General features: G+C 49.5%; 114 protein-coding genes, 1 tRNA gene and 2 pseudogenes (1 of these 117 running past the window's edge). 49 read left to right on the top strand and 68 right to left on the bottom strand.

Going from position 1 to position 115,343, the window contains the following annotated elements; genetic code table 11:
- Positions 1–281: autotransporter outer membrane beta-barrel domain-containing protein (locus tag C0K55_RS16555; RefSeq protein WP_123059625.1), on the top strand; the 281-nt coding region annotated here is incomplete at its 5' end.
- Positions 282–414: 133 nt separating this feature from the next.
- Entirely contained in the window at positions 415–1,047 is a 633-nt protein-coding gene (locus C0K55_RS16560) for a LysE family transporter (RefSeq protein ID WP_123058161.1), read from the top strand.
- Positions 1,048–1,081: 34 nt separating this feature from the next.
- Here C0K55_RS16560 and C0K55_RS27175 read toward each other — a convergent pair.
- From C0K55_RS27175 to zorA1, 5 genes and pseudogenes are all read right to left on the bottom strand, one after another.
- Positions 1,082–1,256: pseudogene (locus tag C0K55_RS27175) on the bottom strand (hypothetical protein); the annotation flags it as partial.
- Between the two features lie 179 nt (positions 1,257–1,435).
- Positions 1,436–4,675 (bottom strand): type I Zorya anti-phage system protein ZorD, encoded by a 3,240-nt coding sequence (gene zorD / locus C0K55_RS16565; RefSeq protein ID WP_105266924.1) that lies wholly within the window; start codon positions 4,673–4,675, stop codon positions 1,436–1,438.
- The gene (gene zorC / locus C0K55_RS16570) at positions 4,675–6,462 is read right to left on the bottom strand and encodes a type I Zorya anti-phage system protein ZorC (RefSeq protein ID WP_038355726.1); all 1,788 of its coding nucleotides are present in this window, start codon (positions 6,460–6,462) and stop codon (positions 4,675–4,677) included. Before zorC ends, zorD begins: the two co-directional genes overlap by 1 nt.
- On the bottom strand, positions 6,459–7,196 hold the full coding sequence (gene zorB1, locus C0K55_RS16575; protein WP_000483326.1) for a type I Zorya anti-phage system protein ZorB1: 738 nt from the start codon (positions 7,194–7,196) through the stop codon (positions 6,459–6,461). The genes zorC and zorB1 overlap by 4 nt, the downstream gene beginning before the upstream one ends.
- Positions 7,197–7,207: 11 nt before the next feature.
- A complete protein-coding gene (gene zorA1 / locus C0K55_RS16580; RefSeq protein WP_105266923.1) occupies positions 7,208–9,763 on the bottom strand; it encodes a type I Zorya anti-phage system protein ZorA1 in 2,556 nt (851 codons plus the stop codon).
- A gap of 411 nt (positions 9,764–10,174) precedes the next feature.
- On the opposite strand from zorA1, the gene C0K55_RS16585 reads away from it, so the two are divergent.
- Positions 10,175–10,342 carry a hypothetical protein gene (locus tag C0K55_RS16585; protein ID WP_010377087.1) on the top strand — a complete coding sequence of 56 codons (168 nt, stop codon included), beginning with the start codon at positions 10,175–10,177 and terminating at the stop codon, positions 10,340–10,342.
- Between the two features lie 142 nt (positions 10,343–10,484).
- On the opposite strand, the gene C0K55_RS16590 is transcribed toward C0K55_RS16585, so the two are convergent.
- The 6 genes from C0K55_RS16590 to C0K55_RS16615 all read right to left on the bottom strand — a co-directional run bounded on the left by C0K55_RS16590 (position 10,485) and on the right by C0K55_RS16615 (position 18,033).
- Positions 10,485–11,867, bottom strand: a complete 1,383-nt coding sequence (locus tag C0K55_RS16590) for an amidohydrolase family protein (protein WP_001515825.1) — start codon at positions 11,865–11,867, stop codon at positions 10,485–10,487.
- 9 nt (positions 11,868–11,876) lie between these two features.
- Positions 11,877–12,827 carry a carbamate kinase family protein gene (locus C0K55_RS16595; RefSeq protein WP_105266922.1) on the bottom strand — a complete coding sequence of 317 codons (951 nt, stop codon included), beginning with the start codon at positions 12,825–12,827 and terminating at the stop codon, positions 11,877–11,879.
- Between the two features lie 742 nt (positions 12,828–13,569).
- On the bottom strand, positions 13,570–14,988 hold the full coding sequence (locus C0K55_RS16600) for a DUF1116 domain-containing protein (RefSeq protein ID WP_105266704.1): 1,419 nt from the start codon (positions 14,986–14,988) through the stop codon (positions 13,570–13,572).
- On the bottom strand, positions 14,988–16,535 hold the full coding sequence (fdrA, locus tag C0K55_RS16605) for an acyl-CoA synthetase FdrA (RefSeq protein WP_105266705.1): 1,548 nt from the start codon (positions 16,533–16,535) through the stop codon (positions 14,988–14,990). The genes C0K55_RS16600 and fdrA overlap by 1 nt, the downstream gene beginning before the upstream one ends.
- The gene (locus C0K55_RS16610) at positions 16,525–17,388 is read right to left on the bottom strand and encodes a DUF2877 domain-containing protein (protein WP_105266706.1); all 864 of its coding nucleotides are present in this window, start codon (positions 17,386–17,388) and stop codon (positions 16,525–16,527) included. Before C0K55_RS16610 ends, fdrA begins: the two co-directional genes overlap by 11 nt.
- 39 nt (positions 17,389–17,427) lie before the next feature.
- Positions 17,428–18,033 carry an ankyrin repeat domain-containing protein gene (locus tag C0K55_RS16615; RefSeq protein WP_000023625.1) on the bottom strand — a complete coding sequence of 202 codons (606 nt, stop codon included), beginning with the start codon at positions 18,031–18,033 and terminating at the stop codon, positions 17,428–17,430.
- A 257-nt stretch (positions 18,034–18,290) separates the two neighbouring features.
- Between C0K55_RS16615 and C0K55_RS16625 the strand changes: the two genes are divergently transcribed.
- Both C0K55_RS16625 and C0K55_RS16630 read left to right on the top strand, forming a co-directional pair.
- Entirely contained in the window at positions 18,291–18,788 is a 498-nt protein-coding gene (locus tag C0K55_RS16625) for a DUF1097 domain-containing protein (protein WP_001515819.1), read from the top strand.
- 91 nt (positions 18,789–18,879) lie between these two features.
- Complete coding sequence (locus C0K55_RS16630) at positions 18,880–19,812, top strand: LysR substrate-binding domain-containing protein (RefSeq protein WP_001084382.1); 933 nt, start codon at positions 18,880–18,882, stop codon at positions 19,810–19,812.
- A 41-nt stretch (positions 19,813–19,853) separates the two neighbouring features.
- On the opposite strand, the gene pdeL is transcribed toward C0K55_RS16630, so the two are convergent.
- The 4 genes from pdeL to C0K55_RS16650 all read right to left on the bottom strand — a co-directional run bounded on the left by pdeL (position 19,854) and on the right by C0K55_RS16650 (position 24,783).
- On the bottom strand, positions 19,854–20,942 hold the full coding sequence (pdeL, locus tag C0K55_RS16635; protein ID WP_010377096.1) for a DNA-binding transcriptional activator/c-di-GMP phosphodiesterase PdeL: 1,089 nt from the start codon (positions 20,940–20,942) through the stop codon (positions 19,854–19,856).
- 995 nt (positions 20,943–21,937) lie between these two features.
- Positions 21,938–22,633, bottom strand: a complete 696-nt coding sequence (locus tag C0K55_RS16640) for a LutC/YkgG family protein (protein WP_000370394.1) — start codon at positions 22,631–22,633, stop codon at positions 21,938–21,940.
- Positions 22,626–24,053 carry a LutB/LldF family L-lactate oxidation iron-sulfur protein gene (locus tag C0K55_RS16645; protein ID WP_105266707.1) on the bottom strand — a complete coding sequence of 476 codons (1,428 nt, stop codon included), beginning with the start codon at positions 24,051–24,053 and terminating at the stop codon, positions 22,626–22,628. Before C0K55_RS16645 ends, C0K55_RS16640 begins: the two co-directional genes overlap by 8 nt.
- A 10-nt stretch (positions 24,054–24,063) precedes the next feature.
- Positions 24,064–24,783: a (Fe-S)-binding protein gene (locus C0K55_RS16650; protein WP_001102096.1), complete on the bottom strand. Its 720-nt coding sequence runs from the start codon at positions 24,781–24,783 to the stop codon at positions 24,064–24,066.
- A gap of 493 nt (positions 24,784–25,276) precedes the next feature.
- Here C0K55_RS16650 and C0K55_RS16655 point away from each other — a divergent pair, with 493 nt between their 5' ends.
- On the top strand, positions 25,277–26,830 hold the full coding sequence (locus tag C0K55_RS16655; protein WP_105266708.1) for an L-lactate permease: 1,554 nt from the start codon (positions 25,277–25,279) through the stop codon (positions 26,828–26,830).
- A gap of 168 nt (positions 26,831–26,998) precedes the next feature.
- On the opposite strand, the gene rclR is transcribed toward C0K55_RS16655, so the two are convergent.
- Complete coding sequence (gene rclR, locus C0K55_RS16660) at positions 26,999–27,862, bottom strand: reactive chlorine-specific transcriptional regulator RclR (protein WP_000339576.1); 864 nt, start codon at positions 27,860–27,862, stop codon at positions 26,999–27,001.
- Between the two features lie 225 nt (positions 27,863–28,087).
- Between rclR and rclA the strand changes: the two genes are divergently transcribed.
- The 3 genes from rclA to rclC all read left to right on the top strand — a co-directional run bounded on the left by rclA (position 28,088) and on the right by rclC (position 30,357).
- Complete coding sequence (rclA, locus tag C0K55_RS16665; RefSeq protein WP_105266709.1) at positions 28,088–29,413, top strand: reactive chlorine resistance oxidoreductase RclA; 1,326 nt, start codon at positions 28,088–28,090, stop codon at positions 29,411–29,413.
- Positions 29,414–29,521: 108 nt separating this feature from the next.
- Positions 29,522–29,758, top strand: coding sequence for a reactive chlorine resistance periplasmic protein RclB (gene rclB / locus C0K55_RS16670; protein WP_000475158.1), 237 nt, complete (start codon positions 29,522–29,524; stop codon positions 29,756–29,758).
- 11 nt (positions 29,759–29,769) lie between these two features.
- On the top strand, positions 29,770–30,357 hold the full coding sequence (gene rclC, locus C0K55_RS16675; protein WP_016248385.1) for a reactive chlorine resistance membrane protein RclC: 588 nt from the start codon (positions 29,770–29,772) through the stop codon (positions 30,355–30,357).
- 242 nt (positions 30,358–30,599) lie between these two features.
- Here rclC and C0K55_RS16680 read toward each other — a convergent pair whose 3' ends face one another.
- Positions 30,600–31,625: an alpha/beta hydrolase gene (locus C0K55_RS16680; protein ID WP_390886980.1), complete on the bottom strand. Its 1,026-nt coding sequence runs from the start codon at positions 31,623–31,625 to the stop codon at positions 30,600–30,602.
- A gap of 404 nt (positions 31,626–32,029) precedes the next feature.
- On the opposite strand from C0K55_RS16680, the gene C0K55_RS16685 reads away from it, so the two are divergent.
- From C0K55_RS16685 to C0K55_RS16715, 7 genes are all read left to right on the top strand, one after another.
- Positions 32,030–32,962, top strand: a complete 933-nt coding sequence (locus C0K55_RS16685) for an AEC family transporter (RefSeq protein WP_105266711.1) — start codon at positions 32,030–32,032, stop codon at positions 32,960–32,962.
- A gap of 47 nt (positions 32,963–33,009) precedes the next feature.
- Complete coding sequence (locus tag C0K55_RS16690) at positions 33,010–34,143, top strand: alpha/beta hydrolase (protein WP_072041614.1); 1,134 nt, start codon at positions 33,010–33,012, stop codon at positions 34,141–34,143.
- 40 nt (positions 34,144–34,183) lie between these two features.
- A complete protein-coding gene (locus C0K55_RS16695; RefSeq protein ID WP_105266712.1) occupies positions 34,184–34,864 on the top strand; it encodes a heavy metal response regulator transcription factor in 681 nt (226 codons plus the stop codon).
- 15 nt (positions 34,865–34,879) lie between these two features.
- The gene (locus tag C0K55_RS16700) at positions 34,880–36,337 is read left to right on the top strand and encodes a heavy metal sensor histidine kinase (RefSeq protein ID WP_105266713.1); all 1,458 of its coding nucleotides are present in this window, start codon (positions 34,880–34,882) and stop codon (positions 36,335–36,337) included.
- 63 nt (positions 36,338–36,400) lie between these two features.
- Positions 36,401–36,880: a (R)-mandelonitrile lyase gene (locus tag C0K55_RS16705; RefSeq protein WP_001515808.1), complete on the top strand. Its 480-nt coding sequence runs from the start codon at positions 36,401–36,403 to the stop codon at positions 36,878–36,880.
- On the top strand, positions 36,858–37,619 hold the full coding sequence (locus C0K55_RS16710; protein WP_105266714.1) for a carboxymuconolactone decarboxylase family protein: 762 nt from the start codon (positions 36,858–36,860) through the stop codon (positions 37,617–37,619). The genes C0K55_RS16705 and C0K55_RS16710 overlap by 23 nt, the downstream gene beginning before the upstream one ends.
- Before the next feature lie 158 nt (positions 37,620–37,777).
- The gene (locus C0K55_RS16715) at positions 37,778–38,842 is read left to right on the top strand and encodes an alpha/beta hydrolase (RefSeq protein WP_000859697.1); all 1,065 of its coding nucleotides are present in this window, start codon (positions 37,778–37,780) and stop codon (positions 38,840–38,842) included.
- A gap of 233 nt (positions 38,843–39,075) precedes the next feature.
- On the opposite strand, the gene C0K55_RS16720 is transcribed toward C0K55_RS16715, so the two are convergent.
- Both C0K55_RS16720 and C0K55_RS16725 read right to left on the bottom strand, forming a co-directional pair.
- Positions 39,076–40,122 (bottom strand): NAD(P)-dependent alcohol dehydrogenase, encoded by a 1,047-nt coding sequence (locus C0K55_RS16720; RefSeq protein ID WP_000848740.1) that lies wholly within the window; start codon positions 40,120–40,122, stop codon positions 39,076–39,078.
- A 162-nt stretch (positions 40,123–40,284) separates the two neighbouring features.
- On the bottom strand, positions 40,285–41,154 hold the full coding sequence (locus tag C0K55_RS16725; protein WP_123058153.1) for an aldo/keto reductase: 870 nt from the start codon (positions 41,152–41,154) through the stop codon (positions 40,285–40,287).
- 250 nt (positions 41,155–41,404) lie between these two features.
- On the opposite strand from C0K55_RS16725, the gene C0K55_RS16730 reads away from it, so the two are divergent.
- Both C0K55_RS16730 and C0K55_RS16735 read left to right on the top strand, forming a co-directional pair.
- Positions 41,405–42,256 (top strand): aldo/keto reductase, encoded by an 852-nt coding sequence (locus C0K55_RS16730; RefSeq protein ID WP_105224950.1) that lies wholly within the window; start codon positions 41,405–41,407, stop codon positions 42,254–42,256.
- A gap of 26 nt (positions 42,257–42,282) precedes the next feature.
- The gene (locus C0K55_RS16735; RefSeq protein ID WP_001172297.1) at positions 42,283–43,272 is read left to right on the top strand and encodes an aldo/keto reductase; all 990 of its coding nucleotides are present in this window, start codon (positions 42,283–42,285) and stop codon (positions 43,270–43,272) included.
- 34 nt (positions 43,273–43,306) lie between these two features.
- Here C0K55_RS16735 and C0K55_RS16740 read toward each other — a convergent pair whose 3' ends face one another.
- Positions 43,307–44,200, bottom strand: coding sequence for a LysR family transcriptional regulator (locus C0K55_RS16740; protein WP_000910707.1), 894 nt, complete (start codon positions 44,198–44,200; stop codon positions 43,307–43,309).
- Between the two features lie 148 nt (positions 44,201–44,348).
- Here C0K55_RS16740 and C0K55_RS16745 point away from each other — a divergent pair, with 148 nt between their 5' ends.
- The 5 genes from C0K55_RS16745 to ykgO all read left to right on the top strand — a co-directional run bounded on the left by C0K55_RS16745 (position 44,349) and on the right by ykgO (position 46,803).
- Positions 44,349–45,131 (top strand): SDR family oxidoreductase, encoded by a 783-nt coding sequence (locus C0K55_RS16745; protein WP_000699099.1) that lies wholly within the window; start codon positions 44,349–44,351, stop codon positions 45,129–45,131.
- Positions 45,132–45,256: 125 nt separating this feature from the next.
- On the top strand, positions 45,257–45,508 hold the full coding sequence (locus tag C0K55_RS16750) for a DUF1471 domain-containing protein (RefSeq protein WP_000645741.1): 252 nt from the start codon (positions 45,257–45,259) through the stop codon (positions 45,506–45,508).
- A 317-nt stretch (positions 45,509–45,825) separates the two neighbouring features.
- Complete coding sequence (gene ykgR, locus C0K55_RS16755) at positions 45,826–45,927, top strand: small membrane protein YkgR (protein ID WP_000662202.1); 102 nt, start codon at positions 45,826–45,828, stop codon at positions 45,925–45,927.
- Between the two features lie 472 nt (positions 45,928–46,399).
- A complete protein-coding gene (locus C0K55_RS16760; RefSeq protein WP_000812360.1) occupies positions 46,400–46,663 on the top strand; it encodes a type B 50S ribosomal protein L31 in 264 nt (87 codons plus the stop codon).
- Positions 46,663–46,803 (top strand): type B 50S ribosomal protein L36, encoded by a 141-nt coding sequence (gene ykgO / locus C0K55_RS16765; protein ID WP_105266716.1) that lies wholly within the window; start codon positions 46,663–46,665, stop codon positions 46,801–46,803. Before C0K55_RS16760 ends, ykgO begins: the two co-directional genes overlap by 1 nt.
- 94 nt (positions 46,804–46,897) lie before the next feature.
- Here ykgO and C0K55_RS16770 read toward each other — a convergent pair whose 3' ends face one another.
- The 3 genes from C0K55_RS16770 to C0K55_RS16780 all read right to left on the bottom strand — a co-directional run bounded on the left by C0K55_RS16770 (position 46,898) and on the right by C0K55_RS16780 (position 49,666).
- A complete protein-coding gene (locus C0K55_RS16770) occupies positions 46,898–47,575 on the bottom strand; it encodes a tetratricopeptide repeat protein (RefSeq protein ID WP_001515804.1) in 678 nt (225 codons plus the stop codon).
- A gap of 59 nt (positions 47,576–47,634) precedes the next feature.
- Complete coding sequence (locus C0K55_RS16775; protein ID WP_105269359.1) at positions 47,635–48,930, bottom strand: prolyl oligopeptidase family serine peptidase; 1,296 nt, start codon at positions 48,928–48,930, stop codon at positions 47,635–47,637.
- 88 nt (positions 48,931–49,018) lie between these two features.
- Positions 49,019–49,666: an O-methyltransferase gene (locus tag C0K55_RS16780; protein ID WP_001515803.1), complete on the bottom strand. Its 648-nt coding sequence runs from the start codon at positions 49,664–49,666 to the stop codon at positions 49,019–49,021.
- A 145-nt stretch (positions 49,667–49,811) separates the two neighbouring features.
- Here C0K55_RS16780 and C0K55_RS16785 point away from each other — a divergent pair, with 145 nt between their 5' ends.
- On the top strand, positions 49,812–50,489 hold the full coding sequence (locus tag C0K55_RS16785) for a TetR/AcrR family transcriptional regulator (RefSeq protein ID WP_010377142.1): 678 nt from the start codon (positions 49,812–49,814) through the stop codon (positions 50,487–50,489).
- 157 nt (positions 50,490–50,646) lie between these two features.
- On the opposite strand, the gene C0K55_RS16790 is transcribed toward C0K55_RS16785, so the two are convergent.
- Both C0K55_RS16790 and C0K55_RS16795 read right to left on the bottom strand, forming a co-directional pair.
- The gene (locus C0K55_RS16790; RefSeq protein ID WP_016248374.1) at positions 50,647–51,420 is read right to left on the bottom strand and encodes an ABC transporter ATP-binding protein; all 774 of its coding nucleotides are present in this window, start codon (positions 51,418–51,420) and stop codon (positions 50,647–50,649) included.
- Entirely contained in the window at positions 51,417–52,484 is a 1,068-nt protein-coding gene (locus tag C0K55_RS16795; protein ID WP_001146466.1) for a FecCD family ABC transporter permease, read from the bottom strand. Before C0K55_RS16795 ends, C0K55_RS16790 begins: the two co-directional genes overlap by 4 nt.
- Before the next feature lie 209 nt (positions 52,485–52,693).
- On the opposite strand from C0K55_RS16795, the gene C0K55_RS16800 reads away from it, so the two are divergent.
- Both C0K55_RS16800 and C0K55_RS16805 read left to right on the top strand, forming a co-directional pair.
- Positions 52,694–53,746: an ABC transporter substrate-binding protein gene (locus tag C0K55_RS16800; protein WP_061090644.1), complete on the top strand. Its 1,053-nt coding sequence runs from the start codon at positions 52,694–52,696 to the stop codon at positions 53,744–53,746.
- A complete protein-coding gene (locus C0K55_RS16805) occupies positions 53,746–54,438 on the top strand; it encodes a substrate-binding domain-containing protein (RefSeq protein WP_105266994.1) in 693 nt (230 codons plus the stop codon). The genes C0K55_RS16800 and C0K55_RS16805 overlap by 1 nt, the downstream gene beginning before the upstream one ends.
- 257 nt (positions 54,439–54,695) lie before the next feature.
- Here the strand turns inward: C0K55_RS16805 and C0K55_RS16810 are convergent, their stop codons facing one another.
- Entirely contained in the window at positions 54,696–55,310 is a 615-nt protein-coding gene (locus C0K55_RS16810; RefSeq protein WP_001019913.1) for a YagU family protein, read from the bottom strand.
- A 679-nt stretch (positions 55,311–55,989) separates the two neighbouring features.
- On the opposite strand from C0K55_RS16810, the pseudogene C0K55_RS26215 reads away from it, so the two are divergent.
- Positions 55,990–56,163: pseudogene (locus tag C0K55_RS26215) on the top strand (integrase); the annotation flags it as partial.
- A gap of 1 nt (position 56,164) precedes the next feature.
- On the opposite strand, the gene C0K55_RS16815 reads toward C0K55_RS26215, so the two are convergent.
- The 3 genes from C0K55_RS16815 to proB form a co-directional block, all read right to left on the bottom strand.
- Positions 56,165–56,240 (bottom strand) — tRNA-Thr (locus C0K55_RS16815).
- 115 nt (positions 56,241–56,355) lie between these two features.
- Entirely contained in the window at positions 56,356–57,609 is a 1,254-nt protein-coding gene (gene proA / locus C0K55_RS16820; protein ID WP_000893291.1) for a glutamate-5-semialdehyde dehydrogenase, read from the bottom strand.
- A gap of 11 nt (positions 57,610–57,620) precedes the next feature.
- Positions 57,621–58,724, bottom strand: coding sequence for a glutamate 5-kinase (gene proB / locus C0K55_RS16825; RefSeq protein ID WP_001285282.1), 1,104 nt, complete (start codon positions 58,722–58,724; stop codon positions 57,621–57,623).
- Positions 58,725–59,011: 287 nt separating this feature from the next.
- Between proB and phoE the strand changes: the two genes are divergently transcribed.
- Entirely contained in the window at positions 59,012–60,067 is a 1,056-nt protein-coding gene (gene phoE / locus C0K55_RS16830) for a phosphoporin PhoE (RefSeq protein WP_001515788.1), read from the top strand.
- Positions 60,068–60,105: 38 nt separating this feature from the next.
- On the opposite strand, the gene crl is transcribed toward phoE, so the two are convergent.
- From crl to gpt, 3 genes are all read right to left on the bottom strand, one after another.
- Positions 60,106–60,507: a sigma factor-binding protein Crl gene (gene crl, locus C0K55_RS16835; protein WP_000174683.1), complete on the bottom strand. Its 402-nt coding sequence runs from the start codon at positions 60,505–60,507 to the stop codon at positions 60,106–60,108.
- 57 nt (positions 60,508–60,564) lie between these two features.
- Positions 60,565–61,809, bottom strand: coding sequence for an esterase FrsA (gene frsA, locus C0K55_RS16840; protein WP_000189571.1), 1,245 nt, complete (start codon positions 61,807–61,809; stop codon positions 60,565–60,567).
- A gap of 92 nt (positions 61,810–61,901) precedes the next feature.
- Complete coding sequence (gene gpt / locus C0K55_RS16845; protein ID WP_001291991.1) at positions 61,902–62,360, bottom strand: xanthine phosphoribosyltransferase; 459 nt, start codon at positions 62,358–62,360, stop codon at positions 61,902–61,904.
- A gap of 260 nt (positions 62,361–62,620) precedes the next feature.
- On the opposite strand from gpt, the gene pepD reads away from it, so the two are divergent.
- Positions 62,621–64,078, top strand: coding sequence for a cytosol nonspecific dipeptidase (gene pepD, locus C0K55_RS16850; protein ID WP_016248351.1), 1,458 nt, complete (start codon positions 62,621–62,623; stop codon positions 64,076–64,078).
- A 58-nt stretch (positions 64,079–64,136) separates the two neighbouring features.
- Positions 64,137–64,379, top strand: a complete 243-nt coding sequence (locus tag C0K55_RS16855; RefSeq protein WP_001515785.1) for a hypothetical protein — start codon at positions 64,137–64,139, stop codon at positions 64,377–64,379.
- A gap of 2 nt (positions 64,380–64,381) precedes the next feature.
- On the opposite strand, the gene C0K55_RS16860 is transcribed toward C0K55_RS16855, so the two are convergent.
- The 14 genes from C0K55_RS16860 to lafA form a co-directional block, all read right to left on the bottom strand.
- Positions 64,382–64,912, bottom strand: coding sequence for a metal-dependent hydrolase (locus C0K55_RS16860; RefSeq protein ID WP_001515784.1), 531 nt, complete (start codon positions 64,910–64,912; stop codon positions 64,382–64,384).
- Between the two features lie 62 nt (positions 64,913–64,974).
- A complete protein-coding gene (prfH, locus tag C0K55_RS16865) occupies positions 64,975–65,589 on the bottom strand; it encodes a peptide chain release factor H (protein ID WP_000602119.1) in 615 nt (204 codons plus the stop codon).
- Positions 65,586–66,725 carry an RNA ligase RtcB family protein gene (locus C0K55_RS16870; RefSeq protein WP_024191835.1) on the bottom strand — a complete coding sequence of 380 codons (1,140 nt, stop codon included), beginning with the start codon at positions 66,723–66,725 and terminating at the stop codon, positions 65,586–65,588. Before C0K55_RS16870 ends, prfH begins: the two co-directional genes overlap by 4 nt.
- Before the next feature lie 241 nt (positions 66,726–66,966).
- Positions 66,967–67,419 (bottom strand): GNAT family N-acetyltransferase, encoded by a 453-nt coding sequence (locus C0K55_RS16875; RefSeq protein ID WP_061090638.1) that lies wholly within the window; start codon positions 67,417–67,419, stop codon positions 66,967–66,969.
- Positions 67,416–68,471 (bottom strand): DNA polymerase IV, encoded by a 1,056-nt coding sequence (gene dinB / locus C0K55_RS16880; RefSeq protein ID WP_105266759.1) that lies wholly within the window; start codon positions 68,469–68,471, stop codon positions 67,416–67,418. The genes C0K55_RS16875 and dinB overlap by 4 nt, the downstream gene beginning before the upstream one ends.
- 135 nt (positions 68,472–68,606) lie before the next feature.
- Positions 68,607–69,512 (bottom strand): putative lateral flagellar export/assembly protein LafU, encoded by a 906-nt coding sequence (gene lafU, locus C0K55_RS16885; RefSeq protein WP_105266758.1) that lies wholly within the window; start codon positions 69,510–69,512, stop codon positions 68,607–68,609.
- 2 nt (positions 69,513–69,514) lie between these two features.
- Positions 69,515–70,378 (bottom strand): flagellar motor stator protein MotA, encoded by an 864-nt coding sequence (gene motA / locus C0K55_RS16890; protein ID WP_038355492.1) that lies wholly within the window; start codon positions 70,376–70,378, stop codon positions 69,515–69,517.
- 12 nt (positions 70,379–70,390) lie between these two features.
- Entirely contained in the window at positions 70,391–71,107 is a 717-nt protein-coding gene (locus C0K55_RS16895; RefSeq protein WP_038355493.1) for a FliA/WhiG family RNA polymerase sigma factor, read from the bottom strand.
- A gap of 19 nt (positions 71,108–71,126) precedes the next feature.
- Complete coding sequence (locus C0K55_RS16900; RefSeq protein WP_038355494.1) at positions 71,127–71,594, bottom strand: flagellar basal body-associated FliL family protein; 468 nt, start codon at positions 71,592–71,594, stop codon at positions 71,127–71,129.
- A 7-nt stretch (positions 71,595–71,601) separates the two neighbouring features.
- Positions 71,602–72,660, bottom strand: coding sequence for a flagellar hook-length control protein FliK (locus tag C0K55_RS16905; RefSeq protein ID WP_105266757.1), 1,059 nt, complete (start codon positions 72,658–72,660; stop codon positions 71,602–71,604).
- On the bottom strand, positions 72,657–72,968 hold the full coding sequence (locus C0K55_RS16910) for a hypothetical protein (RefSeq protein ID WP_038355496.1): 312 nt from the start codon (positions 72,966–72,968) through the stop codon (positions 72,657–72,659). The genes C0K55_RS16905 and C0K55_RS16910 overlap by 4 nt, the downstream gene beginning before the upstream one ends.
- 4 nt (positions 72,969–72,972) lie before the next feature.
- Positions 72,973–73,365: a flagellar export chaperone FliS gene (fliS, locus tag C0K55_RS16915; RefSeq protein ID WP_038355497.1), complete on the bottom strand. Its 393-nt coding sequence runs from the start codon at positions 73,363–73,365 to the stop codon at positions 72,973–72,975.
- A 22-nt stretch (positions 73,366–73,387) separates the two neighbouring features.
- On the bottom strand, positions 73,388–74,704 hold the full coding sequence (gene fliD, locus C0K55_RS16920; protein WP_105266756.1) for a flagellar filament capping protein FliD: 1,317 nt from the start codon (positions 74,702–74,704) through the stop codon (positions 73,388–73,390).
- 289 nt (positions 74,705–74,993) lie between these two features.
- A complete protein-coding gene (gene lafA / locus C0K55_RS16925; RefSeq protein WP_038355499.1) occupies positions 74,994–75,908 on the bottom strand; it encodes a lateral flagellin LafA in 915 nt (304 codons plus the stop codon).
- A 485-nt stretch (positions 75,909–76,393) separates the two neighbouring features.
- Between lafA and C0K55_RS16930 the strand changes: the two genes are divergently transcribed.
- A complete protein-coding gene (locus C0K55_RS16930; protein ID WP_123058156.1) occupies positions 76,394–77,248 on the top strand; it encodes a winged helix-turn-helix domain-containing protein in 855 nt (284 codons plus the stop codon).
- A gap of 58 nt (positions 77,249–77,306) precedes the next feature.
- Here the strand turns inward: C0K55_RS16930 and C0K55_RS16935 are convergent, their stop codons facing one another.
- From C0K55_RS16935 to C0K55_RS16990, 12 genes are all read right to left on the bottom strand, one after another.
- Positions 77,307–78,284, bottom strand: a complete 978-nt coding sequence (locus C0K55_RS16935) for a flagellar hook-associated protein (protein ID WP_105266754.1) — start codon at positions 78,282–78,284, stop codon at positions 77,307–77,309.
- A gap of 16 nt (positions 78,285–78,300) precedes the next feature.
- Positions 78,301–79,230, bottom strand: coding sequence for a flagellar hook-associated protein FlgL (flgL, locus tag C0K55_RS16940; protein ID WP_105225062.1), 930 nt, complete (start codon positions 79,228–79,230; stop codon positions 78,301–78,303).
- A gap of 14 nt (positions 79,231–79,244) precedes the next feature.
- Positions 79,245–80,621, bottom strand: a complete 1,377-nt coding sequence (flgK, locus tag C0K55_RS16945; RefSeq protein WP_105225063.1) for a flagellar hook-associated protein FlgK — start codon at positions 80,619–80,621, stop codon at positions 79,245–79,247.
- Between the two features lie 740 nt (positions 80,622–81,361).
- Positions 81,362–81,661, bottom strand: a complete 300-nt coding sequence (locus C0K55_RS16950) for a rod-binding protein (protein ID WP_105266753.1) — start codon at positions 81,659–81,661, stop codon at positions 81,362–81,364.
- Positions 81,661–82,761 (bottom strand): flagellar basal body P-ring protein FlgI, encoded by a 1,101-nt coding sequence (locus C0K55_RS16955; RefSeq protein ID WP_123058155.1) that lies wholly within the window; start codon positions 82,759–82,761, stop codon positions 81,661–81,663. The genes C0K55_RS16950 and C0K55_RS16955 overlap by 1 nt, the downstream gene beginning before the upstream one ends.
- A 14-nt stretch (positions 82,762–82,775) precedes the next feature.
- Positions 82,776–83,441 carry a flagellar basal body L-ring protein FlgH gene (flgH, locus tag C0K55_RS16960; RefSeq protein WP_038355506.1) on the bottom strand — a complete coding sequence of 222 codons (666 nt, stop codon included), beginning with the start codon at positions 83,439–83,441 and terminating at the stop codon, positions 82,776–82,778.
- Between the two features lie 82 nt (positions 83,442–83,523).
- On the bottom strand, positions 83,524–84,309 hold the full coding sequence (flgG, locus tag C0K55_RS16965; protein WP_000990540.1) for a flagellar basal-body rod protein FlgG: 786 nt from the start codon (positions 84,307–84,309) through the stop codon (positions 83,524–83,526).
- 574 nt (positions 84,310–84,883) lie between these two features.
- The gene (locus C0K55_RS16970; protein ID WP_105267003.1) at positions 84,884–85,621 is read right to left on the bottom strand and encodes a flagellar basal body rod protein FlgF; all 738 of its coding nucleotides are present in this window, start codon (positions 85,619–85,621) and stop codon (positions 84,884–84,886) included.
- Positions 85,621–86,823 (bottom strand): flagellar hook protein FlgE, encoded by a 1,203-nt coding sequence (gene flgE, locus C0K55_RS16975; RefSeq protein ID WP_105267004.1) that lies wholly within the window; start codon positions 86,821–86,823, stop codon positions 85,621–85,623. The genes C0K55_RS16970 and flgE overlap by 1 nt, the downstream gene beginning before the upstream one ends.
- 278 nt (positions 86,824–87,101) lie before the next feature.
- Positions 87,102–87,815, bottom strand: coding sequence for a flagellar hook capping FlgD N-terminal domain-containing protein (locus C0K55_RS16980; RefSeq protein ID WP_105267007.1), 714 nt, complete (start codon positions 87,813–87,815; stop codon positions 87,102–87,104).
- The gene (gene flgC / locus C0K55_RS16985) at positions 87,815–88,246 is read right to left on the bottom strand and encodes a flagellar basal body rod protein FlgC (RefSeq protein ID WP_038355509.1); all 432 of its coding nucleotides are present in this window, start codon (positions 88,244–88,246) and stop codon (positions 87,815–87,817) included. Before flgC ends, C0K55_RS16980 begins: the two co-directional genes overlap by 1 nt.
- 2 nt (positions 88,247–88,248) lie before the next feature.
- Complete coding sequence (locus tag C0K55_RS16990; RefSeq protein WP_000512950.1) at positions 88,249–88,584, bottom strand: flagellar basal body protein; 336 nt, start codon at positions 88,582–88,584, stop codon at positions 88,249–88,251.
- An 81-nt stretch (positions 88,585–88,665) separates the two neighbouring features.
- Between C0K55_RS16990 and flgA the strand changes: the two genes are divergently transcribed.
- Complete coding sequence (flgA, locus tag C0K55_RS16995; protein WP_105267005.1) at positions 88,666–89,403, top strand: flagellar basal body P-ring formation chaperone FlgA; 738 nt, start codon at positions 88,666–88,668, stop codon at positions 89,401–89,403.
- Positions 89,404–89,590: 187 nt separating this feature from the next.
- The gene (locus C0K55_RS17000) at positions 89,591–91,015 is read left to right on the top strand and encodes a DNA cytosine methyltransferase (protein ID WP_105267006.1); all 1,425 of its coding nucleotides are present in this window, start codon (positions 89,591–89,593) and stop codon (positions 91,013–91,015) included.
- A 63-nt stretch (positions 91,016–91,078) separates the two neighbouring features.
- Here the strand turns inward: C0K55_RS17000 and C0K55_RS17005 are convergent, their stop codons facing one another.
- Positions 91,079–92,284, bottom strand: a complete 1,206-nt coding sequence (locus C0K55_RS17005; RefSeq protein WP_105283222.1) for a type II restriction endonuclease — start codon at positions 92,282–92,284, stop codon at positions 91,079–91,081.
- Between the two features lie 173 nt (positions 92,285–92,457).
- On the opposite strand from C0K55_RS17005, the gene flgM reads away from it, so the two are divergent.
- The 9 genes from flgM to C0K55_RS17050 all read left to right on the top strand — a co-directional run bounded on the left by flgM (position 92,458) and on the right by C0K55_RS17050 (position 100,149).
- Positions 92,458–92,736: a flagellar biosynthesis anti-sigma factor FlgM gene (gene flgM, locus C0K55_RS17010; protein ID WP_105266988.1), complete on the top strand. Its 279-nt coding sequence runs from the start codon at positions 92,458–92,460 to the stop codon at positions 92,734–92,736.
- Positions 92,737–92,748: 12 nt separating this feature from the next.
- Positions 92,749–93,177 carry a flagellar protein FlgN gene (locus C0K55_RS17015; RefSeq protein ID WP_038355513.1) on the top strand — a complete coding sequence of 143 codons (429 nt, stop codon included), beginning with the start codon at positions 92,749–92,751 and terminating at the stop codon, positions 93,175–93,177.
- Between the two features lie 127 nt (positions 93,178–93,304).
- A complete protein-coding gene (locus C0K55_RS17020; protein ID WP_123058166.1) occupies positions 93,305–94,237 on the top strand; it encodes a lysine-N-methylase in 933 nt (310 codons plus the stop codon).
- 48 nt (positions 94,238–94,285) lie between these two features.
- Positions 94,286–96,724, top strand: a complete 2,439-nt coding sequence (locus C0K55_RS17025; RefSeq protein ID WP_105266986.1) for a glycosyltransferase — start codon at positions 94,286–94,288, stop codon at positions 96,722–96,724.
- A 522-nt stretch (positions 96,725–97,246) separates the two neighbouring features.
- Positions 97,247–97,627 carry a hypothetical protein gene (locus C0K55_RS17030; RefSeq protein ID WP_233476868.1) on the top strand — a complete coding sequence of 127 codons (381 nt, stop codon included), beginning with the start codon at positions 97,247–97,249 and terminating at the stop codon, positions 97,625–97,627.
- A 96-nt stretch (positions 97,628–97,723) separates the two neighbouring features.
- Positions 97,724–98,119, top strand: a complete 396-nt coding sequence (locus C0K55_RS17035; protein ID WP_105266985.1) for a lysozyme inhibitor LprI family protein — start codon at positions 97,724–97,726, stop codon at positions 98,117–98,119.
- 25 nt (positions 98,120–98,144) lie between these two features.
- Positions 98,145–98,618: an adhesin gene (locus C0K55_RS17040; protein WP_105225084.1), complete on the top strand. Its 474-nt coding sequence runs from the start codon at positions 98,145–98,147 to the stop codon at positions 98,616–98,618.
- Between the two features lie 270 nt (positions 98,619–98,888).
- Positions 98,889–99,389, top strand: coding sequence for a hypothetical protein (locus C0K55_RS17045; RefSeq protein ID WP_236942072.1), 501 nt, complete (start codon positions 98,889–98,891; stop codon positions 99,387–99,389).
- A 115-nt stretch (positions 99,390–99,504) separates the two neighbouring features.
- On the top strand, positions 99,505–100,149 hold the full coding sequence (locus C0K55_RS17050) for a hypothetical protein (protein WP_233476871.1): 645 nt from the start codon (positions 99,505–99,507) through the stop codon (positions 100,147–100,149).
- A gap of 11 nt (positions 100,150–100,160) precedes the next feature.
- On the opposite strand, the gene C0K55_RS17055 is transcribed toward C0K55_RS17050, so the two are convergent.
- From C0K55_RS17055 to C0K55_RS17090, 8 genes are read right to left on the bottom strand one after another with little or no spacing between them, the layout of a single operon-like run.
- Positions 100,161–100,553: an adenylyltransferase/cytidyltransferase family protein gene (locus tag C0K55_RS17055; RefSeq protein ID WP_105266976.1), complete on the bottom strand. Its 393-nt coding sequence runs from the start codon at positions 100,551–100,553 to the stop codon at positions 100,161–100,163.
- Positions 100,554–100,555: 2 nt separating this feature from the next.
- Entirely contained in the window at positions 100,556–100,990 is a 435-nt protein-coding gene (fliJ, locus tag C0K55_RS17060) for a flagellar export protein FliJ (protein WP_105266977.1), read from the bottom strand.
- Positions 100,991–100,992: 2 nt separating this feature from the next.
- Positions 100,993–102,330 carry a flagellar protein export ATPase FliI gene (gene fliI / locus C0K55_RS17065; protein ID WP_038355517.1) on the bottom strand — a complete coding sequence of 446 codons (1,338 nt, stop codon included), beginning with the start codon at positions 102,328–102,330 and terminating at the stop codon, positions 100,993–100,995.
- On the bottom strand, positions 102,323–103,033 hold the full coding sequence (fliH, locus tag C0K55_RS17070; RefSeq protein WP_085448680.1) for a flagellar assembly protein FliH: 711 nt from the start codon (positions 103,031–103,033) through the stop codon (positions 102,323–102,325). The genes fliI and fliH overlap by 8 nt, the downstream gene beginning before the upstream one ends.
- A gap of 3 nt (positions 103,034–103,036) precedes the next feature.
- Positions 103,037–104,047, bottom strand: a complete 1,011-nt coding sequence (locus C0K55_RS17075; protein ID WP_038355518.1) for a flagellar motor switch protein FliG — start codon at positions 104,045–104,047, stop codon at positions 103,037–103,039.
- Complete coding sequence (gene fliF, locus C0K55_RS17080; protein ID WP_105266978.1) at positions 104,025–105,671, bottom strand: flagellar basal-body MS-ring/collar protein FliF; 1,647 nt, start codon at positions 105,669–105,671, stop codon at positions 104,025–104,027. Before fliF ends, C0K55_RS17075 begins: the two co-directional genes overlap by 23 nt.
- A 4-nt stretch (positions 105,672–105,675) precedes the next feature.
- Positions 105,676–106,017 (bottom strand): flagellar hook-basal body complex protein FliE, encoded by a 342-nt coding sequence (locus C0K55_RS17085; protein WP_038355520.1) that lies wholly within the window; start codon positions 106,015–106,017, stop codon positions 105,676–105,678.
- A 14-nt stretch (positions 106,018–106,031) separates the two neighbouring features.
- Positions 106,032–107,018, bottom strand: coding sequence for a sigma-54 interaction domain-containing protein (locus tag C0K55_RS17090; protein WP_105266979.1), 987 nt, complete (start codon positions 107,016–107,018; stop codon positions 106,032–106,034).
- Positions 107,019–108,429: 1,411 nt separating this feature from the next.
- Here C0K55_RS17090 and C0K55_RS17095 point away from each other — a divergent pair.
- Genes C0K55_RS17095 through flhA form a run of 7 tightly spaced genes read left to right on the top strand, consistent with a single transcriptional unit; the run spans position 108,430 to position 114,659 of the window.
- Positions 108,430–109,281: a FliM/FliN family flagellar motor switch protein gene (locus C0K55_RS17095; protein ID WP_105266884.1), complete on the top strand. Its 852-nt coding sequence runs from the start codon at positions 108,430–108,432 to the stop codon at positions 109,279–109,281.
- On the top strand, positions 109,274–109,645 hold the full coding sequence (locus C0K55_RS17100) for a FliM/FliN family flagellar motor switch protein (RefSeq protein WP_105266885.1): 372 nt from the start codon (positions 109,274–109,276) through the stop codon (positions 109,643–109,645). Before C0K55_RS17095 ends, C0K55_RS17100 begins: the two co-directional genes overlap by 8 nt.
- Positions 109,642–110,394 carry a flagellar type III secretion system pore protein FliP gene (fliP, locus tag C0K55_RS17105; RefSeq protein ID WP_105266886.1) on the top strand — a complete coding sequence of 251 codons (753 nt, stop codon included), beginning with the start codon at positions 109,642–109,644 and terminating at the stop codon, positions 110,392–110,394. Before C0K55_RS17100 ends, fliP begins: the two co-directional genes overlap by 4 nt.
- A 2-nt stretch (positions 110,395–110,396) precedes the next feature.
- A complete protein-coding gene (locus tag C0K55_RS17110; protein ID WP_000958541.1) occupies positions 110,397–110,669 on the top strand; it encodes a flagellar biosynthetic protein FliQ in 273 nt (90 codons plus the stop codon).
- 1 nt (position 110,670) lies between these two features.
- On the top strand, positions 110,671–111,453 hold the full coding sequence (fliR, locus tag C0K55_RS17115) for a flagellar biosynthetic protein FliR (RefSeq protein WP_001260515.1): 783 nt from the start codon (positions 110,671–110,673) through the stop codon (positions 111,451–111,453).
- Positions 111,443–112,582, top strand: a complete 1,140-nt coding sequence (flhB, locus tag C0K55_RS17120) for a flagellar type III secretion system protein FlhB (protein ID WP_105266887.1) — start codon at positions 111,443–111,445, stop codon at positions 112,580–112,582. Before fliR ends, flhB begins: the two co-directional genes overlap by 11 nt.
- A complete protein-coding gene (flhA, locus tag C0K55_RS17125; RefSeq protein WP_105266888.1) occupies positions 112,566–114,659 on the top strand; it encodes a flagellar biosynthesis protein FlhA in 2,094 nt (697 codons plus the stop codon). Before flhB ends, flhA begins: the two co-directional genes overlap by 17 nt.
- A gap of 210 nt (positions 114,660–114,869) precedes the next feature.
- Here flhA and rayT read toward each other — a convergent pair whose 3' ends face one another.
- Positions 114,870–115,343: the 3' portion of an REP-associated tyrosine transposase RayT gene (gene rayT, locus C0K55_RS17130; protein ID WP_016248347.1), read on the bottom strand. Its footprint extends 24 nt past the window's final position; only the last 474 of its 498 coding nucleotides appear in the window; the start codon falls outside the window, past its right edge; the stop codon is at positions 114,870–114,872.

The raw sequence follows: 115,343 nt of genomic DNA on the forward strand, positions 1-115,343 counted from the left end.
AAGCGTATCTGCAAGGCCATAATGCTCTTGATGAGCATAAAGAGCGTTCCTTCCAGCCTTTTGTGGAAGCCAACTGGATTTATAACTCCCGCAATTACAGTGTGAAGATGGATGGCATCAGCGATGAGATCATCGGTGCGCGTAACATCGGTGAGTTAAAAGTCGGGGTGGAAGGTCAGCTTAATCCGCGTCTGCAACTATGGGGCAACGTCGCCCAGCAGTTGGGTGACAACGGTTACAGCGATACCCAGGGAATGCTGGGTATGAAATATCTCTTTTGATGCCACTTTGCCACCTGTCGCGTACAGGTGGCACTCTTTTTAGATCCGCGTTCTTTGTGATCGCGCTCGCATTCAGTCATTTTTACTATAAATATGATGAAGTTAATTCAGCTTATTTATGAGTGAAATCACTATGGTTCCTTTGCACGCCGTTTACCTGACCGTTGGACTGTTCGTTATCACCTTTTTTAATCCCGGGGCAAATCTCTTTGTCGTGGTTCAAACCAGTCTGGCTTCAGGCCGTCGCGCGGGCGTACTCACCGGGCTTGGTGTCGCGTTGGGCGATGCCATCTATTCCGGGCTGGGGTTGTTTGGAATGGCAACGCTCATTACCCAGTGTGAAGAGATTTTCTCACTCATTAAAATCGTCGGCGGCACTTATCTCTTATGGTTTGCCTGGAACAGTATGCGCCGACAATCAACACCACAGATGAGCGCGCTACAACAGCCCCTTAGTGCCCCGTGGTATGTATTTTTCCGCCGTGGATTAATTACCGATCTCTCTAATCCACAAACAGTTTTATTTTTTATCAGTATCTTCTCAGTGACGTTAAATGCAGAAACGCCGACCTGGGCGCGTTTAATGGTCTGGGCAGGAATTGTGCTCGCGTCTGTTATCTGGCGTGTATTTCTTAGCCAGGCGTTTTCTTTACCGACCGTGCGTCGCGCATATGGGCGTATGCAGCATGTCGCCAGTCGGATTATTGGTGCAATTATCGGTGTCTTCGCGCTACGGCTGATTTATGAAGGGGTAACACAGCGATGAGCTGATAATGGTATATCCAGGTCATCAACTTAATTGAGAAGTTGGACCGCCATCGAGGCCTCGAACCCCGTACCATACAACAATCCTGGTTGTCGTCTGCTCTTCCTGATGAGCTAATGGCGGTTTTTGATATGAGCCTTACAGTATTATTCGCTGTCAGGCTTTGGTGCGATGCATAAGATACAGAAAGCGCCCCATGCAAACTTGATGGAATTATGATTTTTTTCATATAAATGTCAACTAATACATTCACAAAATATATTTATTATTCATAAACCAAGCAACACCGAATCCCTGTCGGTTGACTTGCCCTGCCCCGGCATATTCAGGGTTATAGAAGGGGGCAACTTCGCGCTCTTTTAAGTCTTGTCATCAACCATTGCGTTCCCTATGCCGGGGGAGCGCCCGCCAGCACCGCTTCAAAATCTGCGGCGGTCAGATCGCTTGCCCCTTTGAGCATATCTCTGGCCAACGCTCTGCGTCGGTTCAGTAATTCATCCAGCGTTTCTTCAAAAGTCATTAACTGGCTATCACGCACTGTCGGATAATAGACGTAAACATCTTTCTGCTGCCCAATGCGGTAGGCTCTGTCAGTCGCCTGATCTTCCTTCGCCGGATTCCAACAGCGGGTAAAGTGGATGACATGATTCGCTTTTTGGACATTGACGCCAAACCCAACGGCGATGGTGGATAAAATAATAACGTTAAAACCTGGCGTTGATTGAAATGCATCGATCAGGCTCTGACGATTTTGGTCACTGCCAGATTTGGTGCTGGTATCACCATTAATAATAAAAGGCTTAAAGCCAAAATTCTGCGCAATCAGATGTTGCAGCTCTCGTTGAATATCGCGCAGTTCCGTAAAAATAATCACTTTGTCATCAGATGACTGGCGAATGGTGTTTAACGTCTCCAGCAGCCATTTTACTTTCGGAGCATCGTTCCGTAAGCGCAAATCTGCACTTACGGAATAAGGCCATGCGCAAATAAGTTTCAACCGATGCAGCAACCCCAGCATACCTGAGCCTCGTTGATCCAGCCCTTCGCTGATCTCCTGTTGGTTTTGCCAGCTTACAACCGAGTGGGTATAGAGATCCCGTTGCAATGGCAGCATATTCAACTGTTTACAGTACTGATCTTCAATCTTATCCGGCAGATCTTTCGCTACTTCTTCTTTGGTGCGGCGCAGTGTCTGCGGTTCTATTAATTTGCGTAGCGATTCGAGGACAGCATTATCATTCTGTTGCTCAATGGGGCGCAGATAATCTTTACCAAAATTATTTAAAGCCCCCAACAACCCCGGCTGAACGAAGTCAAATAAACACCACAGATCGACAAGGGTGTTTTCGACTGGTGTTCCGGTACATGCGACTTTAAATTGCGCCTGAATGGCTTTTGCCGATTGGGTTATTAATGCCGCCGGATTTTTGATTTTCTGCGCTTCGTCGCACACCATTATGGACCAGGGCTGACGAGCCAGGGAAAATTCCTGATCGCGCAACGTCTCGTAGGTAGTAAGAACAATATGCGCGTCACCCACCCAGTCATTTTGCAGTAAGTTCTTAATGCCCTTGCTTTTAAGTGCCTGAGGAATGCTCTCTTTCGCGCACTTCTTCGCCTTAAGCTCATTACCATAGAGTTTTAAAATCGACACCTGCTCGCGCAGGAAGAAATTCCCGACCTCACGTTCCCAGTTATCGAGTAACGATACCGGAGCAACAATCAGCGAGGGGGGCGCATCCGGGAAACGTTCTCGATGCCAGATGAGAAAGGTTAAAATCTGTAAGGTTTTACCCAACCCCATATCGTCCGCCAGTAAACATCCCGCCGTCTCGGTTGGCGACTTTAGATACAACTGTTGGAGCCACGCCACCCCTTTACGCTGATGTTCACGTAGCTGAATGGACGTTTTGAGGATCATCGGCAGTTCGACTTCTGCCTGATGTGCGCCGAGCAAGGAATCCCGCCGTTGTTTAACATACAGCGCCTGCTCAATATTTTGTTCTATCAGCAGAACGGCACGACTAACCGGTTCACTGCTTACGCCATCATTTGTTTCGCCATCGATTTTCTTTTTCCATTTATCGTGGAAAATTTCTGCTTCTTCGCGAGGCAAAAGGTTGTCGTTCCAGGGCATGGCAACTTCCGGCGCATCCGTGGCTTTTGCCTCTTCCAGCCGCTCTTCCAGTTCCTGAAAATGTTGATGATTATCGAGATCCCAGCCAGAGAACATGACCTCGCACATCTCTTGCGCAAGGTTCTCCGGAAGCCATTTTTCACTTTCACTTTTGACCAGATAAGGCGAACTGATTTTTTCAAATTCACCGATCCCGATAACCCGGTCACTGTATTTGTTGAGATCGAGAACGTGGGTAAAATTCATTCCCGCCGCCTGTTGCTGCCAGTTTTCAAGCAACGCCTGATAACCTTGCAGTTCTTCCTGGCTGAATCTGGAAAGCTCCAGATCGTAACCCTGCCAGACTCCGGCGGGCAGTTGTGCCGCTAACTTTTGTTCCAGTTCAGAGAGCAACGCCGCCAGTTCACCTGGGCGTTTAAAGATATAGGTTTCATCCGGCACGGATTGTTCAGTTCTGGGGCTGAGAAAAAGCGTTACAGATGCAATTTGCCTGTTTTCATCGATCTGCGGCTCCAGACGAAAATCATAAAAGTAGATCCCGGCGTCCTGTAAATTCTGCTCGTAAACGTCAGGATCGAGCACCTGGCTCGCCTCTTCACCAATCCAGGTGTAGGGATTGCGAACAAATGAGAGCGCATCATCCCCCGCCACGCGACGCCCGGTAATAGCGTGCACGGAGGTCAGGACGTCTTTGACTTCAGGAGAAAGAATGACATGATTTAAGACACCATCATCCCCTAAAACACGGTAACGATCCTGCACCTGTTGCGTACGGTCAAAAATCTGTAACCAGTTTGCAGGCTGCTCATCAAAAACCGGTTCAATTTCCAGTACCGGAGTATCTACCACCAGCGATTTTCGCAGTTTTAACTGTAACGATTCTGGCCTGATAACGATCGTTTTTGCGAGATAGTCATCCAGTTTTGCCCCTGCTTTTTTGGCCTGCCGCCGTATTTTAGCCCAACTGGTTTGGTTGACCGTTTCGCCCGGCGTCTGTCGCTGCTGCAATCTGAGTTGCTGTAGTGCGTCCAGAAGCTGCCAGTTCTCTTCGCTTAACACAAAGGTGCCTTCCGCAGAGGAAAAGCTGGCTCCCGTGCAAGTTATTCCGACGGGGCGATAGTCGTCGGGCTGCGTCCATTTATCAATGAAAACGCGAAAAGTATCATCGCTAATACTTCCCGTTGCAGCAAGATGAGCCGTCAGATTGCGCTGTGGAGGAAAAGCGAAAATCGCCAGGCTGCTGGCATAGTCATCATTTTTCCGGATGCGATAAAAATCATCCCAGCTAAGAAACCAGCAATCAGACCAGTGTGAAACATAATCTTCCTCATGAAGCTGTTCCAGACATGAGGCGACAGGCCAGTTATCTTCACTATCAGCAAGACTAAAGGGGAAAGCAAAGCCCTCCTCTTTCATTACATACAGCGGCACAAATGAAGCGGGTAGTGAGGTATTCTCTTTAATAAATTTACCCAACAATTTTTTGAACACTATTTGCTCCAGTAAGTAAATTTACCCAGCACCGGTTTAAACCCGAGGCTGAGTAATTTTTGCGCCGCTTCATGGTCAGGCTCATTGAACTGAATGTGGATTGCGCCCCCCAGCCCTCGTTTATCCATCACTTTACAATCGACCGAACGAATAACCTCCCGGATTTGCTGTTCCCGGCCAGGTAGCTCTTTTTTGGCTTTTAACGCTGAGGCGATGATGTTGATTTGCTCTTCCCGGTCTGACTTTGCATCACTGACTTCATGTTCAGGCAACGATGCAGGCTCTGGCCGACTCACGGTCTTTGACGCATTGAAGCGGGAGGCATCCAAAGTGACAGAGGGCTGATTTACATCTTCCGCAACGTAATCAATACCCAACTTACGAAGTTCTTCGTCATATCGGCTCATCCAACCTTCAATTCGGTTGAGTGAGTAGCGAAATACCGGCGACAAATGCGGTAAACGCAACCGGACTTTGCGCCGGTTATTCCGCTTATCTTTCAGATCATAATCAATATCAAGAATGCCGGTTTCCGGATTAAAGGGCGCATTCCCCATATGGTAGGCATACATCGCCCCCACTTTCGAAAATTCGACAAACAGATAATCGCCAATGCGCATAATCATGGCATTGTTATCGCGTGAACCAGAGCCTTGCAGGCGGCTTAATCGCCCTGCATTTTTCGCCCTGAACTCAACATAATCGGCATCTTTGGATCGCAGCGCCTCTTCGCCCAGCACAATGCGCGTATAGCTCATCTGATTGGCAAAACGTAGCCAGTAGAACAGGCGCGCATGGTCAACATCCCGATTGCCTTTCAGCAACTCAAAGAACAGTTTCAGGTCGTCTTTGGCGAACCACCCTTGCACCATCAGTAATACGGGATTTTCAACGTGAACCTGCCAGCTTTTATTACGACTGGTTAACTGCGGATTTCCCCAATATTCCAGGGCCAATTGCTTGAGTTCGAAATGTGTTTGATGTTTAAAAGCCGACTGATAATAACGGGTCAAAGTGGCTGCCAGAATATTATCTTTAAACCGCGTAAGCTGGCGGCTTAACGCGATAAGCGAATTAATTTTCTGCTGAAAATCATCGTCATTCTGGCGAAAAATCTCATTGATCAGGTGGTTAACAATTTTGCGCCATAACCAACTGGTTTGTGGAATTTGCGCAACTTTCTCCAGCACCGAAATATCCGTTATTTCTCCGCGCCCGAGCTGTTGTCCGAGAAGAAACCCTGCATTATCGGTAAAAATATCGCTATAGGTGTCAATGACCGACATCCAGGACATCTGACGCGGCGCGCTCTCCTTAAGTTGTTGAAAACCGTGGGCAATCTGCGTGCGTAGCTGCAGCCACTGCGGATTCTTTTCTGGCGTATCGCTGGCATGACCAAAGTAGCTGGTACATAACGCCAGCCATTCCCGCCGCGTTAACCGCCGCTGCGCAATTTTTTGTTCAATTTCAGCGATAATTCTCGCAAAGTTTGTTGCATCATCCATCAATGCAATTTCAAACAGATCGCCCTCTGCTACATCATTGAGGCCAAAAAAAATCATCTTCCATTCGAAGGGCTTTGGCATCTCCCCCGCACGCAGTCGGGCAATGGCCTGTCGGCGTTTCTCCAGAGGGGGAACCATCTTCACCGCGCGAGCATCTACCTTTCTCTCAAGTTGCGCGATAACGCGCTGAAGATAGTTAAAAGCGTGGCTTACCGTCGGCTGCGCGTTCTGCTCTCTGTAGGGAAGTAAGCGGGTTTTCAGTTTTTCAATAGCGGAAGTCATTGCATGATTCCTAGCTGACAGGTTTCCTGGCTAATGCCTGGAACAACATCCATGCTTTCATCGTGCTTTTTGTCTTTCAGGCCAAAGAATTGCATCCGCAGTTCTACGCGACGGCTGGCCTCTTTGCTCTCTTTCGCATTGTTGAACGAAACCCCACCCGCCAGAAATAATTTGCGGATCTGGACTTGCTGTTCCGGGGTTATTTTTTGCTGTAGCGCGCTTCTGCTATCCAGCAAACTGCACATCACCCACTCCGAGCGTTGCAACGAAAGATGCAAGTTATAGAGATAAGAACCATCGGTATCCGTAAAACCTTCTATAACAATTTGCTTAAACCATTTTTTGCCTTCATCGCTATTTGCCGCCTCCAGCACTAACGGCACCACATCCTGTAGCGCCTGTAATCCTTCGGCGTTAAGCGCGAAGCGATTGTGCTCAAAACGCCCTGCTTCACCAAAGCTGATACGGTTATCATGGCAGTCAACCTGAATCGTCTTGTTGAGATTTTTTGCCTGAAGTTCAAGTTTTTCACACAGGCGAGCGATATCATGCCCGCGCGATTTCTCCCCGGCTTCCGCCTGCTGAATTCGCTGCGTAACAGAGCTAAGCGACGCCACCATCACCACCAGAAACAACACCATCATGGCAGTCATCAGATCTGCATAGGAGATCCAGAAGGGTTTTTCCGCTTCATCGCTGCGCCGTTGCCTGCCATTAAATACCCGGTTAAACATCAGCCTGTTCCTTACGCGCGACGATGACGGAGTACCGTTTCCAGCGTATCCACGCTTTCACCGATAATCTCAACCGAAGAACTTAAGGCTCCTGCCGCTTTAGTCAGTTGCGTATCCATCTCCTGTAGTGAACGATTCAGGCCGTTTTCCACCCCGGTCGTAAAGGATTCAAAACTGGTTCCCATCACCTCGGCAATGTTATGCAGGAACTCCTGAGCCTCGCGGTTATATTGTTGCAGGCGTTCGGAATACGCCTTCAGATCGTCAACAAAACGGCTGCGGGATGATTGTTCATCATGGCTACGGTTAATCAGCGTTTCGAGTGCGGTTATGGCATTCGCCACGACTTCACGGGTATTACGATAATCAGCAATCAATGCCCCCAACTCCGCGCTGGCACCGGAAAGCGTGCGCCCTGCCTGTTGCGTGCTATTCAGCACCTCGGCGGTCAATTGATTAGCCTCGGCAACGCGATCGCCCGCGGCTTCAAAGCGGTCGGCGGCCACGCGCATTTTGTCGGCTCCTGTTTGTATCTCTTCCAGATGGCGCGTGGTGTTTTGCGCCATCCGTTGCAGCAACTCGCCAGAGGCTGATTGCTGTTCACGTAGCATCTGCATCAGCGACTCAACCTGACTTTCAAGCTGACCAATGATTCGCTGCGCTTCCTGTTGCAACGCACTCTGCGCTGATTGCTGTTGCTGACTGAGCGACTTCTGACCTTCTTCCAGTTGTCCAAACAGGCTGCCAAGTTGGCTACCCAATTGATCAATACCGCTGGTCATTTTCTCTCGCAGGGCATCCTGGCTGGAATGCATGGTTTGCTGTAACGACGTCATAAACTGTTGTTGTTGCTCGGCCGCCGCCTGCTCACGCGCTTCGCTACGTGCCAGGAGCTGCTGAGTCTCTTCATGCAGCACGCGTTGCCCTTGTTCCTGAGTCTGGCTCATCTGTTTTTGCCCGGACTCCAGTTGGCTGAATACGCCCGCCAGGTTTTGCGTCAGCGCTTCCACCCCTTTGCTCATATTGCCTATCAGCAGATTTTGCGCCTGATTTTGCTGCTGATTAAGTTGCTGCTGGCCATTTTCCAGTTGTGCGAAAAGCGTTGCCATATGACTGCCAAGCGTATCCACAGAAGCCGCCATTTTTTCCATGGTTTCATTTTGCCCTTGCTGAACACTGGACTGGATAGCCTCAATAAAAGCGCGCATCTGTTCCGCCATCGCTTTTTCACGCGCTTCACTGTCGGCAAAGATTTTTTCCAGTTGTTGTGCCATCCGTTCGCCCGCCCCCTCACCTTCTGCGCCAATACGGGCAACGGACTCCTGCAAACTACGCAGCATCTCATTCATCCCTGCCTGCATCTCCTGCTGACCGCTTTTCATTTCGCTTAACAGTTGAGAGAGCAGTTGCGCGCTGCCCTGACGTGAGTCATCCCCGGCCTGACGCATATCCTGCAACAACGTAGAAAAACCGCTTTGCATCGACTGAATGGCTTCCACAGAACGCCCCATCATCTCCTGCATGGTGGTGAACTGCTGACCAAAGGTGTTATCCATTTTGCTCATAAAGGCAGTCAGGACGTTCTCCAGCATCGACTGCACACGATGGCTCTGATCGCCGGAAGCGGTTTGCACCACACCAGCAATTTTATCCAGCGGATTTTTCAGACTGGTTTCAATAGCGCCACTGACCTGTTCAGCAAACTGTTGGCCTGACTCGCGATATGTCGTTGATAATGTCTCTGCCAGCTTTTGATTTTCCCGCATCTGGCTATCTACCAGGTTTTGCAGCATTTCACGCAGGTCAGTGACCAGACCATCCTTAAGTTGCCTCGCATGGGTGGTGTTTTCTTTAGTACTGGAAAGAAGTTGCGAAAGGTAATCTTCACCGACGCCGCCTTCAAAAAGCTGGTCAATGCTGGCGGTAAGGAGTTCAAGATTTTTATAACATTGCGCCAGTCGCCATTTTTCAAACATGGTGACCAGAATAGAGAACGTAATAGCAAATGCCGAACCTAAAAACGCATACAGAACGTCGCGTAAAAGGTTAGCGACACTGGCGCTGACCTGCTCTGGCGTGCTGGGGTCAAAATGGTGCAAACCAATCATCAGCCCCGAAAAGGTGCCGATAATCCCAATTCCGGTCAGGATGCCAGGGAGATGTTTAAACGCTTCTGTATAGAGAGGAATTTCGACTAATAACGGTTCCGTAAACCATGCTGACGACGGAGCCGTTGAGCGGATGGCGCTAATTTTTTTTTGCCCGCTGTTTTCATCAAACTCAAACTGGCGATGTAGAGACTCTTTAAATTCGCTCCAGGGGTGCGCAAAAAATTTATCAGAGAATAACGCGTCTAATTTTTCGAGTTGTTGTGCCGGTTTTTCATTGCCAAGTAGCCGAATTGCTTTCGCTTTTTGTTTAAAGCGTGCTGAAACCCTAAATGAAGGAATAGCGTAACGGACAATGAAACCCAACAACAAAACCCCAACCACAATAGCGACATAAATCGGCACATTTTCTGGATTAACAGAGGTTAACGTGTCGAGGAACGAAGTCAGCGAAAACATCTAAATACCTTGAGTGAAGGAAAAGAAATTTGCAGGGCAGAACATCACCAGCAAGGAAAAAAACCGCCCGCTCATTATAGGAAAAGTCTCGATTTTTACATCTACAAAACGTTATATATCTCATAAAAACATTGATCAAACACATGCGTAAGAAATTTAAATCGCTTGATGGGAATAATTCACAGAATTTATGCTTTTTGACACAAAGATTGTGGATTTTATTTTTTGCCGCCGGGCTTACGGATGAAACTTTTTCATGGAGTGCGCGGCTTCTAATAACGTCCAGTCACTATTCAACGAGACAATTAAATGAGTGAGATTGACATTAAGGGCGATGAAACGCTGGTTGCTCTGCTACTGAACGCCGACAAAAACGAATACCACCAACGCCAATAAAGTCATTTTGCGAAAATGGCACAACAATCGCTTAATGCCGCAAAAGTCGCAATTAAGGACGCCCGTCAGGCGTTCGGCCAATTCCAGCAAAATATGCTGGATAAGCCGTTACAGACCAGCCGCATGTTGATGGAAATGAAAGATGGTAAACCGGTGAAATGTTATGCGTTGCCGAATGCTTAAGGCGACTCGTAAGATTTGCTGTGTGGTTAGTGGAACCACACACTATTTCTCATGTTCAGGAGAATCAAAGCCAACAAAGCCATATTCAGGCGACCCCATCCCTGGGGTTACTGCTCGCCGTTACAAACGCGTCAAATGCACATCACCCTGTCACACTCCCCCATACCAGTTGTCCTTTATGGAACGTCGCCGTGCGCGGCGAGATACGCGCCACCGCCTCGGCGGAACAGGAGGCATCCACCAGCACAAAACTGGCGTCATCCTGCGCTTTTGGCCAGACGCGCTCGCCTTTTTCATTCAGCGGCAAAACGTCACCAGTGGCTAAAAACAGCGAACGGGACAGGTTTTGTTCGTTAGGGCGAATATAAAGCTGCGCGTACAAATTGGCTTTCTCCAGCATGTCGCCCAGGCCGTAAGGCGACCAGTGATCAATAACGCTGTCGGTGCCGGTCATCACTTTTACGCCCTTGTCGTGTAGCTGCTTGAGCGGCATATGCAACGTGCCAATCGGCACCGTCGAGGCGATAGAAATTTGCTGCGCCGCCATCCGGTGCGCCAGTTCATCTACCTGTTGCTCGTTGAGCATGGCCAGCGCAAAGGCGTGGCTGATGGTCAGCTTGCCTTTTAGTTGCGGCGTTTTCTCTACCGTTTCAACCATATAATTGATGGCCGCCACGCCCGCCGGAGTGGTTTCGTGCAGGTGAATATCGACGCCTTTGTCATAGTCCAGCGCAATCTGGAACATGGTGTCGAGAGATTTTTCCATCGCACCATCAACACTGGTCGGGTCCAGGCCGCCGACGTAATGCGCGCCTGCCTGCATCGCTTCGCGCATTAAGGGTTCCGATTTCGACAGCAGCAAACCGTGCTGCGGGAAGGCGACTATTTCACACTCGAAGCCCGCCTGACGTCGCGCCAGCACCGCCTGCAAATTTTGCAGATTTTTCAGGCCGGAAACCGGTTCGATATTGCAGTGGCTGCGGGCAATGGTGGTGCCTTTCGACTGCAATAAATCGATCAGTTTTTCCGCCCGCTCCTGAGTGTACGGTTGCAGCTCCGGCAGCATTTTCTGCTCGAGCTTGATCATGTCCTGGATGGTGGTGCCTGCCGGGCGATTGAGTGAACGCCACGGCCCGCCGTAAAAGGTTTTGTCGAGATGAATATGCATGTCGCGGGTGGTGGGCAACATCAACTTACCGCCAGCGTCATAGTGCGGCAGCGTGGCGTCCGGATGCTGCTTGTTCTCGCGCAGCGCAACAATTTTGCCGTCCTGAATCTCCACGGTCTGGCGCGCCGTGCGGGTCTGCACCGCCACGCCGTTTTCGTAGTCAAAACCGTTTTCCAGCAGCACGTTGTCGAGATAGTAATGCGGGTCAGTGATTTTCATGGTGTTGTTCGCTTCGCAGTGGATTGTGTCAGAGGCTGCCGCATGGGCAAGCGGCACAGACGTACCAAACAGCGCGGCGGCGGTGACCATCTTACCGCTCTGGCTCAGAAACTCACGGCGGCTATTGCTTTCTTTCATCTTACGTCCTTACGTTTTAATAATATGAGTGCCCGTTTCACCGCGCAGCGCCGCGGGCAGGCATTCCGGCGTGGTGATAATCACTTCTTTGCCGCCCTGTTCCAGGAACGTCAGGCTGGCGATGATTTTTGGCAACATGCTGCCGGGCGGGAAATGCCTTTCCTGCATATAACGGGTCATAGTGACAATATCTACGCGATCCAGCGCCTGCTGCTGCGGTTTGCCAAAGTGGATACACACTTTTTCCACACCGGTGGTGATCACCAGAATGTCGGCGTGAATTTCACGCGCCAGTAGCGCGGTAGAGAGATCTTTGTCGATAACCGCGTCCACGCTTTGGTAATCCCCCGCTTCGCTGCGTACCACCGGAATGCCGCCGCCGCCCGCGCCAATCACCACAAAGCCCTGTTGGATCAGCGCCTTAATAGCAGGTGCTTCGACAATACGTTTCGGTTCCGGCGAGGCGACAACGCGGCGATAGCCCCGTCCGGCATCTTCTACAAAACGCCAGTCAGGGTTTGCCTTTTGTAATGCGTCACGCTGGGTTTCACTGAAGAATGCGCCAATAGGTTTGGTGGGATGAGCAAAACCCGGATCGTTTTTATCCACTTCCACCTGAGTCACCACGGTGACGGCTTTTTTCTCGCCGTGGCGGGCAAGCCGGTTATTCAGCGCCTGTTGGATCAGGTAGCCAATGCCGCCTTGCGTATCTGCCACACAGTTCGCCAGCGGCGTTAGGGGCAGCCCTTCTCGCTCATGGGCAATCTCCGCGCGGCGTAAATCCAGACCGACCTGCGGCCCATTGCCGTGGGTCAGCACAATGTCGTAATCGGAAGCCAGCATTTCCAGCACCGTATCGGCGACGGCTTTCACCGCCTCCGCCTGATGCTCAATCGACTGGCTGGCGTTATCTTTGATAATGCTGTTGCCACCAATGGCAACGACCACAAGTTCTTTCATGTTGTTATGTCCGCTACAGAGGATGATGGGGTTATGACCAACGCCAGACTGCCTGATGCGCTACGCTTATCAGGCCTACAATTCTCGTGCCACTCGTAGGCCGGATAAGGCGTTCTCGCCGCATCCGGCAATGGTGACAAATGCCTGATGCGACGCTCGCGCGTCTTATCAGGCCTACAGATTCTTGCGCCACTCGCAGGCCGGATAAGGCGTTCTCGCCGCATCCGGCAATGGTGACAAATGCCTGATGCCACGCTCGCGCGTCTTATCAGGCCTACTGATTCTTGCACCATTCGCAGGCCGGATAAGGCGTTCTCGCCGCATCCGGCAATGGTGACAAATGCCTGATGCGACGCTCGCGCGTCTTATCAGGCCTACTGATTCTTGCGCCATTCGCAGGCCGGATAAGGCGTTCTCGCCGCATCCGGCAATGGTGACAAATGCCTGATGCGACGCTCGCGCGTCTTATCAGGCCTACTGATTCTTGCGCCATTCGCAGGCCGGATAAGGCGTTCTCGCCGCATCCGGCAATGGTGACAAATGCCTGATGCGACGCTCACGCGTCTTATCAGGCCTACTGATTCTTGCGCCATTTGTAGGCCGGATAAGGCGTTCACGCCGCATCCGGCAATGGTGACAAATGCCTGATGCGACGCTCGCGCGTCTTATCAGGCCTACAGATTCTTGCGCCATTCGCAGGCCGGATAAGGCGTTCACGCCGCATCCGGCATAAACATGTAAGTCAAACGCCGTAACGTTCGCACCAGCCAAGAATGGCTTTCTCGAAGCAGGCGAATGGTGGATGCACAATGCCCGCGCCAATCATACCGACGCCTGCATCTTTATGAGCGATGGCGGTGTTGATCACCGGCAGAATGCCGCTGCTACCCACACGGGTGATGTCGATAGCCGATGGCACGCCCATAAAACCCAGCAGCGGAATGGTGACGTTAGGGTTTTCACCGAGGGTGATTTCACGCATCTGACGGGAGAAATCGATAGCCTCTTCCACCGTGCCGCCCACCAGCGCGACGATTGCAGGTGCGGTCGCCATAGCAAATCCACCAATGCCATAAGTTTCGGTAATAGCACTGTCTCCAATATCCAGCCCCGAATCTTCCGGCTTATAACCGGCAAACATCGGCCCGATGACCTGCTGCGCCGGGCCGGTAAACCATTGCCCCGGTAATCCGCTGACCCGCAGGCCGAACTCGACGCCGTTACGCGCCATCGTGGTCACTACGGTGCTGTATTCAATGCCGTGCGCCGCATCCATCGCCGCTTTACACATTGCCATCCACGTCGGGCCGGAGAAATAATCGCTGCTGGCGACAAACTCAAACACTTCGCGCTGTTGTTCGACGGAATAGCCTGCCTGAATAATCCCCGGCGTCAGCGCCTGAATCAGCAGAGTCGTCCCGGCGTTATTGCGGTTATGGCACTCATCGCCCATATGCAGCGCTTGCGCCAGCATTAAGCGCAGATCGATCTCACCGATAATTTTCATCGCGTCGCGCAGCATTGGCCCCTGCACATCACGCATCCAGTTGAGGCGGTCAATCACGCTCTGGTCGTTAGCGCCCATACGCAAAATCTTCGCCATCTGCTCGCTCATGTTGGTGTAAGCGATGTTGCCGTAGGTTTTGTTTTTCACGATGTGCATAAACATCGAGGCAGAGGTAACGCCCGCCATCGATCCCACACAGTCGTGTTCGTGGCACGGCGAGAAAGAGATCTCCCCGGAAGCCGCCAGTTCAGCCGCCTCATCGAGATCTTTCGCCAGCCCTTCAAACACCAGCGCACCGGTGACCGCACCTTTCATCGCGCCGCACATTTTTTCCCAGGTAACCGGCGGCCCGGCGTGAAGAATGGTTTTCGCCGTCATGCCCGGCACCACGTTAATCGCCTGATCAAAACCAATCAGCACCGGATGCGACTGGGTAATGCGCTCCAGCGCCTGCTGGTTAGCGGCAGCGATTTTGTCCGCCAGCGGCGAATCAGCAATGTTGTCCAGCGCCTGTACCACCTGCATATTGCCCTGCCCCGGCGGCGTCCAGTCTAGTTGGGTCACTTCTACATGCTGCTTTTTCAGATCATCGCTAAACATGGCGATGCCGACGTTAATAACGTTCAACGGTTGGCTAAACAGTGACTGGCTCATCAGGCTTCCTCCCCTTTGCAGATAAATTCACGCGCCAGCAATCCGGTATTGGTGCTGCTGCTGGCCAGAATTACCCCGGCATCAAGCAGCATCTGGCTTTGTTGTGCTAACGATGGCGTATCAAGATCGGTGCCCAGTACATAGGCGAGAATGATCAACTCACGGCCTTCGGCTGCAGCGATCGCTTTCGCTTCTTTGATCGCATCGAGGGTGGAGCCGACCGGATCTTCATGCGATCCAAATCCGAGCACGAAATCCATCACGATCACCGCCACTTCTGGATCGCGCGCTTCTTCGATCAAGCGACTGATACGGTTGGTCGGGTCAATCATCGGGTGCGGCTTGCCGTTGGTGAAGTCGTCATCGCCAAAGTCGAGGAAGGTGTGTTTGATGCTGCGGTTGATATCTTGCAGGCGGAATTCCGGATCGGGCTGGATGTTGCTATAAACATCGCCATGTTTTTCCATCACCGCGAACATGGTTTCGTCACACAGCGTGCCGCCGCAGAACAGTCCACGAATGTATTTCTGTTGTGGTTGCAGACGCGCACGGACATCAGCAATCAACGGCTGGTTCAAGGTATGCAGGTCGAGATGTTCTTGTTTCACGCCGGAGAGCATTACCGCTTTCAGCGCCGCCTCTTTGCTGCCGCGGGCAAACTGTAGCCCCTGCTCATCCGCTGGTGTTTCACCACGACCGAGGAAACAAACCACCACCGGCTTGCGGCAGGCGCGCGCGCGTTCCAGCACTTTGCGAGCCACCGCAGGCGCAGGCGGTTTGGAGATCAGCGCGATGATTTCAGTTTGCGGATCGTTTTCCAGCATTCCGATGGCATCGAGCATCATCAGACCGCCAATTTTCTCGCTCAGGTCGCGCCCACCGGTGCCGATCAGTTGCGAAACGCCGCCGCCAAATTCATGGATACGGACGCTCAGTTCCTGGCTGCCGGTGCCGGATGCACCAACAATACCGATGTTGCCGCGACGCACGGCGTTACCAAAACAGAGCGCCGCGCCGTTGATAATCGCCGTGCCGCAGTCCGGCCCCATCATCAGCAGCCCTTTTTCGTGAGCGAGTTGCTTGAGCGCCAGTTCATCTTCAATTGAGACGTTATCGGAGAACAGCATCACGTTGAGGTCGTTTTGCAGCGCCTGACGCGCTTCGCGCGCGGCAAACAGGCCATTGACAGAAATCACTGCCAGGTTACTTTCCGGGATATGCTTTTTGGCGCTGGCAAGGGTGGCGTAACGCGCCTCATGCGAGCCGCTTTGCGCTTTGCTGTTGAACAGTTCTTCAATCTCCGCCAGCAACTGCTCGTTGTCTGCGTCTGGTTTGCCGTTGATGACAATCATCAGGTCGCCGTTTTTGGCCTGTTCCAGCTCCGGCGTCAGCAGCCCTAAATTTTTCAACACGCCTTTGTTCATTTCGGTCGCCATCGCCACAAATGCCTGCTCGACGCCGTCGAGTTTATTTGCGCGCGTGGAGATGGACATCAGCGAGACAGAATCAAAATAGGTATTCGGTTTAATGACTATTTTAACTGACATAATTCCCTCCGTAGGTTTGGCTCAGCGCACAACCATCGGCCATGCCATACAGCATGTCGCAGCCGGAACTGGAGCCAATATGTTTAAGCTTTTCTATTGCCTGAGTTGAGTTCCCAGGGACGCTATAAATAATGTCGTAAATAAAATAATGAATATTTTCCCGACAACGTTGTTGCAATGCCGCTTCTAACGTTATGGCACTTAATAACGTAGTGTTATTTCTGCCGCATTGCAGGCCGCGATAAAATTCCCCTTTGTATTTTTCTGCCGGATGTCCGTAAATAAATAAAACAAGCGCCAGACCTGTTAAATAATCATCGGCTGAAGGTGTCAGACCAATCCCTAACCCCATCATGTTAGCGACCGCTGATGCGATATTTTGTTTATCGCTTAATGCCTGAATTACACGACGTCTTTTAATCTGTAATTCTTTATTTAACGCCTGATAAAACGGATTATCACCGCAATAATTAAACAGGGTTTCATTTTCCCCCAGATGCTGATGAATAATGTCGTGCCACTGTTGCCAGGCGATAAAGTGGAAATTCTCAGTGGTCAATTGCAGTACTGGAGACAGCCAACGCTGGCAACGACGCTTATCTATATGAATATGTTGACCAACCGTAATCCCGTGATCGTCAAACTGAACCTTATCGCCATGACGGAACAGACCATCAAAGTGAGTGAGTGCCAACCGACAACTGTTTGGCGCATTGTCGTACTCTTCACAAAGTAGCGTCAGCAACTGTTGGTGAGCCGGGAGTGCAATGTTTACCGCTCTGGCAAAGACCTGTTCAACCTGACCTTCTCCCCGCTGCGCCAGAAAATCCGCATCCGCAGTTAGCGCCCACACACACCGTCTTTCTGGTGTGTCGATAGCAAGCCTCCCGGTTTATGCGCCTGCGGCAATCAGCAACTGCGCAATCTCTTCAAAACCGCGTTCCCGCGCCAGTTCCAGCGGTGTTTTGCCATATTTATCCGTCAGATGCGGGCTGGCACCGTGTTCCAGTAATAACTGGACAATCGCCTGTTGTTTAATCCCGCCATCATTAAGCACAATCGCTTCCAGTAGCGGCGTCCAGCCAACATGATTGGTCTGGTTGACGTTAATATCCGTATGCGTCAAAAGCTCTTTCACAATACTTAAATGGCCTTTTTCACAGGCTGGCGTCAGGCCGACACCGCCAAAACGGGTGACGCAATTAAGATCGGGTTTAGCCGGTAAAATAATTCGTAGCAGCGTTAAATCATCGTTCAGGCAACTCATTAAAAAAGGATTTAAGCAGGTATGATCTTGTTTGTTAATATCTGCACCGGCATCAATTAACGCCTGCACACATGCATATTGCTGATATAAACTTGCCAGCGTAATTGCCGTTTTCCCCTGGCGATCGCAGGTATTAATATCGACACCCAGCGCAAGGCAGGTTTTTAATTTATCGATATCACCTTGTAGGGCAGCCAATAAATAGTCGGCAGGTAGATTTTTTATACTCATTCACATTCCCCTGGTTTTTGTGGCTGTTTTCGATGAATTGAGAATAGCAACGAAACTCAACCAAAAGAACCCGCTTAAATTTAATTCGTTGTATTCCGTCTTTTTGTTGAATGATGCTCAACAATCTTTTAGCAGTGTGCGCCAGTGCAATATTTATCTTTTTCTCCCCATACCCTTTCACTCAATCAGGTTTTATTTCTCTATAGTCTGCATATGTATTAACAGCTTCCGTCCACGTCTAACCAGAGGAGAACAAGATGAACGGACTCACTGCAACGGGTATTACCGTCGGTATTTGTGCAGGGCTTTGGCAGTTAGTGTCTTCACATGTCGGGCTTTCTCAAGGATGGGATTTATTAGGAACAACAGGCTTCGTCGCCTTTTGCAGTTTTTATGCCGCAGGCGGCGGTAAATCGGGGTTTATCAAGAGTCTGGCAGTCAATTATTCCGGGATGGTGTGGGCATTTTTCGCTGCACTGGCTTCCGGCTGGCTGGCCTCTGTGAGTGGGCTTTCCGGATTCTGGGCAAGCGTGATTACCACCATTCCCTTCTCGGCGGTGGTGGTCTGGCAAGGGCGTTTCTGGTTACTGTCATTCATTCCCGGTGGATTTCTTGGCATGACGCTGTTTTTTGCCAGCGGGATGAACTGGACAGTAACGCTACTGGGTTTTCTGGCGGGTAATTGCGTGGGGATAATTTCAGAATATAGCGGACAAAAATTAAGCGAAGCGACAACCAAAAGCGGCGGGTGTTAAAAGTTATTCAAAAATGATTATCTATCTTTAATAGATACCTCTACAGTCATGGCTGGAGAAATTCATATTAGAAAATGGCGGGAATGGTTTAATGAACTCAATTTTTACCGAAGAAAATCTGCTGGCGTTTACTACCGCTGCACGTTTTGGCAGCTTCAGTAAAGCCGCAGAAGAGTTGGGTTTAACGACTTCCGCCATTAGCTACACCATCAAGCGAATGGAAACGGGGTTAGATGTGGTGCTGTTTACCCGCAACACCCGCAGCATTGAGCTAACGGAATCCGGGCGCTATTTTTTCCGCAAGGCCACCGACCTGCTGAATGATTTTCACGCTATTAAACGCAGTATCGATACTATTTCGCAAGGCATAGAAGCGCGGGTACGCATTTGTATTAATCAGCTACTTTATACACCCAAACACACCGCACGCTTATTGCAGGTACTGAAAAAGCAATTTCCCACCTGCCAGATTACCGTCACCACCGAAGTGTATAACGGTGTCTGGGACGCGATTATCAATAACCAGGCGAATATCGCCATTGGCGCGCCCGATACGCTACTGGACGGTGGCGGTATTGATTACACCGAGATTGGTGCGATTCGCTGGGCCTTTGCCATCGCCCCGGCTCATCCGTTAGCCTTCATGCCGGAGCCAATCGCTGAAAGTCAGTTACGTCTCTATCCCAATATCATGGTGGAAGACACCGCACATACGATTAATAAAAAAGTGGGCTGGTTGCTACACGGTCAGGAATCGATTCTGGTGCCAGATTTCAACACCAAATGTCAGTGCCAGATTCTGGGCGAAGGGATTGGTTTTTTGCCGGATTACATGGTTCGCGAAGCGATGGCGCAATCACTGCTGGTTACCCGCCAAATTCATAACCCGCGCCAGGATTCGCGCATGTTACTGGCAACCCAGCACTCCGCAACGGGTCAGGTGACGCAGTGGATTAAAAAACAATTTGCGCCAAATGGCATATTAACAAGGATCTATCAGGATTTACTGCATCGGGAGAATTAATACCCGGCACTCTCCCGATGCACTCTGAACTGCGGCTTATATCAACCACCCGCTTTCATTACCCATTCAGAGATAAATTTATCACCCGGTACTGGCGGGGAGAACAAATAGCCCTGCAAAAAGTGAACGCCTTTGCCGATCATTAAATCCGCCTGCTCCTGAGTTTCAACCCCTTCCGCCACAATATTAAGACCAGGCTTACGTGCCAGTTCGACAATATTATCCACAATATGGCCGGAGATTTCGTCCACACTGGCCATTTGCACAAACGACTTATCGATCTTAATAAAATCGACCGGGAACGCCTGCAAGTAACGATAGGTCGCATAACCAGTACCAAAATCGTCCAGAGCAAATGTGATGTTATGGCGATGCAGGCTGTCAAAAATCGCTCTGGCTTCTGGCGTTACCGGAATTGGGTTACGTTCCGTCAACTCGAGAACCAGTTTGATTTTATCGTTGCCTAATTTCTTAACCAGGTTCAGACACTCCTTTTCAAACCCGGATGCCAGGAAACAACCCGCGGACACGTTAATACCAATATGGAAATTATCCGGCAGCAAATGTTTTACTGGTGCCAGAATATCCGCGGTTTGTTTCATCAACTGACGGGTCATTATCACAATCAAGCCGGATGATTCCGCCAGAGGAATAAACTGATCCGGAGGAATAATTCCCGTTTGCGGATGCTCCCAGCGAACCAGCACTTCACAGCCAGTCAGTACCCCTGTCTGTGCGCAGAAAACAGGTTGGATCCACGGTTTGAATTCATGGTTTTCCAGCGCCAGACTGATTGCCTCAGGTGTGACAATATGGTGATAGTGGTTGTCAGAGATATATCTGTGACTGTTATTACCACTGGCGGATATGATCTCCGGATTGTACTGGAAGAAAATATCGCGCCAGAAAGTAATATCGCTTTGGATCCCCAGTTTCTCAAAGAGCTGTTTCTTTTGATGTGAAATTGTCTTTGCGCTGCGATTTCTATATTGTGATATTTCTGTAACCGACATCCCCTGCATCAGCAGCTTGAGTAGCAGTCGCTCTTTCTCGGATACGTTACCGGGCAATGACAAATGAACCGTTGTACCGAACTCTTGCAGAAAAACACGAAAATCACATGAATCCATGAACACACCTTTTATCTTTTATCGCTGTTCAGTATGAGTTACTACTGGTGGATTCCCGAGCACGCATAAGGGGTAACCATAAACATCAACAATGCCGTATCGATAACAACAAACATCACTATCAATCAGTTTATCGTTACCTCTAATGTTTGCTCAATAATGTTTACGCTAAATACCTCAGAAATGTAATCACAAGTGAATCTCAGTAGATAATAACGCAAGTTTAATATTAAAAGCCAACAATCTCAGTCACGCATTTGGGGTACTATAGAAGTAGTTCGACTATTTCTATATTTATAATTTACCACTAAGTACTGACCTTCATTCACGAGCGAAGGCGCATTATATGAATTTAACAATCCAAATCAACTTAAAATATCCCAACTGATATGAACATGGCGTCAACATCCGATTACAAAATGAGTAAAGATGTGTCTTAAACACACAAATTATTCATACTATGCACATACTTTCATAGCATCAACTTTAAGGCTGAATCCATTCAGCTTATATTGAAATATTAATAAGAGATTAAGAATAAATAATATTTAAAACATCCAATAAAATATCATACACAGACAATTAAACCTTAATTAACATGCAGTTACAATAATTCTGACGCATTAACTCCACACGCCTTGTATGAATAACCCCCCAATTGGAATATGTAATTACAATTACCTCAAATAAGAATAAACTTATTGAACAATGGTTTCGGCCCGGTGGTGATTTTGGGCATCAATGTTTCTTTTTATGTTTTTATTATTCACTGTCTGGCAGACCATCAGTCTAAACTAATGGCTTCGCTGTATAGATATAACCTCTGCGAGAGGATACACGATTATCTACAACGGTGATGATACGCTAAAGGTATAAGAAAGTGCGCCATATACAGGACATGGCGCAGACTTGTGTCCCACTGTGTAAATCGGTAATAGCGGTATAGTCGCTGTCTTTCTTGCTACTGAATAGCAGAATGGCTATCAATATTTCTCTCAGCAATCCTCAATAATCAGGTATACCGCTTTCACCGGGCCATGAACCCCAACGACTTTGATAAGCTCAATGTCCGCTGTTGAACTGGGGCCACTGATGATGTTAATGCAGGATGGCATACGTTCACCGGCCTGCGCTTTCTGATGCAATTTTTCTGCAAGTTGTGCCACTCGCGGCAAGATGGTGCTTTTACGCAGAATAAAAATAGAGGACTCCGGTAGCAGGCTCAACGAACGCCCGCGCTCGGCAGCGGAAAAAAGTACCACGCCTCCCGACTCTGTTAAGCCATATTCAGCATACACAACGCCAACTTTCGCCTGCTCCGCCTGAGAGATATTCTCTACACCTTTCGCCGGGTCCCAAACAATGGCATTGCATTCCTGCTGTAAACGTTCGCTGATCCCCAGTTCCTCCAGTCGCGAGTCACCGCTAATCACAACAGACTGATCTCCCAACTCTTTACACAGGCGTAATGCGGCTTCTGCAGCCTGCGCCTCGCTGGTCAGTTCACAACGCGTCAACATGACATCGCTGGCAAACTGGATGAACGCATCACAGCGCTGCTGCTGATTAAGTTCAGTAAGCCGCTCGTTAGCATAGTTGTTAAGCGGCACATCTTCTGCTTGCGGTTCGAGTCGCAACGGGCGCCCCAGAGCCTGAGCAATGTTGTTCAAAAATTCGCTACGATTATCCATTCTTTTTCTCCTGCGCCTGATGTTTCTTAAACCAGCTACGGAAACTCTCGCCGTCAGCTTCAGGAAGATCGCGTGCTTCCATCCAGTCACTAATCGCGCCAATCCTGAGCGGTGTTTTGCCGCCATTGATAAACCAGCTCGCCGCATGAGCGCCTGCCATCATTCCGACTTTCCACAATCCCGGATGACTATTGGCATAAGCGAACATTTTTATCGCTCGTTGCTCTGCTTTTGCTGTGATCCCTTTTTCAGCCATCACCCGACGATGACGCAAAATCAGTTTCGACAGAGGAATACGTACCGGACAAACGCTGTCACAGGCTGTACATAAAGAACAGGCGTAGGGGAGACCTTTAAAATCTTTATAGCCGCCAAGCAGTGGCGAAATCACTGCGCCGATTGGCCCTGGGTAAATAGAACCATATCCGTGGCCGCCAATATGGCGATATGCCGGACAAGTATTCATACAGGCCCCGCAGCGAATACAACGCAGCACATCCCGAAATTCAGAGGCCAGCACCTCAGAGCGCCCGTTGTCGACAATAACCAGATGAAACTCTTCAGGGCCATCAACGTGTCCGGCTTCGCGCGGCCCTGTCAGCCAGGTGTTGTATCCCGTCAAACGCGCGCCAACAGCACTGCGCGCCAGCATGGTAATCAATACATCAACCTCGGCAAAAGTGGGGGTAATACGCTCCATCCCCATTACCGCAATGTGCGTTTTAGGTAACGTGGTACACATCCGCGCATTGCCTTCATTGGTCACCAGGCATACCGAACCCGTCTCTGCCACCGCGAAATTACAGCCGGTAATACCGATTTCAGCACTGAGGAAATCTTCGCGGATTTTTTGCCGGATGAATAAGGTCATTGCTTCAGGCGTTTCCGGGCCGTCATAGCCCAGGCATTCATGTAGCACCCGGCGGATCTGGTGGCGATCTTTATGGATAGCCGGAACCACGACATGAGATGGCGGATCTTGATCCAACTGGAGAATATATTCACCCAAATCAGTTTCAATCACCTGAATGCCCGCATCCTGCAACACATGGTTGACACCAATCTCTTCGGTCACCATTGATTTGGACTTCACCACCTTCCGCGCGTTTTTACGTTGGGCAACCTGTAAAATATAGCGGGTAGCGTCTTCTTTGGTTTTTGCGAAATAGACGTGGCCGCCGTTTTGCGTCACTTTTTCTGAGAGCTGGTACAGATAAGCGTCAAGATTACTCAGAACATGATCACGAATCTGGGCGGCACGATCACGCCACTCCTCCCAGTGCCCTAATTCATCAACCATTTTTTGCCGATTTGCACCAATACGCTGCTGCGCGTTTGCCACCGCTTTGCGCATGATCGGATCTTCAATTTGCTGACGGATGCGTGTTTTAAATTCTGTATTACTGGTTTTGATCGACATCTTTATATCCTCAGCGACTCATCAGCACTTCAGCAATATGCATCACTTTGACTTTCTGCCCTTCCCGTTGTAACCGCCCACTAATGTTAAGCAGGCAACTCACGTCAGCACCAATGAGATACTCAGGACGAACCTCCATCAGATGTGAAACCTTTTCTTTCACCATCTCGCCGGATATTTCGGCCATTTTGACCGAGAATGTGCCGCCAAATCCGCAGCAGGTGTCCTGTTCGGCAAAGGGCAACAACTCCAGCCCGCGCACATTTTTCAGGAGCGTAAGTGGCTCATCCTTCACCCCCAACTTACGGGCCAGACTGCAAGACGGGTGATACACAGCCCTCCCTTGCAAGCTGGCTCCTACATCAACTACCCCTAATTTATTAACAATAAAAGAGGTGAGATCCTGCATACGCGCAGCGACCTTTTCGGCACGTAATGCCCATTCAGGCTCCTCAGCCAGATAGGTCGGGTAACTTTTTACGGCATAGGTGCAGGAACCGGCAGGAGAAATAATGGGATCGTCGTTTTCCTCCAGTGCGGCGATCAGATTTTTCATCCCTGGAATCGCTTCTTTGATATAACCACTATTGATCGCTGGCTGACCGCAGCATCCCTGTTTCTCCGGGAAATTTACGTGACAGCCGAGCTTTTCCAGTAGCAACACGGAGTCTCGTGCCATCCTTGATTTCAGTGCATCACCAATACAGGTAACAAAGAAATTTACATTCACAACCAATACTCCATTACTTCATTTCTGTTTATGCCCAATGGCAACCACCCCTTATGGGTTATCAATCATCAACAAAAATAGGGGCTCTTTTTTAATCAGGTAGCAAAATACAATTTCAAACTCATTTGTATGACAAAACAAATAATCCGTCATTCAATTCCGGGATGCAATAACTAATTTTATTTCTTTCGGCATCGCTCACATTTTTATAATGACACACACTATCAACACGGGATCATGAATTTGATTTAAGAAGGCAATAAAGTTCATAACCATGAACTCCAATACCTATTTTGAGCTACTCATTTTGGGGCTGTAAAAATATACACTCATTGTTTTATACGTCGAGTAATCAACAATAAACATACAATCATCAACAGCCATAATTTTATTTTACTGAAGCGATTCAGTTTGCATTTTTTATTTTTACAATGAGATAGCCTTCTTCGGAAAAATATATAAACAAGGTCAAGCAATATAGTTGGAAATAGAAATGCACGGATATTTAATGTTTGCTATAGCACTCTCACCTTTGCTCCTTATGGTATTTCTGATTCTGAAACTGAAGATGCCTATCCATTATTCAGTTTTGATATCACTGGCATTCACTGCTGTTTTATCTGTCCTGTTCTGGGACATGCCAGTACAAAATCTTAAAGCCTCCGTGAGTTATGGCGCACTCAAAGGGTTATGGCCGATAGTAATTGTGATCCTCGGCGCGATATTCAGTTATAACGTGATGCAGGCAACCAAAGCGCTGGATATTCTCCGCGATATTCTCGCCAGTATTAGCGAAGATAAGCGTATCCAGGTACTCCTTATTTCGTGGTGTTTTGGTGGTTTTCTTGAAGCTGCCGCCGGTTACGGTACAGCGGTCGCAATCCCTATCGGCATCCTCATCGCGCTGGGATTCAACCCACTGAAAGCCGCAATTGCTTCACTGGTTGCTAATACCGTACCTACAGCGTTTGGGGCAGTGGGTATTCCGGTTTCGATTCTGGCCGAACAGGTTAACCTGTCGGTTTACACCTTAGGTGGCACAATTATTCTGCAATTGGCGATTTTTAATCTCCTGCTGCCCTTTGTCATTATTGGTATTATTGGCGGCGGTGTGAAAGCAATTCGCGGCGTATTCCTTATCACGCTGCTATGTGGCATTGCGACACTTGTTCCGCAGTATTTTGTTGCCATACATCTCGGTGCCGAATTACCCGCTTTTGCTGGCAGCCTGGTTAGCCTTTTCACTGTCGCAATTGCCAGCCGTTTACGCAAAAGAGACGTAGATCCCGAGTGGCGTATTGAAGCCAGCCATACCCGTAAAATGGCACCACGCTCAGTAAAGGTGCTGTTTCGGGTCGGCTCTATTTACCTGTTCATTTTTATCTTTATTCTGCTGTGCTCACCGTTATTCCCAACGATAAAGGCGGCAGCATCTCAGTTATCTTCAGCACTGCATTTTTCACTGGTCGATGGAGGAACATTGGTGTTAAAAATCGAATGGCTCACGACGCCAGGAATGCTGATTATCTTTGCGACTATTCTCGGCGGTTTTATTCAGGGGGCTTCAGCACGCGGTATGCTGGAAGTTTTTGTCAAAACCGTGCTCCAACTTAAAAATTCTATTATTGCAATTATGGCTATTGTCGCTATGGCAACAGTTATGGATCTCAGCGGCATTATTTCTACGCTGGCACAGTCAATTGTCGACCTCACAGGAAGTTCATATGTCTTCCTCGCCCCGGTCATTGGTGCTCTGGGTACTTTCGTCACTGGTAGCGACACTAACTCGAATATTTTGTTTGGCAAACTGCAAACTATTGCAGCCAGTAAGTTACATATCGATCCCAACTGGCTGGCGGCGGCAAATACCTCCGGTGCAACGGGAGGAAAAATGATTTCGCCACAAAGTATCGCCATTGCCGTTTCAGCCACGAAAATGGAAGGACAGGCTAATCAAATAATGTCTGGCACCATGAAATATTGCTGTGCCTACATCGCGATACTTGGCTTAAAAGTTGGCCTCTTTTATTTCTGGTTTATGCGATAATATGCTTTTATATTTGTCAGAACACAAATAAAGGCTAAGTAACAGAAATCTTATCTCCAGAATGCCAGGATGTTCTTTATATCCTCCAGAACATCCTGCTGTTTTCCTCCACTACGCTAAGTATGACAGACTCTATTTTTATGCCCGGTAATCTTATTCATACTTAGCTTACAAGATAACCTCCTGAAGTTGTCTGACTCTTTCCCGATATTCTCCCGGAGTACAAGCAAACTCGCGGACAAAAGCCTTGTGAAAAGATGATTCACTGGCATAGCCTACCGACTCAGCAATCACCACAACAGGGAGCGTTTCCCGGGAAAACATCTGGGCCGCTATTTGTAGGCGTAACTTTGTTAATACAGCCAGTGGCGTAGTTCCGGAAACATCACGGAAAAGTTGGGCAAAACTTGCCCTGGACATGTGAGCGATGCTGGCCAGTGATTCGACGGTCCAGGCGTGTCCGGGCATTTCCAGCATTTGCTGGATCACCGCACCAAGACGCGGATGCAGTAGCAAACTGAGAATGTTTTTCTCTGTATTAGCCTGTGCAATCCATTCACGTACCGCGAGTGTAAATAGTGTCGCGCAGACCTGGCTACACAGTGCATCCGCTCCCGGCATTGCCGATCTGGATTCCTGTTGTAAAAAAGGAATCGCTTCCCTCAGCCAGTGAAATTCCACACTGTCGCTTTCCGGTGCCAAAACCAGCACTTCCGGCAAAGAGGTTAAAAAATAACGCGCCGAACGTTGCAGTCGAAGAGTGCCGCAGACAATACAGGTCGATTCATTTTCGACGTGACTCAGGCGATGCGCTGAATTGTGTGGTAACAGAACCACACTCCCAGAGCGTAACGTAAAGGTCTGCCCCGTCGGTATTTCCAGTTTCGCCGCACCTTGTGTTAGCGCATGCCAACGAATAACCGACAGTTCTCCTGCGCCATGTGGAAGCTGCCAGTCGCTTCCTAACTCGCAATTTTTATCGATCGTTCCTTGTGGAGCGTTAAGCATCAACAAACGGCTAAGGGCATCCATATCAGACTCCTGAGTAGTTATTGATTACAGACAGCAGCAATCTTATATAAGCATTAATCTAATATTATCAATTAGTTAATCATCATCGTCATATTGTGACCCTGATTAAAAAACAACAAACACCAGACGATAAGACAAAATTTTAAGCGTTGTGAAGAAATATTATTTTTGCCTTTACGTCTATAGTCATTATGTCAAATGAATACGTTTCGACAGGAAATTATCATGAATAAATATCAGGCAGTTATTATTGGTTTTGGTAAGGCAGGAAAAACATTAGCCGTCACGCTGGCTAAAGCGGGTTGGCGTGTGGCCCTCATCGAACAATCGAACGCAATGTATGGCGGGACTTGTATTAATATCGGCTGCATCCCGACCAAGACGTTGGTTCATGATGCACAACAGCACGTAGATTTTGCCAGTGCCATGCAGCGTAAAGATAAGGTCGTCAGTTTATTACGCGATAAGAATTTCCATAATCTTGCAGATATGACCAATATCGACGTGATCGACGGACAAGCGGAGTTTATCGATAACCATATTCTGCGCATTCATCGACCTGAGGGAAATCTGGAGATTAGTGGCGAGAAAATTTTTATTAATACCGGTGCGCAAACCGTGATTCCGCCAATTCCCGGAATAACCACAACGCCTGGCGTCTATGACAGTACCGGATTACTGAATCTGAAGGAATTACCCGAGCATTTAGGTATTTTGGGCGGGGGATATATTGGCGTTGAGTTCGCCTCTATGTTCGCCAATTTTGGCAGTAAGGTTACTATTTTCGAAGCCGCGCCTCTGTTTTTGCCTCGTGAGGATCGGGATATTGCTGATAATATCGCGACTATTTTACGCGAACAGGGCGTCGATATTATCCTCAATGCCCATGTGGAGCGAATCAGCCACGATGAAAATAAAGTGCAAGTGCATACCGGGCACGCCCAACTGGCGGTGAATGCATTGTTAATAGCTTCCGGCCGTCAACCGGCTACTGCTTCGTTAAAGCCAGGAAATGCCGGTGTCGCGGTAAACGAGCGCGGAGCAATTGTCGTTGACAAGCAATTACATACCACAGCGGACAATATTTGGGCGATGGGAGATGTTACCGGCGGGCTACAGTTTACCTATATTTCACTGGATGACTTCCGCATCGTGCGCGATGAGTTACTGGGAGAAGGCAAACGTAGCACAGACGATCGGAAAAATGTGCCTTATTCCGTATTCATGACTCCACCGCTGTCCCGGGTTGGTATAACGGAAGAGCAGGCCAGGGAAAGCGGCGCGGATATTCAGGTGGCAACATTACCTGTAACAGCAATTCCGCGCGCCAGAGTGATGAACGATACCCGTGGGGTATTAAAAGCGATTGTCGATAATAAAACCCAACGCATATTAGGGGCATCACTGCTGTGTGTTGATTCCCACGAGATGATCAATATAGTGAAAATGGTGATGGATGCCGGACTGCCTTATAGCGTATTACGCGATCAGATTTTTACTCACCCGTCGATGAGCGAATCGCTCAATGATCTATTTTCATTAGTCAAATAACCCAAAAATCAGACGCCAGGACAAATATTCTGGCGTCTCAGAGAAAAGCATTTTATTAGCTTTTGCTTATTCTATAACTTCTTAATCACTTCATTGATGGTATTTTATATGTTTAAAAAAACTGTTTTATTTGCAACGCTATTATCTGGCGTTATGGCTTTTTCCACCAATGCAGATGACAAAATAGTTCTGAAACATGTCAGCGTCTCGTCAATATCAGCCTCACCAACAGTTCTGGAGGATGCCATTGCCGATATTGCCAGAAAATACGATGCTTCATCATGGAAAGTCACCTCAATGCGAATTGATAATAACTCAACCGCAACGGCAGTATTGTATAAATAAGGATGTTTACAATGGAAAAATACCTGCACCTGTTAAGTCGGGGGGATAAAGTTGGCCTGACATTGATTCGACTGAGCATTGCGATTGTTTTTATGTGGATTGGGTTATTAAAGTTTGTCCCTTACGAGGCAGACAGCATTACACCATTCGTCGCGAACAGTCCGTTAATGTCGTTCTTCTATGAACATCCGGAAGACTATAAACAGTATCTGACTCACGAAGGCGAATACAAGCCAGAAGCCCGGGCATGGCAAATTACCAATAATACCTATGGTTTTTCCAATGGCCTTGGCGTCGTGGAGGTGATGATTGCGCTACTGGTTTTGGCTAACCCTGTTAACCGGTGGTTGGGTTTATTGGGAGGACTGATGTCATTTGCCACACCTCTGGTAACACTCTCATTTTTAATCACCACACCTGAAGCCTGGGTGCCCGCACTGGGGGATGCTCATCATGGTTTTCCTTATTTATCCGGTGCCGGTCGTCTGGTGTTGAAGGATACCCTGATGCTGGCTGGCGCAGTCATGATAATGGCCGATTCAGCACGGGATATCCTCAACCAACGAAGTCATGAATCATGTTCAGATTTTAAAGTTTAAATTCTTATAATCAGAACAGAATTTGTTTCTCATTATTCAGGCGTCGGTCTTCTCTTTGTACAGGCGAGGCTGACGCTATTTTGATGCTCAATGTTTCTTTGTTGAGTATATAAACTTCCTGATATAAAGCATCGACATTATTCACATTAGCCTGTATTGGAAAATTCAGTACCTGTGTCCTTATTCCCAGCGACGAAAGTGCGCGAATGCTCCCCAGCCTGCTGGAGAGCATCGGAGGTTAATTAAATATTCTTATCAAAGAAAACGTCTAATTTTTGCGTCGCCTGGTCAACGTATTCAGGCACCCAATATGTCTCAATATGGGTAGCGCCATCGATCAGGAAGAGTTCTTTGTTTTTCGTACCTGTGGCTTTAGCGAATGCATCTTCAGTCATGTACAACGTATCCGCTTTTGTACCGGCAATCATCAGCAGTGGTTGATTGATGAGATTGATATGGTCTGTCACGTCAAAGCTCATCAGATCCAGCAAACTGCTTGTGGTGTATTTAAACGTTGAATTTGGATGTGCGTGCGTTTTCCAGTAATACTCGTAGCCCTGTCGGTACAAAGCAAATGGCAATTTAGCGATCTGTTCATCAGTCAGGTTGGCATCACCGGAGTAAAGCACTTCACCTCCGGCTGCTTCCTGAGCGCGTGCGTCAGAAGCCTGCTGGAGCCGCTGCTGGATAGTATCCAACTGTGAATTCTGAAAACCATTACGCCGCACAAGACCTGAATTAAACATGCTAATGGTGGCAATCGATTTGAAGCGTTTATCCGTCTCAGCGGCAACAAGTGAATAGCCGCCTCCTCCACAAATCCCCAGCAAGCCAATACGGGTGCTATCAACACCGGGATACTGACTGATGAAGTCAGCCATGCCGTGGATATCTTCAATACGATTTGCGGGCTTGTCTACGTTACGCGGCAGACCTCCACTGGCCCCCTGATAAGCAGCATCGGCGGCGATGGTAATATATCCGTGTTCTGCCAGGCGTTGGGCATATAATCCGGCAACCTGCTCTTTTACGCCACCATTAGGGTGAGCCACCACGATTGCCGGATATTTTTTCGCAGGATCATAGTTAGCCGGTGTATACACATTTGCTGCAATTTGAATGCCATGGAGATCATATTTCACCGGATGGATATTGACCTTACCTGCGACATTCTCGGTGATAGCCCCGTCATAAACGAGAGTAAATGGGTTCTTTTTGTAATCTGCTGCATTGGCTGAGGTGATACCGACTACCGCCGTCATCAGCATTGCACTTAAAAGAGTCAATTTCATGGTTTCTCCCGATAAAAATGCGTGTTCATAAGGCAAGCGAGATGGAACATTCAGACACAGGGTAGAGAGAAAAAACTGTCAGCATCATGACCGCTAAATAACATTTTTGTCAGGAAACGCCCCTGACAATCGCGTTTTCTGTTGTCGGTGGTTGAAATGAGAGAACGCAGCCCCTTTCCCTGACCTGATTTATGAATCAGGCTGATTAACCCTATCGGTAAAGCTCTCTCAAATGCACATAAATATGTTGCTATACTCAACCTGACTTAAGCGGTTGTGATATACCCCGTATAAAATAAGTCACTTATAACAGTTCAACAAATAAAATTCACAGCTTCCGGGTTAATAATTATTATATATACCATGGCAAGGATATTAATATGGCGACACTTGAGCAACTTATCATTTTCTTTCTTCTTATTGGCGTTGGCGTTATAGCTCGTAAAGTGGGAGTCATTACACCAGGAAGCACTCCCCAACTCACATCTCTTGTTTTTAACTTTGCGATGCCAGCCATTATACTTTCCGGAATAACCACTGACCAACCACATATTTCCGGAAAAGAACTTTCCATCGTGCTTGCATCTGCATTTACTGCGCTTATTTTACTGATTATTTGCAGCCGTATACTGGCAAGAGTTTTACGATATGAAAGAGAATATCATGGTGTGGTTACTGTTATGACAACATTTACCAATATTTCCATGATGGGGATCCCAATGATATATTCATTGTATGGCGCTGAAGCCATGATTTATATCACTGTGTTTTTACTCCCATATAACTTATTATTCTTTTCATATGGCTATTACTGCATGAAAGACCAGAGTGGAAATGCTGAAGCGCTTAGCTTGAGAAATATGTTAAACGTCATCAACCCAGGGATTATTGCCTGTATCCTTGCTTTGATTTTATATATTTCAAATATACACATTCCTTACGTCATTGCACAACCAATCAAAATGCTGGGCGCAATAACTGGCCCGGTTTCAATGCTACTGATTGGCTCATTCCTGTTAGACATCGAATGGAAATCTGTTTTTAAGGATGTAAAAGTATGGGTATTCACTTTTTTTAAAATGGTCATTATTCCGCTTGTCATTATATTAATAATGAAGTTATTCATTACAAATGGGCTATTACTGGGTGTCCTGCTGGCTGCGGTAGCGACACCGGCTGGTGCCGGAACTCCCTTATTAGCTCAGATGTTAAATAAAAAAGTTTATCCGTTAGCTCTTAAAGGTGCAACGTTAACCACACTGGTGTCACTTATTACGATGCCTCTCGTAGCAATGATGACAGGTATTGGATAATACCTGGAGCACTATTTGAAGCCATAATAAAATATCAGAGATAATATATGAGCCATAAAACTTCCTTCAAAAAAACGGTCGGTAATGTTTTGTTGTCCGGACTGATATTTTCTGTTTCTGGTTGCGCAATGCACAACATTCAGAGCCAAAGTGCAGAACCGCATATTGTATTACAAACCCAGGGAAGCTTTACTGTAGGTGGTACAACGGTAAAACATTCAGGCACATTTTCAGAACAAAATTTTCTGTCTCCTGATGGTCAGACAGCTTATGGCGATCATGCTTACGTCTTCTACCAAATTCCGGTAAATACACATAAATATCCTCTGGTCTTCCAGCATGGCGGGGCACAAACCAAAAGAACATGGGAAAGTACACCAGATGGACGAGATGGATTCCAGAATATTTTCCTGAAAAAAAACTATAGTGTTTATCTCGTTGACCAACCCCGTATGGGTGAAGCCGGTTTATCAACCAAAGATGATACGGGTAAAAATCCCTGGGCGGGCAATCCTATGTATGCCGACAAGACATTTTTTCTGTTGTCCCGTGTTGGCAATGAACAGGGCGTATTTAAAAATTCGCAGTTTCCTGACAATCCTGAAAGTATTGAAGCATTCCAGCGTTCCTGGAATCCCTACTCAGGAGAACTTGATAATGAGCTGAATGCGAAAACACTTGCTCAGTTATTTGAAAAAATTGGCCAGGGTATTTTAATCACTCACTCGATGGGCGGCACTATTGGCTGGAGAACCCCCTTTTATACCGACAATGTAAAAGCTATTGTTGCTTATGAGCCAGGTGGAACACCATTTATCTTCCCGAAAAATGAGATGCCATCCCCGGTGAAAACCACATTTGCCCCCTTGAGCGCTTCCGCGATGGGAGTTCCCATGAACGAGTTTCTCAAACTCACGCGGATCCCAATCGTTATTTATTATGGCGATTTTATTGCTGAAAAACCGGATACGGCCGTTGGCCCGGATAAATGGAGAAGTGAATATGAAATGGCAAAGCAATTTGTTATGACCATCAACCGTCACGGTGGAGATGCTACCCTTGTCCATCTCCCTGATATTGGCATCAAAGGCAATTCTCATTTCCTGATGGCGGAAAAGAATAATCAGGAGATTGCCGGGATAATGGCATCGTGGTTACACGATAAAGGACTCGATAAATAAACCAGTGCCCTAAAATCATTAATGGAGCGGGATAAATATTATGCGCCTTTTACTTATAGAAGATGAAGAGAAAACCTCGACATATATCAGCCGTGCATTAAAAGAATCAGGGTTCATCGTTGATATTTCTGCCAATGGCGCTGAAGGGCTTCATTATGCGCTGGAATTAGACTACGACGCGATAATTCTTGATGTGATGCTACCCGGAATGGATGGTTATCAGGTGCTGGAAGGCGTCCGGATCAGGAAACAGACCCCCGTGCTGATGCTGTCAGCACGGGGATCGGTCGACGAACGCGTCAAAGGGCTGCGTCTGGGAGCAGATGATTATCTCCCTAAGCCCTTTTCACTCATTGAATTGGTGGCGCGTATTCAGGCGTTGGTGCGTCGCCGCCCTACGGATGGCGCAGACATCACTCAGCTTCATATTCAGGATCTGCATCTCGACTTACTGGCGCGCAGAGTATTTCGCGGAGGAACGAGACTGGAACTAACCGCGAAAGAGTTTTCCCTGTTGAGTTTGCTCGCTCGCCATCAAGGGGAGATCCTGTCAAAGATGATGATTGCCGAACAAGTCTGGGACATGAATTTTGATAGTGATGCCAATGTGGTTGAAGTCGCTATTAAACGTTTACGCGCCAAAGTTGATGCTCCATTCGACGTTAAGTTGCTTCATACCGTTCGCGGCATGGGGTATGTCCTCGAAGTCCGGCCTGAGTAAATAAAGGGGATAAGCATGCTCAAGCGTTCCATCTCTGTCCACCTGGCGCTGATGTTTGCCTTATCCGCGCTGCTGATTGTTTCCGTTATTGGCATCCTGCTCAGAAGCTCTTTGCATGATTCCTTACAAAAACAGATGCACAACGAACTGTTGTTCAGGGAATCATTAATGAGTCCGTGGATCACCGCTCGAACCTCAGCCGACGGTTGGTCCACGCTTGCCAATAAATTCACCGTATTAGCCAGTTCCGAAGGTGAGCGCGTGCGCTACTGGATAGTCAGCGATAACCCGCGTTTCAGCGTGGGAGGAATACCGCCAGTGGGAGTTCAGTGGTCTTCTTTGCGGGAGGGATTTAATAAAGTACCCGGCGCATCAGAGGGCGCATGCTCGCTGTTTCTGTTAGTGAAAACGATCCCGGCAAACGGTGAAAGACCTGAGTTACGTTATGTGGTCGCCATTGACTCCACGCCGTACATGGGCACGCTCAATGCCTTTACGCGGACACTGTTGATCATTACTGCTCTGGGCGTAGCGATCGTCGCCCTGCTGGGCTACGTTGTTTCAAAGATTGGCCTGCGTCCGGTGGGAATGCTCAGTAAGCAGGCGCAACATCTCGCACCAGGGGATCATAGTCAGCGACTGGATGCCAGAGCCTTGCCCGAAGAGTTGCAGCAACTGGCCTCATCATTTAATGGCGTGCTGGAGCGCCAGGAAATCGCCTGGCGGCAACTTGAAAGTTTTAATGCTGATGTTGCTCATGAACTTCGCACGCCGCTGACTAACCTGATTGGCCAAACGCAACTGGGGCTATCACGCCGACGATCTTATGAAGAACTGGAAGAATTATTGGGCTCGAATCTGGAAGAGCTTGAACGTATGACGTCTATTGTCAATGACATGCTGTTCCTGTCTCATGCCCACGCGGGGGAACATGCGTCTCAGCTTAAACAAGTCTCCTTGCGAGAAGAAACCCTTAAGACAGCAGAATATGTCGAGCCTTCTTTTACAGAAAAACAGCTTTCGCTGGATGTTGAAGGCGATGTCACTGCGCTTATCGATCGGCGGCTGTTCCACCGCTCACTGGCCAATTTACTGGAAAATAGCGCAAGACATTCCCCCTCCAATAGCACGATTACCGTGCGGTTAAGCGAAAGAGATAATCAGGCCTGTGTTGAAGTTTCCAATCCGGGCGATCCGATAGCACCTGAGCACTTACACCGGCTTTTTGAGCGGTTTTATCGCATCGACACCTCCCGGGCAAGAAGTGATGCCCATCATGGGTTGGGTCTGTCGATTGTGCGCGCCGTCGCTATTATGCACCGGGGAGATGCCTTTGCCCGTAGTGAAGGTGGCATCAATACATTTGGCCTCACCTTTGCGATGCAAGCAAATAAAACAGCGGGCAATTCGCCTTCAGGCACTGAGTCTGGTGCAGCGTTAACTGACAAAATTGTCAGGGAGGCGTCAGCCTGACGACATGTCACGCTGATTAGTATCATTGCATCCCCTCCATCATCGTAGATAAGGACGCTTTGCATGATCAGACAGTTACGTTATCTCGGGTTACTACTGCCACTCTTCACCGCTTCATCCTGGGCAGTGGAGCAAAATTCCGCTGTCCATATTGCTCCCGCCGGAAGCCAGAATGCGGTGTACGGATCAGCGGAGAACTTTACCGGTCGTGTCCGGGTTGATCCGCTGTTCAACGCAGACAACGACATCCGTGTTTCCGCGGCTTATGTCACCTTTGAACCAGGCGCTCGCTCCGCCTGGCATACTCATCCGGCTGGTCAGCGGCTGATTGTGACCGCTGGTGTTGGACTCACCCAACAAGAAGGCCAGCCGGTACAGGTGATCCGTGCTGGCGATGTTGTCTCTTGCCCGGCGGGCGTCAAACACTGGCATGGCGCAGCCCCCGGTAGCGCGATGACACATCTGGCAATAACCGGCGTGGTGGATGGCAAAAGCGTTAACTGGAAGGAGTTAGTGACAGATGAACAATACCACGCCCATTAAGATATTAACGGCAGCGGTACTGCTAATCTTTGGTTTTGCGCTTACCGCAAATGCTGCGCTCATCAATAAAGGAGCTACCAAAATGAATCATGAATACACGGTTTCAGATACGCTTTCAGCTCGCCAGCAGGCCATCCCGTTGATTGCTGCCTCAATGGCCAGCAGTCAGATGGATAAGCTGAATGCAGCACTTAATCAGGGACTTGATGCAGGACTCACGATAAACGAAGCTAAAGAAATTCTCATCCAGCTCTATGCCTATACCGGATTCCCCCGCAGCCTGAATGCTCTGAATGAGCTGATGAAAGTCGTCGAAGCACGTAAACAACGTGGCATCGAAGACATTGAAGGTAAAGAGCCAATCGCCCCGGTTCCCGTCGGGGATGAGCTTCGCCGTGTCGGTATCGCAAACCAGACTAAAATCGCAGGAGCGCCTGTCCAGGGGCCACTGTTTGATTTTGCGCCCACGATAAATCAATTCCTGCAAACGCATCTGTTCGGGGACATTTTCGCCCGCGATAACCTCGACTGGCAAAGCCGTGAACTGGCAACAGTTGGCGCATTAGCAGCCACGCCAGGCATTGAAGCCCAATTGTTGTCACATACGCGAGCAAGCATGAGAGTTGGCCTGACAGCAGCGCAGTTACGGCAGTTGGCACAGGTTCTGCGTGAACATGGTGACCATGATGCGGCCACAAGAGCTGAAGAGGCACTGCAAAAAGCGATTGAAAGCAAATAGAGAAGGTCGCCATGCAGACTGGCCCCCTGATCAGAGAACATATGTGATTCATCATCCGCATTCATGAATCTGCCAAATAAAGGCAATCAAGGGGGCAAAATAATTAACGCTGGTAACTCAGATATGATTGAACGGCAACCATAACAGAGGATGTAATCTTGAAAACTGTCTTAAAAACGCTGGCTATCTGCATGATGGCAGGAGGTCTGGCGGCGCAGTCGGTCTCTGCCGAACCATTGGTCATTCAGGAACAAGGAAGCTTTTCTGCCGGGGGCACCATCATCACCGCGCCAGGAACATTTGATGCGAAAAAGCCGCTGGACTCGGCGGGGCAAACTTATCATGGCGATCATGCGTCAGTGTTCTACCAAATCCCGGAGAATCCGCATAAATATCCCATCGTTATGCTACACGGCGCAGGTCAATCTTCCCGTACCTGGGAAAGTACGCCGGATGGTCGTGAAGGATTCCAGAACATATTCCTGCGTCGCGGATTCTCCACGTATATTGTCGATCAGCCGCGTCGGGGTGATGCCGGACGTACCACTGTAGAAAGTACGGTTACACCAAAACCCGATGAGCAGATGTGGTTTAACCAGTTTCGTGTTGGCGTGTGGCCAGCGTATTTTAAAGGCGTCCAGTTTTCCCACGACAAAGAGGCACTGAATCAGTATTTCCGCCAGATGACCCCGAATACAGGGCCGTTTGATGTCAATGTCATCTCTGATGCGATGTCTGCCGTAGTAGATAAATCAGGTCCGGCAATCCTCTTCACTCACTCTCAGGGTGGTGGTCCAGGCTGGTATACCGCGATAAAAAACAACAAGGTAAAAGCCATTGTCGCCTTCGAGCCAGGAAGTGGCTTTGTGTTCCCGGAAAAAGAACTCCCCCCCCCTATGCCAAGTGCGTTCGACACGCTGAAGGGTGAACCAGTGCCAATGGAGCAGTTTATGGCGCTGACTAAAATCCCGATTCTGATTATTTACGGCGATAACATACCGGATAAGCCTGTAGCCATGCCCGCGCAGGACAGTTGGCGAGTACGCCTGGCAATGGCGCGTACGTGGCGTGACGTGGTTAACAAGCATGGTGGGGATGTGACGGTGACGCATCTGCCTGAAGTAGGGATAAAAGGTAATACCCACTTCCCGTTCTCTGACCTGAATAATGTGCAAATCGCTGATTTGGTCAGTAAATTCATTCATGACAAAAAACTTGATTAATTAAGCAAAGGGGGCTGACTCGCGCTCCCTTTATGTTGGGACTTCCCATATTCCGTCACATCAGGATACAAACTGATACTCTTTCCTTTCCGCAATGAGAGGCACGAAAGAATCTTCATGATTTGATGGCATTCATCGTTGTTGCGCGTAAAAGGAGTTTCACCAGAGCAGCGGTTCAATTTTGTGATTTATTGGTAAATATAAAGAATCGCTGCTCTGAATTACTCCGTTACTCAGCCATTCAGTGAAGCCATGTCAATGACAAAACGATGCGCCATATCCCCTTTTGCAAGGCGGGCAAAAGCATCGTTTATCTGATCAATATTGATCATTTCACATTCGGGATAGACATTATGCTTCGCGCAGAAATCCAGCACTTCCTGTGTTTCTGCAATACCACCGATGAGTGAACCTGCAACACGGCGACGCCCCATAATCAGAGGGATCGTTGAAGGTTCTTCCACAGGACCAACCTGGCCAACAATAACTAATGAACCATCAATATCTAATAATGGGGTGTAGATATTCAGGTCGTGTTTAACGGGAACTGTATCGATAATCAAATCGAATGCACAGGCTGAGCTTTGTAATGCCTCGGGGTCTGAAGACGGGAGAATGCCTTTTGCACCGAGCGATTTTGCCTCATCCTCTTTGCTTTTCGTCCGGCTAATCACAGTAACGTCAGCCCCCATCGCAACGGCCAGTTTTACCGCCATATGGCCTAATCCGCCTAACCCAATAACACCAACACGGCTGCCAGGGCCAACATTCCAGGTACGTAATGGTGAGAACGTGGTGATACCTGCACAGAGAATCGGCGCGGTTTTCGCTAAATCCATATTTTCAGGGATCCGCAGGACAAATTCCTCACGTACCACAATATGTTTGGAGTAGCCTCCCTGAGTGATTTCGCCGCTAATCCGATCCTTAGCACCATAAGTTGGCGTCATCCCGTGGCGGCAATACTGCTCTTCGCCCTGCTCACACTGGTCGCAGTGCATACAGCTATCGACCATACAGCCAACGGCAACATGATCACCTACCTGATATTTTTTAACCCCCTGCCCCACTGATCTCACGACACCAACAATTTCGTGCCCCGGAATTAACGGATAAGGTTGTGGCCCCCAGTCGCCATTAACTGTATGTAAATCTGAGTGACAAACGCCACAATAAAGAATTTCAATGGCAATATCATTGTCACGTAACTCACGACGTTTAAAATGATAAGGAACCAGCTTTGCGTCGGCAGAGAGTGCAGCATAACCAATAGTTTTCATAACGTGCCTCTTCATTGTGAAATGATTAATAATTTAAGGATCATATCCTTAAAGCACTGGCTAAAAGCCATATTGTCTGAATGTGACTACTTTATAAAATAAAGCCTGTACGCTCAGATAAAACATCCTCATCCAAATGATATAGCTCAACAAATACTAAAATCAGTCATGTATTTTTACGCCAAGACAACCACGAACAAACTCAGGATTAAAATGTTTTACGGATTCGCCAACATAGCCTAAATCGAGTGAACTAATTTGTTCCATTTCTTCATCTGTCAGGGAAAAATCCCAGATGGCGAAATTTTCCTCAATACGGTGTTGATGAGTCGATTTCGGTATAACAACTACGCCTCGTTGAATATTCCAGCGCAGGATTACCTGAGAAATCGATTTCTGGTGAGTATTTGCAATACTCTGAAGCATTTTGTTTTCAAATGGCTTATGTATTCCACCGCCTAATGGAGCCCAGGCTTCAGGCTGCACATTATAGTACTTCATCGTTGCCAGCGCCTCAGGTTGAGCAAAATAGGGATGCAGTTCCACCTGGTTTACCATTGGTTTTACTCTGACAGTTTCACAAAAATTTGCTAATACATGAGGATAGAAGTTGGAAACACCAATCGCTTTCAGTTTCCCCTCATCATAAGCCTCTTCCAGGGCGCGCCACGCACTGAAATAATCGCGCATTGCCTGGTGCAATAAATAGAGATCAAAGTATTCAAGGCCCGATTTTTTTAACGATGCTTCAATTCCTGCTTTTGCTGTATCGCGATCGACCATGTCCTGTACCCAAAGTTTTGAGGTAATAAATAATTCCTCTCGGGTACAAAGACCTTCCGAAATGGCCTCACGAACCGCTTCACCGACAGCATCTTCATTACCGTATACCGCAGCAGTATCGATAAGACGATAACCTGTCCGGATAGCACTCAACACCGACTGTTTACACTCTTCTTTATCGGTAACCTGAAAAACCCCAAAACCGACCATCGGCATTTTAAGATTGTTGCTTAATACAGAAAATTCCACGGTAAGCACCTCCATCACGTATGGATCATTATTCTAAGTTAAAATACAACTCCCGATTAGTATGCTAATTGTGATTTCACTTATGCAGATAATTCATTAATAAAATAGACCCACCTGGTTACGAGGCCACTCAAATCTGCATTCTGGCGGATTAATGAATTTTGTTCATAGCCCCTGACAAATCCTTCCGTCTAATCTCATCACTCCCTTTACGTTATGCTTCCCGTGAACAATAACGGGAGGTAACACCATGCAAACTGTAAAACTGAACAACGGTATTGAAATGCCCTTGCTGGGTTTTGGTGTATTTCAGATGACAGATGCCGCCGAATGCGAAAGAGCGGTTATTGACGCTATTGACACCGGTTATCGCCTGATTGATACCGCCGCTTCATATCAGAATGAAACCCAGGTTGGGAATGCGCTAAAACAAAGTGGTATTGCGCGTAACGAACTCTTTGTCACCACTAAACTCTGGTTGCAGGATACGAATTACGAAGGTGCCAAAGCCCAGTTCGAACGCTCACTGAATCGACTGCAACTTGATTACGTTGACCTGTATTTGATTCACCAGCCATACGGCGATGTCCACGGTGCCTGGCGCGCCATGGAAGAACTGCAACAGGCAGGCAAGATCCGCGCTATTGGCGTCAGTAACTTCCACCCTGACCGACTGGCTGACCTTATCGCCTTTAATAAAGTCGTTCCGGCGGTGAACCAGATTGAAGTTAACCCCTTCAACCAGCAATTACAGGCCGTTCCGTGGATGAAAAGTCGAGGTATTCAGCCAGAAGCCTGGGCACCGTTTGCGGAAGGTAAAAATGGTCTGTTCCAGCATCCTGTATTGGCGGCAATAGGCAAGAAATACGGCAAAAGCGTGGGTCAGGTTGTTTTGCGCTGGATCTACCAACGAGGCATCGTTTCGCTGGCGAAATCAGTACGAAAAGAACGCATGGAAGAAAACATTAACATTCTTGATTTTGAACTCAGTCCTGAAGATATGCTGCAGATTACTGCCCTTGATACTGCAACCAGCGCGTTCTTCTCTCACCGCGATCCCGCAATGGTGGAATGGCTGACTGGCCGCAAACTTGATGTTTAAGCCGCGATAAAAGAGGTATTCATTCAATGCAAAAACGTTATCTGGGTAAATCCGGACTCGAAGTCTCCGCCCTTGGACTCGGTTGCATGGGCTTGAGCTACGGCTACGGTCCGGCAACAAATACCCGTCAGGCTATCGAACTCATTCGCGCTGCCGTTGAACGTGGCGTTACCTTCTTCGATACCGCCGAAGTGTATGGTCCGTATCTGAATGAAGAAGTTGTTGGCGAAGCCTTAAAACCGTTTCGTGACCGCGTGGTGATTGCCACTAAATTTGGCTTTACCTTCGGTGATGATAATAAGCAGCAGATTTTAAACAGCCGCCCGGAACATATCCGTGAAGCCGTTGAAGGATCATTACGCCGTCTGAAGACAGATGTTATTGACCTGTTGTATCAACACCGTGTCGATCCAGATGTCCCGATTGAAGACGTTGCTGGAACGGTGAAAGACCTTATCGCAGAAGGTAAAGTCAAACATTTCGGTCTGTCCGAAGCGGGTGCGCAAACCATTCGTCGTGCACATGCAGTACAACCTGTCACCGCCCTGCAAAGCGAATACTCCATGTGGTGGCGTGAGCCTGAGCAGGAAATTCTGCCGTTGCTGGAGGAGCTGGGAATTGGTTTTGTGCCATTCAGCCCATTAGGTAAAGGTTTTCTGACGGGGTCAATTAAACCAGGGACAACTTTTAGTAAGGATGATTACCGCAGCACCGTACCGCGTTTCGCTGCACAAGCCATTGAAGCCAATGAAAAACTGGTCACGTTGTTGGGTGAGCTGGCTGCAGAGAAAGGGGTAACGTCTGCCCAAATTGCACTGGCCTGGCTGTTAGCACAAAAACCGTGGATTGTTCCCATCCCGGGCACCACTAAACTGCACCGGCTGGAAGAAAACCTGGGCGCTGTCGACATTATTCTTTCGCAGAAAGATACACAGCAGATAACCCAGGCACTGGAAACAATTAAAATCGTCGGTGAACGTTACTCGCCTGAGCACCAGGCACGCGTAGGTCGTTGATGCCCAAACGGGTCCACAGCAAAATGCGGACCCGTTATTCCGAGTAGCGAAGTGCATCGATCAACAGCGCAAAAGCAGGCGGGTGCTGCTTACGGCTGGGATAGTAAAGATAATATCCAGGGAAAGAAGGACACCACTCCTGTAAAACCTGAATAAGTTCGCCTGACTTTACATAATCCTGAACCGAGTTTTCGGGAACACAGGCGATACCAAATCCTGATAATGCTGCATCAATTCTTTCTGGCAGCAGATTAAACGTCAGTTGCCCATCAACTCTGACCCGTAACGGTTTGCCTTCTCGCTCAAACTCCCAGTGATAAATTCCACCGGCAGTTGGCAAACGCATATTGATACACTGATGATTTTGTAGATCGTGAGGCGTTTCTGGTAAGGAATTAGCCGCAAAATACGCCGGTGCTCCCACCACGGCCATCCGCATATCAGGTCCAATCTTCACGGCAATCATATCTTTATCCACACTTTCACCCAGACGGATCCCGGCATCAAAGCGGCCTTCAACAATATCGACAAAACCGTTATCTACCACCAGTTCAACATTGATTTCGGGATACTCCCTGAGGAACGGTTTTAGCTTCGGCCAGACCAGACTGCGCGCAGCATGTTCCCCGGCAGATAAACGAATATTCCCGGAGGGCGTGCCGTTCAGTTGAATAAGTGATTCCAGCTCCTGTTCAAGCTCGTCAATACGAGGCTCAAGACAGGCAATTATTCTCTCCCCTGCTTCCGTGGGAGCCACGCTGCGGGTAGTTCGGGTTAAGAGGCGGATATTTAGCCTTTCCTCCAGCGCCTTAATCGCATGGCTGAGAGCAGACTGAGAAACACCGAGTTTGCCCGCGGCTTTGGTAAAACTTCGCTCCCTTGCCACCACAAGAAATATTTGCAATTCGTTGAAGTTTTCTTTGAGCATTGGCGATTTCCTTGTAGAAGCATTCCCTTCAAAACGCACTCATGAAGGGTGTTCATAGACACAATCATTTTAGCCCCATTATTGACAATAATGATAATTGATATTCTGGCTGTATCGAAAATAAGGCTGAATTATCAGAAGGTTTATCATGAAAATACTCGTTGCAGGAGCGACAGGAAGCATTGGCATTCATGTTGTGAATACTGCTATTGCAATGGGCCATCAGCCCGTGGCTCTGGTCAGGAATCGGCGGAAAATCAAATTACTCCCTCGTGGAACAGATATTTTCTATGGCGATGTTTCAATACCTGAAACACTCACCGATTTACCGAAAGATATTGATGCCATCATTTTTACACTTGGCTCCGATGGTCAGGGACGTATTGGTGCCAGAGCGATAGATTACGGCGGTGTACGTAACATTTTGCGAAGATTCATGGCTACACCTGTTCGCATCGCCCTGATGACAACAATTGGCGTTACTGAGCGCCTCAGTAGCTGGAATCAACGTACTGAAGTTCATGACTGGAAAAGACGAGCTGAACGCCTGGTCAGAGCCAGTGGGCATACCTACACTATCGTCAGACCCGGCTGGTTTGATTACAACAATGATGATGAGCACAGAATCGTTATGCTTCAGGGGGATAGACGCCATGCGGGAACACCGGAAGATGGTGTTATCTCCCGGGAACAAATCGCCCAGGTTCTGGTAACTGCTCTGAGCAACGATGCAGCAAAAAATAAAACGTTCGAACTGGTCGCAGAGCGAGGAGAAGCACAGCAGGATCTCACCCCTCTGTTTGCAGAGTTGCAAAGTGATAATCCACAAAAAAATGATGGGGTTTTCGATATAAACAATATGCCCCTTACTGAAGAACCGGAATGCATTATTAACGACCTGAATCTGTATTCAAAAAATTCAAAAATCTGACAACGTTGTCATATGACAGTCAGTCTTATGACAGTTTAGAACTGTATATTTACATATCAAGAAGGAGGAGGCTCCTCCTGATATTCGTCAACTTCCAAATATATCGTTCAAAACAGGTATCAGATATGAAAGCACTACTAATTACTGCATTATTCATGGGATTCATTTCGGTAAATACCGCATCTGCTGCTGAGGAGATTCGTCATGCAGATGGCAAAGAAAAGATTGGTGTAGTTTCAGTCAGTAATGCCCTGACGCTTGATGAGGTATCAAATGCGCTTTCTCGTAAAGCTGATGAGCAAGGAGCAACGTCGTTCAAAATCCTGTCTACGACTGGGAATAACAAACTGCATGGTGTTGCTGAAATCTATAAGTAAATAGTAACTGACTGTTTATCATGAGCATCGATTCCATGACTTGCCCTTACGGCGAAAATACAGCCTCTGCGGGCTGTAAATACGGTGCTCTCTAAATGTGAATAGCACAATTACGCGGGGATCTTACAAGAAGAGCAGAGTAATCCTCAGGGCCAATTTCAGGTGTCGAATATGGATCACTTTTGTGCGATTAGTAATAATTGATGTAATACATCTTTTCAAATTTGTGATACACCTCAAAAAATTGGTTGACCAAACTCGCTATCTATATACAAGGCGCTTATGAGGTGCGCTCTTTTTAAAGCGAGGAAATACCAATGAAAGAGAATAAGATACAGGAAATCAGTAATAAACTGATTAATATTGTTGTTTTTGTTGCAATTGTAGAATATGCCTATTTATTCCTCCATTTCTATTAATTACATCAAAAAACAATTCCCTTAGGTGATATTTAATATATGTATCTTCTACCTCCTTCATAATAGCTATGCCTGTGGGAGAGGTATTTGTACTGTTTCAAAGGGAAGCTTAAAAAACCGTATTTGTGCCGCACTGAAAGAGATTGCGCATTGAGTCAGCATTTTGGTTACCCAATGCGCATGTTGGTTCACTAAATTGCTACTTTGGCTGTGTGATAAATAATCAGCCGGTAAAGCAGAGCTTACCCACATTCTCAAATGCTTTCATACTGCTCCGCGGGTCGCGTCGTAAATCAGCAGTTCGGCTGCTGAATAGTGCCGTTACCAACGATAGCCAACAACATCTCTCACTTCCGGCACGTTCGGTTAGCTGCAGGAATCCCGCATATCCAGGTGGTCATAGGATTTTGTTGAAATTATCTGGACGAGAATGTATCTTCATTGTTATGTTATAACGTAACTGGAAGAAGTAATGAAGCAAAATATACATCCTGAATATCGTACCGTGGTGTTCCACGACACCAGTGCTGATGAGTACTTTAAAATTGGCTCCACTATCAAAACAGACCGTGAGATTGAACTGGATGGCGTAACGTATCCGTATGTAACGATTGATGTCTCTTCAAAATCACACCCGTTCTATACCGGGAAACTGAGATCCGTTTCATCAGAAGGAAATGTGGCGCGATTTACCCAGCGTTTTGGTCGTTTTGTTAGCACGAAAAAGGGGGCATGATGAAAGTCCTTAACTCTCTGCACACAGCAAAAGAACGCCACCCAGACTGTCAGATTGTGAAGCGAAAAGGACGGCTATATGTTATTTGTAAATCTAATCCCCGTTTTAAGGCTGTTCAGGGGCGCAAGAAAAAGCGTTAACTCTGAGTTCGAAGGTTCAACAATACTTGTCTGGCTGGTCGCATAATCATGCCTGATTAATGCTGGTGTATTCAGTACGCCAGCATTAACTCACCTACTGCTGACGCTGTGTATTAGCTGCATCAATCGCTTTTTGATACCACTTTTCAGCCAGTTGGGGATTTTTCTCGACGCCCAATCCTAGTGAATAAATATCACCTAAAGCCACAAAACTGGGGGCAGTGATATGATCCATTCTGTTGATATGTTTAAGATAAAGGTTTATCGCTTTTTGGTAATCGCGTTCTACACCATAACCTTGCTCATAAAGTTTCGCCAGACGATACTGCGCCGTAATATCATTATGTTTATCGCCGTTCTTATAATATTCCGCTGCTTTTTTATAGTCCTGAGAAACGCCTAATCCTCTTTCATAAATAATCCCAAGATAACGTGCAGCTTTCATTTCTCCCGCTAAGTCAGCTTGCTCAAAAAGGCTTAAGGCTTTGGCATAATCAAACGGTACGCCATACCCATTAAGATATAAAATCCCTAAATCCAGTTTCGCTCGGGGATTTCCGCTGGCTGCTGATTTCGTCAACCATTTAAAAGACTGAGCGTAATTCACCGTTTGATTGTAGTTTCCATTTAGGTATGCTTCCCCCAATCTGGCTTGTGCTTCTGCATCTCCTTGAGCAGAGCGTGTAAGTATTTCGTCAAAATTCATTTTTGATGCCGTATCTGCATATACAGATGCAGAAAAAAATAGAATTACAAATAATAATGTCTTCATTCTGTCTCTCGGCAAAAATGACTGCCAACACGTTACCTGATGACAGTCTGGTCTATTTTTTATTGTTTACGTTGGTTAAATAACCATTCGCGAATAGGTTCTATGCTGTAAGCAATACGCCATGTGTTACGATGCCCACTTGCCCCTTCTCGCGAAGAGTATTCATCAAATACACTGTCTTTTATAAAAACGGTATAACGGATATTAGTTTGTTCTTCAAACAAAGTGTCGGCAGCAAATCGATATTGCTCAGGCTCCCACTGGCCATTCCATGCCGCGCGAGAAACCTTTCCGCCAAATTGCTCAAGACGTTCAGTAATCGCGTTGAAGCTGGGAAAAGCTCCTGAATCATCCTCTGAGGCCATAAACCATAATTTGTTTTTAGCTATTGGAGCAACCTGTTCCGCATCCCACTTTCCTGCAACCAGGTAACTTGCTGTGAAAAAATCAGGATATTTAATATTCATGGCGATGGCCAGCATACATCCCCCTGACTGACCAGTAACATAAATACGCTCAGGATCTATTTTATATTCTTTTACCAAATACTGAACAAGATTTATTGTTGTATCAAGCAATGTTGAGGTACGCCAGTCATCATCAGCAATGATTTCATTATATTGAGGAGCTAAAACATAACAGGGGCGTTTCATTTGCTCTTCAGGTTCTGCCCAAATTACTGCGCCTAACCCCTGAAACAGAGTCGTTGTAACTTGTGCACTGGTAGCCCCTGCATCATGCATAAAAAGAACCAGTGGTAATGGTTTATTTTGTTCTTCAGGAATAAAGAAATTATATTTTAGTATTTTCCCGCTTTCTTTATCTTTATATTCATCTTGTCTAAAACTATCCACTACCAGGTTTGAAACGGCGTTAGTTTCCAGTGTGGTATTTTGTGTGATGACAACAGCAGAAGCATCTTTATATTTAATTGTTTGGTTTAGTTTTTCTCCTGCAACCCAGGTAGGTTTACCTTGCCCTTGTTTGGGCGCTGCTTTTTGTATTGTTGGGTCCGTTATAGTTTCTTGCCATTCATTTTGTGGTTTGCTGTGTTCCAGTTCAAGTATCGCGTACTTACCTGATTTTGCTTCAACCAAAGCTGTTGACTGGCTGACAAATGTTTTATTGATGTGATGATTTTTTACACTAAACTCTATTGTTGAAAGTTCTTCCTTGTTTATAGGTTTTTCAAATTCTACAGCGATCGCAATAAGTCGAACTCCGTCACCAAAAACTTGTGTAATAGCTGTAGCATTTATTGCTTTGTTATTTGTGTTTGCAAATACAATGCGAGGCATTGAAACAATTAAAGCACCCGCAACACTTTTAATTAAAAACTCTCTGCGCGTCGGCATAAATGCCCCTTTACTTCTGATAAAAAGTAGATGAGTATCAGTATGAACAAGGACTATGATTTTTCAACTTTATCATTCGTACTTATATTTAACTTATCTTCAGTGCTAACTCTGTACCTCGTTTTATCGGTAATGTTATAGAAATAAAACCATTCTGTGGATCACGAACATAAGATAAAAAATCTGGTTCTGCGTTATCATTTAATATATATCCTCCCACTCGTAGCTGCGGCGCAACAATCTCAGTAACCTGACGAGCAAGACTTGGGCCATCAGCAAGAGGGAAACCATCAATAAGAATAAAATCGACAGGACCACCGAGATCTTTCAGCGTTTCTCTCGCATCACCGACACGAATATCAACAAAAGACGTAAGACCAGCCTCTGCCAGATTTCGGGACGCGACTTCAGCCTTTTCCCGAACCATTTCAGAACCAATCACCAGTCCGCCACCATTATCTTTCATCGCAGCGGCAAAATAGAGTGCTGACATACCTACAGAAGTTGCAAAGTCCACAACACGAGTGGCTTTCATTGCCCGGCACAGTAAGTAGATAAGTTCCCCCTGCTCTGGGGCTATGGAAAAGCCATAACCGGAAAATTTTTCAGGATCAAGTACAGGAGCTTCGCGAAACATCTCCTGCGGGGGATGTTTACGTTCATTATTCATGCGTTCCAGAACACGTATAACCTGGGGATCACGAATGGGGCTGATGCTATTATTTAATCGACTCATAAATAAGGACCTGTATTTTATGAAGTGATGTTACCTGGTTGTTTTCATACACCATGTTATGATCATTGCTTATGTTGTTGGTATAGTGATACCATTTTTGGTACTGGTAAAGTACCAAAAATGAATACAGGAGTAAATGTCTTTGATGAACAAGAGCGAAGTGAGTACACCGGTGCGACGGGGAAGACCCAAAAGTGCGGGACTTGATGAGCGTAAGAAAGCAATAGTTATTGGTGCGTATAGTGCCTTCATTGAGCTTGGTTTTGCCCAAACCTCAACCACAGAAATTGCTCGTCGGGCAAAAGTATCAAAAAGAACAATTTATGAAGTATTCAGTAATAAAAAGGAAATTTTTTCTGAAGTAATTAAAGAATATAAAACCCTGTTCCTCGATCTTCCAAGACCGGAAAACGAGATGCTTCCTATTAATGAAACTCTGTTTCGCATATTCCGATTAGATATAAGTCAGGAAGAAGCTAAAGAGAGAGAAGCACTCTTAAAATTAATGACACGTGAATCAATTCTTTTTCCAGAGCTTTCAGACTATTTATATGCCACTAAAACGCTTCATTCAAGAGAACTGTTAATAGAATGGCTGGATATTCAACAAGCTCAAGGGCGTATTGCTGTTAAAAACACGGGTAATTGCGCGGGGATGCTAATGGATATTGTTTTTGGCGCATTAATTCCTCGTCGATGGGTTTTGGACGTTAATGAAGATCAGACACTAACACCTGAAGGTCGTCAGCAGCAACTTGAGGAAATAAAAGAGCGTATCGAAACCGTTATACAAGGGATCAAAACTGAGCCTGCTCATCCATAGCATTTGATGGACGTTTTTTATGCAAATTACGAGGTAGCACTCATACTTTATACAAATAATCTTGCCATCAAAGATGAAACCGGCTTACTCAATCTGACTGATGAAAGTGTCGAAAAGCGCCGGAAGGCGCAGGATGAAAAATATTTAATACGCGTTGCTAATCCGGAATAACACCATCGACAATAAGTTGTAACAAGCCCTGAGAACAATGCTCTATCCGTCCACGAATATGATATACACTAGCCAGATTCTCTGGCGTAATGACCTCTTCTGGATTTCCGCTGGCAATAAGTTTACCTTTTTTTAGCATGACGACATAATCACCGTATCGTAATGCGATATTTATATCATGAACTACCATAACTGTGACTATATTGCGACTCCTTGTCTCGCTTCTGACTAAATCCATAACATGAAACTGGTGGTTTAAGTCCAATGCACTCAGTGGCTCATCCAGTAGTAATATAGATGGATTTCGGGCCAATGATTGTGCCAGCCCAACCAGTTGCCGCTGACCTCCGGATAATTGATCCAGATAACAAAAGGCCAGATGTTCTATTCCTAGTTGTCTGAGAATAGCTATTGATTGTGTTTTTTCATCTATGCTCCCTATCTTTGAAGCACGCAGAGCAACAAAAATAGATTCCAGCACATTCAAATGCACGTCATGCGGTAAGAACTGTGGTAGAAATATTGTACTGTCGGCACGGGCTGAAAATGGCATCTGCATAAGGTTGACCCCATCAAGAAATATATTACCGCTAACCTTATTCAGCCCCGCCAGGGCACGTAGCAACGTCGACTTTCCACAACCATTTGGCCCCAGAATGATGGTTATTTTTCCGCGAGGGAGTTCAGATAAACTAAGATCACATATTACGTTTTTTTTCTGATAACCCGCGTTTAATTTATACAGTGAAAGGCCTTTCATAACAAACTCCTGCGATAACGCAGAATAATACTAATAAATAATGGAACACCAACAAGTGATGTGACAATACCAATCGGGATAATGACACCAGGAATAATACTTTTCGAGGCAATTGAAGCCAGAGAGAGCACCAGACCTCCAGTTAATGTGCTTCCCGTCAGATAAAAACGATGTTCCTCACCAAATAGCATTCGGGAAATATGCGGAGAGACAAGACCAATAAAACCAATCGGACCAACGAAGGCTACCGACAATGCAGCAAGTAAACTTATACGTAACAGGGAAGAAAGACGCAGTTGATAAGCATTGATACCAAACCCCATAGCCCTCTCTTCTCCCATGCGCAATGCTGTAAGTTGCCATGAGCGAGAAAATGACCATAGAAAAACAATGATAAACACTCCTAATAAAACGCCCAGTCTGCTCCAGGATGCACGAGCCAGACTGCCCATTGTCCAGAATACCAGTCCCTGGAGAGTATCCTCATCCGCAATAAACTGCATCATTGCCACAAGTGCATTGAATGTGAATACCAATGCGATACCCAGAAGAATCACTCCCGAAGTTGCTATTCTTAGCCAACGAGACATGCTATCGAGTAATAAAGCTGACAGAAGAGAAAATATAAAAGCGTTTGCTGGAACAAACCATGTTGCCGATATACCAGGAATACCGATCCCCAGGACAATAGCCAGAGCTGCACCAAATGCCGCCGCAGAGGAAACCCCAAGTGTAAAGGGACTGGCTAATGGATTGTTGAGGATCGTCTGCATTTCTGCGCCCGCGAGTCCCAAAGCCATGCCAACCAGCAAAGCCATTAAGGCGTAGGGTAATCGGATTTCCCAAACAATGACCTGGATGCTGGTATCAGAGCTAAATGGATGCACTAATGCGTGCCATAACTCACTGACTGACAAACTGGAAGAACCCAGAATAATATCCAGAAATAGTGAGAAAAGTGTCGCCAGTGTTATTATTGAAATCAATATAATTCGTTTACGGACAAGTTGGTGGTACTGATACTCTATCGCATCAGGTGATTGTGAATAGATGAGGTACGGCAACGTAACGACTCCTTTATCTCTGCTATTCTGGCAATACGTCTTTGGGGTTACAGATAACTGAATTGAAAGTTTCTGCTGAACAAATAAAAATCACATTCTCTTCATATAACCACATCAAAAATATCCCCGAATCACTTTTCCCAGCGCCTGACTGGTGTTACCATTTCGATATATAACCATTTATATACCGATTTTTAGTGTGATGGAATATGAAAATAAATAATAAGTTGTTTTTATTAATGATTTTTTTGCTTTCTTTATCATTTACTACGCAAGCTGAACGAACTTTCACCGATCAGATTGGTCGTGAGGTGAAAGTACCCGACAAAGTTGATCGTATTGTTGTACTTCAACATCAAACTTTGAATCTTTTAGTGCAGATGAATGCCACCGATAAAATCGTGGGTGTTATGTCAAACTGGAAACAGCAACTTGGCAGCAATTATGCACGCCTTGCACCAGAATTAGTCAGCAAGGCATCATTAGGAGATTTAACCCATGTCGATGCTGAAAAATTGGTGGCCTTGCATCCACAGGTCGTTTTTGTCACCAATTATGCGCCGCAAGAAATGATCGACAAAATCAGTAGCCTTGGAATTCCAGCAGTAGCAATTTCTTTGCGGCACGATGACGAGGGAGAGAAGAATAAACTTAATCCAACAATGGCTGATGAAGAACAGGCTTACGTAAAAGGGCTATATGAAGGGATTATGCTGATAGGCAATATCATCAATAAGCCTGAAGAGGCTAAAGCGTTAATCAAGGCCACTGAAAATGGTCGTAATATTGTGAGTGAGCGGCTGCAGAATCTACCCGAAGAAAAGCGTATTCGTGCCTATATGGCTAATCCAGAATTGACAACGTATGGTTCCGGAAAATACACAGGATTAATGATGAAACATGCCGGTGCAGTAAACGTCGCCGCGTCCACCATTAAAGGGTTCAAACAAGTCTCAATGGAACAAGTAATTGCATGGAATCCTCAGGTAATTTTTGTGCAAAATCGCTACCCTGGCGTGGTGAATGAAATACGGTCAAATCCGCAATGGCAGGTAATAGATGCTGTCAAAAATCATCGTGTTTATTTGATGCCAGAGTATGCAAAAGCATGGGGTTATCCGATGCCCGAGGCTATGGGTATTGGAGAGTTGTGGATGGCGAAAAAACTGTATCCTGAAAAATTCAATGATATCGATATGCATAAAATAGCCAATGACTGGTATAGAAAGTTTTACCGTACTAATTATCAAGGTGAAGAATAATGCGTGTACTTGCTGCGGGTAGTTTACGCCAGGTATGGAAATCACTTATATTGGGATTTCAGGATGATAATGTTCATTGTGACTTTGGTCCAGCCGGTATATTGAGGGAACGTATTGAAGCGGGTGAGAGATGTGATCTTTTTGCATCAGCGAATATGGCTCATCCGCAAATGTTAATGGCCACAGGACATGCCTTGTGTATTAAACCTTTTGCCTATAATCGTTTGTGCCTGTATGTTCGGGCGAATAAACTTAATGAAAATGACGATTGGTATTCTTTATTAAACAGGGAAACGTTGCGAATCGGGACATCAACCGCGGGATGTGATCCCGCTGGTGATTACACTCACCAGCTTTTTGAAAATATGGGTAGTGTTGGAGTAAAAATAAGACAACGAGCGGTTGCATTGGTGGGGGGAAGAAATTCATTACCTCTTCCAAAAAATGTGATAGCCGCGCAGTGGCTAATTGAAAATGATTATACCGATTTGTTCATAGGTTATGCCAGTTACGCTCCCGGCTTACAATCAATTGAATCAGTAAAAGTTATAGAAATACCTGAACCTTATAATCCGATTGCTATCTATGGATTTGCCTGTCTGACCGAGAAAGCCAGGCCACTTTGCAACTTTTTAGTTTCGCCAGATGCCAGGGCGATACTTGAGCAACATGGGTTTATGTCATCACGTTGAGCCTACACTCTTCGCATTACAAACTATAAATACCATTATATAAATAAATCAGTTAATTCATCATAACTGCATTTCCACACCCTGTCCCAAAATATGTGAAACTTTATGAATCTCAGTTTTACCCAGTATGCGTATTGATACCTGCATAGTCCAGGAGAAAGTAAATGGCGATGTAGACGTATGAAAAGAAGAATAAAGCCACGGCTTTGATCTATAAAAATGGCGCTATATCTGCGCCATTTTTATCATTCAATTCGTTATCTGTTTGAACCTAAAGGGATCTCAGGATCAGGCTCGTGAGTAATTCTGTTTCGTAAATCTCTACGAATAATTTCAATAGACCAGAACCATACTAAATGTCCAAAAATTTCAGAGACATTCTCATACCACGGAAGATCAAAAAGAGGTGGTGTAAGTCCCATTAGAGGGAATGAAATCATATGAACAAAAAGTTGTGCTAAAGCGCCTGCAAGCAAGCCCTGCCAAAGTTTAATTTTGGGAAATACTTCGGCTACTACGCAATAACCAACAGCAAAAACTATCGAAAAGATTATGTGCGTTACACCAACCCAGTTAAAGACATGCCCGGCGAAGGTATAAACCGCCGAATTTGGATCTGTCAGTCCCAACCAATCCCGAAGAAAAATATACGGAGGATTGAGAAAGTTACGGGAGCAATCAATTTGTCCTGCCGCCCTGATTAATGATTCCGGACCACACGCTGCATTAAACATATCAATCGGACTACGTGGCGGCAATGGGACTTCTGCCCCCCACTTAACAAATGCTGAAACAACGCCAGCAATCAGCCCGATAAATGCAGCAAGACCATAACGTCTACGGTTTGGTGGAGTTTGCTCAAATATATTCATACTTACCCTGTTTATTTCATTACGTTAAAGCACCTCTTTAGGAGTATTCATAAAAATAATGAGAATGTAAAGAACTGTATTGTTTTGTATTTATAACAGGTTATTTAATAACCTGTTAACGTATGCTCCATAATTTCTCCACATTTTCATGTTAAATATAGTAAAGAGAGTATGATGTTTCTCTCAGAGATAATTAATCATTCCTTTTGCCCACCTCAACGGTGGGCTTTTTTTTATGCAAAGTCTAAAAATTACACAGACAATAAAAATAATTCAAAATAACCGTAACTTATCACTTATCCGACTGTTACAAACTACAATAGTTAATCTTTTCTGGTTATATTTTATCTGACTGCTAATATTTAAACAGACAGGAAAATTAATAAGAATTGCTAATCATTCAACACACATACCACTGAAAGGTCACCAACCTGCCGCAGGTGGTAAAAATGGTATTGCTGCGGTTTTGTTGTGATTTTTATAAGCAGTATTGGTGAATTATGAACCATCAGCCCCATGCATGACGTGAATTTTTCCGAGTATCCTTGTTACTGAGCCGGGATGCCGGATAGTGCACGAATAATAAAAGTGTCTCAGCCGAAGAATAAACGGCTCCGCTGGATGGAGTCTCATGAAGCACAAAGGCTGATTGTTGAATTTGTATTGATAACAGACTTCGTTGCAGGAAATGGGAGGCTGGGAGTCTATCGAAATGGTTCGTCGATATGCTCACCTTTCAGCCAGGCATCTCACCGGACACGCGAGCAAAATCGACGCAATTATAAGCCGCAATGACACAAATACGGCACAAGAGGAGAACGTGGTTTTAAAGCAAGATAATTTATTGATTTAAATGGTGCCGATAATAGGAGTCGAACCTACGACCTTCGCATTACGAATGCGCTGCTCTACCAACTGAGCTATATCGGCCCTGAAAAGGACATGTTCACGAACGTGAATCACGGTGGACAAGGTTAAAACTAACCGGGCGATGCGTCAATGGCCTTGTGAATCAAATGGCTACTTTTGCATCACCCGGTTTTATTTACGCACGAACGGTGTAATCACCAATACCGATCCACTTGTAGGTGGTCAGCGCTTCCAGCCCCATTGGTCCGCGTGCGTGGAGTTTTTGCGTGCTTACCGCCACTTCTGCGCCAAGACCAAACTGGCCGCCGTCGGTGAAACGTGTAGACGCGTTAACGTAAACAGCAGAGGAGTCCACTTCATTGACAAAACGCTGGGCATTGCGCATATCACGCGTCAGGATCGCATCGGAGTGTTGCGTCCCGTGTTCACGAATATGGGCGATGGCGTCGTCAAGATCGCTGACGATTTTGACGTTCAAATCTAACGACAGGAATTCATCGTCATACTCTTCCGCCTTAACAGCCACCACTTTCGCAGATCCTGCCTGCAACTGCGCCAGTGCCGCAGCATCGGCGTGTAACGTCACGCCGCTTTCCGCCATTTGCTTGCTTAACGCAGGCAGGAAGTTATCAGCGATGTTTTTATTCACCAGCAACGTTTCTACCGTATTGCAGGTACTCGGACGCTGGGTTTTCGCGTTGACGATCACTTTCAGGGCTGCAGAAATGTCAGCACTTTCATCAACGTAAATATGGCAGACGCCAATGCCGCCAGTGATCACCGGAATTGTCGACTGCTCGCGGCACAGCTTATGCAAACCAGCACCACCACGCGGGATCAACATGTCGATGTATTTATCCATGCGCAGCATTTCACTCACCAGTGCGCGATCCGGATTATCAATCGCCTGCACTGCGCCTGCCGGTAAACCGCAGGATTTCAGGGCGTCCTGAATCACCGCTACCGTTGCAGCGTTAGTGCGACAGGTTTCTTTGCCGCCGCGCAGGATCACCGCGTTACCGGTTTTCAGACACAGCGAAGCGACATCAACTGTCACGTTCGGACGCGCTTCATAAATTACACCTATAACACCCAGCGGCACGCGGCGACGCTCCAGACGCAGGCCGCTGTCCAGCACACCTCCATCAATCACCTGCCCTACCGGATCAGCAAGATTACACACCTGCCGCACATCGTCGGCAATGCCTTTCAGGCGCGCGGGCGTTAACGCCAGACGGTCAAGCATCGCTTCGCTAAGGCCATTGGCACGCGCGTCAGCAACATCCTGGGCGTTAGCATCGAGGATGCTTTCGCTCTGTGCTTCCAGCTCATCAGCGATCTTTTCCAGCACGCGATTTTTTTCGCGGCTGGAGAGTTGCGCTAATTTATACGAGGCTTGCTTCGCAGCAATGCCCATTTGTTCCAGCATCGGCCTGCTCCTTAACGGGTAATCATGTCATCACGGTGAACGGCAACCGGGCCGTATTCATATCCCAGTATTGCATCAATTTCTTGCGAGTGGTGTCCGGCAATACGGCGCAATGCATCGCTGTTATAGCGGCTAACGCCGTGAGCAATATCGCGACCTTCGAGGTTGCAAATGCGGATGACTTCACCGCGGGAGAAGTTGCCACTCACGCTTTTAATGCCTTTCGGCAACAGGGAACTGCCGCGTTCAAGAATAGCGGCGGTCGCCCCTTCATCTACAGTAATTTCACCCGCTGGCGGCGCGCCAAAAATCCAGCGTTTGCGGTTTTCAAGCGGAGTAGCCTGGGCATGGAACAACGTACCAACCGGGATACCTTCCATCACGTCGCCAATGACGCCTGGCTTGCTACCCGCGGCAATAATGGTATCGATACCCGCACGACAGGCTACGTCAGCCGCCTGCAACTTGGTGCCCATGCCGCCGGTTCCAAGGCCTGAAACGCTGTCACCGGCAATCGCGCGCAGCGCATCATCAATACCGTAAACATCTTTAATCAGTTCCGCCTGAGGATTACTGCGCGGGTCTGCGGTATACAAACCTTTTTGATCGGTCAGCAGCAGCAGTTTATCGGCACCGGCCAGAATTGCCGCTAACGCCGAGAGATTATCGTTGTCGCCAACTTTAATCTCTGCCGTAGCGACAGCATCATTCTCATTAATTACCGGAACGATGTTGTTGTCGAGCAACGCACGCAGGGTATCGCGGGCGTTCAGGAAGCGTTCACGATCTTCCATATCTGCACGCGTCAGCAGCATCTGCCCGACGTGAATACCGTAAATTGAAAACAGTTGTTCCCACAATTGAATCAGTCGGCTCTGCCCTACCGCCGCCAGGAGTTGTTTCGAGGCGATAGTCGCTGGCAGTTCCGGGTAGCCCAGGTGCTCACGTCCGGCGGCAATCGCGCCCGACGTCACAATTACAATCCGATGCCCGGCGGCATGTAGCTGCGCGCACTGGCGAACAAGTTCAACAATATGGGCACGGTTCAGGCGGCGCGATCCGCCTGTTAGCACACTGGTGCCGAGTTTTACCACCAGCGTCTGGCTGTCACTCATGATTCTCTGCCATTCAATGTTAGGAAAAATGATATCAAACGAACGTTTTAGCAGGACTGTCGCCGGTTGCCAACCATCTGCGAGCAAAGCATGGCGTTTTGTTGCGCGGGATCAGCAAGCGTAGCAGCCGTTGTTTACGCTTTTATTACAGATTTAATAAATTACCACATTTTAAGAATATTATTAATCTGTAATATATCTTTAACAATCTCAGGTTAAAAACTTTCCTGTTTTCAACGGGACTCTCCCGCTGAATATTTGTGCGTTAATTAAAATCAGGAATGAAAATGAAAAAGAGCACTCTGGCATTAGTGGTGATGGGCATTGTGGCATCTGCATCCGTACAAGCTGCAGAAGTATATAATAAAGACGGTAATAAACTGGATGTCTATGGCAAAGTAAAAGCCATGCATTATATCAGTGATAATGAGAGTAAAGATGGCGATCAGAGTTATATCCGTTTTGGTTTTAAAGGCGAAACACAAATTAACGATCAACTGACCGGTTATGGTCGTTGGGAAGCGGAGTTTGCCGGAAATAAAGCGGAGAGTGATACCGCACAGCAAAAAACGCGTCTCGCCTTTGCCGGATTGAAATATAAAGATTTAGGTTCATTCGATTATGGTCGTAACCTTGGCGCATTGTATGACGTTGAAGCCTGGACAGATATGTTCCCGGAATTCGGTGGCGACTCCTCCGCCCAGACCGACAACTTTATGACTAAACGCGCCAGCGGCCTGGCGACTTATCGTAACACCGACTTCTTCGGCGTTATTGATGGCCTGAACCTGACCTTGCAATATCAAGGAAAAAACGAAAACCGCGATGTTAAAAAGCAGAACGGCGATGGCTTCGGTACGTCACTGACATATGACTTTGGCGGCAGTGATTTCGCTATCAGCGGTGCCTATACCAACTCTGATCGTACCAACGAGCAGAATCAGCAAAGCCGTGGCACGGGTAAACGCGCAGAAGCGTGGGCTACGGGTCTTAAATACGATGCTAATAATATTTACCTGGCAACCTTCTATTCTGAAACGCGTAACATGACGCCAATTTCTGGCGGCTTTGCCAATAAGACGCAAAACTTTGAAGCAGTCGCACAATACCAGTTCGACTTTGGTCTGCGTCCATCCCTGGGTTACGTATTATCAAAAGGGAAAGATATTGAAGGCATCGGTGATGAGGATCTGGTCAATTATATTGATGTTGGTGCCACGTATTATTTTAACAAAAACATGTCAGCATTTGTTGATTATAAAATCAACCAACTGGATAGCGATAATAAGTTGAATATCAATAATGATGATATTGTCGCGGTTGGGATGACGTATCAGTTTTAATTAATATTGCCGGATGCGAGGCATCCGGCACATTTCACTCACGCCGTTAACTTCACCGGTTCATCGCGAAAATCATCCGCCGGTTCCAGCTTAAAATTCAGCGTCGTCAGCAGTTCACGCAGCTTTTCATGAAACTCACGCAAAGTATGCTCCAGTCGCTCAACCACTTCTGCATCGTTTACCGGAACACTCGTCCAGTCACCTGCTTTATCAAACAGACCGAACTGATAACTGTAGGTAAAACGGGACTCCTGCGCTTCCAGTTCCATCCACCAGCCCCAAAACTCACGCACTTCCGGCGCGGGTTTCACGTTGACGCATACAGCCAGACAATCGAAAAAGAATCGATTATCTTCGCACTTACCTTCACGAATATACGGGCCAAGTGCGGTAAATTTTTTGATCAATCTGCTTTTCGGGTGTCCACTCGGTAACGTCATTGCGATCTCCTGTTGTGATGCAACTGTTTTACCAAATTGACAAAATTTAGCAAATTTTTAACACAATCGTTTTTCGATCCAGTCGGTGATTTCCTGAAGCGCTTTGTCAAAATTCCGATACACCGGATTAAATGGAATTTCTAACAATTTACCGTCGGCAGATGACGAAGTGATTAAGCGGGAATCCTCTTCCGGGCTGAACGGATCGTTCTTCCAGTAACCTGATAACATTGGCGTTGGGCAACGACGTCCCAACAATCCTTGCACTTTTAATGAATAGCGATTCAGCTCCACGCGCAACGCTTCGTCGGAAGCATCATGCATCCCCAAACGGCTGGCCAGTACGTCAAGATACATTTCCGGCACCTGTTGCTGGCACTTAAAATCACTCAACAAGGTGTGAACCACCGGCCCAAGACAGGCAACGGCTTTCAGACGCGGCGATTCAAGGTATGCGAGGCGCACGGCAACGTTAGCACCAAAACGGAAACCAAAGGCTGCGACGCGTGTGTGATCCACCCACGGCACGTTTGGCAACGCCTTTAAAACATGTTGGTGCAGCAAGCTGGAATCCTGGGTGAGTTTCCATTTTGAGGAAAAACCGACCGAAGGCATATCAATAGTCAGCATCGCAATGCCGCGCGGTGCAAAATAGCGCTCATAAAGGGAGTAATAGTCTGTTTGCATCGCATCCAAACCACCACACATTAATACTGTCGGGAATGGGCCATCGCCTTTTGGCATATGCAAAAAGCCAATGATGGGCGCGCCGCCCGGCACAGTAAACTCCATCTGCCGCATGGTGCCAGGCAGACGTTGCGCCGCTTCTTCATACGCGCGATTTGACAACGCCTGTACCTGTTCAGCCAGATCATCGCCCTTCAAGTGCGGATAGGCGGCAATATTGTACAACGTAGCAGCGTGCAGCCAGTGACGCCCGCTGACTTGCGGGTCTTCTTCCGCACAGGCTTTCTGTTGCCACAGCATTGCCTGGGTGGCCCACTCATAAATCCAGTTGCCACCGCGGTAGCCAATCACCGTATCGTATAAATCATTGTCGGTGCGTTCGGCATCGCTCATCACAATACGCGCCTGGACATCGAGGATTTCACGCGGATCAACGCCACGCCAGATCCACATCAGGCGGTTAATCATACGATACCAGTGAGGAATATTTTTGCCATCGAGGGCCGACTGCACCGACGGTTGCGTACCGCGGTTAAAACGGCGGACTAGCGTCGAGGTTTCAGGGTGTTTAAAGCGGGGTTTGAACAGGGTTTCGCTCAGGTTAGCCTGTGTCATGGATGCAGCCTCCAGGAATACTTACTGGAAGCTATTGTAACCTGCCTGACGTCAAAAAGAACAACGCCCGGCAACGCCAGGCGTTGAAAAGATTAGCGACCAGAGATAGGCGGAACGAACACCACGCCCATATCCCACGGCTGCTCAATCCAGGTATTTTGCGGGATATCAACAACATAATCATCAACCAGCGGACGACCAGCCGGTTTAGCGAAGATGGTGACAAAGTGCGCTTTTGGATACATTTCACGGATTGCCACCGCAGTACCGCCGGTATCTACCAGGTCATCAATGACGATGAAGCCTTCACCATCGCCTTCTGCGCGTTTCAGTACTTTCAGTTCACGCTGGTTGTCGTGATCGTAGCTGGAAATACATACGGTATCGACATGACGAATACCCAGTTCACGCGCCAGTAAGGCTCCGGGCACCAGACCGCCACGGCTAACGGCAATAATGCCTTTCCATTGTTCTGAAGGCATCAGGCGGCTTGCCAGTTTACGTGCATGAATCTGCAACATGTCCCAGGTGACGATGTATTTTTCGCTCATGTGAAGTGTCCCAGCCTGTTTATCTACGGCTTAAAAAGTGTTCGAGGGGAAAATAGGTTGCGCGAGATTATAGAGATCTGACGCACTAAAAACCAGTATTTCACATAAGTCCGCGTCTTTTTGCGCACTGCTACTACCTGTCGCTGGATAAAGTGGTATTCTCAAACATATCTCGCAAGCCTGACTTGTGCTGACAACATTTTCTGCTAACCCTGTGACCTGCAATACTGTTTTGCGGGTGATCGACAAGGAGACTTAACGTGTCTGAACTGTCTCAATTATCTCCACAGCCGCTGTGGGATATTTTTGCCAAAATCTGTTCTATTCCTCACCCGTCCTACCACGAAGAGCAGCTTGCTGAATACATTGTAGGTTGGGCAAAAGAGAAAGGTTTCCATGTCGAACGCGATCAGGTGGGGAATATCCTGATTCGTAAACCTGCCACTGCAGGTATGGAAAACCGTAAACCGGTCGTCCTGCAGGCTCACCTCGATATGGTGCCACAGAAAAACAACGACACCGTGCACGACTTCACTAAAGATCCTATCCAGCCTTATATTGATGGCGAATGGGTTAAAGCACGCGGCACAACGCTGGGCGCGGATAACGGTATTGGTATGGCCTCTGCGCTGGCGGTTCTTGCCGATGACAACGTGGTTCATGGTCCGCTGGAAGTGCTGCTGACCATGACCGAAGAAGCCGGTATGGATGGCGCGTTCGGCTTACAGAGCAACTGGTTACAGGCTGACATTCTGATTAACACCGACTCTGAAGAAGAAGGTGAAATCTATATGGGTTGTGCGGGTGGTATCGACTTCACCTCTAACCTGCATTTGGATCGTGAAGCGGTTCCGGCTGGCTTTGAAACCTTTAAGTTAACCTTAAAAGGTCTGAAAGGCGGCCACTCCGGCGGTGAAATCCACGTTGGCCTGGGTAATGCCAACAAACTGTTGGTACGCTTCCTGGCAGGTCATGCAGAAGAGCTGGATCTGCGCCTTATCGATTTCAACGGTGGCACACTGCGTAACGCCATTCCGCGTGAAGCCTTTGCGACCATCGCTGTTGCAGCCGATAAAGTCGATGCACTGAAATCTCTGGTGAATACCTATCAGGATATCCTGAAAAACGAGCTGGCAGAGAAAGAGAAAAACCTGGCATTGTTGCTGGACTCTGTAGCGAACGATAAAGCTGCACTAATTGCTAAATCTCGCGATACCTTTATTCGCCTGTTGAACGCCACCCCGAACGGCGTTATCCGTAACTCCGACGTGGCAAAAGGCGTGGTTGAAACCTCACTGAACGTCGGTGTGGTGACCATGACCGACAACAACGTAGAAATTCACTGTCTGATCCGTTCACTGATCGACAGCGGTAAAGACTACGTGGTGAGCATGCTGGATTCACTGGGTAAACTGGCAGGCGCGAAGACCGAAGCGAAAGGCGCATATCCTGGCTGGCAGCCGGACGCTAACTCTCCGGTGATGCATCTGGTACGGGAAACCTATCAGCGTCTGTTCAACAAGACGCCGAACATCCAGATTATCCACGCGGGCCTGGAATGTGGTCTGTTCAAAAAACCGTATCCGGAAATGGACATGGTTTCTATCGGGCCAACCATCACTGGTCCACACTCTCCGGATGAGCAAGTTCATATCGAAAGCGTTGGTCATTACTGGACACTGCTGACTGAACTGCTGAAAGAAATTCCTGTGAAGTAATAACGATAACGTCCACGCCTGCGGGCGTGGACTGTTCAAGGATGAAGGGCAGAATTGTATGGCGCTTTACATTGAAATAACAAAGCATTATGAAACCCATGAAAAAGTCGCATATTTGTATAGCTGCGACCATATTTCATGGGGGGAATTTTTGATCACCAAAGAAAATTTCGCGCTGAAATCCGTGAAAGAGCTTGAAGGTGAAAAGCAGAGTTTTTTTATGCTCAGAGCCTGGGGCAAAGTCAGAAGAACATATTTAACCACGAGAGAATTTCCCAAGGAAATATGTTACGCAGCCTGACGTCAGAACAATTTTTTCATGCGTTTTACAATCATCATTTTGACATTACGCTTGCACCACACAGCAATAGCCGCCGTTACCAATATCAACTCCAGTAAAAACGACCAGTGTAATAAAAAATTTAGCCACCACGGCTGATGTACCGCCGTAATATGAAATAGCGCAAACGGTTTATTAACGAAAGGCATTAGCCACCAGATATCCCCAACCAGCGTATCAAGTAATAAATGCACAATACCATTCAGGCAAAATATCACCCCCAACCACGGAGGAAGTTTATTCTTCGCGACGCCAGCCCAGAGTAGCGTCGCAGCCAAAAGTGTGAACCATAGCAATGGCCAATGAGACGGGTAAAGATGATGATGACGTTGCCCGCTATCAATCAGATAGCACCAGAAGAGATCAAAATCGGGTGCAACTGCCCCGACTAAGCCAATAACCATCACTCTCCGCGCATGACGAGCAATCAGCGGCAAGCGTTTTACTAAAGTACAATTTATTAAATATCCAGCCGGAAGATGACCGATAAACATGATGATTCCTTTCGTTTTCACCCGCTGCTTTCACGGAGAAAACGGCGGGACATGTTCCTGAATTACACAGCGATAAAAGCCATCCCTGTAAACGTCCGTCGCGGGTTACCACGTTCAATCTGATGATGGAACATTCGCCGCTGCGATTTCAGCGCCGCGCTATTTTCCTGTTGCTGTTGTTCCAGCTTCCAGGCAATCAGCAATCGCGCCAGCCGTCTGTTAGCATGCTGGCTACGTTCCGATTGTACCTTCACACAAATCCCACTTGCCAGATGCGTGGCGCGCACCGCCGAGTCGGTTTTATTGACATGTTGACCGCCCGGCCCCGACGAGCGCAACGTCTCATAACGGATCGCATCTGATTGTTCCTGCTCATCAGCGGTAAAACGCCCAATGCCCAGAAACCAGTTTTTACGTCCATGATGAGGTCGATACGGGCTTGGGCAAATCCACTGAATCGTACCACACCAGCGTTCACTTAATGCCCATGCATTATCGCCATCCAAAGAGACCAGCGCCGAACGCAGCGTGTCAGAGTAGCGCCCCGTTTCTGTTTCCAGCACCGTTACCGCGACGCGCTGTTGGGTAGCTTCTTTAATCAGCCTGTCCAGCGCCTTTTTGACGGCGAGACAGCATTCTTCTGGCCCCTGGGCAGAGGAGAGTTGCAACAAGATCATCCTTTTTTCCCTCCACTGTTTTTGAGCGTCAGTACCGGACGCAACCGCGCGACTGGATTAACTAAACCGGCCCGTACCAGGCATTGCACCACGCTTTCTGCTGATTTATAGGCCTGCGGCGCTTCTTCGAAGATGAGTTGTTTATCGCGGCAAATTACCCGGCTGCCAAGTTCAGTACGCGAGAGTTGCGTCACGGTGTATTTCGCCGCCAGACGCCCTTTACACTCGGTACGTCCCCATTTGCGTCCTGCCCCATGCGCCAGCGAATGTAATGTTTCTTCACAAATGACAGGCTGAACCAGCCACGAGAAATCACCGCGTGAGCCGGGGATAACCACCAGACCGCTATCATCTGGCGTTGCCCCTTTACGATGTAACCAGCCTTGTTGATCGCCAATTTGACTCGCGGTAATAAAGTTATGTGCCACATCCAGAACCAGACTTCCCGTCGCCTTCACCTGCTGCATCATGCGCAAAGCAATCATCTGGCGATTCATACGCGCAAACGCCAACGCATCGTCATGCTCCGCGATATAACGTAGCGCGTCGTCACAGACTTCTGGCAAGCCATGATGAGAAAACGAGGCAATATGTCGCTGTAAAATAGACTGCCCCAAACCACGCGAGCCGCTATGAACCAGCAGTTGCAAATACCGCGCATCCATACCAGCCAGTGCAAACAACTCAGCGTTGATGATTTGATCAATCTGTTGCAGTTCAGCGAAGTGATTGCCGCCGCCGATGGAACCCAGCGAGCTGCGCCACGGATGCTGTGCAAACGCTGACGGCAGGTTTTCCTCCAGCCAGCTTTCTTCGGCAACATCATCCAGAGCAGACAATCGCTTTTCAAACTTATCGGCATTGTATTTGCGGGCAAGGATATCTGTTTGCCATAGCGCCATGCCGCAACCGATATCATTGCCGACCAGCGCCGGGTAAAAACGCCCAACGGAGAAGAAGGCTGCGCCAATCGGGTAGCCGCGTCCGGGGTGTAAATCTGGCATCCCTACTACGCGTTGCATATCGGGAAGTTTTGCTGTGGTGTGTAATTGTTGGATCGCTGAACTCTCGATCCACAGGTCATCGGATGCGATGGTAAATACCGCATCGGATAAAGGACGAATATATTTGCCCATGTACCATTCCATTTATACTCATCATACTTCAAGTTGCATGAGCTGCGACTCAAATTATTAAGAGTAACAATTAAAAAATCAGAAAATGGCAGACGTATCCAGGGCAAAAAAAAGAATTAATTCTGGAAAGGTCTGCAAAGCTTCATTGATAAAGAATTTGTCATGATTGACCTCCTTGCAGTTTGTGGAATAAGAAAACGCGCACATACTAGGCAGGCAATATTTACATTGCAAGCTGGAATTAATCTGGCTGCTGATAACGCATATAAAAATTAGTCAACCACTCTCCCCGGCATTCAACGTTCTGCTGCTTAACCACCTGAAAACCATAACGTTCAAAAAAGGGTTTCGCCGTTATGCTGGCATTTACTGTAAGTTCGGATTCAGACTTAATCGATGGTTTTAACAAGGCGCTGGCGACACCGCGGCGGGTGTATTTCGGGTCAACAAATAATAAGTCGATATAGCGGTCAATTAGCGTAATAAATCCGACTGGTTGCTCATCAATGACCGCAACCCGCACTTGTGATTGCGCGATTTTTTTCTTCCAGCGTGTTTCATCAATCTGCGCCCAAGCGGCAATTTGCTGCGGAGAATAATGTTGGCTAGCCGTCATCGTAACCGCTCTAAGGAAAATAGCGCATATGTGCTGAAAATCTCCGGGCCGATAGTCTCTTATTGATATGTTATTCATAACCCCAACACCAGTTGTCTTTCCATTTGCGGATCCAGCAACGTCACATGCAAGCCCACCAGCCGCACACCGCGCCCGCTGCGGCGTTCATCCCAGGTTTTACGCGCGGTGGCGATTAGGTCAGCTTTATTCAATCGCGGCCAGGCATGTTCCTGAGTGGTTTGCTGAAAATCGTCGAACTTTAACTTCACCCCCTGACGAGCAATCAGCAAATCTGGTTTTACCTTCGCCAGACGGCGTTCCAGCTCCGGGTATAGCCGCTCAATGATCGCTTCACATTCAGACCAGTGATGAATATCTTCCGCCATCGTGCGTTCCACGCCGACGGATTTGCGCAGGCGTTCGCTGTTAACATCGCGCTCATCGATGCCCTGACTACGCTCCCATAAAATGTGGCCAAATTTGCCAAAACGTTTGAGCAACATCACCAGATCATACTTTTGCACATCGCCGCAGGTTCGCAGCCCCATCGCTTCCAGTTTTGCCGCCGACACTTTGCCGACACCGGGAATTTTCGCCAGCGGCAGGGTTTGCAGAAATGCCGGAACGTCAGCCGGAGTAATCACAAACTGACCGTTGGGTTTATTCATGTCAGAAGCGATTTTAGCGAGAAACTTTACCGGCGCGACGCCCGCAGACGCCGTCAGTTGCAACTCGTTAAAAATCGTCTGGCGGATTTCCTGGGCAATGAGGGTCGCAGAACCGTGGCAATGTACGCTGTCGGTGACGTCAAGATAGGCTTCATCCAGCGACAGCGGTTCAATGCGCGAAGTGTAGCGCGAGAAGATTTCGCGGATATGATTCGAGGCTTCTTTGTAAGCGTCAAAGCGCCCCGGAAGCAGCGTAAGATGTGGGCATAATTTGAGCGCCATACCGGTCGGCATTGCACTGCGTACACCAAATTTACGCGCGGGATAATTAGCGGTGCTGATCACCCCCCGACGTTCGCGGCTGCCGCCAATAGCAATAGGGATATCGCGCAGGGCGGGATTGTCGCGCATCTCCACCGCTGCGAAAAAACAGTCCATATCCACATGAATGATTTTACGCATTGCTCACCTCTCAACACTGGTAAAGTATACAGTGTTTTCAGGGTTTGAGAAATGCGTAAAGATTCAGCAATCTGCCCCCTTATCGCCGGATGCGACGCTGGCACGTCTTGTCCAGACTACAAGAGGTAGTTTTTGCTACCCGTGCTGTTTATCCAGCTTTTGTACCAACGGCTGCACCACTTTGTCGCCATGCAGGCCAAAATATTGATACAGCGTATCGGACGCGCTTTTGGTCAGCACCATAATCTCAATACGTCGGTTACCCGCGCTTTGCGGATTTTTGGTATCCAGCAACATCTGGTCAGCCATCGCACTCACCTGCATCACTTTATCTTCTGGCATTCCGGCTTCTTCCAGCACGCGACGAGCCGAAAGCGCGCGGTCGCCCGAAAGGTTCCAGTTGTTGTAGATATTGTTTTTATAGGCCATCGCATCGGTATGCCCGGTAATAATAATTTTGTTATCGAGCGAGTCGAACACCGGCGCGAGCTCCACCAGCAGGGTTTTAAAGAACGGCATAATCTTCGCGCTGCCGCGTTCAAACATATTGCGGTTCTGGTCGTCTTTAATCAGCACGCGCAATCCCTGCGGGACAATTTCCATCTCCAGATTCGCTTCCATATGCGCATCGCGGGCGATGATGTTGATATCGGTCGCCAGTTCGCCAAGCTCGGTGGCAGATTTCTTCTTAAGCAGCGCCGTTTTCTCGTTCACATCGCGCACTTTTTTCTCCGTCTCTTCCGGCACCGCCACGGTAGCGGGTTTCGGCGGGTGGGTCGGGCTAATTTTATTTAACGGCGACAATCCACCGCCGTTGAAAATCGACTGCCCGTGCAGCGCGGCGATAATGCTTTCCCGCTCAGATTTACTGACGCTGTTGACAATCCACAGCGTCATAAACAGCGCCATCATTGCCAGAGTAAAGTCGGCAAAGGCCACTTTCCACGCCCCGCCGTGATGCCCGGCATGGTTCTTTTTGATCTGCCGCCGGACGATGGTCGTTTTTGCCCCGCGCTCGCGGCGGTTGCCCGTCTTTCTCATGCTTAATCTTGCTCCAGCATCGCATTCACCCACGCGTCGAGGTTAGCGAAGGTCGGCTTGGATGCCAGATGCAGCAACTTACGTCCCGCATCTACCGCCAGCAGGGTCGGTTTACCGCCCGCCTGGGCTACCAGCACAGTACGCACACACTCCAGCAGAGAATGTTCCGCCCGCGCCTGTTGTTCCATGGCGTTGGCGAGCGGGTCCATCAGGCAATAACAGATAAATACGCCTAAAAACGTCCCCACCAGCGCCGCCGCCACTTTCAGGCCAATCAGGGCGATAGATCCATCAATCGACTGCATGGTGATGATGATGCCCAACACCGCCGCACAAATGCCAAACCCTGGCATCGCTTCGGCGGTACGTTGCAGCGAACGCGACGGCGTTAGCAGCGACTCTTCGGCGGTGTCCAGTTCCTGATCGAGAATGCCTTCCAGTTCATGGGCGTCAATTTTGCCCATCGCCATCAGGCGAAAGTTATCGGCAATAAAGGTCACCAGCCGCTTCTGGGTTAACACCAGCGGGTATTTCTGGAAAACAGTGCTCTCTTCCGGCTGCTCAATGTGCTGATCCAGCATGCGCAGGCCGCCGTTTTGCACCATTTCGAGCAATTCATACAGGCACATTAATAGCTGACGCTGAAACTCCGGCCCGAGCTGTTTTTTACTGATCACGCCTTTGATTTGATGGGCGATTTCTTTCAGCACATGTTTTGGGTTGCCAATAATCATCGCCCCAAAACCGGCCCCTAAAATAATAACTATCTCTGCAGGTTGCCAGATAGCAATTAATTGCCCGCCCGCTTCAAAGTACCCGCCAAATACGCAGCCGAGCACCACCAATAAACCTACTATTTTTTGCATAATTTTTTCACTTTAATTCGGATAGACAAAATCACGAATTTTCTGCGCGATCTGTTTATTCAATTGACAAATTCTGGCTTCGGTCAGTCCTAATACCAGCGCGATCTCTTTGAGATTCATCTCATGCTGGTAATACATAGAGAGGATCAGTTGCTCTTTTTCACTCAATTGTGAAAGCGCGTGTTGCAGCATTTGCTGGGTAATGATTTGTTCTTCCAGCTCTCTTCCGGCAAGCGGGATACTGTGGCCTTCAACGCCAAGCAATTCATCCAGACTGGCGAGGGTTTCCGCACCTTCCAGTTGAAGATATTCGAGATAATCTTCATGAGAAATGCCCTCGCGAACCAGTTCCTGCCACTCTGGTTCGTGCCCCAGTTTTTTACGCGTCTCACGAATCAGGTCTTTCATCTGATGATATTTCTGCCGCAACTGCCGCGGTCGCCAGTCGAGCGCACGCAGCTCATCAAGGATCGCGCCGCGAATTCGATGCACGGCATAACCTGCAAAACCTTCATCAGGCAGCCCGTAGCGACGAATGGCATTAAGCAGCCCCATTAACGCCGTTTGTTCCATATCCTGGCGGTCAATAATGCAGTTGCACTGCGGCGCGAGTTGCCGCACCACTTTGCGCACCAGCGGTAAATAGGCCTGTAAATAGTGGCTCTCCTGCTGCGGGGTTAATAGCGGCGCGGCAGTAAATTCTTCTGACTCGAATACGTCCTGTAGCATGTTTATATCCGTCTGGTGATTACTGGAAGACTACTTTTTTCACCAGCAAATCCTTATACGGTGTGCTCATTTTGCGACGCTGAAGATCTTTCTTTAGCGCATCAGAGATCAGTTTGCGGATGGCCGATATTTTCATGCCACGCAAATCTTCAAATTTCATTTCCGTCAGGCACTCAACCGCAATGCTTTGATACAGCGGCTCCTGATGTTTTATTTTTTCGGCCTCTTTATCACTGGCGACCACCATGACTAATTCCGCCGACAAATAATGATCCGCGCCGTTGTTGTCATGCAGAGTGACAATGGTTTCCGGCAACGTCACAAACACGCTTTTGCTTTCATCCATCGTTTCCACCGATTCCATCCGCGCTACGGCAGTCGGTTTTCCTTTTCCGGCATAATGATGCCAGACTCCCCATCCTGCCCCGGCTCCTACCACCAACGCCAGAACGGCACTGACCACGCCTGCCACCACAATTCTCTTCATCTTGCTTTTACACTTTGATCAAAACGGATTCGTTTTGTTGAAATTGAGGCTCATCATCAAGCTGTAAGGCGGCACTCACCTCCTCCTGCTGATGGCCCGACTGTTGTTGCTGCTGCGACTGCCCTTCGGAGGAGACCTGCACGTTCACCTCCATAAAATTTTGCGCCGTCAGATGCTGGCGAAGATCGTCGCTAAACTGCTGCAACGCGCGACAAACCTCACTTTGGTTAGCGCCGATATGCACCGTCAGTTTGCCGCTATCCAGTTGCACAGCGATCTCGAGCTTGCCAAGCGACGGTGGATCAAGGCGGATTGTCGAGATCTGCTGCTGTTTGTTGAGCTGGAAATGGATCTGATCTTTCAAAAGCGTCGTCAATTTTTCGCCCAGCTCGTCCATCGAGAGGGTGACAGGTTTAGTGGCAATCTCCTGATGATCGCTGACCCGTTCCGGCGTTTTAACTGGCAACACAACGCGCGAAATGACGGGTTCTGTTTCTGCTGCTTTATCGCTTTTACGCTCTACTGGAGGACGCGTGGTCACACGGGTCGGCTCAGGCTTCGCGCGTTCTGGTTTAGCGGGCGTGCGCTGTTGCACCGGCGCAATGGTGCGTAAATCTTCACTGGCGTAAGTTGCCAGTCTGGCCTGCTGTTCAGGCTTTGCCTGCGGCAACTGGCTGACCAGCTCCTGTAATTGCGGTGGTAACGACGTGAGTTCCTGCTGCATCGGGTGTTGCGGTGTGTTTTGCGCCGCCGCTTTCGTCAGTTGCCGGATAACCGGAGATGTCACCACGTTTCGCGGCTGCGGCGTGTCCTGATGCGGCGCGGCAGGTTGCGGCAGTAACAGCGCCATTAGCGCCTGCATCGCTGCCGGATCGCTCTCCTGCGGGCGCGTCACCTGTTGCTGGGGGGATTTAGCGCTATGAACGCGCTCCGCCACCGCGGCCACCGCCATTTTCGGCAGGGTAAAAGCAGGTACGTTTTCACCGCTCACCGGCGGCAAAATGTCCGTTTTCAGCGCGGCGGTTTGCGCAAGCGTTCCAAGCGTGGCAAGCAATGCCGGATTCATGGCTTCTCCGAAAGTAAATTAACAATTGAGTAGGCCAGCACGCCTTCCTGATGTTGCTGGTGTCTCTCCATGCGTGCTTTCAGCACTTCAGTTCTCTGCTCGCGTCGGGCAATCAATACGCTAAACGCGGCATGAAGTTGCGCTTTCACCACACGCAATTGTGCAGCGTCAGTTTCAGCCTCTTCATAGACATGAAACTGGCGCATCAACTGCTGATGCAGCACCGGAAGGCGTCGCCAGCGCTGTTTATCCAGTGCTTCGTTCATCGCCGTAACCAGCGCGAAAAGTTGCCTGCGTTCTTTTTCCATTGCGTTAACCCAGCTTGCCCGAAAGCCCTTCCCAGCCTTCGCGCAGGTTGCTTAAAATCAGCATCACTTCATCGATTTTCTCTGCCGACAGTTCGCCGCTGGCCTCATACAAACGATAAACACAGTGGTCATACAGACGCGAAAGATTCACCACCAGCTCGCCGCCGGTTTCAAACTCCAGCGAACTGGTGAGCGCATTGAGAATATCGATGCATTTGTTGATGCTCTGGGCTTTCTTCTCGAAACGTCGCCCTTCAATGTGGCTTTTGGCGCGTTCCAGCTCATCCATCAGGCCAGAAAACAGCACCAGTACCAGTTCGAGAGGTGACGCCGCAGCAGTGCGAGCCGCAAGGTCAATCTCTTTATATTGCGAATAGCCATCCTGTACTTCGTACATCTTTAGGGATATTCCTTGTGAGTTACGCGAATGCCGCCATGCTGGCTTTCATGGTGTACACCTCAACCAGTGTGTTGGTGTACTCCTCAAGATAACGGTCGTAGTTGGCGTTATAGGTATCGGTAAGCTGATCGCTTTCGTCCTGAATTTTGCTCATCTGATCGTCAATGTTCTGCTGGCGCAGAGTGATGATGCCGTTGCTGGAGTCCGTATAGGTGTTAATCAGGTCGTCCATCTGCGCCACCATGCTGTTGTCACCGACGAAAATTGACGTCAGACCGTCCGGGTTTTTCGCCATTTCGTCGTTGAACTGGTCGGAGTCGATCTGCAAGTGACCGTGAGAATCGAGGGTGATGCCATAATCCACAATCGACACGCCGTTGTAACTGGCATGGGCGATGTCATCGAGCTGGTTCGCCAGTGAACTGAGTCCTGCATCACCCGCAAAGACCCCGGCGCTGCTGCTGTCATCACCGTGGGTGGTCAGCGAATCAACCGTATCGATCAAAGTGTTATAGGCATCAACAAAGGTCTGTACTTTCTCCTGGCTGGCGCTGGAATCTTCGCTGATGTTAAAGGTGGTGAGATCGCTGTCAGAATCGCTGACTTCGGTGAACGTCATGGTGACGCCGGGGATCACATCATCAAATGTATTGCTGCTGTTGGTGATCGTCGGCCCCGTGGCGCTGCCGAGATGAATAATCGCGTCCTGGGCGGAGGAAACATCCGTGGCAACGGGCGCGCTGGCGCTATCGTTGCTGGCATCATGCCCGGTCACGCTCACCGAGAACGCGCTCTGTGCTCCGGTGCTTTCGGAGGTGAGCATAATGGTGGTGGTGCCGTCGGTTTTTACCAGTGCCGCCGAAACGCCGGGATTGTCATCGGAGTCGTTAATCGCATTCACCAGCTCACTGGCATCGATAAAACCATCGCCATCACCGTTCTGATCCGCCGCCGATAGATCAATATCCATGCTGCTGTCGCCCATCGTCAGTTCAAAAGTGCCGGTGGCGGAAAAGGCGTCGTCGCCCATACTGAACGTGGTCTGCTGCCCCTGTGCCAGTTGCTCGACATAAAACGAGTAGCTTCCGCCCTGCGCCTGGGAATTGGCGGAAACGGTGGCGGAGTCATTACTGCTGGAAGCAGCAAAAGTCACCGGGCCGTCGGTATCGCTGTTCAGCGCATCGACAGCACTCTGAAAATCGCTCAACGCCGAGCTGAGCGAGTCCAGGCCGCTGCTTTCAGCATCCAGCTCGCTCTGCTTCTCCTGCAAATTTGCTGCCTGAGTGGCAACATCGGCATACGCGATTTCTTGCGCAATGGTTCTTGGGTTAATCATTGATGACTCCGGATTACGATGTCAGATTATTGGCAAAAGGCGTGCCAATAATTTTTATGTGAATAATCAATTAATTGAAAAACAGGCGGAAAGACCATTTCCGGTCTGGCGGAAGAGTGCCTGCCGCAGAAAGGACAACACCGCCCGCAGGCGGTGTTGAGACTGATGACAAACGCAACATTGCCTGATGCGCTGCGCTTATCAGGCCTACAAGATTTCTGCAATATATTGAATTTGCAATACTTTGTAGGCCGGATAAGGCGTTTACGCCGCATCCGGCAATCCGCCATTACTGCAGCAGGCTGGAAACCATGCTGGACATGCTGTTGGACTGTTTCAGCATGGTGATGCCGGTTTGCATCAGCACCTGCTGTTTGGTCATGTTGGACGCTTCCGTCGCGTAGTCGGTATCCATAATGTTACCGATCGCCACTTCGGTGTTGTCCTGCATGCTGGTCAGGTTGTTGGCGGTGTCGTTAAGACGGTTGATAGACGCGCCCAGCTTGGACTGGATCTGCGAAACGTCATCCATCGCGGTAGAAATGCTGGTGATCATCTGGTTGGCCGAGCCAGACGCAGTCAGCTCAGTACCGCCAGAAACGCCCGCAGTACCCGTGGTGTCTGCCTGATCCGCGCTAAAGGAGTTGCTGATAGCAGAAAGATCCGTCACCAGCGTGTTCAGTTGGCTTGAAATGTTCACGGTCATGGTGTCGGAAGACTCCGCGCCTACCTGGAAAGTCACCGCACTCTGGAACAGGCCGTCAGTGCCGGTGTTGCTGGTGCCGGAAACACCGAACAGGTTGGTGCCGCCATAAGTAGTATTTTGCAGCATGTCAGACATCTGCTGACCCAGTTCGTCGTATTCATCCTGCATCGCCTGCAGGTCGTCGTCGCTGTAAGTGCCGTTCGCCGCCTGGGTGGAGAGATCTTTCATACGACCCAGCACATCAGACATTTCATCAAACATGCTATCTGCGGTTTGCAGCATCGCCGTCGCATCGTTAATGTTGCTCAGCGCAACGCCCATACCGCTGGACTGTGCCGTCAAACGGTTAGCAATCTGTTTGCCCGCGGCATCATCTGCTGAAGAGTTAATACGGTTACCGGTCGCCAGGCGTTCCATAGAAGTAGAAAGAGAAGAACTACTTTTGCTGATTGCATTAACGGCGGCCATTGAGGCGTTATTGGTATTCATAGATAACATGATACTGCTCCTTGGGATTAATCGTGTTCGTTTCGATACCCTGTAAAAACGACATCCCATGAGCAAACTTAAAATGACCATAAAAAATTTTTCAGTCCATTTTATCGAATGCCACTTTTAGCTAAAAAAAGCAGAACCTAAATTCAGATAAAAAGATTATTAGCAATATATGCTACATGGCCAGGTGACAAAACATGTCATCGCCAACTGATTGTTATCACTCAGATTATCAGCAGAAAAATTGATTATTACCCAACGAACTGATGCTAATATTTACATTGCGTTGCAAATAACACACATTTTACTATTGTGACTCGCCAGTCATTTCGTTACATTCTCACGTCATATAGAGATTAAGAATAATCCTATTACCATTAAACATTAATTATCACGCAGTAAAATCATCTTCTCAAGGATGTATAAGACCCTGCTTAATGCAGCGTACTATCAGGAAACATTTATCCCTTGCTAAGGTAAACTCAACTATGAGTATTATTATCAACAACTGGCGGATGGACCCGTCGCTTAATGCCTTAATTCATTGTGAAACGGGTGAAATGCGTCGTCTTGGCGAATACCATTTTATTTTGCTGGAAACATTAGCAAAAAATGCCGAGACGGTTTTATCGCGATCTTATTTATGTGCCGAAGTGTGGAAAAACCGCATTGTTGGCGGCAACAGCCTTCCTACGGCGATCCACGCCTTACGTGTTGCTATTGACGATGATGGTAAACAACAGAACATTATTAAAACCATTCCGAAGAAAGGTTATCTGTGTAATAAAGAATATATTTCCTTACCTGCATCAGCATCGGCTGAAACATTGAATATTGCAGTTGAACCGCAGGAAGTTGTTTCACCTGTTCGTGACGAAGAAACATTACCCGCCACACCATTACTCCCCGCCCGTAAAAAACGTAATTATGTGCTGGGGCTGACAATGTTAACTGTTGCCATCGCCGTTGGCTCAACCGTAGGTTATAGCTACGATAAAAATATGCCTGATACGCCGCAACTGATTAAAGAAACGGTCAATAGTCCGCGAATAAAGATATTTCATCTTAGCACTGATGGGGGGACTAATACTGCGCCATTACTTTCACAAACTCTCACTCCAGGAAAAGAAAAATTAGATAATTTATTGTCAGCGCACAATATGACCATGACAACTTATTATAAATATGTTCGTGACCGACTGGAGAGTGATATCGTTCTGCGTAACCAGTGCAACGGAAGCTGGCAATTAACCTTTAATGTGGAAAGCTGGCAGAATAGCGATATTAGTAGCGCGATGTATCAGAATTTAGAGAAGTTATTAAATACTGTGCAGAAGTGCTGATGAGTACCAATATATGCCGGATGCGACGCTAAAGGCGTCTTATCCGGCCTACCGATAATTACCCCAATAAATTCCTCACCGTCTGGCTGGAAATTCGCGCCTGGCCGTTCACCGCCTGCAATAAAACCTGATAGTTATGATTGGCGCTGTCGAGCACGCCGCCGAGATTCTCCGACGCCTGCACCGCATTTTCTGTTTGCGGGAAGCGCGACATGCCGTCGATCAACTGCCGCGCTTTTTCTTGCTGCACTGCCATCTGGGCGCGCTGCTGGTTAATGTTTTCTAATATGTGAGAAATCCCCGCCCCGCCCTGTTGCAAACTTTGCGTTAAACGCTCGGCCTCAGAGGGTTCAGCAAAGGTTTTCAGCAGAATAAACGCCGACTTATCGCCATCGGTGCGCACGCTTAAGGTGCGTTCAATATGAGGCCACTGTTTTTCGGTGGCGGAAAAACTGATGCCGTCTGCCTGCTGATGCATCTGCACGCCCACGCGGCGCAAAGCGTTGGTCAGCCGCGTCTGATACTGCCCGGTGTTGTCATCCTCAGACAGCATCACCGCCGCAAGCTGGGTCTGCCGCCCGTCAGAGACGCTGAACATCCGCGTTCCCGGCGTGGGATTGTGCACGAGATTCGCCAGATCCGGCGAGTGAAAGGCCACCCGCGCTGCCCCCTGTAACACCGGCTGCAACTGGCGGTCCACCGCACCGCCAGAAAGAGTAGTGCGTTTGTCCAGCATCTGCATCAGCGCTGAACTCGGCGCCTGCCCACCCTTACGCTGGCTATGACGATAATCGAGCAACTTCTGCTCCAGTTGCCCGAGATAATGATCCGCCTGCTGCAACGTGGTGAGCTGGTCATTAAGCTGTACGCTGTAACGCTGCGGGCGAGTGGTAATCAGCGGCGAAGCCGGATATTCACTCGCCGTCGCCGGGAGCTTTTGCCGCACCGCCTGAGTGGGCGCAACGGTTGACGACGATACCGCAGCGCTATGCGCGCCGCCGGTGGCGAGTGATGAAGATGTAAGTCCGACCTGCATACTGTTCCTGAAAGAGTTAGAGAACGCTGAACAAATTCAACTCACTCACTTTCGAGTAAGTCTTGAGGGTAGCTTCCATTGCCACTTCCAGTCCGGTAAAGGTGATCGACGCCGGGCCGTAATCGAGATCCTGTAAAGAGCCAATCAACTGATCGTTGGAGGTGGAGATATCGGTCTGCGCATCGCTCAACATCGACATGGTGTTCTGCGTCTCACCAAGTGAAGCAATCGAGGCGTTGAGGTCGTCCGAGGCGGTGTCCACTACATCAACGGCGTTCTGAATATCGCTCTGCACCTGCGGATCTGCCGGGTCAACGTCCGGGTTTTGCAGCTCCTGCGACAGGGAATTAAGCGTGTTAAGCACGTCTAAGTTGCTGCCGAAGAAATCGCTCGCCGCCACGTTGGTATCCACGTCCACGCCGTTTGACACGGTAGTCTGGCGGTGATCGCTGTTGCCCTGATAACTGTAGCTGTCGGTGACGCCATCGCTATCATCATCTACCGCCACGATCGGCGGCTGATCGTTGATAGTGCCGCCAAACACGTAGTGCCCGTCTTCGTCCTGGTAGTTCAGCGCCGCGACCATTGATTCGGTGAGTGACTCAATATCCTGCCCGAGACTTGCGAGCGAATCGGCGGTATTGGTGCCATTCGCCGCTTCCAGCAGGTCGTCGCGCACCGCCAGCAGGCTGTTGTTGACGCCATCGAGAATCGACTCCTGCTGGCTTAACCCCGCCGACGCGGAGTCGATATTGCTCTGATACTGCTCAATAGCCGACTGCTGGCGGTTCAACTGGGTGATGCGCGTGGCGGCGATGGGGTCGTCCGACGGCTGCAAAATCTGCTTGCCGGTTGCCATCTGCTCGACCACATGCGCCAGGTCGCCGGAGAGATTATTAAAGCTTTGCGTCATCGAGACGTAGGTTTGTTGGGTGGTTACTCGCATTCTCACGCTCCCGCTTAGCTGCACATTTCCAGCACCGAATCGAAAATCTCGGCGCCGGCGGAAATGACTTTCAGATTGGCTTCATAAATTTGTTGATAAGTGATCAGATTCACCGCTTCTTCGTCCATGCTGACGCCGCTGACGCTGCTCTGCTGATTTTGCGCTGCGGAATAGACATTAGACGCGGCATCGACTTCCGTCTGGTTTTGCTGACTGTAGATGCCGATATTGCTGATGATTGACGAGCACGCCTGCCCGACCGTCACGCTGCCAAGATTGTCGATTTCCAGCGGTTCGGTAGAGATATTGATCAGCGCCTGCAGGTTGTCGCTGTTACCGCTTTCGTCCGGCGAACTGGAAAACGCCAGCTCATCAGCGGTGATATCCGGGTTAACGGTCAGAGGGCCATCAGCGTTGCTGGCGTCATAAATAAACAGCGGCTCACCGGGGTTACCGTTGAGATCGTAGCCCTGCGCCAGTTGGTTGTTGACCGCATCGGCAAACTGCGACGCCATGCTGTTGATGGTGTCGGTCAGCGGCGTCAGCACATCGTTTTGATAATCAAACAGTGCGCCTAATGAACCGCCAGTGTCGGTGGTCATCGTCGAGGTGGTTCCGGCAAAAGTCAGCGACATGGTCGGTGTGCCATCGGCGTTGGTTTCCAGCGCGATGGTTGAGCTTTGCTGCCCGCTCACCAGCGGCTGACCGTTTTGCAGGGTGACGTTGTAGTTGCCCTGGTCGTCGATATTGACCTGCACATCCATCATTCCGCTGAGTTCTTCCACCATCTGATCGCGAGCGTCGTACAGCGCGGAGGCGTTATCACCGTTGGCTTCGGCCTGGGCGATTTGCTGGTTATAGCTGGCGATGCCGCTGGTGAGCGTATTGATTTGCGACACCATCGCCTGCTGCTGGCTGATGATTTCCGTGCTTTGCGAGTCGATGTAATCCAGCGTGTTATCGATACGTAACGACAGCGCCCCGGCTTCGCTGATCACCTGCTCGCGCAGGGCGGAATCATCAGGGCTGGTGGTCGCTTCGTTAAGGGCGGCGAAGAAGTTGTCGAAACCGCCGCTCAGGCTGCTGTTATCGTCGCTCAGTACCGCTTCCAGTTGACTAAGATACCCTTGCTGGGTGCTGTAATAGCCGTAATCGCTGGCGGCATACCACACCTGATTCACCTGATACTGGTTAGAGACGCGGCGAATGCTGTCGACCTGCACGCCGTTACCGGCGCTGTTCGACGAACCACCGCTGGCGCCGATGGTGCTGATCTCCGCCACCTGGCGGGTATAGCCCGTGGTCATGGCGTTAGCGGTGTTTTGCGCCGTGACGTTCAGCTCCACCTGCGCCGTTGATGCGCCGCTGTAGCCGATGTTGATCATGTCCATGTTGGATCCTTACCGGTAAATCGTGCCGGTTAAAAGCGGCGTGAAGATGGGGATTCTTAAGTTCCGTAAACCAGGTGCCAAACGCCGGATGCGGCCTACATACGGGCACAAACATAAAAATATGTGCGGTCTCGTAGGCCTGATAAGACGCGACAGCGGCGCATCAGGCACCAAACGCCGGATGCGGCGTGAACGCCTTATCCGGCCTACATACGGGCACAAGCATAAAAATATGTGCGGACTCGTAGGCCTGATAAGACGCGACAGCGGCGCATCAGGCACCGAACGCCGGATGCGACGTAAACGCCTTATCCGGCCTACATACGGGCGCAAACATAAAAATATGTGCGGTCTCGTAGGCCTGATAAGACGCGACAGCGGCGCATCAGGCACCGAACGCCGGATGCGGCGTGAACGCCTTATCCGGCCTACATACGGGCGCAAACATAAAAATATGTGCGGACTCGTAGGCCTGATAAGACGCGACAGCGGCGCATCAGGCACCGAACGCCGGATGCGGCGTAAACGCCTTATCCGGCCTACATACGGGCACAAGCATAAAAATATGTGCGGACTCGTAGGCCTGATAAGACGCGACAGCGGCGCATCAGGCACCGAACGCCGGATGCGACGTAAACGCCTTATCCGGCCTACATACGGGCGCAAACATAAAAATATGTGCGGACTCGTAGGCCTGATAAGGCGCGACAGCGGCGCATCAGGCACCAAACGCCGGAGCCTCATTTATGCTTTGGTGACAACTGCTTCACAATCATCGCCGCAATGCCAATCCCGTGCTGCTGCGCCAGCGTGTTACACAACTCATCATCATAAAACCCCTGCATCATGCGCACCGAATCGCTGTTAAACGGGTTATCTTTCGAATCGAAAAGCTCATTGGTTTTTCGCATCTCTTTCAGCATGTTGCGTAAAAAGATCGCCTCAAACTGTTCCGCGGCCTGCTTGATGTCATTGGCCTGAACCTTCGGCCCCATTAATGCGTCGCTGCCGTCAATCCCGCTGCTGGCGTTCACTTTCATCAGATCACCTCCAGGTCGGCATCCAGCGCGCCCGCTTCATGCAGCGCCTGCAAAATCGACATAATATCGTCCGGCGTTGCGCCTAAGCTGTTCAACGCATTGACCAGCGTTTTCAGGCTGCTGGACTCCGGCAAACTGACTACGCCCGGACGCGCATGATTCACCGCGATATTGCTTTGCGGCGTGACCGCCGTGCGCCCGCCCGCAAGGGCGTTCGGCTGGCTGACGTTGCTGGTTTCGTTAATCGAGACGGTCAAACTACCGTGCGACACCGCCGCCGCGTGCAGCGCGATGCCATCGCCCATCACCACCGTGCCGGTACGTGAGTTAAACACCACGCGGGCGCGGACTTTCTCCGCCTGCACTTGCACATCGTCCAGTTGCGACATAAACGCCACCCGCGCGCCGGGGCTGGTGGGCGCGCGCACGGTAACGTTGGTAGAACTCTGCGCGATGGCAATGCCGCCAAACGAGGCGTTGATCGCCGCCGCAATATTGTTGGCATCTTTAAACGACGGACGTTTCAGGTTGAGGGTGATGGTGTCACCCATCTGAAAATCGCTGGGGATCTCGCGTTCCACCGTCGCGCCGTTGGGAATTAACCCGGCGGTTGGCGTATTAACCGTCACGCTCGAGCCGCTGGCTCCGGTGGCGTTCATCCCGCCCACCACCACGCTGCCCTGCGCCAGGGCATAAACTTCGCCATCCGCGCCGTGCAATTGGGTCAGCAGCAAGGTGCCGCCACGAATACTTTTCGCATCACCAATCGACGAAACGGTGACATCAATGGTCTGCCCGCGCGAGTACATCGGCGGCAGCGTGGCGCTCACCGCCACCGCCGCGACGTTTTTCACCTTCGGGTCGATTTTATTCGGCAGTTGCACGCCAAACTGGCGCAGCATATTGGTGATGGTCTGGTTGGTGAATTTGACCTGGTTTTTATCGCCGGTGCCGTCAAGGCCGACCACCAGGCTGTAGCCGACCAGTTGGTTTTCACGCACGCCCTGCACGTTAACCAACGACTCCAGCGATTGCGCCAGCACCACGCCGGGCAGCGCCAGGCTTACGGCTACCACCACCATTTTTATCCAGTTTTGCATTGCACTCTCCGGCATTAAATCGGGAACAGAGGATGGTTAAACAACCGCGTCAGCCAGCCTGCGGCGTTGGCGTCGCTTAACGCGCCGCGTCCGGCATAGGAGATGCGAGCGTCGGCAATCCGCTGGGAGGAAACCGAGTTGTCATTCTGGATGTCGTCGGCGCGCACCAGGCCGCTTAAACGGATGTACTCATCGCCCTGGTTGAGGGTGAGCCATTTCTCGCCGCGAATTTCCAGAATACCGTTGGGCTGCACCGCATGGACAGAAACGGTGATCTCTCCGCGCAGGCTGTTCTGCTGCTGGGAAGTGGCGCTGCCGTCAAAGTCGCGATTGGCGTCGATGGAGCCGGAAAGCTTATCTTTGGTGTGACCAAAAATCGTCGGCGCACCAATATCAACGGTGTTGTTTTTGCCGAAGTTGGTTTTCGCCTGTTTGCTCGACTGGGTAGATTCTTCGAGGATCACCGTCAGAATATCGCCCACGCGATAAGCCCGCCGATCGGCGGTGAGCGACCAGTTGTAGCCCGTTTCAAACACGCCTCCGGCACGCCCGTCAGCCGGGAGTGGCGCTTCGGTTTTCGGTGGCGCAAAGTATGCGTCGTCTTTTTTGACCAGAATGGCCTGCGATTCACACCCGCTAAGCAGGGGAAGCAGCGCCACCAGCCAGAGATAATTTTTCACGTTCTGCCTGTTTAAAATACAAAGAGTTATGAGCCCTGGTAGGTCGGATAAGACGCGTCAGCGTCGCATCCGACATTTCGCCTTACAACGTCTGGCTGATGTACTGCAACATATCGTCCGCCGCCGAGACCATTTTGGCGTTCATCTCGTAAGCGCGTTGCACCGTAATCATCGCCACCATTTCGTTGACGATATCCACGTTCGAGCCTTCCAGCGCGTTGTCCTGCAAGGTGCCAAGCCCATCTTCGCCCGGCACGCCCTCGGTCGGCTGACCGCTGGCGGCGGTTTCCAGATACAGGTTGTCACCTTCGGCGGAAAGCCCTGCGGGGTTGGCGAAGTTCACCAGTGTCAGTTGCCCTAACTCAGTCACATCGCTGTCGCCGGGTAAGATCGCCGTCACCGTACCGTCCTCACCAAAAGCGACGTTGGTCGCCCCCGCCGGGACGTCGATTTCTGGCTGCAACGGCAAGCCCTGCGAATTGGTCAGCACGCCGTCGGCGTTCACCTGCAAGTTGCCATCGCGGGTATAGGCGATATCGCCGTTGGCCTTTTGCACTTGCAAAAATCCCTGCCCCATAATGGCGACATTCATCGCGTTGTCGGTGGTTTCGACGTTGCCTTCGGTGAAGGTTTTCTGAGTGCCGACAATGCGCACGCCGCTACCGAATTGCAGCCCGGTCGGCATGATGTTGTTCTGGTCGAGCATCGCGCCCGGCGCTTCCTGGGTCTGATAGAACAGATCCTGAAACATCACCCGGTCGCGCTTGAAGCCGGTGGTGTTAACGTTGGCGATGTTGTTGGCAATCGCGCTCATTTCAGCATCCTGCGCCGAGAGGCCGGTTTTGCTGATCCATAATGCTGCGTTCATGGTGGTAAATTCCGTGTTGTTTTTCTGCCGCCGATTGCCGGATGCGGCGTGAACGCCTTATCCGGCCTACGGTTTGGGCACAGGCTTGTAGGCCTGATAAGACGCAAAGCGTCGCATCAGGCACCGCCGCATAATTGCCGGATGCGGCGTAACGCCTTATCCGGCCTACGGTTTGGGCACAGGCTTGTAGGCCTGATAAGACGCAAAGCGTCGCATCAGGCACCGCCGCATAATTGCCGGATGCGGCGTGACGCCTTATCCGGCCTACGGTTTGGGCACAGGCTTGTAGGCCTGATAAGACGCAAAGCGTCGCATCAGGCACCGCCGCATAATTGCCGGATGCGGCGTGAACGCCTTATCCGGCCTACGGTTTGGGCACAGGCTTGTAGGCCTGATAAGACGCAAAGCGTCGCATCAGGCACCGCGCATAATTGCCGGATGCGGCGTGACGCCTTATCCGGCCTACGGTTTGGGCACAGGCTTGTAGGCCTGATAAGACGCAAAGCGTCGCATCAGGCACCGCGCATAATTGCCGGATGCGGCGTGAACGCCTTATCCGGCCTACGATGTGCGGTTACGAGCCGCGCAATAAGCGGTTGCCCGCGTCGCTGATATCTTCTGCGGTTTTCATCATCTTGATCTGCGCTTCAAACTGACGGTTCATGGCGATAGACGACATCATCTCGCTCACCGCCGAGACGTTGCTGCCCTCCAGAAAACCGCCGCTGACTTTGATGTTTTCATCGCGCTGAGCCAGAACGCCATCGGCAGTCACCAGCATCCCTTCGCCGTTTTTCGCCAGGTCAGCGGCCGGAATATCCACCAGCTTCAGGCGGTCGATATCCATCGTCGCGGTCACATCGCCGTCATCGGGCGTCACCGAGAGCGTACCGTCGCTGCCAAACGAGGCGATGGCGTTCGGCGGCAGAATGATCGGCCCGTTATCTCCCAGCACCAGATTGCCGTCGATGGTCAGTTGCCCCTGGTCGTCCTGCTGGATGTTGCCGTTGCGGGTATAGACTTCGTTGCCGTTTTTATCCTGCACCGCAATGTAACCCGCGCCCTGAATCGCCACGTCCAGCGGGCGTTCGGTCTTCTCCGCCACACCCGTACTGTCGTTCACGCCGCTGGCCCCTTCCTGCGCCATATAGCGCGTGTCGAAGCCGCCGCCTTTCACCTTGTCGTTGGTCGCCATCGCCATGTCGGCACGAAAACCGTTGGTGTTGACGTTCGCCAGGTTGTTGGCGCTAATTTGCTGCTCGTACAAAGTCTGGGAAGCCCCGCTCAGGGCGGTATAAATCAAGCGATCCATTACATTGCCTGGAACAGCGCGTCATCGAGCTGCGTGCTAGTGGCGATAACTTTGGTGTTGGCCTGGTAGTTACGCTGGGCGGTCATCAGGTTGACCAGTTCGCTGGTGATATCGACGTTGGAGCTTTCGAGCACGCCCGACGACAGCGTGCCGCAGGTGCCGGAACCAGGAACGCCAATCAGCGGCGTACCCGATTCCCCGGTTTGTACCCACGCGGTGCCACTCACCGCCTCCAGACCGTTTTCATTCGGGAAGGTTGCCAGCACCACCTGACCCTGCAACATGCGCTCGCCGTTGCTGTAGGTGGCGTAAACTTTGCCATCGTCATCGACCTGCACACCGTTTTGCGTTGCGGAGGCGTAGCCGTTGGCGGAATTGGTGGTGACCGAGAAGTCAGAGCCGTATTGCGTACAGGTGGAGTAATTGACGGTTAAATCGATGGGGGCGGCGGCATCGGTCTGAAACTCAATCGCCTGCGGCGTGGTGGGCGAGGTTAGTTTCCCGGTATTCGGGTCGAAGGTTAATGTCGTCGCCGGAACGCCAGTCTGCTGCTGACCATCGAAGGTATACTGCACTTCCCAGGTGTTATCGCTGGTTTTGGTGAAGTACTGGCATACCGAGTGTTCGTTACCCAATGAGTCATACACCGTGGTGGTGTAGCTGTCGGTATACGAGCTGCTGTTGGCCGGGTCGAACGGTACGGTGGTGCGATCGATAGCCGCGTCGCTGGCGTTGAAGTTGGCGGTAAAAGTCAGGCTGCTGCTGGCCTGCGCCGGAATATTGCCGGTTTTTATCTGGATATCGGTGACCGTGCCGGTTTGCAGGGTGCCGCTATCATCGACCGGATAGCCCTGCAAGTAATCACCCGAGGCGTTAACGATATAGCCGTTTTTGTCGGTTTCAAACGAGCCGCCACGGGTATAAGAGATATTGCCCGCGCTGTCGCAGGTAACAAAAAAGCCGTCGTCGTTAATCGCCAGATCCAGCGCGTTACCGGTGGAGACCAGCGAACCACCGCGCGAAATACTCTGCGCCGTACCCGCCACGCTGACGCCCATTGCCTGGCTTCCGGCATACATGGCTGAAAACTGGGTGGTCATCGACTTATAGCCCACCGTTCCGGCATTGGCGATGTTGTTACTGATCCCGTCGAGCTGTTCGTTAACGGCATTCAGCCCCGTTGCGGCAATTTCATAACTCATTGTTTCTTCCTGTTAATTCAAATTTTTGACAGCGTGCCCGTTGTTTTGCCGGATGCGGCGTGAACGCCTTATCCGGCCTACATATGGGTGCAAACATAAAAATATGCGTGGACTCGTAGGCCTGATAAGACGCGCACGCGTCGCATCAGGCATCTTGCACCTAACGCCGGATGCGGCGTGAACGCCTTATCCGGCCTACAAAACCATGCAGATTCAATACATTGCAGTTTCATGTAGGCCTGATAAGCGAAGCGCATCAGGCAATTTGGCACCGGTCATCACGCTACATCACTGTCGGTATCGGGTACGCCAAACTGGCTAATCATGGTGAATGGCACTTCGCCCACGCCTGCAACGTTGAGCACCGGAGAGCTACCGTCGAGCGGGATGCGCACATCTTCCACTTCGCCGGAGACTTCAATCGGCACCTCTTCTTCCCCGGTGTTGGTCACCACCGAAACGTCGTAATCACCCGGCGGAATGCCGTAATCAGCCGGATTAATCGAGAAATCGACCTGGCCTGGCCCCACGGAAGAACTGCCCTCCGGGATCAGCGAGACGGTGTAGTCATCGCCTGCGGCATCGGTAAAGTGGAGATCGGCGGTAGTACAGGCGTCGTCCAGCGTCGCGCGGCCGTTAATGGTCTGGTCGCTCACCTGCAAGGCGGTGGTCTGCACCATAATGTCGTCACCCACCAGGTTGCCGAGCGCCATCACCTGAATGTTGCTCATCAGCACCGCGTTGGTGTTGGCCTGCACGCTCATCTCTTCCATCATCGCCACCTGCGCCATCGACGAAAGCTGGTCGATATATTCGGTAGCGTCGGTCGGGTCAGTCGGGTCCTGGTTTTGGATCTCCGCGACAAACAGCGTCAGGAAAGTATCGACGGGCGAGCTATCGCTGCTGCTTTGCGTATCGCTGGCCGCCACGGTGTTGTTTTCCGCCGTGGCGGTCGGCTGCGGCGATTGCGCATTCAGCGCCAGGGTATTCATCATGCTTCTCCCAGTTTCAGCAGGCTTTGCTGCATACTTTTCACGTTGTTGAGCACATCGACGTTGGTTTCAAAATCGCGCGAGGCCGACATCATGTCCGCCATCTGTTCCACCACGTTGACGTCGGGATACCAGACATCACCGTTGGCGTCGGCCAGCGGCGAATGCGGCTCATAGTGTTTCACCGCCCCGCCGGTTTGCAGCACGTCCTGCACCTGTACGCTCGCACCGTCGATCGCGTGGCGATGCGTTCCCGCCAACAAACTGTGGTGATACACCGCGGCAAACACCGGGCTACGCGCTTTATACGCCTGCGCCTCGCTGCTGGCGGGTGCATTGGCATTCGCCAGGTTACTGGCAACGGTATTCAGACGCAGCGTTTGCGCCGTCATCGCTGAACCAGAAATCTGATAGATATCAGTAAAAGACATGCTTATTTCCCTTCAATGGCCTCTCTGATGCCGCTGATTTGCAGATTCAGAAAGGTCAGACTGCTTTGATAATCCATACTATTTTGTGAAAACCGCGCCTGTTCGCTGTTCAGTTCCACGGTGTTGCCATCTTCCGACGGCTGCATCGGCACGCGGTACTGGACATCCACCGCCGCGTTATTTGCCCGTTGCATCTCCCTGGCAAAATCAATATCTTTAGCCTTGAAATTTGGCGTATCGACATTCGCCAGATTCGCAGTCAGTAGCTCGGTCCTCTCAAGACGTAACTTCACTGCCTGCGGATGCACTCCCAATGCTTGTTGAAAACTGATCCCCATTTCTTGCGTCACTCCTGCTTCAATCCGCATACGCTAAGCAATCGCCGTGCCATTTTTTAAGTTACTGAAGAGAAAGGGTTTATGAGTTTTCAATTTTGCGGGCGGAAGATGTTCTTCCTCCTGACGCTGGCCTTACCGGGCTACGCCGCCGTCCATCCCGTGCAACATACCGCGCGGGAACAAGTCAACGCTCAGGTACTGAACGCCGCCAGCCAGCAGATTGAATCACTGGCGCAACAGCGGCAGTGGCATGACTATCGCTACACCTTTAACGTCTACATTCCCTCGCAGATTGCGACCGCCACGCCCTGTGCTACGACACCTGGCGTCACACTGACTTCGCCTGCAGACATCGCCCTCAACCGGATGAACTTCACCGTCAGTTGCCCACAAAACTGGCAGATGAACGTGGCGGTACGCCCGGATGTGCGGGTGCCGGTGGTGATGGCAAAGTCAGTGATTGCCCGCGACACGCCGCTTACGGCAAATGATGTGGAGTTGAAGCCCTACAACGTCAGCGCCCAGCGGCGGGATGTGTTGATGGAGCTCAATGACGCAATTGGTTTAAGCAGTAAGCACGCGCTGCAACCGGGTAAACCGCTCACCAAAGAAGAGCTGGTTTCTCCAGTGCTGGTCGAGCGCGATCAGCCGGTGATGATTGTTTACCAGAGCGCGGGGATCACCGCCTCAATGCCCGGCGTGGCGCTGAAAAATGGCCGCAAAGGCGAGATGGTGAAAGTGCGCAATGCCAACAGCCAGCGGGTCATCAGCGCGAGGGTGGCGGAAAGCGGTATGGTGACGACGGTAAGCGCGGAGTAATTTGCTTCGATACCGCGTAGCATATGTATGACTATCTCCCAATATTATGACTTTCTGACAAATTTCATCGTGTCTTTTGGATAATTATTGAGCATTCAATCACTACTGTTTAAATATCCAGATGGTAACTATTTCATCTGGGTCAAATGAGTGATATTGTATCACCAATAAGACCTATGGGGGTGCTATGTCTGAATTTGAATTACTCGTGAAAGATCTTCTTTTAAAATCAGAAGAAGACGAGAAAAAGCGACAAGAAAAAGATCGAGAATTAATTTCAAAGGTTCTTGAAATCTATGATCAAAAATATGTTGCAGAACTTCTACGAAAACTAGGAAAAAATGAATGGAGCAGAGAAACACTTAACCGTTGGATAAATGGGAAGTGTAATCCTAAGCAATTAACTTCTGCGGAGGAAACTTTACTCCGCAAGATGCTTCCAGAACCTCCTGAACATCATCCTAACTACACATTTCGTTTTATTGATTTATTCGCAGGGATTGGTGGTATTCGTAAAGGTTTCGAAAATATTGGTGGACAGTGTGTTTTTACCAGCGAATGGAATAAAGAAGCGGTAAGAACCTACAAAGCTAATTGGTTTAATGATGAACTAAATCATAAATTTAATCTTGATATACGAGAAGTCACTTTAAGTGATAGAGATGATGTTTCCGAAGTAGATGCCTATAATCATATAGACAAAAATATTCCAGATCATGATGTCCTTTTGGCCGGTTTTCCATGCCAACCCTTTAGCCTGGCAGGGGTAAGCAAGAAAAATTCGCTAGGACGTGCACATGGTTTTGAATGTGAGGCACAAGGAACTCTATTTTTTGATGTCGCTCGAATTATTAAATCAAAAAAACCAGCTATTTTTGTGCTTGAGAATGTGAAAAACCTTAAAAGTCACGATAAAGGTAAGACTTTTAAAGTCATCATGGAAACACTCGATGAATTAGGATATGAAGTCGCCGATGCTGGTGTTACTGGTTCGGATGATCCCAAAATTATAGATGGCAAACATTTTTTGCCCCAACATCGTGAGCGTATAGTGTTGGTAGGATTTCGTAGAGATCTTAATATTCACAATGATTTTACGTTAAGAAACATTAACCATTTTTACCCTCAAAACAGACCAACATTTGGTGAATTATTAGATCATGATGTTGACAAAAAATATATTCTGACCCCGAGGTTATGGGAATATCTTTACAATTATGCAAAGAAACATGCAGCAAAAGGGAATGGATTTGGTTTTGGTTTAGTTGATCCTAAAAATCCAGATAGTATCGCACGGACGCTGTCTGCTCGTTACCATAAAGATGGTTCTGAAATACTGATCGATCGTGGCTGGGATAAAGCTGTCGGTGAAATTGATTTTAGTAATCCAGCGAATCAAGAGAACCGCCCAAGAAGACTGACACCTCACGAATGTGCAAGACTCATGGGTTTTGAAAAACCAGGTGGAAGGCCTTTTAGAATACCTGTATCAGATACACAGGCCTATAGACAATTTGGAAATTCAGTTATAGTTCCAGTATTTGAAGCTGTCGCAAGATTGCTAGAACCATATATACAAAAGGCGGTCAATGCTCGTGTTCTTAACGATTAAAAATAATAACTAGCATTCATTAATGCGAGGCCTTTATTAAAGGCCTCTAAATATATATTGAGATTATACTAAATCCTTATAAATATTTTTTAACTCTGAGATAAAATCACTTAATGTTAATAATTCCCCCCTTATTTCCTCAGGATATTTTTTATGAAGAGGAGAAGGAACAACTAAGGTAACTCCCTCAGCTTTCATTTCGTTAAATTGTGCAATAGAGACACCTTCTTGCAATGTAAACAAATATATATTATTGATTTTATTTGCTTCATTGAGTGCCTGTCGCCACCGATCCTTACATGTTGTTTTTACAGCAAGCATGCGGAGTTTTTCTGTGGGAAAGTGATCATCATGGTAAGCTGCCGCTGATGGAAAAAGAAAATCGGGTTTCTTTTTTCCTTCAGTAATACATTGAGTTGAAAAATGATGTAGTCCATGCTCAATAAAAATATGCTCAAGATGTAGCTCCAGAGATTTCCCCGCTCGAGATTTTCTTCTATTGCTAACAGAGTTAGCCATACCTATAAAATCATCTACAGAACCAAATCCTTGACGAATAATGTCCAGCACATGAATTTCTTCAACCATTAGAAAGAGATCATATTCAATACGGCGGCGTTCTAAAAGTTGGTCATCTGGACTGGTTACGCCTACTGGATAATAACCCGCTGCATATTGAATGATCTCTAAGCCAGAAGGAAAGTTCTGTTTCCAGCTTTCCGGAATAACATATTCCTTTTGAGAGATTTTTGGCCTTGATGCGAGTACACCAAGTATTTCGCTGGCAGGCCCAAACATTAAAGTTCCAGGAATGATCTCCCCAACGGCAGATTCCAGTACATCCTCTTCTTCTGGGCTTACACAAACCCATACATCTACACTTTTGCTATCTCTTCCTGGTTCATGTTCAAACGCAAGCACAGATAAAGCACCTGTATTTTCCGGATCCTGTAGAGGACTGCCAGCTCCCCACCGAGTGATACGTTTTTCATTTCTTGTTTGCCCGAAATATTTATTATTGTAGTAAATAGCGCGAACCTCACTGTCTGCACATTCATGAGAAGAATAAGTTGCGCGCAATAAAACTGAAGGATTTTTTTCTGACGTATGATCTATAGATGGGAAAAGTTCAGCAACGATACCGGAAGGGATATACACCCCCACTTGATGCCCTCCCGTAGCACCAGTATCGTTTGCTGAAAGACGTTTAATATAGAGATAGTTGTTACCACCGACCTTATCAAGCAGCCAATCTTGTAACCCTGACATAAGACATCCTTAATTTTCATATAGTATCCGATTCGGATTTTTCCACATATCCATAAGGACAACCAGAACCAACATATCTGAACAAAAAGGAAACGTGAGATAACAATTAAAGTTTTCCCCCACATATACCGCTCTACCAGAGTAACCCCCCCAAATACCAAGACGAGGTTACGATGAAAATCTCCCCGACGATGCCAGGCAATCGCCCGACAGCAACGTCTGCTGGCTCCAGCCAGCCGCGCAAAAGCACGGCAACCACCACCACGACGCTAAACGCCGACGACATTACCCAGGCGGGATTGCAGTCTGCCCAGCAAACTCTGAACGACAAGAACGAAAGCGATATCGACAGCGACAAAGTGGCGCAAATGCAGGCGATGCTGGCCTCCGGCAGCCTGCAAGTGGACACCGAACAGTTAGCCAGCGATATGCTGAGTTTTTTCCAGAACTAAGAGGCCGATGAAGTGAGTATCCGGTTACAACAGGTAAAGGCGCTGCTGCAGGGCATTCGCGACGACGACGCGCGGTATGATTGCCTGCGCGAACTGCTTCAGCGTCAGCGGATCTGCATGATTCGCCGCGCCAGCGAAGAGTTGCTGGCGGTAAACGATGAGATAACCCATCACTATGAGCAGTTACACAGCCATAGCCATCAGCGGCACTGCCTGCTGCAACTGCTGGGTGTCAGCGTCAATAGTGACGGTCTGGCGCAGGTTTTTGCCTGGCTTCCGGCGGTTCAAAAAGCGGCTGCACAGCAGTTGTGGCAACGCCTTGAGCAAAAGGCGGAACGCTGTAAAAGCTATAACGATAAAAACGGCGAGCTGTTAATTCGCCAGTATGAATTTATTCAGGCTTTTTTAGGTAGCGAAGCGGATTTTCTCTATCAGGGATAACGGCAATACCTTCCCCCATTGCGGAAACGGATTTTCCGCCAGATCCCCAATCCTCTGTTTTTGAATAAAAAAATTCCCGGCACGTTTATTGCACATCCTGCAAAGTAATAAAGACTGGAAGCCACCTATGAGTTTTATTGAATGTTATGAACCGGAGTATGTACGCAATTTTTTGGCGTGCCATCCCGCTTCGCCTTTATACGTCCGTAAGGTCTGGAAGAATGAGATTCGCCAGAGTCTGGCATTAACCGATATTGCCAGTTGTGAAGCGGTACTCAACGACTCCAGCGCCTTTGAATTACAGCTCACCTACCGCTCTGTGGAAGAAAGTGCCGCGGAGCTATCCGCGCGTGATGCGATAGTAAACCAGGTAATTTTAAGCACCCTTGCGCTGGCCGATTTAACACCAGAGCTTTCACTGTATGCCGTCGGGCTCCTGCTCTCCCGCGCCAGTAAAATGCCAGGCAGAGACGGCGACACGCTTGCCCGTTTGACGACGCTGCCGCAGGCGCTGGCCGACCATGCGCAAAAAGGTACGTTGCAGGCACAATTTGCCCGGCTACCATCAGTGCCACACATCGCGCGCCAACTGGTGACGCTGCTCGGTAATTTTGCTTTTGACTGGTCGATTCTACCGGAAAGCCCGCGCAAAGCCTCGCTGCCGTTGCAGGTGACTTTGCTGACGTTGCATGACGCCAACAGCGAAGCTCTGTTGCAACAGCAGTTACAGGCGCAGTGGCAAACCACCTGTCAGCAATATTTCACAGCTTCGCCCTGGATTTTGCGTAATTACCTGATCTACCGGGTTTACCACGATGCGATTGGCCAGGCGGACGGGGCGGATTATTTCCCGCTGGTGTGCGATTTTTATCTCATCCGCACGTTAATCAGTTTGTGGACGCTGGATGGTTCACCGTTGCGGCAGGAGGATATTTTCGCCCTCTTCGCGGTATTTGAACGCTGGCGAGCCAGCGAAAATGCGCTGCTGATTCGCCAACAAATTCAGTCTGAATGTTGTGCAGATCCGCTGCTTTATGCGTTTTCACTGCTACCTTGCTAACGCTTTCAGGCCGGTTTTTCCCGGCCTTATCTACTTTGTAAACATATCATGCAAACCATCATCAAAACGCTCGCCACTCACCGCGAAAAACCGTTTGTCAGCGTCGTTACGCCAACCTGGAACCGTGGCGCATTTCTGCCGTACCTGATTTACATGTACCGCTATCAGGATTACCCGGCAGACCGCCGCGAACTGGTCATCCTCGACGACTCCCCGCAAAGCCATCAACACATCATTGACCGCCTGACCAATGGTAAGCCGGACGCCTTCAACATTCGCTACATCCATCACCCGGAAAAACTGCCGCTGGGCAAAAAACGTAACATGCTCAACGCACTGGCGAACGGCGAATACATCCTCTGCATGGACGATGACGACTACTACCCGGCAGATAAAATCTCCTGGACTATCGCCATGATGCAAAAACACCGGGCGCTCATCTCCGGTTCCGACCAGATCCCTATCTGGTACAGTCATATCAACCGCATTTTCAAAAGCCGCAGCTTTGGCCCGCATAACATCCTCAATGGCACCTTTTGCTATCACCGTAACTACCTGAAAAAGCACCGCTACGATGACGATTGCAATTTAGGTGAAGAGAAAAGTTTCACCGATAATTTCAGCGTAAATCCGCTACAACTGCCCGGTGAGCGCACGATTCTGTGTATCTCGCACAGCCAAAATACCTTTGATAAAGATTTTATTCTCGGGGCCAGCACGCCAGTCGATGCGGCGCTTACAGATATCGTCAGCGATCCGCTGTTACGCAATACTTATCTAAGTCTGCATAACGCCACTCATCACCAGGCGATCAACCATCAGGCTGTCGATCAGGTGGTCATTGTGAATCTGGATAAACGCCCGGATCGCTTACAGCAGATCCATGAAGAACTGGCACTGCTGCATATTCCGCCCGCGAAGATCACCCGCCTTGCCGCCTGTGAAGGTGAAAACGGTCAACGGGGCCGCTTTCAGTCACACTTGCAGGCGCTGCGCCTGGCGCAACAGCATGGCTGGCAAAACTACCTGCTGCTGGAAGATGACGCGGTTATTCTCAAGCAGGAGAAACATATTCAGGTGCTGAACACCCTGCTCGGGAGCCTTGGGAAAATCCCCTGGCAGGTGATGATCCTTGGCGGTGAGATTTCGCAAGGAACGATGCTAAAAAGTTTGCCTGGGCTGGTACACGCGCGGGACTGCCGCAAAGTGTGTGCTTATCTGGTGAACAGCCGTTACTACCCGCAACTGGCGCAGCAGATGAGCAACGATGAGCACTCGCTGGAAGCCTGCTGGCAGCCGCTGCTACGCGCCGACAAATGGCTGGCCTGTTATCCGAGTATTTGTTATCAGCGACCGGGCTTTAGTGATATCGAGCAAAAAACGACCGACAACATTAGTTACTATTTCAATAAGTTACCCGTAGCCACAACGCCATCCGCGTTACCCATTGCCGACACCATTGGCTTTTTTATGGAAACCTCCTTCCACTACGCGCTGTACCGCCCAATCATCACTGCCCTGCAGGCGCTGGGGCAGAGTTGCACGCTGGTGATCAACGACCGCGTGTTTAAACCGTTTCTTGATGAAATGCTGGAGACGCTAAAAAACATCGACGATCCGCAGCTTAAAGGTATGCGCTTGTCTGAAATGCAGGCACACGGTCAGCGAGTGAAATGCCTGGTCAGCCCCTACCACACGCCCGCGCTCAATGGCCTGGCGGCGGTGAACGTCCGCGCCATGTACGGCTTAGCCAAAGAAACGTGGAACCACGCCGACTGGAACCGTTTTTATCAGCGCATTTTGTGTTACAGCCACTACAGCCAGCAGGCGCTGGAACATTTCGGCAGTGCGAAAGTGGTCGGCAACCCGCGCTTCGACGCCTGGCATAACGGCACGTTCGATCGTTCGTTGCCGGAAAATATCCAACCCGATTACCGTAAACCTACGGTGCTCTACGCCCCCACATTTGGCGCATTAAGCTCCCTGCCCCACTGGGCAGAAAAATTAGGGCGCTTAAGCGGTGATGTGAATCTGATTTGCAAACTGCACCACGGCACCTGCTCGCGCCCGGAAGAAGCTGCATCGCTGGCCCTGGCGCGCAGGCATTTAAAACAGCGCACCGACTCTGCCCGCTACACGCTGACGCTACTGGCAAAGGCCGATTACGTGCTCACCGATAACAGCGGTTTTATTTTCGATGCTATCCACGTTGATAAGCGGGTGATTCTGCTCGACTTTCCTGGCATGAGTGAATTGCTCGACGGCGAGAAAAGCTACTCCACGCCGGAGAGCGCCGACCAGCAAATCCGCGAAATATTGCCGGTGGCTCATGATGTTGCGGAACTGCGTTATTTGTTGTCAGAGGCGTTTGACTGGTGTGCGGTACAGGGGCAACTGGCGGAAATTCGTCATCACTATTGCGATGCGTTTATGGATGGCAAGGCGGGAGAACGGGCGGCGATGGTGATTATGGAGGCGCTGGGGTAAACCGCGCAAGTGCCTGATGCGCTTCGCTTATCAGGCCTACGCGCCCCTGCAATATAGTGAATTCGTGAGGATTTGTAGGCCGGATAAGGCGTTTACGCCGCATCCGGCACGAACAGCGCACTTATCTACCCTCTGATTTCATACCTACATCTTTAAGACTGGTGAATCGGTAAAAGTTGCACATTTTGGAGCCTGGGAATAGTTGTCTTTATGAATTCCGAAAAGCGCCCAACTTCCTTCTATAACCATTCTTTTTTACCTGTATTGGCAGCAACATACCTCACCCGTGATTTATCTGTAGTACTTCGCAGGTATCAACTATAACTTCATGCCTGTAAACGACTAAAACGGGAGGGCGGTAGCGTTTCTGATGTGATATGAACCCATTTTGCTAATCTATTAGTTGCCTGGATGCCCTAGGCCTCAAAAATATAGCCATAAGATAGATTTTTTGATGGAACCCGGAGTAAAGGAGTGGGAAACAAAATGATAGTTCAGGTGATGCATAAGAGGATTGGATAAATGGAAAAAGAAAAAATTATAGAGAAAAAACAATGGAATGGGATCCCCCCCGAATACACGGACAGATGGAGGGAAATTTATAATAATGTTGCTCCTGGAGAAGGGATGCATTTATCAACTGCTTGTCCAGTATGTGGTGATACGGAATTATATCGCTATTATTCTCTGGTAAAAACGCAACCACGCTTAATAGGAGGAATTATGTATAAAGGACCTGGAAGTTATTGGGAATGGTGTGGTTCTTGTCGTTCCTATGAACATATGTCAGGATATGTACCAATATCCTGGGCTGTTGAGTTATCAGAAATAGATCATTCAAAATTAACCGCCATTCCAGATATAATTGATATTGCAAGACGTAAAAATCAACACTTCTCTTAAATATTATCTGAATACAGTTCTTCAAAATTCTACTCTGGTAGCGAGTTCAGGCTCCCCCTTGTCAACAAACACAGAATCACTCAAGAAAAATAACACATGAATCATACAAAAATAGTATCATCTCTCTTTGTTTTCATTCCTTTCGTACTACATGCAAGCGCTCCATGCTCCGACATACAATTATCTTCACAAGTTTTTCTCTGTTCTAAAGTGACATTTGAACACAGTGATAGTGAGCTGAATAATACTTACAAAAATCTTTTATCCATGATTCGTAAGGAATACAGTGCACAGCCAGATTTAGGTGTTGAGTATATTGAAAAAATAAAATCATCCCAAAGAGCATGGCTAAAATTTCGAGACAAAAATTGTGTAGTTTACTCATTCCAGAACGATGAAAAATCTCAAGCGTATGAGACGGCAATGTATTCTTGTAAAAATGACATGACACGTAAAAGAATTGAAGGGCTTAAAAGCATACTTACACAATAATGAATATATCCACAGGAACATTATCATGAGAAAAATAATATTTATACTCACACTAGTATCTAACTGCGTTACTGTTTGTGCAGCAACCGAATCAAACTGGCTTTCATCAGACTATGTTGTCATGACCAGTTTTCACGTTGAAGAAGTCACCAATCTAGCACATCCTGTTTGTACGTTGAATCTGGAAAGCAATAAGGATAAAGATAGTTATAACTATGTTGAAGGTGGAATTTGTCCCGCAGGCAAACCTACAGGAAAAGAAACCTGCGCGTACTCTGCGATCATCGAATTAAATCATAAGATTATTATCGCAAAGCAAGTATCATCAGGTAAAGATACGGCTATCTTTAAGAACAAAGATGTAACTATCATCACAAGAAAAATGTCAATTAACTCAGAAACCATAGATGATGAAGGCGAAGATGTTAAATACAGCATTACCATCAAGACAAAAGGCAATGAAAATACAATGAATATGTTTGGGTACTGTGGTATTTAAAATAGGTGAGAATACATAGCCAGACATTTATTATTGACAATCAAGATTTACCTCTATAACACGGAATTCTATATAACGTAATTTTTCCACTACATAATTCGTATTATATGTTCAATAACTGAAAGCAACTCTTGTCAATTAATAACTATTTTTGCATAGCTTATACGACAGAAAATTACTGGCGTCAGTCCTTTCGGGTTGCGGGCTTTCGTTATCTTACCCTGACTCTACTTTCAACATGATTAATAAATTCTTTTAGAGATAAAGTAAGTGAGATTAACTTTTATAATATTTTTTTGTTTTTTTATCGAAAATAGTTATGGTAGTGACCATCTTAAGATTATCTCTTTCAATGAAGTTACGTTTGAAGTCCCTGTTAATTGGTTCATTACTAAAAGCAAAGATTGTTTATCTATTAGCAAAGAATATAGAAATACAACTACATATATTAAAGTATGTGAATCCATATCACGTACGGGAAGCGACTTTTTCACAGTGAACAATGAAGGGCGATGGGAGGCGGCAAGCGAAGGCATTCCCGTATTAGCTGACATAAATGTTACGCCAGAATTTGTTGGCATGAGCGCAATTGTTTCATGCCGGATCAATGATGATTCTGGATATCATGTAGATCAATGTTTTCAGGCAGAGATAGCTTTACCAGAAAATCATTTTATTATTTTTACTGGCACAGGAAATTCAACCTTATTTATGATTTACAAGAATATATATGCATCACTTAAAGTAAAAGAACACGTTCTGAGGAGATAGCCCCTTATGATGGGATGACTCTCTTATTCATCTTTTTCAGCTTGCATAGAAAAACAAAAATACTATTTCCGAAACACTTCTGATAATCCATTTATTTTATTGCGTTAGTAAAAACATGAACAAAACATCACTCGCATTACTGTCTCTTATTATTTTTATTACTACTACCAGTACAATTGGTCAGAACAAAGCACTAACGCTACCATTAGATTCTACAAAAATAACACCATTTGCGATTTATTATAAAAACATCACCAACGGAATTACAGAACTCTCCTTATCTGAAAACCAAAAATCCCAAACAACACCTTTCAATCAGCAAGAAATCACCATCCCTGTCAAAGGCGATAATTTCCTCTCTCCCTGGGTTGCTAAAGATACTCGTTTTTACGAATTGGGTCAGTTTGAAGATAAAGATAATATCTTCAGACTTGTTATGTATAACACCATCGGTGAAAGTGACACTTCATTACTCAATATCCAACTGAATAGTTATGACAGAAAAGGCATCCTTTTAGATTCCCTGTTGCTTAGCACCTTCTTTGGTTACGAAGATATCATCCGTTTCTCACACTTTAAAATAAGCCCGGACTATACGATAGCGATAAATAACTATGTTATCCATCCTTACAAACCTGGTGAATATGGGATGACTCCACTCAAGAAGAGTCCACTACCTGAACTATATCTGCAAACAAGCTACAAAATAGTGAAAGGACGCTTTGAGTTAACACGCCGGAAAAAATTTAATACTAACTAAATAGTGATTAATTACCGACCCCTAATCACCTCAATAATCCCCGTCGTCGACACCGACGGCGTGCGGGGAAAATACACCACCTCACAAATATACGCGAAGCTATCAAACGTCCCGGCCCAGTCATCTCCCATCACCAAAATATCCGCACTGTACCCCCGCAAATACTCTGCTTTTTGCTCCAGCGATTCCTCCAGAAATACGCCATCCACGCATGCCAGCCCGGCGATTATCGCCATGCGGTCATCCTGATGGTAAACCGGTGCCCTGCCCTTTTTGGCGATATTTAAGGCGTCGGACGATACACCGACCAGCAGCCTTTCGCCCAGCGTGCGGGCGCGTTGTAAAAGGCGCAGATGACCGACATGAAACACATCGAAGGTGCCGAAGGTGATGACCGTTTTCATGGCTACTCCGCTAATTTGTGCCGTAGCCAGCACTGCACCGCAATATCGTCCACCGCTTTTTGCGCTTTCGCGGTGGCGCTTTCTTGTTGCTCGCGGCGTTTGTCGTCCAGCGTCAGGGCTACCACTTTCTCTTCGCAGGCCGCCGCCGTCAGGTTTTTCTGCATTCGCGTGGCTTTGATGTTAGCCAGCGTTTTTTCCTGCTCCTGCCAGGCGATTACCCTGCGCAAAGTGCCTTTGTAGCCGCTGACGTTTTTCAGCGATTCTACCGACGCCGCCGCGCCCGCAGCCGTTTTCTCCACCAGGTAGCCTAACGCCTTGATATTGTTGTCATAGCCCGCGCAAATCTGTTTTTGCTTTGCCAGTTCGACGGTTTTGTCTTTGACCGATTTATCCCGCAGGCGCTGCAACTGCGCGAGGGTGTCGATGATTTGTCGCATAGTTACTGTTCTGCCTTTTTGACACCAGGAAAGAGAATTTGCAGGCGGCTTTGCACCAGTTCGAGGGAGGCGGGTTCGCGCATCTCCTGACGCAAAAATCGCTCGATAGCCGGGAACATTTTCACCGCTTTATCGACGCTGGCGTCCGCGCCTTGCACGTAGCCACCGAGCGGGATCAGCGGTTTGATCTCCATATACGCAGCGTAGTTTTGCTTTAACGCGCGGGCGGATTGCTGATGTTCCGGGCGGGTGACCTGGTTCATGCAGCGGCTGATCGACTGGCCGATATCAATGGCCGGATAATGCCCCGCTTCCGCTAGCTTGCGGGTTAATACGATATGCCCGTCCAGCACCGCGCGGGCGCAGTCAACGATCGGGTCTTGCTGGTCATCACCTTCCGCCAGCACGGTGTAGATGGCGGTCATCGATCCTGCGCTTTCGCTGTTGCCTGCGCTTTCGACCAGTTTGGGGATCATGCCGAATGCCGATGGCGGATAGCCTTTGGTGGCAGGCGGTTCACCGAGGGAGAGAGCGATTTCTCGCTGCGCCATCGCGTAGCGGGTCAGGGAATCCACCAGCAGTAAAACGTGATGCCCACGGTCACGAAACCAGGCAGCGATAGAGTGGCACAGTTCGGTGGCTTTCAGGCGCATCAGCGGCGATTCATCGGCAGGCGCGACGACAACAATAGACTTTGCCAGCCCGTCCGCCCCCAGCGAGTGGTCGATAAACTCTTTCACTTCGCGCCCGCGCTCGCCAATCAGCCCGACCACCACAATATCGGCTTTAGTCTGGCGGGTGATCATCCCCAGCAGCACGCTTTTCCCGACGCCACTGCCCGCCATCAGCCCGACGCGCTGGCCTTTGCCGATGGTCAGCAGGCCATTGATCGCTTTCACGCCCACGTCTAAGGGTTCGTCCACCGAACGGCGGGTTAAGGGATTGACCGAGGGTGGCAGCGGCGGCAGAAGATCGTTGCCGTTCAGGCGGCCTTTGCCATCCAGCGGCTCGCCGAGGCCATTCACCACGCGGCCTAACCAGCTTTCGCCAATCAGGATATCGTGGGCTTTTTCTTCCGGAAAGACGCGCGCGCCCGCCATCAGGCCGACCGGCTGTTTAAACGGCATTAAGTAGGTGATGTCGCGATTAAAGCCCACGGCCTGCGCGTCGATAAGCGTGTGATTGGCGCTTTCAATACGGCACAGTTGCCCGGTCATTAGCGGGCAGCCGACGCTCTCCAGCAGGATGCCGTTAAGGCGCACCAACCGCCCGGCGACGCGGGCTAATGGAATCGACTCCAGCGAGCGCAGGGCGTTATCGAAAGCGGAAAAATCACTCACTTTGCGACTCCGGCGTGAGTGTTTCTTGCAGCGCCGTCATGCACTGTTCCAGGCGGTGTTCGCAGCCGATATCCAGTTCGGATTTATCGGTGATCACCCGGCATTCCCCCGGCGGCAGATCCGGCGAAGGCATCAGCCCCCATTCGCTGACCTTTTCCGGCACCGCGTCGCGCAGACGGTTAAATTCTTCCGTGCTCAGCATCACCTGTAATGTTTCCGGCATTGCCGGGAAGGCCGCCAGCGCCTCTTCCACCAGCGCCAGTAACTGCGTGGGTTGCAGCGCCAGTTCACAGCGGATCACCTGGCGGGTGACTTTTTCCACCAGTTGCAACAAATCTTCCCGCTGTTTGCGTTCGATATGGGCGAGGAAGTCGTTCACTTTTCCGCTGATGGCTTCCAGCGGCTGCGCCGCCTCCACAAACTGTTTGCGCCCTTCCTGCTGCCCCGCAAGGCTGCCTTCGGTGTAGCCCTGGCGTCGCCCCTCGGCAAAACCTTGCTGATGACCTTCGCTAAAGCCCTGCTCCTGGCCTTCGGTCATTCCCTGCGCAAACCCTTTTTGCAGCCCTTCCTGAAAACCGTCCATCAACTGGCGCTGGTAATCGGCGGCACTAATGCTGGCGGTGAGCGGTTCTCCGGTCACCGCACGCTGGCGCGGCGGGAAACGGTGCAGACGATAGCGCCCGCGCAGTGTTTCAATGGTCATGGGTTACTCCGCCGTCTGTTCCGCAAAGAGCTGTAGCTGAAACTCTCCAGCCTCTTCCAGTTCACGGGCAATGCCCATGATTTCGCGACGGATCTGTTCGATACGGCTGACCGGCACCGGCCCCAGACGTGCGGTGATCGCTTCCAGTTGCTGCACCTGACGTTTTGGCATTACCGCGTAAATTGAGCGACGCAGCAGGGCTTCGGTGCCTTTCAGCGCCACCGCCCAGTCCTCCATCGGCACTTCATCGAGCAGACGTCGGCGCACCTCTTCGTTCTGGCGGCTGAGGATAAAGAAGTCGTACATCTCATCCTGGAGCTGCTCCAGCACGTTTTCGTCACGCTCGCGCATCTGGTCGAGGATCACCTGCTGGTTGCCCTGGAAGCGGTTGACGATATCCGCCGCCTGTTTAATGCCTTTCACCTTCGAGCCATGTTCCGAAAGCACCGACAAGCCACGTTCGATCAGCCTGTCCAGTTCATCCACCACGTCGCGGTTGACGTCGTTGAGTTTCGCCACCCGGTAGAGAATTTCGTTTTGCACCGATTCGTTGAGATATGAAAGCACCGCTGCCGAGATTTCCGGCGTCAGAAACGCGAGGAATACAGCCTGCAATTGCAGATGTTCTTCGGAGATCAGCATCGCCAACTGGCGCGGTTCCACCCATTGCAGGCGCGCCATCCGCGAGCGGATCTCATCGCCGTAGATGCCGTTGATCACGCTGCTGGCAATCTCGGTGCCAAGCGCTTTGTTAAGAATGCCCTGCAACATGGCTCGTGATGCACCGTTGATGCCACTCTGTTCGCGGAACTCATCAAAGAAGTTATTGATCACTTTGCGCGCCATGCTGGTTTTAACGCCAGAAAGCCGCGCCATGTTTTCGCTCAGGCGCACCACTTCTTCGCGGCTAAGCTTTTGCATCACCGTCGCCGCCGCCTCTTCGCCCAGACACAGCAGCAGGATCGCCGCCTGCTCCAGGTAGCTGTTGCTCTTATTTATTGTCAATTCGCTCATTGCTGGTAATCCATTGTCTGAGAACTTCGGCAACGCGATCGGTGTCGCTCATGGCCAGTTTTTGCAGGAACTCGAGTTTCACTTCGAGGCCGGAACTCTGCGGAGGCAGGCTGTCATCACCGGGCAGCGACGGCAGGTCGACGTTTTTGCGTTCTTCTTCCGGCGTGGCGATCCACGGTTCGCTGACGGCTTCCGGTTCTGGTGTGATAACCGGTGCTCGCACCGCCGTCAGGCGTTTCATCAACGGGCGCACCACGAAGAACAGCAACAACAGCGCCAGCAGACCGCAGCCAATCAGACGCCCCCAGGCCAGCACGCTGTCATCTTTCCACAGCGGGATCACTGGTTCGACCGGCACCGCCTGCGGGACAAAGTTGAGCAGTGAAAGCGTCAGGTTATCCCCACGTTGCGCGTCAATACCGGCGGCATTGTTCAGCAACGCGGTAAGCTGCGTGGTCTGCTCCGGTTTCCAGTTTTTCAGTGCCGGGGCGTTTTGATTGAGCACCACCGCCACGTTAATGCGTTTCACCGCAAAGCCGGGATGCTGGATATGCTGGACGCTGCGGTCGTAAGAGTAATCGCGCTTGCTTTCGCTGTGTTTGGATAACGCTTCCGGCGAGCGATTTTCTTCCGCGCCGTTGGTCATCTGATTCGCCGCAATCGGCGGACGGTTGCTGAGCGAACCGGGCACGCCCATCGCTACCTGATTGGCGTCGCTGTCCAGCACGCTCTCTTCGCGGTTGATTTTCGGCGCGTCGCCGTAGTGTTCCTGGGTTTCGTCGATGGTGCTGAGATCGAGATCCGGCATCACGCTGACGCGGTAATTCCCGCTACCGACCAGCGAATCCAGCACATTCGCCACGCTGGCGCGGGTTTTGTCCTGAATGTCTTTGAGGATCTGATCGCGTTTACGGGTGGCGGCAGAGACCGCCTCGCCCGCGCCAATGCCGTCGGTCAGCAGATTTCCCGCCTGATCGACGACGCTAACTTTGCTGGCGTGCAGCCCCGGAATACTGCCGGACACCAGATGCACGATGGCGTTCACCTGGTCCATATTCAGCTTCGCGCCGTAGTGCAGGCGCACCACCACCGAGGCGCTGTTTTGCGGCTCATCGCTGACCACAAACGAGCTTTCTTCGTTGAGCGCCAGATGCACCCGCGCGCTCTCCACCGCGTCCAGCGACATAATGCTCTGTGCCAGTTCCCCTTCGAGACTGCGTTTGTAGCGCACGTTCTGCACGAACTGGCTGCTGCCGAGCACTTCGTCTTTGTCCATCAGCTCGTAGCCGCTGGGCAATATCGCCTGCACGCCTTTGGCGGCAAGGGTCATGCGCGTTTTCGACAGTTCATCTTCCGGCACCAGAATCTGCCCGCTCTGCGGGTCGATGCGGTAGCTGAGCTTTTCGCCGTCCAGCACGGTGACAATCTGCGACACGGGCAGATTTTCCTGGCGTCCGTAGAGCGAGACGTAGCCGCGATTACCGGTCCACAGCACGCTGACAATAATCGCCGTCACCGCAACGGCAAGCCCCACGCCCGCCATCAACGCCCAGCGTTTGTTATCTGCAAGACGCAGTCGAAACGCCGGAAACGCCTGGGTCAACTTTTTGATCAGTTCATTCATAGTGTTAGATCGACATACTCATCAGATCGTTAAATCCGGTGGCGATTTTGTTGCGCACCTGCACCAGCGCGGAAAAAGAGAGCGACGCCTGCTGGCTGGCGATCATCGCCCCTGCGAGGTCATCACTTTTGCCCGTGTCGACAGCCGTTTGCTGCTGCTCCGCCACCTGCTGGAACTGGTCAACATGACCGAGCGCACCGGACATAATGCGGTTAAACGATACGTCCGGGTCGGTGGAACTGAAGGTCATGGCGGGCAGCACCGGTGCCTGGGCGTTGGCCTGCATCCGCTGCACGTCCTGCATGATTTGCGCCTGCATGGTGCTGTTGATATTAGTAATGCTCATTTTTAACTTCCGGGTCAGGAGAAAACTTCGATACCGTGCTTACGCATAGAGGCCAGTCGATAGCGCAGTGCGCGCGGGGTAATACCTAACAGGTCGGCAATCTTGCTGCGGTTGCCCTGATATTTACGCATCAGGTCAGCGATATATTGATATTGCGCGCTACGTCCGTGCTGGCCTAAATCGCGGGTTTCGGCAATGTGGACGGTGGGCTGAACAGGCCATTGCAGTTCTGTATTTTCGGTTACGTCTGTTTCTGGCAGACCTAGTGCGTCCGGGAAAATCACGCCGTCGCGATTTAAAATCATTCCCCGCTGAATGGCGTTTTCCAGTTGACGAACGTTACCGGGCCAGCGGTAATTCAGCAGCGCGCGGCGGGTGGACTCCGACAGGGTGATATTTTTCACCAGTACCGTGGCGTATTTTTTAATAAATGACTCTGCCAGCGGAATAATATCGTTCAGACGTTCACGTAGCGGCGGCATGGTAATAGGAATAACCGCCAGGCGATAATAGAGATCTTCACGAAAACGTCCGGCAGCGACTTCTTGTTCAAGGTTTTTATTGGTGCAGGCAATCAGGCGAAAATTGAGTTTAATTTGTCGGTTGCTGCCTAATCGCTCAACCTGTTGTTCCTGTAATACGCGTAATATTTTGGCCTGTAGCGCCAGCGGCATTTCACCAATTTCATCGAGTAATAAGGTGCCGTTATTCGCCAGTTCCATTTTTCCTGGCATGCTGGCAATTGCGCCGGTAAATGCGCCTTTGTCGTAGCCAAATAAGGTGGATTCCAGCATATTTTCCGGGATCGCCGCGCAATTCACGCCGATATAGGGCGCGTTTTCATTTTCACCAAAGGCTACGGTGTGAATATATTTCGCCACGCATTCTTTGCCCGCGCCGGTTTCGCCCTGAATGAGCACCGGCACGTTAAAGGCGGCGACACGCTTTGCCAGTGTAAAAGCGTTAATGCTGGAAGCGGCAGTTGCAATAAGTTCAGACATAGGGTGAACGATATAAGTAGCGACAGAAAACAGGATGTTCTGAAGCGTATCACCGGCGGGATTAACAAGTTCGAATTAAACGATAATAAAAATATTATTTGTTGATCAACAATGAGTTACATGTAACACCATGCCTGCACCCGAACGGTAGGCCGGATAAGGCGGTTACGCCGCATCCGGCAGTTGTGCGCCGACGCCTGATACGACGCTGACGCGTCTTATCAGGCCTACAAGCCCGCGCCCGAACGGTAGGCCGGATAAGGCGGTTACGCCGCATCCGGCAATTGTGCGCCGACGCCTGATACGACGCTGACGCGTCTTATCAGGCCTACAAGCCCGCGCCCGAACGGTAGGCCGGATAAGGCGTTTACGCCGCATCCGGCAATTGTGCACCGATGCCTGATGCGACGCTGCGCGTCTTATCAGGCCTACAAGCCCGCGCCCGAACGGTAGGCCGGATAAGGCGGTTACGCCGCATCCGGCAATTGTGCACCGATGCCTGATGCGACGCTGACGCGTCTTATCAGGCCTACAAGCCCGCGCCCGAACGGTAGGCCGGATAAGGCGGTTACGCCGCATCCGGCAATTGTGCACCGATGCCTGATGCGACGCTGACGCGTCTTATCAGGCCTACAAGCCCGCGCCCGAACGGTAGGCCGGATAAGGCGTTTACGCCGCATCCGGCAGTTGTGCGCCGACGCCTGATGCGACGCTACGCGTCTTATCAGGCCTACAGCCTGCGGCCGGACGGTAGGCCGGATAAGGCGGTTACGCCGCATCCGGCAATTGTGCACCGATGCCTGATACGACGCTGACGCGTCTTATCAGGCCTACAGCCTGCACCCGAACGGTAGGCCGGATAAGGCGGTTACGCCGCATCCGGCAATTGTGCACCGATGCCTGATGCGACGCTGCGCGTCTTATCAGGCCTACAAGCCCGCGCCCGAACGGTAGGCCGGATAAGGCGGTTACGCCGCATCCGGCAGTTGTGCGCCGACGCCTGATACGACGCTGACGCGTCTTATCAGGCCTACAGCCTGCGGCCGGACGGTAGGCCGGATAAGGCGGTTACGCCGCATCCGGCAGTTGTGCACCGATGCCTGATGCGACGCTGCGCGTCTTATCAGGCCTACAGCCTGCGGCCGGACGGTAGGCCGGGTAAGGCGTTTACGCCGCATCCGGCAATTGTGCGCCGATGCCTGATGCGACGCTACGCGTCTTATCAGGCCTACAGTTTGTGCAATGTTTTATGACGATGCCTGATATCTCACCTATTAATAATTTAATTATTTTTTCATCCTATTAATAATTTGCCCCTTTCACGCCCCCTCTATTTAATACCTCACCTTGTGTCACTGCCGGAATTGCGTGCACAAAAACGCCCTTACCATTACAGCAGAGAAAGTAAGCCATGCTGAAGTACAGTAAAACGCCAGGCATCTTTAAATTAGAAGGTAATCGGCTCGGACGCCCCTACCATCGCCTGCCGACCCTGTTTACAGGGAATTTTGACGTGATTGATTCACATCTTGGCAGCTACTTTCTTAAAAAGCATCGCAGCAATATCACCTTAAAAAAGATTGGCTGCGAAATGGATATTATAAATAAAAACGCTGAGTTGATGGTTTCCCAGGTCGGGCATCTGGCGTTTGATATTGATCGCTCCTTATTGTTAATGCTGCTGGGCAATTTTTATGGTCTGGAGTCATCTCTCAAAGAGACGAACCCCCATCACGGGCTACCGACTAAAACCGAAACGCGATTAAAAAACCGCCTCGCGCTGGATATCTGCACGCTGATATTTAATCTGCAAACCTCCGGTATTGCGCTGAAGTTAAAGCTGGACAGCAGCACGGTGATTACCCACTGGGCGTATCAATTAACCTTTACCCTTGCGGGCGATGAAGAGAGCAGTTTTCGTATTTTGCTCGACGACGCCCACACCGATTTTATTTTAAATCTGATTCGCCACAGCGAGCACAGTAAACCGCAGCAGGTGGCGAAATCCGTTAATAAACCGGCATTGATTAAAGAAATCATCCGCTCCCTGCCGCTGACCCTGAACGTCAAAATTGCCGAGCTGTCGATGAATGTTGCGGCTCTCTCGCAGATAAAAGCCGGGGATATTTTACCCATATCACTGGGAGAAACATTCCCGGTGGCGATTGGGCAATCTGAATTATTTAGCGCCCTGATTGTGGAAGACAAAGACAAACTGTTTTTGTCGGAGCTGGCGGGCAAAAATGAGAATAGCCATGAGTAAGCAAGAAGATATTTTAGCTGAGGATTTTGGCCTGACCGATGACGTTGCGCCTGTCGTGAAATCCACCGATGCCGAAACGCGGGTCACCCGCCAGGAAGACCGTTTTTCCGACTCGATGACGCTGCTGAAACGCATTCCGGTGACCTTAACGCTGGAAGTGTCGTCGGTGGAAATCATGTTAGCCGACCTGCTTAACATCGACGACGACACGGTGATTGAACTGGATAAACTCGCCGGGGAGCCGCTGGATATTAAAGTAAACAATATCCTGCTGGGCAAAGCGGAAGTGGTGGTGGTTAACGAGAAGTACGGCCTGCGCGTGCTGGAATTTAACACCCGCGACATCAACGAACTGGCACCATGAAACGCCGCACTCAGCTGACGCTGGGCCTGGCGCTGCTGGCGCTCGCGCCGCTGGCAATCGCCCAGGGGGGCGATATTGCGCTGCTTAACGTGGTCACTCACGGCAACACTCAGGAGTACAGCGTCAAAATTCAGGTGCTGATTCTGATGACCCTCGTCGGTTTGCTGCCGACGATGGTGCTGATGATGACCTGCTTTACGCGCTTTATTATCGTGCTGTCGCTGCTGCGCCAGGCGCTGGGGCTGCAACAAACGCCGCCAAACCGCATTCTGATTGGTATTGCGCTCTCCCTCACCCTGCTGGTGATGCGCCCTATCTGGCTCAATATTTACGACCACGCGGTGGTGCCGTTTGAAAACGATCGGATTACCCTGACCGATGCCTTAAGCACCGCCGCTACACCGCTGAAACGCTTTATGCTGGCGCAAACCGACAAAAAAGCGATGGCGCAAATCATGACCATCGGCGGCGCGAAGGGCAATGCCGCCGACCAGGATCTCACGATTGTGGTGCCAGCCTATGTGTTGAGCGAGCTGAAAACCGCTTTCCAGATTGGCTTTATGATTTACATCCCGTTTCTGGTTATCGACCTGATTGTCGCCAGCGTATTGATGGCGATGGGGATGATGATGCTGTCGCCGCTGATTGTTTCGCTGCCGTTTAAACTGATGCTGTTTGTGCTGATCGACGGCTGGTCGCTGACCATCGGCACGCTCACCACCAGCATTCGCGGGCTGGGGCTGGGCTGATTATGTTGACCGTAGACGTAGCCGCCGACATTGTCGCCAGCGGCATAAAAGTGGTGATTTTACTGGTTTCGGTACTGGTGGTGCCAAGCCTGCTGGTCGGCCTGCTGGTGAGCGTGTTCCAGGCGGTGACGCAGATTAATGAACAGACCCTGAGCTTTTTGCCGAGGCTGATTGTCACGCTGGTGGTGCTGGGGGTGTGCGGCAAATGGATGATTATCCAGTTGCATGATCTGTGCATTCACCTGTTTAGCCAAGCCGCGTTGCTGGTTCATTGAGATGCGCACAAGCGACGTTACGCAACTGACGGATCTGGCGCTGGGGCTATGGTTTCCCTTCGTGCGCATTATGGCGTTTCTGCGCTATGTGCCGGTGCTGGATAACAGCGCCCTGACCGTGCGCGTGCGGATTATTTTGTCGCTGGCGCTGGCGATAATCATCACACCGTTGATCCCGCATCCCATTCCCCACGACCTGCTTTCGCTCAACAGCCTGATTCTGACGGTGGAGCAAATTTTATGGGGCATGTTATTCGGGCTGATGTTTCAGTTTCTGTTTCTCGCGCTGCAACTGGCCGGGCAAATTCTCTCGTTCAATATGGGGATGAGCATGGCGGTGATGAACGACCCGAGCAGCGGCGCATCAACCACTGTGCTGGCGGAACTGATCAACGTCTACGCGATCCTGCTGTTTTTTGCCATGGATGGGCATCTGCTGCTGGTGAGCGTGTTGTACAAGGGCTTCACCTACTGGCCGATTGGCAACGCGCTGCATCCGCAAACCCTGCGCACCATCGCGCTGGCCTTTAGCTGGGTGCTGGCGTCGGCATCGCTGCTGGCGCTGCCGACCACTTTTATCATGCTGATTGTGCAGGGCTGCTTTGGCCTGCTCAACCGCATTGCGCCGCCGCTGAACCTTTTTTCGCTCGGCTTTCCCATCAACATGCTGGCGGGGCTGGTCTGTTTTGCCACCCTGCTCTACAACCTGCCGGATCACTATCTGCATCTGGCGAATTTTGTATTGCAACAACTCGACGCGCTGAAGGGTCACTATGGCGGATAGCAGCAGCGAAGAAAAAACAGAGAAACCCTCGGCGCAAAAGCTGCGTAAAGCGCGTGAAGAGGGACAACTGCCGCGCTCGAAGGATATGGGGCTGGCGGCGAGCCTGTTTGCGGCGTTTGTGGTGATCTCCAGTAGTTTCCCGTGGTATGCCGATTTTGTACGCGAGAGTTTTATCAGTGTGCACCAGTATGCGCAGGAGATTAATAACCCGCAGGTGATCGGCCAGTTTCTGCGCCATCACCTGTTAATTCTCGGCAAGTTTATTCTCACCTTGCTGCCGATGCCCGCCGCCGCGCTGCTCTCTTCGCTGGTGCCTGGCGGCTGGCTGTTCTTGCCGAAAAAAATCCTCCCGGACTTCAGCAAAATCAGCCCGTTAAAAGGCATTGGGCGGCTGTTTTCCAGTGAACATCTGGCGGAAACAGGGAAGATGACGGTGAAATCGGTGGTGGTGCTGGTAATGCTGTGGATTAGCCTGCGCAATAACTTTGCCGCCTTTCTCGGCCTGCAGGCGCTGCCGTTCAAACTGGCGATGAATGAGGGTTTGTCGCTCTACGCCAGCGTGATGCGCAACTTCGTCATCCTGTTTATTTTCTTTGCGCTGATCGACGTGCCGCTGGCGAAAGCCCTGTTCACCAAAGGGCTGAAGATGACCAAACAGGAGCTGAAAGAAGAGTACAAAAATCAGGAAGGCAAGCCGGAAGTGAAAGCGCGCGTGCGGCGGCTGCAACGGCAACTGGCGATGGGGCAAATCCGCAAAGTGGTGCCGAAAGCCAACGTGGTGATCACCAACCCGACCCACTACGCCGTTGCGTTGCAGTATGACCAGTCGCGCGCCGCCGCGCCGTTTGTGGTGGCGAAAGGTACAGACGAAATCGCGCTCTATATTCGCCAGGTCGCTACCGAACATCAGATTGAAATCGTGGAATTCCCCCGGCTGGCGCGCTCGGTTTACTACACCACCCAGGTTAACCAGCAAATTCCGTTTCAGCTTTACCGGGCCATCGCCCACGTTCTGACCTACGTCCTGCAAATGAAACACTGGCGCGACGGCGCACAGCCGCGCCCGGCGCTGAACAGACATATTTCCATTCCCAAAGAGGTGCTTAAACTGGATGGCGAAAACAACTAAATCGTTCCTCGCGCTGCTGCGCGGCGGCAATCTCGGCGTGCCGCTGGTGATCCTGTGTATTCTGGCGATGATTATTTTGCCGCTACCGCCTGCGCTGCTGGATATTCTGTTCACCTTCAACATTGTGCTGGCGGTGATGGTGCTACTGGTGGCGGTGTCGGCAAAAAGACCGCTGGAATTCAGCCTGTTCCCGACCATTTTGCTAATCACCACTTTAATGCGCCTGACGCTCAACGTCGCCTCTACGCGCGTGGTGCTGCTGCACGGGCATCTCGGCGCAGGTGCGGCGGGTAAGGTGATTGAGTCGTTTGGTCAGGTGGTGATTGGCGGCAACTTTGTCGTCGGCTTTGTGGTGTTTATCATCCTGATGATCATCAACTTTATCGTCGTCACCAAAGGAGCCGAGCGTATTTCCGAGGTTTCAGCCCGCTTTACCCTGGACGCGATGCCCGGCAAGCAGATGGCGATTGACGCCGATCTTAACGCCGGATTGATCAACCAGGCACAGGCGCAAACCCGGCGTAAAGACGTTGCCAGCGAGGCCGATTTCTACGGCGCGATGGACGGGGCGTCGAAGTTTGTGCGTGGCGATGCCATCGCCGGGATGATGATTCTGGCGATCAACCTGATCGGCGGTGTCTGTATCGGAATTTTCAAATATAACCTGAGCGCCGATGCCGCTTTCCAGCAGTATGTGCTGATGACCATCGGTGACGGGCTGGTGGCGCAGATCCCTTCCCTGCTGCTCTCCACGGCGGCGGCGATTATCGTCACCCGCGTCAGCGATAACGGCGATATCGCCCATGACGTGCGTAACCAGCTCCTGGCAAGCCCGTCAGTGCTCTACACCGCCACCGGAATTATGTTTGTGCTGGCGGTGGTGCCGGGAATGCCGCACCTGCCGTTCCTGATGTTCAGCGCCCTGCTTGGCTATACCGGCTGGCGAATGAGCAAACGCCCGCAGGCTGCGGAGGCGGAAGAGAAAAGCCTCGAAACGCTGACCCGCACCATCACCGAAACCAGCGATCAACAGGTCAGTTGGGAGACAATACCGCTGATCGAGCCCATCAGTTTAAGCCTCGGCTACAAGCTGGTGGCGCTGGTGGATAAAGCGCAGGGCAACCCGCTCACCCAGCGGATTCGCGGCGTGCGGCAGGTGATTTCCGACGGCAACGGCGTGCTGTTGCCGGAGATCCGCATTCGGGAAAACTTCCGCCTCAAGCCCAGTCAGTACGCCATTTTCATCAACGGCATTAAGGCTGATGAAGCGGATATTCCGGCGGATAAACTGATGGCCCTGCCCTCCAGCGAAACCTACGGCGAGATTGATGGCGTTCTGGGTAACGACCCGGCGTATGGGATGCCGGTGACCTGGATACAGCCTGCACAGAAAGCGAAGGCGCTGAATATGGGGTATCAGGTGATCGACAGCGCCAGCGTGATTGCCACCCATGTGAACAAGATTGTGCGCAGCTATATTCCTGATTTGTTTAACTATGATGACATCACGCAGTTGCATAACCGCCTGTCGTCGATGGCTCCGCGACTGGCGGAAGATTTGAGCGCGGCGCTGAACTACAGCCAGTTGCTGAAGGTGTACCGGGCTCTGTTGACCGAAGGCGTTTCCCTGCGCGATATCGTCACCATCGCCACCGTGCTGGTCGCCAGTAGCACGGTGACCAAGGATCATATTCTGCTGGCGGCCGATGTGCGCCTGGCGCTGCGGCGCAGTATTACCCATCCGTTCGTTCGCAAGCAGGAGCTGACGGTGTATACGCTGAATAATGAGCTGGAAAATCTGCTGACCAACGTGGTGAATCAGGCGCAACAGGGCGGCAAAGTGATGCTCGACAGCGTGCCGGTTGACCCGAATATGCTCAACCAGTTCCAGAGTACGATGCCGCAGGTGAAGGAACAGATGAAAGCGGCGGGGAAAGACCCGGTGCTGCTGGTGCCGCCGCAGTTACGCCCTTTGCTGGCGCGCTACGCAAGGTTGTTTGCGCCGGGGCTGCATGTGCTGTCGTATAACGAAGTGCCGGATGAGCTGGAGTTGAAGATTATGGGGGCGTTGATGTAAGCATCCGGCACCAGTGCACAATTGCCGGATGCGGCGTGAACGCCTTATCCGGCCTACGGTTAAAGCACAAATTTGTAGGCCGGATAAGCATAAGCGCATCCGGCATCGGTGCATATTGCCGGATGCGGCGTGAACGCCTTATCCGGCCTACGGTTAAGGCACAAATTTGTAGGCCGGATAAGCATAAGCGCATCCGGCACCAGCGCACAATTACAAAATGATACGCTCCCCGGCACTAAAATCCATTACGTCTCCCGCCCAATCGATGGGATATAACCCTTTCGTGACATCGCGATGAAACGTTGAGAATGGCCAATCACTTACTTGCTTTACCCAGCCATGTTTTACTGGATTTATATAAATATAATCAACATGATGGCGATAGTCTTTGGTATTGCGGATGGCGTGCTCCCAAAAACGCGGTTGCCAGATATTTTGCAATCCACAAGCATGGGTGAATTGCTTTTTAATCTCCCGCCAGCGAGAAGAAAAATCATCATCGCTCTCGGGTAATGTCCAGATACAGTGCATATGCTCCGGCAAAACTACCCAGGCGTTAATTTCAAAAGGTCTGGCTCGCTTAACTTTAACAATGGCGTTACGGAGCATCTGATACTGGGTGGTCAAAAGCTGGCTTCGACGATTCCGTAAATTTACCGTGAAAAACCAGGTTCCCCCCTTGAT

Origin of the sequence: Escherichia sp. MOD1-EC6098, from assembly GCF_002965865.1 — a bacterium.
Lineage (GTDB): Bacteria > Pseudomonadota > Gammaproteobacteria > Enterobacterales > Enterobacteriaceae > Escherichia > Escherichia marmotae.

Bases quoted from the DNA above. Each gene is read 5' to 3' on its own strand.
- C0K55_RS16560 (WP_123058161.1), top strand. From the start codon at position 415: ATGGTTCCTTTGCACGCCGTTTACCTGACCGTTGGACTGTTCGTTATC.
- zorC (WP_038355726.1), bottom strand. From the start codon at position 6,462: ATGACTTCCGCTATTGAAAAACTGAAAACCCGCTTACTTCCCTACAGA.
- zorB1 (WP_000483326.1), bottom strand. From the start codon at position 7,196: ATGTTTAACCGGGTATTTAATGGCAGGCAACGGCGCAGCGATGAAGCG.
- zorA1 (WP_105266923.1), bottom strand. From the start codon at position 9,763: ATGTTTTCGCTGACTTCGTTCCTCGACACGTTAACCTCTGTTAATCCA.
- C0K55_RS16585 (WP_010377087.1), top strand. From the start codon at position 10,175: ATGGCACAACAATCGCTTAATGCCGCAAAAGTCGCAATTAAGGACGCC.
- C0K55_RS16590 (WP_001515825.1), bottom strand. From the start codon at position 11,867: ATGAAAGAAAGCAATAGCCGCCGTGAGTTTCTGAGCCAGAGCGGTAAG.
- C0K55_RS16595 (WP_105266922.1), bottom strand. From the start codon at position 12,827: ATGAAAGAACTTGTGGTCGTTGCCATTGGTGGCAACAGCATTATCAAA.
- C0K55_RS16600 (WP_105266704.1), bottom strand. From the start codon at position 14,988: ATGAGCCAGTCACTGTTTAGCCAACCGTTGAACGTTATTAACGTCGGC.
- fdrA (WP_105266705.1), bottom strand. From the start codon at position 16,535: ATGTCAGTTAAAATAGTCATTAAACCGAATACCTATTTTGATTCTGTC.
- C0K55_RS16615 (WP_000023625.1), bottom strand. From the start codon at position 18,033: ATGAGTATAAAAAATCTACCTGCCGACTATTTATTGGCTGCCCTACAA.
- C0K55_RS16625 (WP_001515819.1), top strand. From the start codon at position 18,291: ATGAACGGACTCACTGCAACGGGTATTACCGTCGGTATTTGTGCAGGG.
- C0K55_RS16630 (WP_001084382.1), top strand. From the start codon at position 18,880: ATGAACTCAATTTTTACCGAAGAAAATCTGCTGGCGTTTACTACCGCT.
- pdeL (WP_010377096.1), bottom strand. From the start codon at position 20,942: ATGGATTCATGTGATTTTCGTGTTTTTCTGCAAGAGTTCGGTACAACG.
- C0K55_RS16640 (WP_000370394.1), bottom strand. From the start codon at position 22,633: ATGGATAATCGTAGCGAATTTTTGAACAACATTGCTCAGGCTCTGGGG.
- C0K55_RS16645 (WP_105266707.1), bottom strand. From the start codon at position 24,053: ATGTCGATCAAAACCAGTAATACAGAATTTAAAACACGCATCCGTCAG.
- C0K55_RS16655 (WP_105266708.1), top strand. From the start codon at position 25,277: ATGCACGGATATTTAATGTTTGCTATAGCACTCTCACCTTTGCTCCTT.
- rclR (WP_000339576.1), bottom strand. From the start codon at position 27,862: ATGGATGCCCTTAGCCGTTTGTTGATGCTTAACGCTCCACAAGGAACG.
- rclA (WP_105266709.1), top strand. From the start codon at position 28,088: ATGAATAAATATCAGGCAGTTATTATTGGTTTTGGTAAGGCAGGAAAA.
- rclB (WP_000475158.1), top strand. From the start codon at position 29,522: ATGTTTAAAAAAACTGTTTTATTTGCAACGCTATTATCTGGCGTTATG.
- rclC (WP_016248385.1), top strand. From the start codon at position 29,770: ATGGAAAAATACCTGCACCTGTTAAGTCGGGGGGATAAAGTTGGCCTG.
- C0K55_RS16680 (WP_390886980.1), bottom strand. From the start codon at position 31,625: ATGCTGATGACGGCGGTAGTCGGTATCACCTCAGCCAATGCAGCAGAT.
- C0K55_RS16685 (WP_105266711.1), top strand. From the start codon at position 32,030: ATGGCGACACTTGAGCAACTTATCATTTTCTTTCTTCTTATTGGCGTT.
- C0K55_RS16690 (WP_072041614.1), top strand. From the start codon at position 33,010: ATGAGCCATAAAACTTCCTTCAAAAAAACGGTCGGTAATGTTTTGTTG.
- C0K55_RS16695 (WP_105266712.1), top strand. From the start codon at position 34,184: ATGCGCCTTTTACTTATAGAAGATGAAGAGAAAACCTCGACATATATC.
- C0K55_RS16700 (WP_105266713.1), top strand. From the start codon at position 34,880: ATGCTCAAGCGTTCCATCTCTGTCCACCTGGCGCTGATGTTTGCCTTA.
- C0K55_RS16705 (WP_001515808.1), top strand. From the start codon at position 36,401: ATGATCAGACAGTTACGTTATCTCGGGTTACTACTGCCACTCTTCACC.
- C0K55_RS16710 (WP_105266714.1), top strand. From the start codon at position 36,858: ATGAACAATACCACGCCCATTAAGATATTAACGGCAGCGGTACTGCTA.
- C0K55_RS16720 (WP_000848740.1), bottom strand. From the start codon at position 40,122: ATGAAAACTATTGGTTATGCTGCACTCTCTGCCGACGCAAAGCTGGTT.
- C0K55_RS16730 (WP_105224950.1), top strand. From the start codon at position 41,405: ATGCAAACTGTAAAACTGAACAACGGTATTGAAATGCCCTTGCTGGGT.
- C0K55_RS16735 (WP_001172297.1), top strand. From the start codon at position 42,283: ATGCAAAAACGTTATCTGGGTAAATCCGGACTCGAAGTCTCCGCCCTT.
- C0K55_RS16740 (WP_000910707.1), bottom strand. From the start codon at position 44,200: ATGCTCAAAGAAAACTTCAACGAATTGCAAATATTTCTTGTGGTGGCA.
- C0K55_RS16745 (WP_000699099.1), top strand. From the start codon at position 44,349: ATGAAAATACTCGTTGCAGGAGCGACAGGAAGCATTGGCATTCATGTT.
- C0K55_RS16750 (WP_000645741.1), top strand. From the start codon at position 45,257: ATGAAAGCACTACTAATTACTGCATTATTCATGGGATTCATTTCGGTA.
- ykgR (WP_000662202.1), top strand. From the start codon at position 45,826: ATGAAAGAGAATAAGATACAGGAAATCAGTAATAAACTGATTAATATT.
- C0K55_RS16760 (WP_000812360.1), top strand. From the start codon at position 46,400: ATGAAGCAAAATATACATCCTGAATATCGTACCGTGGTGTTCCACGAC.
- ykgO (WP_105266716.1), top strand. From the start codon at position 46,663: ATGAAAGTCCTTAACTCTCTGCACACAGCAAAAGAACGCCACCCAGAC.
- C0K55_RS16770 (WP_001515804.1), bottom strand. From the start codon at position 47,575: ATGAAGACATTATTATTTGTAATTCTATTTTTTTCTGCATCTGTATAT.
- C0K55_RS16775 (WP_105269359.1), bottom strand. From the start codon at position 48,930: ATGCCGACGCGCAGAGAGTTTTTAATTAAAAGTGTTGCGGGTGCTTTA.
- C0K55_RS16780 (WP_001515803.1), bottom strand. From the start codon at position 49,666: ATGAGTCGATTAAATAATAGCATCAGCCCCATTCGTGATCCCCAGGTT.
- C0K55_RS16785 (WP_010377142.1), top strand. From the start codon at position 49,812: ATGAACAAGAGCGAAGTGAGTACACCGGTGCGACGGGGAAGACCCAAA.
- C0K55_RS16790 (WP_016248374.1), bottom strand. From the start codon at position 51,420: ATGAAAGGCCTTTCACTGTATAAATTAAACGCGGGTTATCAGAAAAAA.
- C0K55_RS16800 (WP_061090644.1), top strand. From the start codon at position 52,694: ATGAAAATAAATAATAAGTTGTTTTTATTAATGATTTTTTTGCTTTCT.
- C0K55_RS16805 (WP_105266994.1), top strand. From the start codon at position 53,746: ATGCGTGTACTTGCTGCGGGTAGTTTACGCCAGGTATGGAAATCACTT.
- C0K55_RS16810 (WP_001019913.1), bottom strand. From the start codon at position 55,310: ATGAATATATTTGAGCAAACTCCACCAAACCGTAGACGTTATGGTCTT.
- proA (WP_000893291.1), bottom strand. From the start codon at position 57,609: ATGCTGGAACAAATGGGCATTGCTGCGAAGCAAGCCTCGTATAAATTA.
- proB (WP_001285282.1), bottom strand. From the start codon at position 58,724: ATGAGTGACAGCCAGACGCTGGTGGTAAAACTCGGCACCAGTGTGCTA.
- phoE (WP_001515788.1), top strand. From the start codon at position 59,012: ATGAAAAAGAGCACTCTGGCATTAGTGGTGATGGGCATTGTGGCATCT.
- crl (WP_000174683.1), bottom strand. From the start codon at position 60,507: ATGACGTTACCGAGTGGACACCCGAAAAGCAGATTGATCAAAAAATTT.
- frsA (WP_000189571.1), bottom strand. From the start codon at position 61,809: ATGACACAGGCTAACCTGAGCGAAACCCTGTTCAAACCCCGCTTTAAA.
- gpt (WP_001291991.1), bottom strand. From the start codon at position 62,360: ATGAGCGAAAAATACATCGTCACCTGGGACATGTTGCAGATTCATGCA.
- C0K55_RS16855 (WP_001515785.1), top strand. From the start codon at position 64,137: ATGGCGCTTTACATTGAAATAACAAAGCATTATGAAACCCATGAAAAA.
- C0K55_RS16860 (WP_001515784.1), bottom strand. From the start codon at position 64,912: ATGTTTATCGGTCATCTTCCGGCTGGATATTTAATAAATTGTACTTTA.
- prfH (WP_000602119.1), bottom strand. From the start codon at position 65,589: ATGATCTTGTTGCAACTCTCCTCTGCCCAGGGGCCAGAAGAATGCTGT.
- C0K55_RS16870 (WP_024191835.1), bottom strand. From the start codon at position 66,725: ATGGGCAAATATATTCGTCCTTTATCCGATGCGGTATTTACCATCGCA.
- C0K55_RS16875 (WP_061090638.1), bottom strand. From the start codon at position 67,419: ATGAATAACATATCAATAAGAGACTATCGGCCCGGAGATTTTCAGCAC.
- dinB (WP_105266759.1), bottom strand. From the start codon at position 68,471: ATGCGTAAAATCATTCATGTGGATATGGACTGTTTTTTCGCAGCGGTG.
- lafU (WP_105266758.1), bottom strand. From the start codon at position 69,512: ATGAGAAAGACGGGCAACCGCCGCGAGCGCGGGGCAAAAACGACCATC.
- motA (WP_038355492.1), bottom strand. From the start codon at position 70,378: ATGCAAAAAATAGTAGGTTTATTGGTGGTGCTCGGCTGCGTATTTGGC.
- C0K55_RS16895 (WP_038355493.1), bottom strand. From the start codon at position 71,107: ATGCTACAGGACGTATTCGAGTCAGAAGAATTTACTGCCGCGCCGCTA.
- C0K55_RS16900 (WP_038355494.1), bottom strand. From the start codon at position 71,594: ATGAAGAGAATTGTGGTGGCAGGCGTGGTCAGTGCCGTTCTGGCGTTG.
- C0K55_RS16905 (WP_105266757.1), bottom strand. From the start codon at position 72,660: ATGAATCCGGCATTGCTTGCCACGCTTGGAACGCTTGCGCAAACCGCC.
- C0K55_RS16910 (WP_038355496.1), bottom strand. From the start codon at position 72,968: ATGGAAAAAGAACGCAGGCAACTTTTCGCGCTGGTTACGGCGATGAAC.
- fliS (WP_038355497.1), bottom strand. From the start codon at position 73,365: ATGTACGAAGTACAGGATGGCTATTCGCAATATAAAGAGATTGACCTT.
- fliD (WP_105266756.1), bottom strand. From the start codon at position 74,704: ATGATTAACCCAAGAACCATTGCGCAAGAAATCGCGTATGCCGATGTT.
- lafA (WP_038355499.1), bottom strand. From the start codon at position 75,908: ATGTTATCTATGAATACCAATAACGCCTCAATGGCCGCCGTTAATGCA.
- C0K55_RS16930 (WP_123058156.1), top strand. From the start codon at position 76,394: ATGAGTATTATTATCAACAACTGGCGGATGGACCCGTCGCTTAATGCC.
- C0K55_RS16935 (WP_105266754.1), bottom strand. From the start codon at position 78,284: ATGCAGGTCGGACTTACATCTTCATCACTCGCCACCGGCGGCGCGCAT.
- flgL (WP_105225062.1), bottom strand. From the start codon at position 79,230: ATGCGAGTAACCACCCAACAAACCTACGTCTCGATGACGCAAAGCTTT.
- flgK (WP_105225063.1), bottom strand. From the start codon at position 80,621: ATGGACATGATCAACATCGGCTACAGCGGCGCATCAACGGCGCAGGTG.
- C0K55_RS16950 (WP_105266753.1), bottom strand. From the start codon at position 81,661: ATGAAAGTGAACGCCAGCAGCGGGATTGACGGCAGCGACGCATTAATG.
- C0K55_RS16955 (WP_123058155.1), bottom strand. From the start codon at position 82,761: ATGCAAAACTGGATAAAAATGGTGGTGGTAGCCGTAAGCCTGGCGCTG.
- flgG (WP_000990540.1), bottom strand. From the start codon at position 84,309: ATGAACGCAGCATTATGGATCAGCAAAACCGGCCTCTCGGCGCAGGAT.
- C0K55_RS16970 (WP_105267003.1), bottom strand. From the start codon at position 85,621: ATGGATCGCTTGATTTATACCGCCCTGAGCGGGGCTTCCCAGACTTTG.
- flgE (WP_105267004.1), bottom strand. From the start codon at position 86,823: ATGAGTTATGAAATTGCCGCAACGGGGCTGAATGCCGTTAACGAACAG.
- C0K55_RS16980 (WP_105267007.1), bottom strand. From the start codon at position 87,815: ATGAATACCCTGGCGCTGAATGCGCAATCGCCGCAGCCGACCGCCACG.
- flgC (WP_038355509.1), bottom strand. From the start codon at position 88,246: ATGTCTTTTACTGATATCTATCAGATTTCTGGTTCAGCGATGACGGCG.
- C0K55_RS16990 (WP_000512950.1), bottom strand. From the start codon at position 88,584: ATGGGGATCAGTTTTCAACAAGCATTGGGAGTGCATCCGCAGGCAGTG.
- flgA (WP_105267005.1), top strand. From the start codon at position 88,666: ATGAGTTTTCAATTTTGCGGGCGGAAGATGTTCTTCCTCCTGACGCTG.
- C0K55_RS17000 (WP_105267006.1), top strand. From the start codon at position 89,591: ATGTCTGAATTTGAATTACTCGTGAAAGATCTTCTTTTAAAATCAGAA.
- C0K55_RS17005 (WP_105283222.1), bottom strand. From the start codon at position 92,284: ATGTCAGGGTTACAAGATTGGCTGCTTGATAAGGTCGGTGGTAACAAC.
- flgM (WP_105266988.1), top strand. From the start codon at position 92,458: ATGAAAATCTCCCCGACGATGCCAGGCAATCGCCCGACAGCAACGTCT.
- C0K55_RS17020 (WP_123058166.1), top strand. From the start codon at position 93,305: ATGAGTTTTATTGAATGTTATGAACCGGAGTATGTACGCAATTTTTTG.
- C0K55_RS17025 (WP_105266986.1), top strand. From the start codon at position 94,286: ATGCAAACCATCATCAAAACGCTCGCCACTCACCGCGAAAAACCGTTT.
- C0K55_RS17030 (WP_233476868.1), top strand. From the start codon at position 97,247: ATGGAAAAAGAAAAAATTATAGAGAAAAAACAATGGAATGGGATCCCC.
- C0K55_RS17035 (WP_105266985.1), top strand. From the start codon at position 97,724: ATGAATCATACAAAAATAGTATCATCTCTCTTTGTTTTCATTCCTTTC.
- C0K55_RS17040 (WP_105225084.1), top strand. From the start codon at position 98,145: ATGAGAAAAATAATATTTATACTCACACTAGTATCTAACTGCGTTACT.
- C0K55_RS17050 (WP_233476871.1), top strand. From the start codon at position 99,505: ATGAACAAAACATCACTCGCATTACTGTCTCTTATTATTTTTATTACT.
- C0K55_RS17055 (WP_105266976.1), bottom strand. From the start codon at position 100,553: ATGAAAACGGTCATCACCTTCGGCACCTTCGATGTGTTTCATGTCGGT.
- fliJ (WP_105266977.1), bottom strand. From the start codon at position 100,990: ATGCGACAAATCATCGACACCCTCGCGCAGTTGCAGCGCCTGCGGGAT.
- fliH (WP_085448680.1), bottom strand. From the start codon at position 103,033: ATGACCATTGAAACACTGCGCGGGCGCTATCGTCTGCACCGTTTCCCG.
- C0K55_RS17075 (WP_038355518.1), bottom strand. From the start codon at position 104,047: ATGAGCGAATTGACAATAAATAAGAGCAACAGCTACCTGGAGCAGGCG.
- fliF (WP_105266978.1), bottom strand. From the start codon at position 105,671: ATGAATGAACTGATCAAAAAGTTGACCCAGGCGTTTCCGGCGTTTCGA.
- C0K55_RS17085 (WP_038355520.1), bottom strand. From the start codon at position 106,017: ATGAGCATTACTAATATCAACAGCACCATGCAGGCGCAAATCATGCAG.
- C0K55_RS17090 (WP_105266979.1), bottom strand. From the start codon at position 107,018: ATGTCTGAACTTATTGCAACTGCCGCTTCCAGCATTAACGCTTTTACA.
- C0K55_RS17095 (WP_105266884.1), top strand. From the start codon at position 108,430: ATGCTGAAGTACAGTAAAACGCCAGGCATCTTTAAATTAGAAGGTAAT.
- C0K55_RS17100 (WP_105266885.1), top strand. From the start codon at position 109,274: ATGAGTAAGCAAGAAGATATTTTAGCTGAGGATTTTGGCCTGACCGAT.
- fliP (WP_105266886.1), top strand. From the start codon at position 109,642: ATGAAACGCCGCACTCAGCTGACGCTGGGCCTGGCGCTGCTGGCGCTC.
- C0K55_RS17110 (WP_000958541.1), top strand. From the start codon at position 110,397: ATGTTGACCGTAGACGTAGCCGCCGACATTGTCGCCAGCGGCATAAAA.
- fliR (WP_001260515.1), top strand. From the start codon at position 110,671: ATGCGCACAAGCGACGTTACGCAACTGACGGATCTGGCGCTGGGGCTA.
- flhB (WP_105266887.1), top strand. From the start codon at position 111,443: ATGGCGGATAGCAGCAGCGAAGAAAAAACAGAGAAACCCTCGGCGCAA.
- flhA (WP_105266888.1), top strand. From the start codon at position 112,566: ATGGCGAAAACAACTAAATCGTTCCTCGCGCTGCTGCGCGGCGGCAAT.